Source organism: Halorubrum lacusprofundi ATCC 49239 (assembly GCF_000022205.1).
Lineage (GTDB): Archaea > Halobacteriota > Halobacteria > Halobacteriales > Haloferacaceae > Halorubrum > Halorubrum lacusprofundi.
On the sequence record NC_012029.1, the window covers coordinates 1 to 110,848 of the forward strand.

107 protein-coding genes, 4 tRNA genes and 3 rRNA genes (1 of these 114 cut by a window edge) are annotated in these 110,848 nt (G+C 65.2%); 47 read left to right on the top strand and 67 right to left on the bottom strand.

Annotated elements, in window-relative coordinates; genetic code table 11:
• The first annotated feature begins 779 nt into the window (after positions 1-779).
• Positions 780-2,453, top strand: a complete 1,674-nt coding sequence (locus HLAC_RS00005; protein ID WP_012659254.1) for a Cdc6/Cdc18 family protein — start codon at positions 780-782, stop codon at positions 2,451-2,453.
• A gap of 65 nt (positions 2,454-2,518) precedes the next feature.
• Here HLAC_RS00005 and HLAC_RS00010 read toward each other — a convergent pair whose 3' ends face one another.
• Positions 2,519-3,616 carry a S24/S26 family peptidase gene (locus HLAC_RS00010; RefSeq protein WP_012659255.1) on the bottom strand — a complete coding sequence of 366 codons (1,098 nt, stop codon included), beginning with the start codon at positions 3,614-3,616 and terminating at the stop codon, positions 2,519-2,521.
• A gap of 111 nt (positions 3,617-3,727) precedes the next feature.
• Between HLAC_RS00010 and HLAC_RS00015 the strand changes: the two genes are divergently transcribed.
• A complete protein-coding gene (locus tag HLAC_RS00015; protein ID WP_012659256.1) occupies positions 3,728-5,494 on the top strand; it encodes a DNA-directed DNA polymerase II small subunit in 1,767 nt (588 codons plus the stop codon).
• Positions 5,495-5,539: 45 nt separating this feature from the next.
• Here the strand turns inward: HLAC_RS00015 and HLAC_RS00020 are convergent, their stop codons facing one another.
• The 4 genes from HLAC_RS00020 to HLAC_RS00035 all read right to left on the bottom strand — a co-directional run bounded on the left by HLAC_RS00020 (position 5,540) and on the right by HLAC_RS00035 (position 8,322).
• Positions 5,540-6,172 (bottom strand): IMPACT family protein, encoded by a 633-nt coding sequence (locus HLAC_RS00020; protein WP_012659257.1) that lies wholly within the window; start codon positions 6,170-6,172, stop codon positions 5,540-5,542.
• Complete coding sequence (locus HLAC_RS00025) at positions 6,169-6,693, bottom strand: hypothetical protein (protein WP_012659258.1); 525 nt, start codon at positions 6,691-6,693, stop codon at positions 6,169-6,171. The genes HLAC_RS00020 and HLAC_RS00025 overlap by 4 nt, the downstream gene beginning before the upstream one ends.
• A 4-nt stretch (positions 6,694-6,697) precedes the next feature.
• On the bottom strand, positions 6,698-7,303 hold the full coding sequence (gene pspAB, locus HLAC_RS00030) for a PspA-associated protein PspAB (protein ID WP_012659259.1): 606 nt from the start codon (positions 7,301-7,303) through the stop codon (positions 6,698-6,700).
• 98 nt (positions 7,304-7,401) lie between these two features.
• Positions 7,402-8,322, bottom strand: a complete 921-nt coding sequence (locus HLAC_RS00035; RefSeq protein ID WP_012659260.1) for an MBL fold metallo-hydrolase — start codon at positions 8,320-8,322, stop codon at positions 7,402-7,404.
• Positions 8,323-8,435: 113 nt separating this feature from the next.
• Here HLAC_RS00035 and HLAC_RS00040 point away from each other — a divergent pair, with 113 nt between their 5' ends.
• Both HLAC_RS00040 and HLAC_RS00045 read left to right on the top strand, forming a co-directional pair.
• Positions 8,436-9,371, top strand: a complete 936-nt coding sequence (locus HLAC_RS00040; protein WP_012659261.1) for an NAD(P)H-binding protein — start codon at positions 8,436-8,438, stop codon at positions 9,369-9,371.
• Positions 9,368-10,036 carry a DUF7530 family protein gene (locus HLAC_RS00045; protein WP_012659262.1) on the top strand — a complete coding sequence of 223 codons (669 nt, stop codon included), beginning with the start codon at positions 9,368-9,370 and terminating at the stop codon, positions 10,034-10,036. The genes HLAC_RS00040 and HLAC_RS00045 overlap by 4 nt, the downstream gene beginning before the upstream one ends.
• A gap of 69 nt (positions 10,037-10,105) precedes the next feature.
• On the opposite strand, the gene HLAC_RS18650 is transcribed toward HLAC_RS00045, so the two are convergent.
• Complete coding sequence (locus HLAC_RS18650; RefSeq protein ID WP_237583033.1) at positions 10,106-10,273, bottom strand: DUF5786 family protein; 168 nt, start codon at positions 10,271-10,273, stop codon at positions 10,106-10,108.
• Between the two features lie 117 nt (positions 10,274-10,390).
• Between HLAC_RS18650 and HLAC_RS00050 the strand changes: the two genes are divergently transcribed.
• Entirely contained in the window at positions 10,391-11,437 is a 1,047-nt protein-coding gene (locus tag HLAC_RS00050; RefSeq protein WP_012659264.1) for a DUF5784 family protein, read from the top strand.
• A 122-nt stretch (positions 11,438-11,559) separates the two neighbouring features.
• Here the strand turns inward: HLAC_RS00050 and HLAC_RS00055 are convergent, their stop codons facing one another.
• Positions 11,560-11,844, bottom strand: a complete 285-nt coding sequence (locus tag HLAC_RS00055; RefSeq protein WP_012659265.1) for a DUF5789 family protein — start codon at positions 11,842-11,844, stop codon at positions 11,560-11,562.
• A gap of 141 nt (positions 11,845-11,985) precedes the next feature.
• On the opposite strand from HLAC_RS00055, the gene HLAC_RS00060 reads away from it, so the two are divergent.
• From HLAC_RS00060 to hemB, 3 genes are all read left to right on the top strand, one after another.
• On the top strand, positions 11,986-12,795 hold the full coding sequence (locus tag HLAC_RS00060; RefSeq protein ID WP_012659266.1) for a PHP domain-containing protein: 810 nt from the start codon (positions 11,986-11,988) through the stop codon (positions 12,793-12,795).
• A 69-nt stretch (positions 12,796-12,864) separates the two neighbouring features.
• Positions 12,865-13,029 carry a DUF6757 family protein gene (locus HLAC_RS19105; RefSeq protein WP_012659267.1) on the top strand — a complete coding sequence of 55 codons (165 nt, stop codon included), beginning with the start codon at positions 12,865-12,867 and terminating at the stop codon, positions 13,027-13,029.
• Positions 13,030-13,163: 134 nt separating this feature from the next.
• On the top strand, positions 13,164-14,144 hold the full coding sequence (gene hemB / locus HLAC_RS00065) for a porphobilinogen synthase (protein ID WP_012659268.1): 981 nt from the start codon (positions 13,164-13,166) through the stop codon (positions 14,142-14,144).
• Positions 14,145-14,485: 341 nt separating this feature from the next.
• On the opposite strand, the gene HLAC_RS00070 is transcribed toward hemB, so the two are convergent.
• Positions 14,486-14,728 carry a ferredoxin gene (locus HLAC_RS00070; RefSeq protein WP_008847169.1) on the bottom strand — a complete coding sequence of 81 codons (243 nt, stop codon included), beginning with the start codon at positions 14,726-14,728 and terminating at the stop codon, positions 14,486-14,488.
• A 380-nt stretch (positions 14,729-15,108) separates the two neighbouring features.
• On the opposite strand from HLAC_RS00070, the gene HLAC_RS00075 reads away from it, so the two are divergent.
• Both HLAC_RS00075 and HLAC_RS00080 read left to right on the top strand, forming a co-directional pair.
• Entirely contained in the window at positions 15,109-15,363 is a 255-nt protein-coding gene (locus HLAC_RS00075; protein ID WP_012659269.1) for a DUF7967 family protein, read from the top strand.
• Positions 15,364-15,447: 84 nt separating this feature from the next.
• Positions 15,448-18,126 (top strand): valine--tRNA ligase, encoded by a 2,679-nt coding sequence (locus HLAC_RS00080; protein WP_012659270.1) that lies wholly within the window; start codon positions 15,448-15,450, stop codon positions 18,124-18,126.
• Positions 18,127-18,146: 20 nt separating this feature from the next.
• On the opposite strand, the gene HLAC_RS00085 is transcribed toward HLAC_RS00080, so the two are convergent.
• Both HLAC_RS00085 and HLAC_RS00090 read right to left on the bottom strand, forming a co-directional pair.
• Positions 18,147-19,202, bottom strand: a complete 1,056-nt coding sequence (locus tag HLAC_RS00085; protein WP_049933615.1) for a quinone-dependent dihydroorotate dehydrogenase — start codon at positions 19,200-19,202, stop codon at positions 18,147-18,149.
• Between the two features lie 132 nt (positions 19,203-19,334).
• Positions 19,335-19,538, bottom strand: a complete 204-nt coding sequence (locus HLAC_RS00090; RefSeq protein WP_012659272.1) for an AbrB/MazE/SpoVT family DNA-binding domain-containing protein — start codon at positions 19,536-19,538, stop codon at positions 19,335-19,337.
• 294 nt (positions 19,539-19,832) lie between these two features.
• Here HLAC_RS00090 and HLAC_RS00095 point away from each other — a divergent pair, with 294 nt between their 5' ends.
• From HLAC_RS00095 to HLAC_RS00120, 6 genes are all read left to right on the top strand, one after another.
• Positions 19,833-20,162, top strand: coding sequence for a non-histone chromosomal MC1 family protein (locus HLAC_RS00095; RefSeq protein ID WP_012659273.1), 330 nt, complete (start codon positions 19,833-19,835; stop codon positions 20,160-20,162).
• Between the two features lie 433 nt (positions 20,163-20,595).
• A 16S ribosomal RNA gene (locus tag HLAC_RS00100) occupies positions 20,596-22,065 on the top strand.
• A gap of 158 nt (positions 22,066-22,223) precedes the next feature.
• Positions 22,224-22,295: transfer RNA gene (locus tag HLAC_RS00105), tRNA-Ala, on the top strand.
• A gap of 272 nt (positions 22,296-22,567) precedes the next feature.
• Positions 22,568-25,487, top strand: a 23S ribosomal RNA gene (locus HLAC_RS00110).
• 138 nt (positions 25,488-25,625) lie between these two features.
• A 5S ribosomal RNA gene (gene rrf, locus HLAC_RS00115) occupies positions 25,626-25,747 on the top strand.
• The 16S, 23S and 5S rRNA genes sit together here with 2 tRNA genes alongside, the layout of an rRNA operon.
• A 144-nt stretch (positions 25,748-25,891) precedes the next feature.
• A tRNA-Cys gene (locus tag HLAC_RS00120) sits at positions 25,892-25,967 on the top strand.
• Positions 25,968-26,032: 65 nt separating this feature from the next.
• On the opposite strand, the gene HLAC_RS00125 is transcribed toward HLAC_RS00120, so the two are convergent.
• Positions 26,033-26,836 (bottom strand): DUF7839 domain-containing protein, encoded by an 804-nt coding sequence (locus tag HLAC_RS00125; RefSeq protein WP_012659275.1) that lies wholly within the window; start codon positions 26,834-26,836, stop codon positions 26,033-26,035.
• A gap of 300 nt (positions 26,837-27,136) precedes the next feature.
• On the opposite strand from HLAC_RS00125, the gene HLAC_RS00130 reads away from it, so the two are divergent.
• Both HLAC_RS00130 and HLAC_RS00135 read left to right on the top strand, forming a co-directional pair.
• Positions 27,137-27,994 (top strand): hypothetical protein, encoded by an 858-nt coding sequence (locus tag HLAC_RS00130; RefSeq protein ID WP_012659276.1) that lies wholly within the window; start codon positions 27,137-27,139, stop codon positions 27,992-27,994.
• Positions 27,995-28,129: 135 nt separating this feature from the next.
• Complete coding sequence (locus HLAC_RS00135; protein WP_012659277.1) at positions 28,130-28,339, top strand: hypothetical protein; 210 nt, start codon at positions 28,130-28,132, stop codon at positions 28,337-28,339.
• Between the two features lie 43 nt (positions 28,340-28,382).
• Here HLAC_RS00135 and HLAC_RS19110 read toward each other — a convergent pair whose 3' ends face one another.
• A complete protein-coding gene (locus HLAC_RS19110) occupies positions 28,383-28,529 on the bottom strand; it encodes a hypothetical protein (protein WP_012659278.1) in 147 nt (48 codons plus the stop codon).
• A 176-nt stretch (positions 28,530-28,705) separates the two neighbouring features.
• Between HLAC_RS19110 and HLAC_RS00140 the strand changes: the two genes are divergently transcribed.
• Entirely contained in the window at positions 28,706-29,320 is a 615-nt protein-coding gene (locus HLAC_RS00140; protein ID WP_012659279.1) for a VOC family protein, read from the top strand.
• The gene (locus tag HLAC_RS00145) at positions 29,317-30,066 is read left to right on the top strand and encodes an alpha/beta hydrolase (protein ID WP_012659280.1); all 750 of its coding nucleotides are present in this window, start codon (positions 29,317-29,319) and stop codon (positions 30,064-30,066) included. The genes HLAC_RS00140 and HLAC_RS00145 overlap by 4 nt, the downstream gene beginning before the upstream one ends.
• A gap of 40 nt (positions 30,067-30,106) precedes the next feature.
• Here HLAC_RS00145 and HLAC_RS00150 read toward each other — a convergent pair whose 3' ends face one another.
• Genes HLAC_RS00150 through HLAC_RS00165 form a run of 4 tightly spaced genes read right to left on the bottom strand, consistent with a single transcriptional unit; the run spans position 30,107 to position 38,073 of the window.
• On the bottom strand, positions 30,107-32,185 hold the full coding sequence (locus tag HLAC_RS00150; RefSeq protein WP_012659281.1) for a SpoVR family protein: 2,079 nt from the start codon (positions 32,183-32,185) through the stop codon (positions 30,107-30,109).
• Complete coding sequence (locus tag HLAC_RS00155) at positions 32,182-33,564, bottom strand: DUF444 family protein (protein WP_012659282.1); 1,383 nt, start codon at positions 33,562-33,564, stop codon at positions 32,182-32,184. The genes HLAC_RS00150 and HLAC_RS00155 overlap by 4 nt, the downstream gene beginning before the upstream one ends.
• Positions 33,555-35,996 (bottom strand): hypothetical protein, encoded by a 2,442-nt coding sequence (locus HLAC_RS00160; protein WP_012659283.1) that lies wholly within the window; start codon positions 35,994-35,996, stop codon positions 33,555-33,557. The genes HLAC_RS00155 and HLAC_RS00160 overlap by 10 nt, the downstream gene beginning before the upstream one ends.
• A gap of 1 nt (position 35,997) precedes the next feature.
• Positions 35,998-38,073, bottom strand: coding sequence for a PrkA family serine protein kinase (locus HLAC_RS00165; protein WP_012659284.1), 2,076 nt, complete (start codon positions 38,071-38,073; stop codon positions 35,998-36,000).
• Positions 38,074-38,461: 388 nt separating this feature from the next.
• On the opposite strand from HLAC_RS00165, the gene HLAC_RS00170 reads away from it, so the two are divergent.
• Positions 38,462-39,142: a DUF1028 domain-containing protein gene (locus tag HLAC_RS00170; protein WP_012659285.1), complete on the top strand. Its 681-nt coding sequence runs from the start codon at positions 38,462-38,464 to the stop codon at positions 39,140-39,142.
• Between the two features lie 20 nt (positions 39,143-39,162).
• Here HLAC_RS00170 and HLAC_RS00175 read toward each other — a convergent pair whose 3' ends face one another.
• Complete coding sequence (locus HLAC_RS00175) at positions 39,163-40,005, bottom strand: endonuclease/exonuclease/phosphatase family protein (RefSeq protein ID WP_012659286.1); 843 nt, start codon at positions 40,003-40,005, stop codon at positions 39,163-39,165.
• Positions 40,006-40,167: 162 nt separating this feature from the next.
• Positions 40,168-40,650 carry an RNA-binding protein gene (locus tag HLAC_RS00180; RefSeq protein ID WP_012659287.1) on the bottom strand — a complete coding sequence of 161 codons (483 nt, stop codon included), beginning with the start codon at positions 40,648-40,650 and terminating at the stop codon, positions 40,168-40,170.
• Between HLAC_RS00180 and HLAC_RS18655 the strand changes: the two genes are divergently transcribed.
• The 4 genes from HLAC_RS18655 to HLAC_RS00195 all read left to right on the top strand — a co-directional run bounded on the left by HLAC_RS18655 (position 40,649) and on the right by HLAC_RS00195 (position 42,328).
• Positions 40,649-40,819, top strand: coding sequence for a hypothetical protein (locus tag HLAC_RS18655; RefSeq protein WP_154018572.1), 171 nt, complete (start codon positions 40,649-40,651; stop codon positions 40,817-40,819). The two genes, HLAC_RS00180 and HLAC_RS18655, sit on opposite strands and share 2 nt — an antisense overlap.
• 23 nt (positions 40,820-40,842) lie before the next feature.
• Positions 40,843-41,445: a 2Fe-2S iron-sulfur cluster-binding protein gene (locus HLAC_RS00185; RefSeq protein WP_012659289.1), complete on the top strand. Its 603-nt coding sequence runs from the start codon at positions 40,843-40,845 to the stop codon at positions 41,443-41,445.
• Between the two features lie 108 nt (positions 41,446-41,553).
• On the top strand, positions 41,554-41,880 hold the full coding sequence (locus HLAC_RS00190; RefSeq protein ID WP_012659290.1) for a hypothetical protein: 327 nt from the start codon (positions 41,554-41,556) through the stop codon (positions 41,878-41,880).
• Between the two features lie 121 nt (positions 41,881-42,001).
• Positions 42,002-42,328, top strand: a complete 327-nt coding sequence (locus HLAC_RS00195) for a NifU family protein (protein WP_012659291.1) — start codon at positions 42,002-42,004, stop codon at positions 42,326-42,328.
• Between the two features lie 67 nt (positions 42,329-42,395).
• On the opposite strand, the gene HLAC_RS00200 is transcribed toward HLAC_RS00195, so the two are convergent.
• The gene (locus tag HLAC_RS00200; protein ID WP_012659292.1) at positions 42,396-43,853 is read right to left on the bottom strand and encodes a ribonuclease FAU-1 family protein; all 1,458 of its coding nucleotides are present in this window, start codon (positions 43,851-43,853) and stop codon (positions 42,396-42,398) included.
• Positions 43,850-44,272 (bottom strand): DUF7532 family protein, encoded by a 423-nt coding sequence (locus tag HLAC_RS00205; RefSeq protein WP_012659293.1) that lies wholly within the window; start codon positions 44,270-44,272, stop codon positions 43,850-43,852. Before HLAC_RS00205 ends, HLAC_RS00200 begins: the two co-directional genes overlap by 4 nt.
• Before the next feature lie 123 nt (positions 44,273-44,395).
• On the opposite strand from HLAC_RS00205, the gene HLAC_RS00210 reads away from it, so the two are divergent.
• Positions 44,396-45,406, top strand: coding sequence for a PrsW family intramembrane metalloprotease (locus HLAC_RS00210; RefSeq protein WP_012659294.1), 1,011 nt, complete (start codon positions 44,396-44,398; stop codon positions 45,404-45,406).
• Between the two features lie 55 nt (positions 45,407-45,461).
• Here HLAC_RS00210 and HLAC_RS00215 read toward each other — a convergent pair whose 3' ends face one another.
• The 4 genes from HLAC_RS00215 to HLAC_RS00230 form a co-directional block, all read right to left on the bottom strand.
• A complete protein-coding gene (locus tag HLAC_RS00215) occupies positions 45,462-46,442 on the bottom strand; it encodes an ROK family protein (RefSeq protein ID WP_012659295.1) in 981 nt (326 codons plus the stop codon).
• Between the two features lie 121 nt (positions 46,443-46,563).
• Positions 46,564-47,019: a universal stress protein gene (locus HLAC_RS00220; protein WP_012659296.1), complete on the bottom strand. Its 456-nt coding sequence runs from the start codon at positions 47,017-47,019 to the stop codon at positions 46,564-46,566.
• A gap of 148 nt (positions 47,020-47,167) precedes the next feature.
• Positions 47,168-47,551 carry a DUF5611 family protein gene (locus HLAC_RS00225; protein WP_049933053.1) on the bottom strand — a complete coding sequence of 128 codons (384 nt, stop codon included), beginning with the start codon at positions 47,549-47,551 and terminating at the stop codon, positions 47,168-47,170.
• 123 nt (positions 47,552-47,674) lie between these two features.
• Positions 47,675-48,769, bottom strand: a complete 1,095-nt coding sequence (locus HLAC_RS00230) for a DUF7093 family protein (protein ID WP_012659298.1) — start codon at positions 48,767-48,769, stop codon at positions 47,675-47,677.
• 221 nt (positions 48,770-48,990) lie between these two features.
• On the opposite strand from HLAC_RS00230, the gene HLAC_RS00235 reads away from it, so the two are divergent.
• The gene (locus tag HLAC_RS00235) at positions 48,991-49,305 is read left to right on the top strand and encodes a 2Fe-2S iron-sulfur cluster-binding protein (protein WP_012659299.1); all 315 of its coding nucleotides are present in this window, start codon (positions 48,991-48,993) and stop codon (positions 49,303-49,305) included.
• A 188-nt stretch (positions 49,306-49,493) separates the two neighbouring features.
• On the opposite strand, the gene HLAC_RS00240 is transcribed toward HLAC_RS00235, so the two are convergent.
• The gene (locus tag HLAC_RS00240) at positions 49,494-49,688 is read right to left on the bottom strand and encodes a cold-shock protein (protein WP_004048101.1); all 195 of its coding nucleotides are present in this window, start codon (positions 49,686-49,688) and stop codon (positions 49,494-49,496) included.
• Between the two features lie 213 nt (positions 49,689-49,901).
• Here HLAC_RS00240 and HLAC_RS00245 point away from each other — a divergent pair, with 213 nt between their 5' ends.
• The 3 genes from HLAC_RS00245 (at position 49,902) to HLAC_RS00255 (ending at position 51,791) form a co-directional block, all read left to right on the top strand.
• Complete coding sequence (locus HLAC_RS00245) at positions 49,902-50,417, top strand: hypothetical protein (RefSeq protein WP_012659300.1); 516 nt, start codon at positions 49,902-49,904, stop codon at positions 50,415-50,417.
• A 69-nt stretch (positions 50,418-50,486) separates the two neighbouring features.
• Positions 50,487-50,792: a zinc ribbon domain-containing protein gene (locus HLAC_RS00250; protein WP_012659301.1), complete on the top strand. Its 306-nt coding sequence runs from the start codon at positions 50,487-50,489 to the stop codon at positions 50,790-50,792.
• A gap of 105 nt (positions 50,793-50,897) precedes the next feature.
• On the top strand, positions 50,898-51,791 hold the full coding sequence (locus HLAC_RS00255; protein ID WP_012659302.1) for an NUDIX hydrolase: 894 nt from the start codon (positions 50,898-50,900) through the stop codon (positions 51,789-51,791).
• Positions 51,792-51,840: 49 nt separating this feature from the next.
• On the opposite strand, the gene HLAC_RS00260 is transcribed toward HLAC_RS00255, so the two are convergent.
• The gene (locus HLAC_RS00260; RefSeq protein ID WP_012659303.1) at positions 51,841-52,593 is read right to left on the bottom strand and encodes an inositol monophosphatase family protein; all 753 of its coding nucleotides are present in this window, start codon (positions 52,591-52,593) and stop codon (positions 51,841-51,843) included.
• Between the two features lie 55 nt (positions 52,594-52,648).
• Entirely contained in the window at positions 52,649-53,053 is a 405-nt protein-coding gene (locus HLAC_RS00265) for a hypothetical protein (RefSeq protein WP_143420275.1), read from the bottom strand.
• 126 nt (positions 53,054-53,179) lie between these two features.
• Between HLAC_RS00265 and HLAC_RS00270 the strand changes: the two genes are divergently transcribed.
• Positions 53,180-54,352: an ISH3-like element ISHla8 family transposase gene (locus tag HLAC_RS00270; RefSeq protein WP_012659234.1), complete on the top strand. Its 1,173-nt coding sequence runs from the start codon at positions 53,180-53,182 to the stop codon at positions 54,350-54,352.
• 678 nt (positions 54,353-55,030) lie between these two features.
• Here HLAC_RS00270 and HLAC_RS00275 read toward each other — a convergent pair.
• The 6 genes from HLAC_RS00275 to nucS all read right to left on the bottom strand — a co-directional run bounded on the left by HLAC_RS00275 (position 55,031) and on the right by nucS (position 60,437).
• Complete coding sequence (locus tag HLAC_RS00275) at positions 55,031-55,690, bottom strand: hypothetical protein (RefSeq protein WP_143420261.1); 660 nt, start codon at positions 55,688-55,690, stop codon at positions 55,031-55,033.
• Positions 55,691-56,280: 590 nt separating this feature from the next.
• Positions 56,281-56,354 (bottom strand) — tRNA-Phe (locus HLAC_RS00280).
• Between the two features lie 337 nt (positions 56,355-56,691).
• Positions 56,692-56,762, bottom strand: a tRNA-Pro gene (locus HLAC_RS00285).
• A gap of 88 nt (positions 56,763-56,850) precedes the next feature.
• On the bottom strand, positions 56,851-58,905 hold the full coding sequence (locus tag HLAC_RS00290) for a DEAD/DEAH box helicase (protein WP_012659306.1): 2,055 nt from the start codon (positions 58,903-58,905) through the stop codon (positions 56,851-56,853).
• 116 nt (positions 58,906-59,021) lie between these two features.
• Complete coding sequence (locus HLAC_RS00295) at positions 59,022-59,552, bottom strand: 50S ribosomal protein L16 (protein ID WP_012659307.1); 531 nt, start codon at positions 59,550-59,552, stop codon at positions 59,022-59,024.
• A gap of 144 nt (positions 59,553-59,696) precedes the next feature.
• Complete coding sequence (gene nucS, locus HLAC_RS00300) at positions 59,697-60,437, bottom strand: endonuclease NucS (RefSeq protein WP_012659308.1); 741 nt, start codon at positions 60,435-60,437, stop codon at positions 59,697-59,699.
• Here nucS and HLAC_RS19115 point away from each other — a divergent pair.
• Positions 60,417-60,566, top strand: a complete 150-nt coding sequence (locus HLAC_RS19115; RefSeq protein ID WP_169304922.1) for a hypothetical protein — start codon at positions 60,417-60,419, stop codon at positions 60,564-60,566. The genes nucS and HLAC_RS19115 overlap by 21 nt on opposite strands.
• Before the next feature lie 207 nt (positions 60,567-60,773).
• On the opposite strand, the gene HLAC_RS00305 is transcribed toward HLAC_RS19115, so the two are convergent.
• From HLAC_RS00305 to HLAC_RS00315, 3 genes are all read right to left on the bottom strand, one after another.
• Positions 60,774-62,063, bottom strand: coding sequence for an adenosylhomocysteinase (locus HLAC_RS00305; protein WP_012659309.1), 1,290 nt, complete (start codon positions 62,061-62,063; stop codon positions 60,774-60,776).
• A gap of 102 nt (positions 62,064-62,165) precedes the next feature.
• Positions 62,166-63,548, bottom strand: a complete 1,383-nt coding sequence (locus HLAC_RS00310; protein WP_012659310.1) for a hypothetical protein — start codon at positions 63,546-63,548, stop codon at positions 62,166-62,168.
• A gap of 682 nt (positions 63,549-64,230) precedes the next feature.
• Positions 64,231-65,565: an amidohydrolase gene (locus HLAC_RS00315; RefSeq protein WP_012659311.1), complete on the bottom strand. Its 1,335-nt coding sequence runs from the start codon at positions 65,563-65,565 to the stop codon at positions 64,231-64,233.
• A 116-nt stretch (positions 65,566-65,681) separates the two neighbouring features.
• On the opposite strand from HLAC_RS00315, the gene HLAC_RS00320 reads away from it, so the two are divergent.
• A complete protein-coding gene (locus tag HLAC_RS00320) occupies positions 65,682-66,035 on the top strand; it encodes a dihydroneopterin aldolase family protein (RefSeq protein WP_012659312.1) in 354 nt (117 codons plus the stop codon).
• A 234-nt stretch (positions 66,036-66,269) separates the two neighbouring features.
• On the opposite strand, the gene HLAC_RS00325 is transcribed toward HLAC_RS00320, so the two are convergent.
• The 8 genes from HLAC_RS00325 to HLAC_RS00360 form a co-directional block, all read right to left on the bottom strand.
• Positions 66,270-66,815 carry a DUF7529 family protein gene (locus HLAC_RS00325; RefSeq protein WP_012659313.1) on the bottom strand — a complete coding sequence of 182 codons (546 nt, stop codon included), beginning with the start codon at positions 66,813-66,815 and terminating at the stop codon, positions 66,270-66,272.
• A gap of 40 nt (positions 66,816-66,855) precedes the next feature.
• Complete coding sequence (locus tag HLAC_RS00330; protein WP_012659314.1) at positions 66,856-67,254, bottom strand: DUF7555 family protein; 399 nt, start codon at positions 67,252-67,254, stop codon at positions 66,856-66,858.
• A complete protein-coding gene (locus HLAC_RS00335; RefSeq protein ID WP_012659315.1) occupies positions 67,238-68,572 on the bottom strand; it encodes an ABC transporter ATP-binding protein in 1,335 nt (444 codons plus the stop codon). Before HLAC_RS00335 ends, HLAC_RS00330 begins: the two co-directional genes overlap by 17 nt.
• Positions 68,569-69,657: an ABC transporter ATP-binding protein gene (locus tag HLAC_RS00340; RefSeq protein WP_012659316.1), complete on the bottom strand. Its 1,089-nt coding sequence runs from the start codon at positions 69,655-69,657 to the stop codon at positions 68,569-68,571. The genes HLAC_RS00335 and HLAC_RS00340 overlap by 4 nt, the downstream gene beginning before the upstream one ends.
• Positions 69,657-71,207, bottom strand: coding sequence for an ABC transporter permease subunit (locus HLAC_RS00345; protein WP_170933365.1), 1,551 nt, complete (start codon positions 71,205-71,207; stop codon positions 69,657-69,659). Before HLAC_RS00345 ends, HLAC_RS00340 begins: the two co-directional genes overlap by 1 nt.
• Before the next feature lies 1 nt (position 71,208).
• Positions 71,209-72,297 (bottom strand): ABC transporter permease, encoded by a 1,089-nt coding sequence (locus HLAC_RS00350; protein ID WP_012659318.1) that lies wholly within the window; start codon positions 72,295-72,297, stop codon positions 71,209-71,211.
• 272 nt (positions 72,298-72,569) lie between these two features.
• Positions 72,570-74,471, bottom strand: a complete 1,902-nt coding sequence (locus HLAC_RS00355; protein ID WP_012659319.1) for an ABC transporter substrate-binding protein — start codon at positions 74,469-74,471, stop codon at positions 72,570-72,572.
• Positions 74,472-74,639: 168 nt separating this feature from the next.
• On the bottom strand, positions 74,640-76,262 hold the full coding sequence (locus tag HLAC_RS00360) for a GTPBP1 family GTP-binding protein (protein WP_012659320.1): 1,623 nt from the start codon (positions 76,260-76,262) through the stop codon (positions 74,640-74,642).
• 341 nt (positions 76,263-76,603) lie between these two features.
• On the opposite strand from HLAC_RS00360, the gene HLAC_RS00365 reads away from it, so the two are divergent.
• The gene (locus HLAC_RS00365) at positions 76,604-77,593 is read left to right on the top strand and encodes an arsenic resistance protein (protein WP_012659321.1); all 990 of its coding nucleotides are present in this window, start codon (positions 76,604-76,606) and stop codon (positions 77,591-77,593) included.
• 99 nt (positions 77,594-77,692) lie between these two features.
• On the opposite strand, the gene HLAC_RS00370 is transcribed toward HLAC_RS00365, so the two are convergent.
• The gene (locus tag HLAC_RS00370) at positions 77,693-78,685 is read right to left on the bottom strand and encodes a transcription initiation factor IIB (RefSeq protein ID WP_012659322.1); all 993 of its coding nucleotides are present in this window, start codon (positions 78,683-78,685) and stop codon (positions 77,693-77,695) included.
• A gap of 163 nt (positions 78,686-78,848) precedes the next feature.
• On the opposite strand from HLAC_RS00370, the gene HLAC_RS00375 reads away from it, so the two are divergent.
• Entirely contained in the window at positions 78,849-79,385 is a 537-nt protein-coding gene (locus tag HLAC_RS00375) for a DUF7858 family protein (protein ID WP_012659323.1), read from the top strand.
• Between the two features lie 28 nt (positions 79,386-79,413).
• Here HLAC_RS00375 and HLAC_RS00380 read toward each other — a convergent pair whose 3' ends face one another.
• The 3 genes from HLAC_RS00380 to rnz form a co-directional block, all read right to left on the bottom strand.
• Positions 79,414-80,205 carry a P-loop NTPase family protein gene (locus HLAC_RS00380; protein WP_012659324.1) on the bottom strand — a complete coding sequence of 264 codons (792 nt, stop codon included), beginning with the start codon at positions 80,203-80,205 and terminating at the stop codon, positions 79,414-79,416.
• Between the two features lie 58 nt (positions 80,206-80,263).
• Positions 80,264-80,695, bottom strand: a complete 432-nt coding sequence (locus HLAC_RS00385; protein ID WP_012659325.1) for an HIT family protein — start codon at positions 80,693-80,695, stop codon at positions 80,264-80,266.
• A gap of 79 nt (positions 80,696-80,774) precedes the next feature.
• Positions 80,775-81,707, bottom strand: a complete 933-nt coding sequence (gene rnz, locus HLAC_RS00390) for a ribonuclease Z (protein ID WP_012659326.1) — start codon at positions 81,705-81,707, stop codon at positions 80,775-80,777.
• A 103-nt stretch (positions 81,708-81,810) separates the two neighbouring features.
• On the opposite strand from rnz, the gene HLAC_RS00395 reads away from it, so the two are divergent.
• Positions 81,811-82,095, top strand: coding sequence for a DUF7538 family protein (locus HLAC_RS00395; protein ID WP_049933616.1), 285 nt, complete (start codon positions 81,811-81,813; stop codon positions 82,093-82,095).
• 164 nt (positions 82,096-82,259) lie between these two features.
• On the top strand, positions 82,260-84,206 hold the full coding sequence (locus HLAC_RS00400; protein WP_012659328.1) for an ABC transporter ATP-binding protein: 1,947 nt from the start codon (positions 82,260-82,262) through the stop codon (positions 84,204-84,206).
• An 18-nt stretch (positions 84,207-84,224) separates the two neighbouring features.
• Here HLAC_RS00400 and HLAC_RS00405 read toward each other — a convergent pair whose 3' ends face one another.
• Positions 84,225-84,566 (bottom strand): DUF5789 family protein, encoded by a 342-nt coding sequence (locus tag HLAC_RS00405; protein ID WP_012659329.1) that lies wholly within the window; start codon positions 84,564-84,566, stop codon positions 84,225-84,227.
• A 118-nt stretch (positions 84,567-84,684) separates the two neighbouring features.
• Here HLAC_RS00405 and HLAC_RS00410 point away from each other — a divergent pair, with 118 nt between their 5' ends.
• The gene (locus tag HLAC_RS00410) at positions 84,685-85,434 is read left to right on the top strand and encodes a creatininase family protein (RefSeq protein WP_012659330.1); all 750 of its coding nucleotides are present in this window, start codon (positions 84,685-84,687) and stop codon (positions 85,432-85,434) included.
• 26 nt (positions 85,435-85,460) lie between these two features.
• Here the strand turns inward: HLAC_RS00410 and HLAC_RS00415 are convergent, their stop codons facing one another.
• The 3 genes from HLAC_RS00415 to HLAC_RS00420 all read right to left on the bottom strand — a co-directional run bounded on the left by HLAC_RS00415 (position 85,461) and on the right by HLAC_RS00420 (position 87,138).
• The gene (locus HLAC_RS00415; RefSeq protein WP_012659331.1) at positions 85,461-85,904 is read right to left on the bottom strand and encodes a DUF5790 family protein; all 444 of its coding nucleotides are present in this window, start codon (positions 85,902-85,904) and stop codon (positions 85,461-85,463) included.
• A 139-nt stretch (positions 85,905-86,043) separates the two neighbouring features.
• The gene (locus HLAC_RS18660; protein ID WP_154018573.1) at positions 86,044-86,205 is read right to left on the bottom strand and encodes a hypothetical protein; all 162 of its coding nucleotides are present in this window, start codon (positions 86,203-86,205) and stop codon (positions 86,044-86,046) included.
• Between the two features lie 126 nt (positions 86,206-86,331).
• The gene (locus tag HLAC_RS00420) at positions 86,332-87,138 is read right to left on the bottom strand and encodes an aldo/keto reductase (RefSeq protein ID WP_012659332.1); all 807 of its coding nucleotides are present in this window, start codon (positions 87,136-87,138) and stop codon (positions 86,332-86,334) included.
• A gap of 169 nt (positions 87,139-87,307) precedes the next feature.
• Between HLAC_RS00420 and HLAC_RS00425 the strand changes: the two genes are divergently transcribed.
• The 3 genes from HLAC_RS00425 (at position 87,308) to HLAC_RS00435 (ending at position 90,477) form a co-directional block, all read left to right on the top strand.
• Complete coding sequence (locus tag HLAC_RS00425) at positions 87,308-87,862, top strand: DoxX family protein (RefSeq protein WP_012659333.1); 555 nt, start codon at positions 87,308-87,310, stop codon at positions 87,860-87,862.
• 133 nt (positions 87,863-87,995) lie between these two features.
• Positions 87,996-89,711, top strand: coding sequence for a methyl-accepting chemotaxis protein (locus tag HLAC_RS00430; protein ID WP_012659334.1), 1,716 nt, complete (start codon positions 87,996-87,998; stop codon positions 89,709-89,711).
• Between the two features lies 1 nt (position 89,712).
• Positions 89,713-90,477 carry a bacteriorhodopsin gene (locus HLAC_RS00435; RefSeq protein WP_012659335.1) on the top strand — a complete coding sequence of 255 codons (765 nt, stop codon included), beginning with the start codon at positions 89,713-89,715 and terminating at the stop codon, positions 90,475-90,477.
• Between the two features lie 20 nt (positions 90,478-90,497).
• Here the strand turns inward: HLAC_RS00435 and ahbB are convergent, their stop codons facing one another.
• Both ahbB and HLAC_RS19120 read right to left on the bottom strand, forming a co-directional pair.
• Positions 90,498-91,613: a siroheme decarboxylase subunit beta gene (gene ahbB, locus HLAC_RS00440; protein WP_012659336.1), complete on the bottom strand. Its 1,116-nt coding sequence runs from the start codon at positions 91,611-91,613 to the stop codon at positions 90,498-90,500.
• A gap of 124 nt (positions 91,614-91,737) precedes the next feature.
• The gene (locus HLAC_RS19120; protein ID WP_012659337.1) at positions 91,738-91,896 is read right to left on the bottom strand and encodes a DUF7317 family protein; all 159 of its coding nucleotides are present in this window, start codon (positions 91,894-91,896) and stop codon (positions 91,738-91,740) included.
• A 319-nt stretch (positions 91,897-92,215) separates the two neighbouring features.
• Here HLAC_RS19120 and HLAC_RS00445 point away from each other — a divergent pair, with 319 nt between their 5' ends.
• Positions 92,216-93,322, top strand: coding sequence for an anthranilate phosphoribosyltransferase (locus HLAC_RS00445; protein WP_012659338.1), 1,107 nt, complete (start codon positions 92,216-92,218; stop codon positions 93,320-93,322).
• 202 nt (positions 93,323-93,524) lie between these two features.
• Positions 93,525-93,674, top strand: coding sequence for a DUF7563 family protein (locus tag HLAC_RS19125; protein ID WP_012659339.1), 150 nt, complete (start codon positions 93,525-93,527; stop codon positions 93,672-93,674).
• A 61-nt stretch (positions 93,675-93,735) separates the two neighbouring features.
• Here HLAC_RS19125 and HLAC_RS00450 read toward each other — a convergent pair whose 3' ends face one another.
• The 4 genes from HLAC_RS00450 to HLAC_RS00465 all read right to left on the bottom strand — a co-directional run bounded on the left by HLAC_RS00450 (position 93,736) and on the right by HLAC_RS00465 (position 96,116).
• On the bottom strand, positions 93,736-94,569 hold the full coding sequence (locus tag HLAC_RS00450) for an NAD+ synthase (protein WP_012659340.1): 834 nt from the start codon (positions 94,567-94,569) through the stop codon (positions 93,736-93,738).
• Positions 94,570-94,664: 95 nt separating this feature from the next.
• Entirely contained in the window at positions 94,665-95,090 is a 426-nt protein-coding gene (locus tag HLAC_RS00455) for a hypothetical protein (RefSeq protein ID WP_012659341.1), read from the bottom strand.
• Between the two features lie 55 nt (positions 95,091-95,145).
• The gene (locus tag HLAC_RS00460) at positions 95,146-95,736 is read right to left on the bottom strand and encodes an NUDIX hydrolase (protein ID WP_012659342.1); all 591 of its coding nucleotides are present in this window, start codon (positions 95,734-95,736) and stop codon (positions 95,146-95,148) included.
• The gene (locus HLAC_RS00465; protein WP_012659343.1) at positions 95,733-96,116 is read right to left on the bottom strand and encodes a hypothetical protein; all 384 of its coding nucleotides are present in this window, start codon (positions 96,114-96,116) and stop codon (positions 95,733-95,735) included. The genes HLAC_RS00460 and HLAC_RS00465 overlap by 4 nt, the downstream gene beginning before the upstream one ends.
• Positions 96,117-96,253: 137 nt before the next feature.
• Here HLAC_RS00465 and HLAC_RS00470 point away from each other — a divergent pair, with 137 nt between their 5' ends.
• The 3 genes from HLAC_RS00470 (at position 96,254) to HLAC_RS00480 (ending at position 99,260) form a co-directional block, all read left to right on the top strand.
• Entirely contained in the window at positions 96,254-97,210 is a 957-nt protein-coding gene (locus HLAC_RS00470) for a DUF5787 family protein (protein WP_012659344.1), read from the top strand.
• 56 nt (positions 97,211-97,266) lie between these two features.
• Positions 97,267-97,674 carry a CBS domain-containing protein gene (locus tag HLAC_RS00475; protein WP_012659345.1) on the top strand — a complete coding sequence of 136 codons (408 nt, stop codon included), beginning with the start codon at positions 97,267-97,269 and terminating at the stop codon, positions 97,672-97,674.
• 209 nt (positions 97,675-97,883) lie between these two features.
• A complete protein-coding gene (locus HLAC_RS00480; RefSeq protein WP_012659346.1) occupies positions 97,884-99,260 on the top strand; it encodes an LLM class flavin-dependent oxidoreductase in 1,377 nt (458 codons plus the stop codon).
• A gap of 349 nt (positions 99,261-99,609) precedes the next feature.
• Here the strand turns inward: HLAC_RS00480 and HLAC_RS00485 are convergent, their stop codons facing one another.
• On the bottom strand, positions 99,610-100,083 hold the full coding sequence (locus HLAC_RS00485) for a deoxyuridine 5'-triphosphate nucleotidohydrolase (RefSeq protein ID WP_012659347.1): 474 nt from the start codon (positions 100,081-100,083) through the stop codon (positions 99,610-99,612).
• A gap of 266 nt (positions 100,084-100,349) precedes the next feature.
• On the opposite strand from HLAC_RS00485, the gene HLAC_RS00490 reads away from it, so the two are divergent.
• A complete protein-coding gene (locus HLAC_RS00490; protein ID WP_012659348.1) occupies positions 100,350-102,335 on the top strand; it encodes an aconitate hydratase in 1,986 nt (661 codons plus the stop codon).
• A 50-nt stretch (positions 102,336-102,385) separates the two neighbouring features.
• On the opposite strand, the gene HLAC_RS00495 is transcribed toward HLAC_RS00490, so the two are convergent.
• The 8 genes from HLAC_RS00495 to rpoB all read right to left on the bottom strand — a co-directional run.
• Positions 102,386-103,693 (bottom strand): dicarboxylate/amino acid:cation symporter, encoded by a 1,308-nt coding sequence (locus tag HLAC_RS00495; RefSeq protein ID WP_049933075.1) that lies wholly within the window; start codon positions 103,691-103,693, stop codon positions 102,386-102,388.
• Positions 103,694-103,847: 154 nt separating this feature from the next.
• Positions 103,848-104,501, bottom strand: coding sequence for a 30S ribosomal protein S7 (locus HLAC_RS00500; RefSeq protein ID WP_012659350.1), 654 nt, complete (start codon positions 104,499-104,501; stop codon positions 103,848-103,850).
• Positions 104,498-104,926 carry a 30S ribosomal protein S12 gene (locus HLAC_RS00505; RefSeq protein WP_004048726.1) on the bottom strand — a complete coding sequence of 143 codons (429 nt, stop codon included), beginning with the start codon at positions 104,924-104,926 and terminating at the stop codon, positions 104,498-104,500. Before HLAC_RS00505 ends, HLAC_RS00500 begins: the two co-directional genes overlap by 4 nt.
• A 211-nt stretch (positions 104,927-105,137) precedes the next feature.
• Entirely contained in the window at positions 105,138-105,947 is an 810-nt protein-coding gene (locus HLAC_RS00510) for a DUF7537 family lipoprotein (RefSeq protein WP_012659351.1), read from the bottom strand.
• Between the two features lie 45 nt (positions 105,948-105,992).
• Positions 105,993-106,412 carry a NusA-like transcription termination signal-binding factor gene (locus HLAC_RS00515; protein ID WP_012659352.1) on the bottom strand — a complete coding sequence of 140 codons (420 nt, stop codon included), beginning with the start codon at positions 106,410-106,412 and terminating at the stop codon, positions 105,993-105,995.
• Positions 106,412-107,626, bottom strand: a complete 1,215-nt coding sequence (gene rpoA2, locus HLAC_RS00520) for a DNA-directed RNA polymerase subunit A'' (RefSeq protein WP_012659353.1) — start codon at positions 107,624-107,626, stop codon at positions 106,412-106,414. Before rpoA2 ends, HLAC_RS00515 begins: the two co-directional genes overlap by 1 nt.
• Positions 107,619-110,540 carry a DNA-directed RNA polymerase subunit A' gene (locus tag HLAC_RS00525; protein WP_049933079.1) on the bottom strand — a complete coding sequence of 974 codons (2,922 nt, stop codon included), beginning with the start codon at positions 110,538-110,540 and terminating at the stop codon, positions 107,619-107,621. The genes rpoA2 and HLAC_RS00525 overlap by 8 nt, the downstream gene beginning before the upstream one ends.
• 6 nt (positions 110,541-110,546) lie before the next feature.
• Positions 110,547-110,848, bottom strand: partial view of a DNA-directed RNA polymerase subunit B gene (gene rpoB / locus HLAC_RS00530; RefSeq protein WP_012659355.1) — the final stretch only. Its footprint extends 1,528 nt past the window's final position; the window shows 302 of its 1,830 coding nt (coding positions 1,529-1,830); its start codon lies off the right edge, out of view; the stop codon is at positions 110,547-110,549.

A 110,848-nucleotide genomic window follows, 5' to 3' on the forward strand; every position in this document is an offset into this window, starting at 1 on the left:
AATCTGGAATTGGATATGGTAGATCGACGAGAGACGGGCTAACGGGAAACAAATCTTATTCTATTGATCTATCCCGGTGATCCATCTCGGTGATCCATCCTGTTGATCTAGCTCGTTCTGATTCTCTCCCCTCCCCCACCCCTTTGTTTCGACTGGAGACCGTTATCGGTGGAGGGGTGGATACGAGTGGTCGTGTCTCGGATGTAAATACGAGTGTTCAAACGATTTACCGTAACTACTACTAACAACAAAATAAATGATCGGGCTTTGTCGAGGGTACTGTTTTACAGACATTATAATAAAACTACCGCTATACTATATCCTCTTCTCACCCCCCTCCCCCACCAAATCCGAGTTCCACACGAAACGAAGGGGTGGGGGGTCAGGAGAAGACAAACAGATAATCCGAGTGGATAACCGGCACCGACTAGACGATCACGAGACTGAAACGGGGTGGAATCCGAGGACAGCTCCGAAAAACGAGTGGATCGCATTACGGCTGTCTGGACTCGAATCGAGACAATACACCCACGTTTCCCGTCCATCGAGTTTCCCCTCCTAACGTCTCGATCTCGCTGTCGATTTTGTCACTGATCTTGACCGACACGGTCCGTTTCGGGTCCAGAGAGCAACACTTTTGTACCCCGTATTCATCTGGTTCGACTGCATCAACTGGACATATTCGACCATAGTTCTGGTCGAATATCGACGTTTCAGGCCGAAATACGACCTCTGCCGCCGTTGCGCGGGCGACTTCCACCTGAAACAGAGGGGTTCCAATGGACGAAGGAGAGAACACACCGCAGGCCGATGAATCGAAAGACAACAGCGGGATAACCGGCGATCGGTCCGGGACTGACCAGGTTGACGAAACCGACGGATCCGACGAAACCGACGCTAACCTCGACGATCCGCCATCACCCGGCTCGACGAACTCTGATTTAAACACGGATCTACAGTCGGATCCCGAAACTGACGTTTCCACGGACATCGATGTCGGAAGCGGCGGACGAGACCGCTCCTCTCCGGATGTCGACTTCGACGGTGTCGTCCTCGACGACGACGACGACAACCAGGGTCTGTTCGACGATCTGCTCTCCGGAGAGCCGATATTCGAGAATAAAGAGGTCCTCCGTCCCTCCTACACTCCCCACGAGCTTCCCCACCGAAACGACCAGATCAATCGGATGGCGACGATCCTCGTCTCCGCGCTGCGCGGGGAAACGCCCTCTAATATCCTCATTTACGGCAAGACGGGAACGGGGAAGACGGCCTCCGCGAAGTTCGTCTCCCAAGAGCTTGAGTCCACCTCACAGAAATACGACGTACCCTGCGAGGTCGAGTACATTAACTGCGAGGTGACGGACACGCAGTACCGCGTCCTCGCGCAGCTCGCGAACACCTTTATCGAGAAGAACCAGGCGGTCATCGCGGACCAACTGGAGCGGTGTCGCGAACTCCGCTCTGCCGCCGCCGACGCTCCAGCCGCCCTCGCCGACACCGAGTTCGCAACGCTCGACGACCTCGACGCGCGAATCGACGAGCTCGAAACCGATGCCGAAGAGATGGAGGAGGTCCCCATGACTGGCTGGCCCACCGACCGGGTCTACTCGACCTTCTTCGAGGCAGTCGACTACCACGAGCGCGTGGTTGTTATCATGCTCGACGAGATCGACAAGCTTGTCGAGAAGAGCGGGGACGACACCCTCTATAACCTCTCTCGGATGAACTCGGAACTCAACAGGTCCCGGATCTCGATCATGGGGATCTCGAACGATCTGAAATTCACCGATTTCCTCGACCCCCGTGTCAAGTCGAGCCTTGGCGAGGAAGAGATCGTCTTCCCGCCCTACGACGCGAACCAGCTCCGCGACATCCTCCAGCACCGCGCCGATATTTCGTTCAAGCAGGACGCGCTCACGGACGACGTGATCCCCCTCTGTGCGGCGTTCGCCGCTCAGGAACACGGCGACGCCCGTCGCGCGCTCGATCTACTCCGTACTGCGGGCGAACTCGCCGAGCGCTCGCAGGCTGAGATCGTCGCCGAGAAACACGTCCGGCAGGCGCAGGACAAGATCGAACTCGACCGCGTCGTCGAGGTTGTCCGCACCCTCCCGACCCAGAGCAAGATCGTGCTGTTCGCGGTCATCCTCTTGGAGAAGAACGGCGTGCACAACATCAACACTGGCGAGGTATTCAACATCTACAAACGCCTCTGCGAGGAGATCGACGCCGACGTGCTCACCCAGCGCCGCGTCACCGACCTCATCAGCGAACTCGACATGCTCGGGATCGTCAACGCCGTCGTCGTCTCGAAGGGGCGCTACGGCCGGACCAAGGAGATGGGCCTGTCGGTTCCCGTCGAGGAGACCGAGGCCGTCTTGCTGTCCGACTCCCGACTCGGCGACATCGAGAACGCGCAGCCGTTCGTCCAGGCCCGATTCGACAACTGAGACGATCCGCTCGACGGAGTTTCCGCTTCCTTCTCTCCTGGTTTCCGCTGACGCTCCAGTTTCCCTTAAGCGACGGCCTCCGCGGTTACCTCTCCACCCGAAACGATGGGCTTCGCGTCAGGAACGGTGATCTTCTCGCTAGATCCACTTCCACTACTGACTCCGTCGGCGTCGGCGCCGACCCCTCCAGTCTGCATCACGACGCTCGTCGCCAACACGTCACTCAGATCCGCCTGGCCGGTCGTGATCAGTCGCACGTAGCCGAGGTACGGCACACGGACCCGCGCGACTCCGGTCACCCAGTCGGCCTTGACCGGCGCGGCGAGCCCGTTCGCCTGATCGTACTCGCCGTTGTTGTCGCCGAGCGTGATGAATCCGTCGTGGGGTGCGGGACAGTGGTTGAGTTCCCCGCAGTCGGCGGCGTTGTGGTACCGATCGTCGGCGCGGTCGTGCCAGTTTTCGCCTTCCTCCACATGAAACATCGCCCGATGGATGATCGGCGAAGTCGTCCGTCCCGGTGGTCGGTAGATCACCACCGAGCCGTAGGACCCGAACGTCTGGTAGTCAGCGGTCTCCCCGACCTCGTGAGTCACGACACCGATGTCGTTGTCCGCGGCGTCGGGTGCAAGTCGCCCCGGCTCCGTGACGAAGACGAGGTCACCAACCTCAATGTTCGGCTCCATGCTCCCGGACTCGACCGCGACCATCGGCGGCCACACGCCGCTGACGCCGAACAGGATCAGGCCGATCACAAGCACGATGGCCACGCTGGAGAGCATTTCCCGGATCCACATCAGCGGCCCCTCTCTGTTGTGACGGAACCGGTACAGGACCCCTTTGCCGGAAGAATTCGAGTCTCGGTCCGTTTCGGTTCGGTCTCGTCCCGTTTCACCCCTCCCTCGACTTGGTTTTGATCCGGCCTGACCAGTTTCGATCCGATCGTCGGAGGCTCGGCCGCGTTCGTCACTCGGTGTCTCGGTGTCCGCAGAACCTGTTTCAGAACTTTCCCCGGGACCCGTCTCACAATCCTCTTTGGAAACCGACTGGTCGCCGCCGTTTCCGTCGTCGCCGCTGAAATCGCCGTCGTTGACGGGATCGCTGTCTGCCGATCCGGTCTTCCGGTCGGGTTCGTCGCCGCCGTCCGACCGGTCCCCTTCGTCCATTACATCTTCGTTGACGGGTTTCGGTCATAAGCTTCCGGGTCGATCGCCGCGAGTTTCGGGGGACCAACGGGCTCCGGAACCGTTTTGAGCCGTCCTCCCGTTTCCAGTCTCGTGCCGCTGGAGTCGAACGCCCGGATCGTCAAGGAGCTCGCCAGGCGCGGATACAACGCTGAACGCGAAGCGATCACCCTCTTGGCGAGCGCGCCCGACTCCGCCGCTGCCGTCGAATCGGTCGTCGACCGCGCCCCGGACGACGCCCTCCGCATCACCACCGACCACGTCCGCGCCGTCACGAACGACCAGTCAGTTTCTGGCGGTGATTCAGCCGTTTCACCCCCCGACTCGGCTGCGTCCGGCCCCGGCTCGGCTGCGTCCGGCCCCGGCTCGGCTGCGTCCGGCCCCGGCTCGACCGCCTCTGTCGCCGATCCAACCACAGAATCACCTCCAACCCGAAACAGCGATCAACCGCCTTCTACGACCTCGACGGAGGGATCTCCAGTCGAAATGGAGGGGTCTTCTTTGGACCACGTTCCCGGCTCCGATCGCGATGCCGAGAACCCGGAGACCGATATCGATACCGAAATCGACCGCGACTCCGACAGTAATGCCGACAGCAGCGTCGATCGCAGCCCCGATCGCAGCCCCGACAGCACCTCTCACCACGATCCCGATATCCGAGAGCTGGAAGTCGGTAACGACATGACCGGTCAGAGTACTGGGACCGGGGAGTACAGCGACTTCGTTCGGACGTTTCGCGACCGGTACGAGCGGCTCTCGAAGGTCCTTCGCGGCCGCGTCAACCACCGCCCTGCCGAGGCGATCGCGGAGATGCCCGGCGGGAGCGACGCCGCGATGATCGGCCTCGTCAACGATGTCCGGTCCACCAAATCCGGCCACTGGCTCGTCGAACTAGAAGACACGACCGGAACCTTCCCCGCGCTGATCATGAAAGACAAGGGGCTCGCCGACCTCGTCGACGAGATCATGATGGACGAGTGCCTCGCTATCGAGGGGACGCTCGCCGATGACTCCGGAATCTTATTCGCCGACTCCCTCCACTTCCCCGACGTTCCCCGGACTCACCGGACGGGGGCGGCCGACCGTCACGTGCAGGCCGCGCTGATCTCCGATATCCACGTCGGCAGCGACGAGTTCATGGTCGACGCATGGAGTAGCTTCACCGATTGGCTCCACACGCCCGAGGCCGAACCGGTGGAGTACCTGCTGCTCGCCGGCGACATGGTCGAGGGCGTCGGCGTCTACCCCGATCAGGACGAGGAACTGGAGATCGTCGACATCTACGACCAGTACGAGGCGTTCGCGGAGTACCTCAAGGAGGTGCCGGCTGACACCGAAATCGTGATGATCCCCGGCAACCACGACGCGGTCCGACTCGCGGAGCCCCAGCCCGGGTTCAACGACGAGATCCGCTCCATCATGGATGTCCACGACGCGCAGATCGTCTCGAACCCCGCGACCGTCACCGTCGAGGGCGTCGACGTGTTGATGTACCACGGCGTCTCCCTCGACGAGGTAATCGCGGAGCTCCCCGAGGAGAAGGCGAGCTACGACGAACCCCACAAGGCGATGTACCAGCTTTTAAAGAAGCGTCACGTCGCGCCGCAGTTCGGCGGCCACACCCGCGTTGCCCCGGAGGAGCGCGACTACCTCGTCATCGAGGACGTGCCCGACGTGTTCCACACCGGTCACGTCCACAAGCTCGGCTGGGGGAAGTACCACAACGTGCTCGCCGTCAACTCCGGTTGCTGGCAAGCGCAGACCGACTTCCAGAAGTCCGTCAACATCAATCCCGACTCCGGCTACGCGCCCATCCTCGACCTGGACACTCTCGACATGACCGTCAGGAAATTCGCGTGACCGCTCGCGCTCGGCGCGCTACCGATCGATATCGATCCCGTCGCGTTACCGGTCGATCTCGACGCGGCCGCTGGTCGCGCTGTTGAGTCGTTCCACGAGCGACTCCACCTCGGCCACGGGAACCCGAAGCACGAGCCGCACACGCTCGTCGTAGTCGGCGTCGAACTCGACGCCCGACGACTCGATCACGCCTCGGACGGTCCCCGAATCGTCGTACGCGGTCTCCACGACCAGCTGACGGTGCGGTCGCTCCTCGATCACGCCCGCCTCGTCGACTCCGTCTTTCACCGCCCGCGAGTAGGCGCGCGCGAGCCCGCCGACGCCGAGGTTCGTCCCGCCGTAGTACCGGGTCACCACCGCGACGACGTTCCGAATATCACGCTGCTGAAGGACGTTGAGCGCCGGCTTCCCAGCCGAGCCGGTCGGCTCCCCGTCGTCCGAAGAGTACTCCCGGAGCATGACCTCGCTGCCCGGCGTCCGGGCTGAGGCCTCGCCTGCGGGAACTCGGTACGCCGGCACGTTGTGGGTCGCGTCGTCGTACTCGGTCCGAACGCGGTCGATAAACTCCTCGGCCGCAGCCACCGTATCGGCCGGTGCGACGTGCCCGAAGAACTCCGAACCCTGCACCTCGAACCTCGCCGTCGCGGATTCCCCGACAGTCAGGTACGTCTCGCTCATGCGCGCGCATCCTCGTCGTTGCTTGCGGTTGTATCGCCGATGGCCTCGCCTCCGTTTGTGGCCTCCTCCTCGCCACTCTCGGCTTCCTCCTGCCGTTCGACCACAACGCTCGTTGGCGGTGCGAGCCGGTACAGCGCGAGGAATGCGGCGACGCCGACGACCTCCGCACCCTTGGCGACGATCGCGAGCGGATCGCTCGCGAGCGCTGCCGCGGTCCCGCCACCGTGCCACCCCGCGTAGCCGGCGAGGAACGCGGCGAGGGTGCCGGCACCCAGCGCGTACAGCCGCCGGTACTCGTCCGCGCGCAGCGTCGCGACCGCGATCGCGACGGTGAACGCCCCACCGAGCAGGAACACGTAGGGACGAGCGTCTGCGGGCTCGGCGAGCCGCGGCCACGCCCACAGGAAGTGGACGGCCGCGCTCAGCGCCGCGGTCTGTGCGGCCACCGCTCGGAGGAGACGCTTCCGCGAGGTGTCGCGCCCGGTGAACTGTCGGTCCGAACCGCTCTCCGTCGCGTTCATCGGGTCACTCCCACGGGTGATTCCCCGGCGTGTCGGGCCACAGGGGGTACCAGTACGCCTCGTCGTCCTCGAGCCCGAGCTCCCCGTCGAGGACGGACTGGAGCTTGAACTCGACCTGCTGGTTCCGGTCGCTCGTCCCTTTCGGTGAGAACGGGTAGTACGCACCGCGCCGGAACGAGTAGATCCAGTAGGCGTCGACGCCGTCACGCTCGAATCCGAAGACGGCCGCGAGCAGGCGGGAGCCGAACCCCTCCTCGATGAACTGGTCGGCCGCGAAGTGGATGCTCGTCACCAGATCCTCCGGATCGTTGTCCTCCAGTACGAACCACTGATAGCCGTGGTCGTCCTCGTGTCGGTGAAACCCGGTTCCGGTGTCGATCTCGCCGGCCTCCAAGATGGCCTCGACGGTCTCGACTGCGTCGTCGAACCGGGTGCTGTCGACGCCGGAGAAGCACAGCGCGGCCTCCCCGCAGTGGTCGTAGCCGAGGTCGGCCTCCATCGTCATATACGCGGTCGACATCCCGAAGAGGTCCTCGGGGTCGGCCTCGCGGGTCGCGTCCGTCTCGGCACTCGTCCCGAGCACGGCGCGGATCGTGTCGAAGATGCCCATCTATGGGCACGGCTAGGCGACGCGGGGTTTAGGGGTTTCCGTCGTGGCCGCTGCGCGTTCCCGCATTGCCGCCGCTACGCGTTCCCACACCGTCGCCGCTACGCTTCCGACTCCCCTTCGATGCGATTGAGGTACGTCAATATTCCTCGCGAGTTTAGGCTCGCGTCGGCCCTCGCGCGCTCCGGATTCCAAAACTCTACGTCCCGGCTCGTCTCCTCGAAGTGCTCGACGACGGCCTCGTCGTCGCCGAGCGCCTCGCGTTTCTCCCGGACGGCCTCGACCCACTCGACGTACGCCCGCTTCGCCTCGCCGATCAGCGACGGCTCGTACTCGCGCGGGCCGAAGTGGCCGAAACAGAGGTACTCGGGATCGATCTCCTCGATGGCCGAGAGGTCTGTGAGACACTGATCGAGGTCGAACTGCGGTGGCGGCGTGGTGGGCCGAACCGTGTCGACCGCCGGGACGTAGATTCCGGCGGCGTCGGCGGTGAAGACGACGTCAGCGTCGGGCTCGTGGTAGAAGGCGTGGTGCGGGGCGTGACCCGGTGCCTCGTGGACGACGAGTTCGCGGTCGCCGAGATCGATCCGGTCGCCCTCCGCGAGCCCCGAAATGCGGTCCTCGGGGACGGGCGCGGGGTCGTCGTAGTACTGCCACTGGTCCTGTACGGCGGACTTCGTGCCGGCGACGAGCGCCTCCGGGTCGATGAGGTGTCGGACTCCCTTTTCCGGAAGACGGACTTCGGCATTCGGGTAGCGTTCCACGAGGTGGCCCGCGCCGCCCGCGTGGTCGAGGTGGGCGTGTGTGGGAAGGATCCACGCCAGCTCCTCGCGGCCGATCCCGATCTCGTCGAGCGTCTTGAACAGCGCCTCGCGGTTCACCCCTGTGCCGGTATCTATCACGGCCGGTTTCTCGGTGTCGTACACGTACACGGCCCCGTACTCGTCGGTCCCGAACATCCCAGTATCATGGACGTACAGATCCGCGATCCCCCGAACCGACTCGAACTCGCCAGCGTGCATGTCGTTACGACTGCCGCGCGACGCCTTTTAACGATCGGTCCGAGGAACCATACGAGGAGACCGACCGCTAGGTCGTGGCGGACCCTTATGGTCGCCCCGCTCGATGGAGCGGTATGCGCGTGCTCGTTACCGGCGCCACCGGATTCGTCGGGAGCCGACTCGTCCCGGCGCTCCTCGACCGGGGTCACGAGGTGGTCGTGCTCGTCCGCGACGCCGACGACTACGCCCCGCCCGCGGGCGTTCACGTCGTTGAGGGCGACCTCCTTGAACCGAACTCCTTGCGATCTGCGTTCGATATCGATGGCGATCCCGTCGACGCCGCCTATTACCTCGTCCACTCGATGGACGGGGGTCCGGGCTACGAGGAGCGGGACCGGAACTGCGCTCAGAACTTCATCGAGGCAGCGTCGACTGCGGGCGTCGACCGAGTCATCTACCTCGGCGGACTCGGCGAGGACCGCGAGGACCTCTCCGAACACCTCAAGTCCCGCCGCGAAGTCGAACGGATCCTCGGGACGAGCGATCCGGCGCTCACGACGCTGCGGGCAGCGATCATCGTCGGCGCCGGCAGCGCGAGTTTCGAGGTGATTCACGGGCTCGCGAGTCGGCTCCCGGTGATGACCACGCCGAAGTGGGTCGACACCCTTTGTCAACCGATCGCGATCGACGACGTGGTCGGGTACCTCGTCGGCGCGCTCGAAGAACCGGCGACCGCGGACGACACCTTTGAGATCGGCGGTCCGAACGTGTTGACGTACGCGGAGATCCTCCGTCAGACCCGCCGCCAACTCGGACACAAACTGTGGATAATTCGGGTGCCCGTGTTGAGCCCGGAGCTGTCGGCGAAGTGGCTCCGGCTGGTCACCGACGTGAACCCGTACCTCGCCCGATCGCTCGTCGAGGGGCTCCGAAACACCGTGATCGTCGAGGACGACCGGATCCGCGATCTCGTGCCGATCGACCAGACGCCGTTCGAGGTCGCTGTCGCGCGGGCGATCAATGAGGCGAATCGGTCAGAAGCGGCTCGGTCGGAGGCAACCCGGTCGTGAGCCGTAACTACGGCGAGATGTGGGTGTACGAGAGCCTCGTCGGCGGTATTCCCGGACTTGACATCTCTCGAAGGCTCGCAGTCGCGATCCAGTTCGTCCTCTTCGAGGTCGGCGTGGTGGCTCTCGGCTGGTACTACGGGCTGTGGGATGCGGTCGTCGCCGGGACCGTTGCCGTCGCGGTGGCGGCCGTCGGTAGCGTCGAGATGCACCGGCTCGGTGCGATCAACCGCCGGCTTCCGACGCCGCCGGCGCACAAGCGGCTACTGTTCGGGTCGAGCATCGAGATCGTCCTCGGCGTGCTCGCGTTCATCGCTCTCGTCACGTACCTGATCGCGTGGGACGGTGCCCTGCTTGATCGACTATTCGGTCCCGACCCGCCGATTCCGGTCGTTTACCTCTCGCTGTTGATACTCTGGGATCTCACCTACCGGATCGGTACCTCGTGGTGGAGTGCGGTCGTCGCGCTGTGGCGCGCGGTCCACGTTGACCTCTCTCCAGCGGCGACCTCGCGAGCCAGACGGCTCGACGCGGAGAACATTGCGTTCTCGGCGCTCCAACTGGTGCTCGTCCCCTTCCTGCTCTCAGAACCCGTCCTGCTCGGGGCGGTCGTCGGACACGTTCTCGCTGTCGCGATCGTCTGTTCCGCGGCGATCGTGCTCTCGTGACTCAGCAACGACTATCGCTCTGATCTACGAAGTCAGATATATCGGAGAAAGAGACCGCGAAACGACGACTCACTCGTCCTGAAGTTCTTGGAACTTGTCGAGGAGTGCCTCCGTGGAGTCGCCGGTATCGTACGTGAGCGATCCGGAGTACTCCGGCCGCTCGGCGTCGAAATCGGCGTCGACTTCGCTATTCTTCTTCTCGCGACGCTCGTACTCGGCCTCGTCATAGGCACCCATTGACATGGTACACACTCACTTTGAAACTGTCAGTAATATATGTATCGGTGAAATGTCTCATCTGCGAAATATTCGCCCCACCGGAACCAATTAATCCCGCCGTACGGTAGCACCGGCGTGGCACAACCGATCCGATTCAGGCGCGCGCCCGGCGGCTGGAGCGACGACCGCGTGCGCGCGCAGCTCGAACGTCCCCTCGACGACAACCTCGGGGCGACCGCGAGCGACCCGTGGTTCGCCCCGCCGCCCGGCTACGAAGCCCGGCGGTTCGACATGGCTGACGGCTCGTTCGCGCTGTTCTGCTGGACGGACGGCGACGACAACTCCCCGAACGGGGCCGACGGGGGACCGGTCGGGTACTGGGTCGGCAACACGGAGACGCCGAGCGAACTCTGGCGGACGGACAAGTACGGATTCGACGAGGTCCCCTACCCGGTCTCTCGGTGGGTCCAGCGAGAGCTGCTCGCTGGGCTCCATGACGACGAGCCGTGGTTTGCAGCGTATCCGCACGTCTCCTGGTTCTTCTTGCCGGTGTTCTGTTCGAAGGACGGTGCTGAGACGACGCGAGCATTCTTCCGCGACCACGCGGCCGGGTTCCCCGATGCGACCCGAGAAGAGGGGACGGGCTTTGTCGAGGAGACGCTCCGCCCGGGGACACTCGACGATTACCGCGAGACGATGGCGGGGAAGCTCGGGACCTCGACGTCGCTCGATCTGGTCCGGATGAGCGCCGCGATCGCGGAGTTCACCGCGGCCCGAATCTTGACCGAGGCCGGCTACGAGGTGACGCCCGAGATCGAGGTGACGACCGGCCACTCGCTCGATTTTCGGGCCACGGATCCGAACACCAGGACCGCCTCGCTGGTCGAGGTCACGCGCCCGCAACCCGTCTCTGGACGCTCTGCGAGCGACCCCGTCGCGGCGGTCCGCGACACCGCGGAGACGAAGACGAGCGGACAGCTGGAGGCACACGGTGGCGGCGTCACCCTCTTCGTTGACTGCACCTCCTTCCCAGCGGACGACTGGGCGGCCGTGCGCGAAGCGCGACCGGAGGTCCGTCATAGGCCGGCCGTTGTCCTGCGCGCGCGCCCGGACGGACACGTCGAAGGATATCGGAAGGGATCGGTGCCGATCGATCTGTCGGCCGCGATCGACTGGGTTTGAGTCTCCCACCCGAACCTGAGCCTATCGCCTGAATCTGCGCGTCACTGGCGCGCTCGGCTCGGACGGACGCGTTGCTCCTGATGCAAACCCCTTAAAAACGGAACTCCGTTTTCGCCGCCCGCTCAGAACGAAACCGGTGACGGCCCGTCGTCGGCGTCGGTCGTCGGGTCGCGGTCCGAGTAGAACCGCCGACCGACTCCGCGGTGGCAGACGCCCGCGCGGAGCGTGGTAAACACGTCGTCCGCGTTGTCGAACGTCTGGTCCCCGAACCGCTCCAGCACGTCTCCGAGACGCTCGGAGCCGTCGGCGAGCTCTACGGTCGCGTTTCCGTGGGCCGCGATCAGTTCTTCCGAGGTCGTCGGATATTGGTGCCGTTCGAGTCGGTCGTCGACGCCATTCAAGCGCATCAACTACTGCGAGCCGCCGATAGTCCTTAATGATTGTCCATGTACAACCTTAGTCCGGAGAATCACATTATATTTCCTTATATTCCTCTGTCCCGCGCGATCGACCGTCGACGCTTAGTGCGGGGTCATCGAACGGCGGGCATGGATACAGACCGGATCGTCGCCGACCTCCACGCGCACACGACGGTCTCCGACGGCACGATGACGGCCGACGAGCTCGTCGACGTCGCCCGCGAGACCGGCCTCGATTGGGTCGCGATCACCGACCACGACCGCGTGCACCCGGACCTGAGCGCACCGGTCGTCGAGCGCGACGACCTTCGGGTCGTCCGCGGGATCGAACTCCGCGTCGACGCCGGCTTCGAGCGGCTCGACCTCCTCGGCTACGCGGTCGGACACACCGAGGCGCTCGACGCCGAGATCGAGCGGCTGCAGACCGACCGGGAGCAGCGAGGGGCCGCGATCGTCGACGCGGTCGAGGACCGGCTCGGCGTCGATCTCGGGGTCGAGCCTCGCTCCGGACTCGGGCGTCCGCACATCGCCCGCGCGATCGACGAGTCGTCGGCGCCGTACGACTACGCAGGCGCCTTCGACGAGCTAATCGGGAACGACGGTCCCTGCTACGTCGCGCGCGAGGTAACGAAACTGGAGCGCGGCGTCGAACTCCTCCGGGACGCCTGCGCGCTCGTCGGGCTCGCACATCCCTTCCGGTACGACGACGTGGGCGCCGCGCTCGACGTGGCCCGCGAACTGGACGCAGTGGAGCGGTTCTACCCCTACGGGCGCGCGGTCGACGACGCACTGGTCGAGCGGGTCGCTGCCGAGAGCGATCTCCTGTTGACGGGCGGTACCGACGCGCACGAACGCACTCTCGGCGAGGCGGGACTGACGGCGGAGGCGTTCGCGCCAGTTCGGGAGCGGCTGCCGAACCCGATCGCCGAGTCGCCCTAACGGCATCGGGATTTCCGACTTTTCCGATTGACGAACAGGGTTAAGCCCGCCCCCGACAGAGTGTCGGGTATGCGGTGTCACTACTGCGAACGGGAGGCCGCCTACGAGGCCGAGCAGAGCGGTGTGGTCGTCGGCCTCTGCGAGGAGCACTTCAAGGCGCGCGTCGAAGAGCTCGCCGAGTCTGACGAGCTTGCCTCGCTCCGCGACAAGATCGATATCGAATCGTCGGAGTAGCGATCGGTTGCGGCTTTTGCTGTCTGCGGCTTCTTGCCGTTCGTCGGTAGTCTTCTCTCTCGCGTCCGCGCTCGTCTGTCAGCTGATTCGCCGCGGACGAATCATAAAAGACGGCTCGAAGCCAACGCTCGGGTATGCACCCAACGGACCGGCCGCGGCGGCTCCGTACCGACGGCGCTCGCTCGCTCGTCAGCGAGACCTCGCTGTCGGCGTCGGACCTCGTCGCCCCCGTCTTCGTCGACGCGACGACCGACGAGCGCGTACCGATCGAGACGATGCCCGGCCACGAGCGCGTCCCCGTCGACGAGGCGGTCGCCCGAGTCGAGGAGGTCCGCGAGACCGGCGTCGAGGCCGTCATCGTCTTCGGCATCCCCGAGTCGAAGGACGCCGAGGGCACGCGCGCGTACGCGGAGGACGGGGTCGTCCAGCGCGCGATCCGGCGAATCACCGCCGAGACCGACGCCTACGTGATCGGCGACGTCTGCCTCTGTGAGTACACCGACCACGGCCACTGCGGCGTGATCGAGGAGTCGGCGGAGACGGACCCGACGCTCACGGTGAAAAACGACGAGACGCTGGAGTTGCTCGCGGAGACCGCCGTCTCGCAGGCGGATGCGGGCGCTGACATGGTCGCGCCTTCGGCGATGACGGACGGACAGGTCCGCGCGATTCGCGAGGCGCTCGACGCCGCAGGCCACGCGGACGTAGGGCTGATGAGCTACGCGGTCAAGTACGAGTCCGCCTTTTACGGGCCCTTCCGCGACGCGGCCGACGGTGCGCCCGCGTTCGGCGACCGTCGCCACTACCAAATGGACCCCGCGAACCGTCGCGAGGCGCTCCGCGAGGCTCGAATCGACGCCGAGGAGGGCGCGGACGTGCTGATGGTGAAACCCGGGCTGCCGTACCTCGATATCGTCGGCGACCTCCGGCGGGAGTTCGACCACCCGATCGCCGCGTACAACGTCTCCGGAGAGTACGCGATGCTGCACGCGGCCGCGGAGAAGGGGTGGCTCGACTTGGAAGCGACCGCTCACGAGTCGCTGCTGTCGCTCAAGCGCGCGGGCGCGGACCTGATCATCACGTACTTCGCCGAGGACCTAGCTGAGCGCTTATAAACGGAAGCGGGTCAGACTGACACTCTTGCTAATTATTCATTTTGGCGCGCCCCGATTCGGGGCTCTCTGAGCCGCGAACCGACGGTGCGAGGGAGTCGGTCGCCCGGAGCGAAGCGACGAGTGACCGACGAGGCTGGGGAGGTGAGAGGCGCGGTCGCGGGCGGGTTGGACTCAAAGGGGCAGTCGCGAGGGCGACGCTTGACGACGTAAGCACCGCAGGAACGAGTGGAACGAGTGACGAGGAGCGCAGCGAGTCACGCGAGCCGTCGCGGCTGGGGCTTTGAAGATGTTTGTCGCAGTCGTTCTGCCAGCCGCTATTTATAAGCAAAATCTGAAGCCGTTCACACCACCTGCTCGCCGTCGTCGTCGTAGACCTCGATGGCGTCGACCGGGCAGACCCGCGCCGCGAACTTCGCGTCGAACTCCTCGCCGTCGGGCACCTCGACGACGAACACGTCCTCGTCCTCCTCTTCACTCCCCCGTAGGTCGGCTTTCCCGTCGTTCAGGTTCTTCTCGAAGGCGTCCCACTCGGCGACGCACTGGTACATTCCGACGCAGGTGTCACGATCGAACTTCACGCGCATGCCTCTCGGTTCGACGAGGCGGTACAAAGCGCTGGCGACGAGGTGTGCCGGAATCCGATCGAATCGCGTGACTGATCGGTCGCGGGCCGAAACGGTTATCGGCACGTTATCGTTCCAAACTCGGCCATCCTCAAAGCCCCAGCCTCGGTTATACGCAATCGGATCCTGCGTGGTGAACGCCTCCAAAGCCCCACCCTCACGGCTCACGGCTCGCGGCTTCGCCGCTCGCGTTCGCCGCGTCCCTCGCGCGTGCTGCTCGCGGGCCGATGGCCTGCTCGCAGGCACGCGCCAACCGCAATCGTCGAGATCGAACCCCGTCGCTGAGCGCTGCGCCCGCCGCGACCGTCCTTTTTAAGCGTCGCAGGCACGGATCGCCGCGTATGACTACGGTCTGGCTCGTCGATCGGCAGTTCGACTCGAAGGGGCTCGTGCGGCTCACCTACGCCACGGAGGACGGCGAGCGGATGCACACGAAGGAACTGGCCGAACAGCGACTCGTCACGGGCGACGGGGTCACCGCCGGCCGCGAGGTCGAGGAGAATGCGCTCGGCGAGAGCCCGGCCGACGAGATCGAGCGCTTCGCAACGGAGGCGTCGAAGATGGCCGCCGAACACGACCTCGACGATCGGGTCTGACGGTACCCGACCGTAGCTGATCGCGCAATCCTGCCCCACACAACCGAGGCCGTTAAGGGGGAACCGGCGGAACGTGAGTGTGAAATGCCCAGTGGTGAGTACGACCCAGACACCGTCGAGCCGCGGTGGCAGCGGCGATGGGTCGACGAGGAGACGTACGCCTACCCCGACGACGACCCGGTCGATCCGAACACGGTCTTCTCCATCGACACGCCCCCGCCGACGGTATCGGGGAGCCTCCACATGGGCCACCTGTACGGCTTTACCCTCCAGGACTTCGTCGCCCGATTCGAGCGCATGAACGGTGGAGAGACGTTCTTCCCGTTCGGCTACGACGACAACGGTATCGCCTCCGAGCGGCTCACCGAGGACGAACTCGATATCCGCCACCAGGACTTCGAACGCCGGGAGTTCCAGGCGAAATGTCGGGAGGTCTGTGCCGAGTACGAGGCGCAGTTCACCGAGAACGTCCAGTCGCTCGGCGTCTCAGTCGACTGGGACCACACTTACCAGACGATCGAGCCGCGCGTCCAGCGCATCTCCCAGCTGTCGTTCCTCGACCTGTACGATCAGGGTCGCGAGTACCGCGAGAAGGCGCCCGCGATCTGGTGTCCCGAGTGCGAGACCGCCATCTCGCAGGTCGAGACCGAGGACGACGAGCAGGCCAGCCACTTCCACGATATCGCCTTCCCCGTGGTCGGAGGCGACGCAACCGATGACGGCGCCGAGGAGTTCGTCATCTCGACGACGCGCCCCGAACTTCTCCCCGCGTGCGTTGCCGTCTTCGTCCACCCCGACGACGACGAGAACCAGAACCTCGTCGGTGAGTCCGCCGAGGTCCCGCTGTTCGGCCACGAGGTGCCGATCATCGCCGACGAGCGCGTCGACATGGAGACGGGTTCCGGCATCGTGATGTGCTGTACGTTCGGCGACCAGAACGATATCGAGTGGTACCAGGTCCACGACCTGAACCTCCGGGTCGCTATCGACGAGTCCGGACATATGACCGACGTCGCCGAGGGGTACGAAGGGATGCACGCAGACGAGGCCCGCGAGGCTATCGTCGAAGACCTCGACGGGGCGGGCGCGCTGCTGGACCGCCGCGATATCACCCACACCGTCAACGTTCACGAGCGCTGCGGGACGAGCGTCGAGTTCCTCGTCACCGAGCAGTGGTACGTCGAGATGCTCGACAAGACCGACGAGTACCTCGAGATCGGCCGGGAGATGGAGTGGTCTCCGGAGAAGATGTTCACCCGGTACGAGCACTGGGTCGAGGGGCTCCAGTGGGACTGGCTCATCTCTCGTCAGCGCTCCTCGGGCATCCCGTTCCCGGTGTGGTACTGCGAGGACTGCGGGGAGATCGTCGTCGCCGAGAAGGCCGACCTGCCCGTCGACCCCCTCTCGGACGACCCGCCGGTCGACGCCTGTCCCGAGTGCGGCCACGACGAGTTCGAACCTGAAGACGACGTGCTCGACACGTGGGCCACCTCCAGCCTGACCCCGCTCATCAACGCCGGCTGGGACTGGGACGAGGACGCCGGGGAGTTCACCATGGAACACCCCGAACTGTACCAATTCGACCTCCGACCACAGGGCCACGATATCATCAGCTTCTGGCTGTTCCACACGCTGGTGAAGTGCTACGAGCACACCGGTGAGGTTCCGTTCGAGGAGACGATGATCAACGGCCACGTCCTCGACGAGAATCGGGAGAAGATGTCGAAGTCCGTCGGTAACGTCGTCGAGCCGGAGGCGGTGCTGGCGGAGTTCCCGGTCGACGCCACGCGCTACTGGGCCGCCGGGACCGCCGTCGGCGACGACTTCCCGTTCAAAGAGAAGGACCTCCGCGCGGGCGAGAAGCTGATCCGCAAGCTGTGGAACGCCTCTAAGCTCGTCGAGTCGCTGGCGCCGGAGCCGTACCCGGATACGCCGGCCGACGAAGACCTCCGAGAGCTCGACCGCTGGCTGCTCGCCGAGCTCGACGACCGAATCGAGCGACTCACTGGGCTCTTCGAGGATCGCGCGTTCTCGAAGGCCCGCGACGAACTCCGGAGCTTCTTCTGGAACACGTTCTGTGACGACTACCTCGAGATCGTCAAACAGCGCGAGGACGACGCCGCGGCGTACACGCTCCGGACGGCACACCGGCGGTTCCTGAAGTTGTTTGCCCCGCTGCTCGCGCACGTTACCGAAGAGCTCTGGCACGACATGTACGCCGATGGAGCGAGCGACCCCGACGCGGTCGACGCCGCCGTCGCCGACGGCGCGCGCGACTCGATCCACCTCGCCGACTGGCCCGAGCCGCTCGGTCTGGAGGCAGACCACGAGGCTGGTGCGGCCGCCACGGCAGTCGTCGGTGCCCTCCGAAAGTACAAGAGCAAGAACCAGCTCCCGCTGAACGCCGAGCTCGATGCCGTCGAGGTGTACGCCGATGTCCGCGGGTTTGAGGAGGACATCACGGGCGTGATGCATGTTGCGGACCTTACCGTCCATCCCGATGAGGACGCCCCGGTCGAGACGGTGATCACCGGGATCGACCTCGACTACGCCACCGTTGGGCCGAAGTACGGTGATCAGGTCGGGGACATCGAGGCGGCGCTCGCGAAAGAGGAGTACGAGATCGACGGCGAGGAGCTCCACGTTACGGGTGTTACGCTTGTCGAGGAGGAGTTCGCGATCGAGGAGGAGCGACAGTACCAGGGCGACGGCGAGCTGTTAGAGGCGGACGACGTGGTCGTTATCGTCCGTAACGAGGCGTAGAACCTCCCTGCGCGGTCCGGCTATAGATCCGCGCCGACAGCGGCCTCGACCGAGTCGAAGCCGTCCCGATCGAGGAGATCGAGGACCCCCCCGTTGATGTCGCGTGCGAGGCCCGGCCCCTCGTAGACGAGCCCTGTGTACAACTGGATGAGGGACGCGCCCGCCCGTATCTTCTCGTAGGCACCCTTCGCGTCCGAGATTCCGCCGACCCCGATCACCGGAACGTCGGTGCGCTCGGCAACGAACCGGACCCGCTCCGTGGCGATCGGCTCTATCGGCTTCCCCGAGAGTCCACCGCGCTCAGCCTGCTGGGGACTTTTTAGAGAGTTCGGACGCGATGTCGTGGTGTTGGTTGCGATGACGCCGTCGAGACCGAGATCGTCGACGACTCCGAGCGCGTCCTCGACTGCTGGCTCCGGGAGGTCCGGGGAGAGTTTTACAAGGAGAGGATCGGCGCCCGCGTCCGTAAGAGTGCCAAGTATCTCCTCTAACGCCGCGCGGTTCTGCAGTTCGCGGAGACCGGGCGTGTTCGGGCTGGAGACGTTAACAACGAAGTAGTCGCCGGCGTCCGCCACGCGCTCGTAGGTATATAGATAGTCCTCGGGGGCCTCGGCGAGGGGTGTCGACTTCGACTTCCCGATGTTGATTCCAACCGGAATCTCCGGCAGCGGCTCCCGATCGAGCCGTTCGCCGACGATGTCGGCACCCTCGTTGTTGAACCCCATCCGGTTTATGAGAGCTTCGTCCTCGCGCAGCCGAAACAGTCGCGGTCGCGGATTCCCCGGCTGTTGCTCAGCGGTGACGCCGCCGACCTCGACGTGACCGAACCCCAGCGCTGCGAGGCCGCGCGGGACCTCAGCATTCTTGTCGAAGCCGGCCGCGACGCCCACGGGATTGGGAAACTCGTTCCCGAATGCCTCAACGCGCAGACGAGGATCGTTCACGGAGAACCGGCTGTGGAGGTGTTCAGTCACCGGTGTGGTTTGCACCGCACGTAACAGTCGGTGTGTCAGCCCGTGTGCCGTCTCCGGGGGAAGTCCGAACAGTGCCGGCTTCAAGAGATCGTACGCGCCCATCGTTTCGGTCTCGTCACGCACGGGCATCAATCCGCCGACCGCCGTCGCAAGGGTAGCTCGCGCACACCTCGACTAACTCGGTGTCCCAGTCCGGCCTTTAAAAGTGAGTACTATGGAAAAATACGAGCTGGTTCAGAAGTCGTGTTCAAGATCTTCCGGGCTGGAATCGGCCTTCTGAATGATTATCTTTCCGTCTCGGACCCGAACGAACACTTCGTCGCCGATATCCATTCCGGCGACGGCAAGCTCGTCCTCGTGGAGGTTCACGTGGACGTTGTGGTACTCCCCCTCGTCGTCCTTGGCGCCACTGGGGCTGAGCTTCTTTTTACGGACCATCGCGGTTGTACTGGTCAAACTTCGCCATAGCAGACACATAAGTGTTGTTTACCCGCACAGGAGCGATCTCGCCTGTTCTGTCGACGCTGTTCGTGCAACGCTCCGACCGATCAACGCTTCATCTCGAACGGGCGATCTGTCCTCCGACCGTCGACCGACTCCCATATTGGCTCGTAAATCACTCGAAACCGCTAGCCCGTACGGAGTTAATATATAAATGTTTTGCAGATCAGCTTTCATTTGCCCGATATATTTATTACAGACTGTGTGTTGGGTTCGCATGGAGGATAAACCATGGTACGTGAAGACGGTAAGCGAAACTTTGCCCTTCGAGAGGAAGACGGATCGGAACCGAGTGAGTTCTCCGGTAATATGCCCCGCCAGGCCGCGCTCAAGGCTGCCCGTACGCTTGAGCCCGCCCCCTCGGAGGAAGAGGCAGAGCGGATCACGCTCCGCCTCCGCGAGAAGGGGACCCAGAAGGTTCATGAGTACGAGGGTTGGGCTTGGAAGGACAGCGCCCCCGAGGTCGACGACGCCGCCGACGAGTTTTGGCTCAACGATCTCGACGATATCACGAAGGCGAACGTCTCGAAACAGGGGATCGAGTACATCGACGACGAGTAGCCTTCGAGGCCAGATGCGTTTTTTGTCGCCCCTATCCACATAGCTATCCGCTCGTTCACACTCCCACGTCATGAAACCGCATGACGAAGCTCCGATGGTTCGACGGGGTTAAATACAACCCGGCCATCGTGACTAATGCGAAGAACGCACCTGCGAACTCGGGCCGTTCAACCCGGTCCGGTTTCGCTGGATCTGAAACGCTTCGATGGGTTTATAGCCCATCGGAGGGTACAATCAGATCCGCGAAGATGAGGATTTCGCCCCCTGCGCTCCGGCGTAAGAGGAAATCTGATGTGAGCCGTGGTAGTTCGGTGTCATCCAGGTCGCTGGGTGGACCGGACACCACATAGACCATGCAATGGTGTTTTGACTTATCGCAAGTCAAAACCCGCCAACACCCCTCTGAGCCGGGAATCAGGCTCGGAGGTTATACATTCCGGTTGATCCTGCCGGAGGCCATTGCTATTGGGATTCGATTTAGCCATGCTAGTCGCACGAGTTCAGACTCGTGGCGAATAGCTCAGTAACACGTGGCCAAACTACCCTTCGGAGCACGATACCCTCGGGAAACTGAGGTTAATAGTGCATACCACAATCCACCTGGAATGAGGATTGTGCCAAAAGCTCCGGCGCCGAAGGATGTGGCTGCGGCCGATTAGGTAGACGGTGGGGTAACGGCCCACCGTGCCAATAATCGGTACGGGTCATGAGAGTGAGAACCTGGAGACGGAATCTGAGACAAGATTCCGGGCCCTACGGGGCGCAGCAGGCGCGAAACCTTTACACTGCACGCCAGTGCGATAAGGGAATCCCAAGTGCGTAGGCATAGAGCCTACGCTTTTGTACACCGTAGGGAGGTGTACGAATAAGGGCTGGGCAAGACCGGTGCCAGCCGCCGCGGTAATACCGGCAGCCCGAGTGATGGCCGATCTTATTGGGCCTAAAGCGTCCGTAGCTGGCCGCGCAAGTCTATCGGAAAATCCACCCGCTCAACGGGTGGGCGTCCGGTAGAAACTGCGTGGCTTGGGACCGGAAGGCGCGACGGGTACGTCCGGGGTAGGAGTGAAATCCTGTAATCCTGGACGGACCACCGATGGCGAAAGCACGTCGCGAGGACGGATCCGACAGTGAGGGACGAAAGCCAGGGTCTCGAACCGGATTAGATACCCGGGTAGTCCTGGCCGTAAACAATGTCTGTTAGGTGTGGCTCCCACTACGAGTGGGTGCTGTGCCGTAGGGAAGCCGCTAAACAGACCGCCTGGGAAGTACGTCCGCAAGGATGAAACTTAAAGGAATTGGCGGGGGAGCACTACAACCGGAGGAGCCTGCGGTTTAATTGGACTCAACGCCGGACATCTCACCAGCGTCGACTGTAATAATGACGATCAGGTTGATGACCTTATCCGAGTTTCAGAGAGGAGGTGCATGGCCGCCGTCAGCTCGTACCGTGAGGCGTCCTGTTAAGTCAGGCAACGAGCGAGACCCGCATCCTTACTTGCCAGCAGCACTGCGAAGTGGCTGGGGACAGTAGGGAGACCGCCGTGGCCAACACGGAGGAAGGAACGGGCAACGGTAGGTCAGTATGCCCCGAATGCGCTGGGCAACACGCGGGCTACAATGGTCGAGACAAAGGGTTCCAACTCCGAAAGGAGACGGTAATCTCAGAAACTCGATCGTAGTTCGGATTGTGGGCTGCAACTCGCCCACATGAAGCTGGATTCGGTAGTAATCGCGTGTCATAAGCGCGCGGTGAATACGTCCCTGCTCCTTGCACACACCGCCCGTCAAAGCACCCGAGTGAGGTCCGGATGAGGCTCGTTACACGAGTCGAATCTGGGCTTCGCAAGGGGGCTTAAGTCGTAACAAGGTAGCCGTAGGGGAATCTGCGGCTGGATCACCTCCACCGACCCGAGACTCGCCTTCTGGGCGAGCTCACCTTTCGACCGTCACCAGACGGTCACTATTCATGCATGGTCTGTGTCCGACTATCCGCCGGCCTGGACACCGACGAACTACCACGGTTCACACAAACGGAGATACATCCTTCCCGCGTGGGAAGGTGGGCTCATAGCTCAGCGGTAGAGTGCCTCCTTTGCAAGGAGGATGCCCTGGGTTCGAATCCCAGTGAGTCCATGTCAGCCTCGGTCCGAATCCGTCCCCTTAAGTGGGAGACGCGACTCGGATCGAGTAGACGACGACCGATGCACCATCCCGGGAAACCGCGGATGGGAAGGGTTCGATGGACACGCTCCTGCCTGGACGTGATCCAATGACGACCGTGTATACGTGCGATCCAGACGTCCACTGAACTCATACGAGTTCGTGGAACGTCAGTGAACCATATACAGTCGGGTGACATTTAGTCACTTGACACCGTCAGCGGTTCTTTATTGAATCGACTGACACACTACTGGCTACTGTGCCAGCTGGTGAATGGCTCGGCTCGAGAGCCGATGAAGGACGTGCCAAGCTGCGAAAAGCTCATGGGACCCGCATGGAGGGGAAGAACATGAGATATCCGAATCGGAATCCGTTTACAATTGCCACGCGCAATAGGGAACTCCCTGAATTGAAACATCTCAGTAAGGGAAGGAAAAGAACGCAATAGCGATGTCGTCAGTAACCGCGAGTGAACGCGACACAGCCCAAACCGAAGGTCTTCGGACCAATGTGGTGTTCGGGTTGACAATCAATTCTCGACATTTCATCTGAAGTCTCCTGGAATGGAGCGTGAGACAGGGTGACAACCCCGTAAGATGAGGCAGTACAGAAGGCGTCAATACCAGAGTAGCAGGGGTCGGATATCCTCTGTGAACGACTCAGGCATCCCCTGAGAAGGCTAAACACTCCTCGAGACCGATAGCGAACAAGTAGCGTGAGCGAACGCTGAAAAGCACCCCGAGAAGGGCGGTGCAATAGGGCCTGAAATCAGTTGGCGATCGAGCGACAGGGCGTACAAGGCGATTCTCAAAACGACCGAGGAGCGATCCTCCAGTAGGAAGAGAGTCGAGCCGGCGTCGTGTCGTGCGTTTTGAAAAACGACCCAGGGAGTGCACTTGATTGGCGAGTCTAACCCGTGAACCGGGGAAGGCGTAGGGAAACCGATACGGCCGCAGCACATTCGTGCGAGGGCCACCGTGTTCAAGCGCGGGGAGTCAATTGGGTGCGACCCGAAACCAGGCGATCTATACACAGGCAGGGTGAAGCGTGGCGAAAGCCACGTGGAGGCCCGTTAGAGTTGGTATTCTACAATATCCTCTCGTGATCTGTGCATAGGGGTGAAAGGCCCATCGAGCCTGGCAACAGCTGGTTCCAACCGAAACATGTCGAAGCATGACCTCTTCCGAGGTAGCCCGCGGGGTAGAGCTACCGATTGGATGACCCGCCTCCGAGAGGAGTCGGCCATCCTGTCGAACTCCAAACCCGCAGGCGCTGTAGACGAAGGGAGTCCGGTGCGCGGGGTAAGCCTGTGTACCGTGAGGGGAACAACCCAGAGCCGGGTTAAGGTCCCAAAGTGTAGATTAAGTGCGATTCGAAGGTGGTCTCAAGCCCTAAACAGCCGGGAGGTGAGCTTAGAAGCAGCTACCCTCTAAGAAAAGCGTAACAGCTTACCGGCCGAGGTTTGAGGCGCCCAAAATGATCGGGGCTCAAATCTACCACCGAGACCTGGCCGTGCCCTTGACAGGGGCAACCGCGTAGGTTGGCGTTCTGTTCGGATGGAAGCACGGGTGAGAACTCGTGTGGACCGTTCAGAAACGACAATCCTGGTCACAGTAGCAGCGATAGTCGGGTGAGAACCTCGACGGCCTGAAGAGCAAGGGTTCCTCGGCACTGCCACTCAGCCGAGGGTCAGCCGGTCCTAAGATGCACCGTAACTCGACTGCATCAACGGGAAACTGGTTAAGATTCCAGTGCCATCGTGCAGTAAACGTCGACGCCGTGTGGAACGCTGAGCCGGGCTTTCGCCCGGTCAAATCGTGGAAACTCGTGGAAGCCGTCACGGCACGAAGCGAGCGAAACGCGAGATAGCGCAAGTCAGCCGTACATAGGGCCCGTGAAAAGACAAGCACGATGTCCGTACCAAGATCCGACACAGGTGCTCTGGCAGCGCAAGCCAAGGCCTGTCGGGAGAACCGACGTTAGGGAATTCGGCAAGTTAGTCCCGTACCTTCGGAAGAAGGGATGCCTGCTCTCGACGGAGCAGGTCGCAGTGACTCGGGCGCTCCGACTGTCTAATAACAACACAGGTGACCGCAAATCCGCAAGGACTCGTACGGTCACTGAATCCTGCCCAGTGCGGGTATCTGAACACCTCGTACAAGAGGACGAAGGACCCGTCAACGGCGGGGGTAACTATGACCCTCTTAAGGTAGCGTAGTACCTTGCCGCTTCAGTAGCGGCTTGCATGAATGGATAAACGAGAGCGCCACTGTCCCAACGTTGGACCCGGTGAACTGTACGTTCCAGTGCGGAGTCTGGAGACCCCCAAGGGGAAGCGAAGACCCTATAGAGCTTTACTGCAGGCTGTCGCTGAGACGTGGTCGCCGATGTGCAGCATAGGTAGGAGTCATTACACAGGTACCCGCGCCAGCGGGCCACCGAGACAACATTGAAATACTACCCGTCGGTGACTGCGACTCTCACTCCGGGAGGAGTACACCGGTAGCCGGGCAGTTTGACTGGGGCGGTACGCGCTCGAAAAGATATCGAGCGCGCCCGAAGATCATCTCAGCCGGGTCGGGAATCCGGCGAAGAGCGCAAGAGCACAAGATGGTCTGACAGTGTCATTCCCAACGAGTGACGCTGACGCGAAAGCGTGGTCTAGCGAACCTACGAGGCTCCGGAATGGGGCCCGTAGATGACAGAAAAGCTACCTTAGGGATAACAGAGTCGTCACCCGCAAGAGCACATATCGACCGGGTGGCTTGCTACCTCGATGTCGGTTCCCTCCATCCTGCCCGTGCAGAAGCGGGCAAGGGTGAGGTTGTTCGCCTATTAAAGGAGGTCGTGAGCTGGGTTTAGACCGTCGTGAGACAGGTCGGCTGCTATCTATTGGGGGTGTCAAGGTACTTGACGTGAACAAACGTATAGTACGAGAGGAACTACGTTTGGTCGCCACTGGTGTACCGGTTGTGTGAGAACGCAATGCCGGGTAGCCACGCGACACGGGGTAAGAGCTGAACGCATCTAAGCTCGAAACCCACATGGAAAAGAAGTACCGATGAGGTCACTCGTAGAAGACGAGTTCGATAGACTCGGGATGTACGCACCGAGGCAACGAGGTGTTGAGTCCACGAGCACTAACAGACCGAAGCCACAGTCATACGGCACTGACACCACAGGTCGTATGAGTTCAGGCGGTAACTGGATCGCACATATACACGGTCGGAAGAACCACCGACACAGGCGTCTCTCTCCGCGAAAGCGTGGAGAGAGTCTCGGTTCAATTCCGAGAGTCGGCGTAAAGGCGGCCATAGCGGTGGAGCAACACCCGTACCCATTCCGAACACGGAAGTTAAGCCCACCAGCGTACCGGGAAGTACTGGAGTGAGCGATCCTCTGGGAACCGCGGTTCGCCGCCTACCATTCATACGGGAGAATACTCCCACTCGCAATTTCGCCCACGGACACTACGTCCGTGGGCTTTTTTCATGTATAGAGAGCGGCGGCGCTGTGTTTCACACGCGACCGCTAGGCTTAAACGCTCGACTGCGGTACGTCCGATAGGCGCCAAGGTGGCAGAGTCTGGTCAGACGCAGCGGCCTGCAGAGCCGCCCAACGCCGGTTCAAATCCGGCCCTTGGCTCTCGTTTCAACTCCGAGAGCGGCTCGCTCGGCGACACGGGTGGTCGGCTTCTTGTTGTCTTCGTCTCAGAAGTCGCCCGCGTCGAGCACTTCGTGCGGGATGTTCTCGTCGCGGAGCCGCGCGGTGTGTTTCGGTAGCTGGTCGGCCGTAACGATTAGTAGTACGTTCATGCCGCGCACTGCGGCTTCGGCGACGGCGTCGACCGTTCCGAACCGGATATCCGGGTGTGCGTCCGCCCGCGCGGCGAGCGCGTACGCTTCGGTACCGGCGACGGCGAGCAAGCTCTCGGACGGGCGGGTCGCTGTGAGCACGTCGGGGGCGACCGATGCCGCGTCTGTGACGGCTGGAACGGGGAGCACTGTGACGTATCCGGTCTCGTAATCAACTACGCCCTCGAAATCGGCGACACCGACGGCTTCGCCCGCTGCGGCAGCGGTGACGGTGACCGCCGTTGCTGTCCCGCCTGCGGGGTTCGCATGGAGGACGCCGTTACGCATGAGCAGGCCCACGTCGCTTCCCTCGGCGATGTCGTCCATCGCGATCGCGGCGTCGACGTCGACGCTGCCAAGCACGTCGGAGCTGACGCGGTTGAGGTATGCCTCCAAACTGTCGGTTCTGGAGATCAGCCAGTCGACGCCTTCCTTTGTTACCGTATACCGTCCTCGACCTTCCTTCTCGACGTATTCGTGCTCCACGAGGTCCCTCACGTAATCACTGACGGCCTGCGACGTTACGCCGATCGCTTCGGCAATCTCTGTTTGGCTCACTGCGGGTTGCCGGGCGGCGATCTCTACCAAAACCTGATATCGCGTTGCGTCGCGCTTGCTGTCGAGGACCTCTGGTGGTGTCGCTCTATCGGAATCCGTCATTGCCCGTGTTCTGCGGCGCGCAATTAAAGTACTGTTGCAGAGAGCGATCCTCAGCGCGCGTATTTCGGCTGATCGACGAATTTCGTGAAATATTCATTGTCTCGGATCAGGTTCGATTGTCTGATATCCATGTCTGCTTGTGCTGCTTCCCGGGGCTGTACCGTCTGCCGCCGACTGGACCCTCGCTGGCGGGCGCGGTATCGCCGTCCCAAGGCGATCGACGCTTCGCTTCGGCTCTATTTCGCGTTTCGAGAGCGCGGCTTAGTAACCGTTATACACCGGGTGACCCATGCTGGAACTATGCAACGACGCGCTGTGGCCGTGTACGCTGCGCTCTTCGTTCTCGTCGCGGGCGTGGCCGGTGTGCTCACTGTGACGGCCGATAGCCCGGAGATCGGCTTCGAAAACCCTGACTACGAGGTCTCGGACGGTGAGACGATCGAGGTCGAGGGCCAGGAGTACGTCGTCGAGATCACCGAAGTTGAGGAGAGCGGCGGTGGTGGTCACGGTGGCGGTGGTGGCGGGACCTCGCTCGTGGCGACGATCGAGCGCAACATGACCGTGGAACAGTCCGAGGCCTGGGCGAACGGGTCGACGGTTCAGTTCAACGAGCGGGAGTGGCGCGTGGAGATCACGGGTGAGGATCCGAGCGAATTCACGCTCGTTGAGGTACCCGACCGACAGGCGATCCTCGAAGCTGATCCGCAGGCCGACAACGAGACCGTCCAGCGCGACGACGGCGAGTACGTCGTCGTCACCGAGGACGGCGAGTCGAGTCTCATCCCGGTCGGGGAGTACTTCCCGGCCCCCGAGGAGCGCTCGTACGCTACGGGTGGCACCCTTGAGTACAGTAGTCAGACCGCGACCGTTGACAACGTCACGGCGGACCAAGCGGTGCTCGTCTGGGAGGCCACGGAGACGGAGTCGATCGAGGTTCAGGACGAGGGGATCGTCACGCTCGTCGAGACGGACCTCGTCGCGCACTTCGCCGACTCCTCGACCCTCCACCTGTCGAGCGATATCGAGGGGTACGATGCACAGGTCGCGGAGATCGAGCAGTTTGAACAGTACAACTCCGGACTGACGCGCGTGGTGATCCTCGCGCTGTTCTCGATCGTTCTCCTGCTCTCGGCGGCGTTTATTCCCTCGCGGTACTGATCTCCGATTTCGATCGGCTCTCTCGGTTCGCGTTTCCGTTCGATTCGCGTTCCCGTTTTCGAGATGCTTCCGTGTCGCCTCGGAGTTCACGGCAGCGACCGACAACCTATATTTGTCGGACTCATCACGGGATGTATGACTGACACCGCGGAGAAAATTCGCCAACTCGCCCCTCATTGGGGCGTGATGTTCGTCGTGATGTTCGTCGTGTTGGCGATCGTCGAGCGCGTCGTCGGATCGCTTTCGTTTCTGGCGTCGATGCTCCTCGTGTTCGTCGTCGCGTTCGGGTATCCGATCGTCGTTCGGGCTCTCGGTGTTGCGCCGCCTATCTGGCAGCGACCCTAGTCGCGGGGTTCAGCGGCTTGCAAGCCGGATCGAGCGGTCGTGATCACTCCTCGGTGGAGTCCCGAAACGGGGCCGCGATCCGGCGTCCGTACGTGGTCGAAACGACGCCGAGTACGAACGAGATGACTGCGGCGGCCGCGATCCACAGGGTGTTCGGGTGTTCGAGTCCGGAGTGAAGCAGTATCTCCATGCCTTCCGGTTCGTTCTGTCCGGATTAAGCGGTTCGCTTCGGTGCCGACGCCGCTTCGGGCACGGCGTTCGCGTCCGCTTTCAGTGAATCGAATGTTCTGACCGGATAACACCGATGTCAGCAGGTGGCCCGGCGGTCACTTTCGCTTTTATACGTATCCGCTTCGTACCGGTAGTATGAGCGACGACATCCCGGCTCCCGTCACGCCGGAGCGTCCGGACGCACCGTTCCATACCACCGGAACCGACCACGTTACCGTTTGGGGAAGCAACGAGGCCGACACGATCGCGTTCTACCGCGACCTACTTGGCATGCCGCTCGTCCTCCGCCAGCCCAATCTCGACGACCCCTCGCAGACGCACCTATTCTTCGACACCGGTGACGGGCGAATCCTGACGTTCTTCGTGAGCGACGACCGCCCCTCGGCTCGTGGCCAGCGCGCCGGCACCGGCGCAGTCCACCACCTCTGTTTCAGCGTCGATCCCGACGAGTACGAAGATATCATGTCGGCGCTGGAGGATGCTGGGAAAGGGTACAACGTGTTCGATCGAGGGATCTTCCACTCGATCTACACGCAGGACAACAACGGCCTCGTCATCGAACTCTCGTCGGACAAGTACGAGATCCCGGACGATCGCAAGGGCGAGGTGCTCGCGACTGCCCAGCGGCTCCGTGAGGAGGACGGTGCCGACTTCGCGAAGGATCGTCACATGGAGGCCGCCTTGGAGGAGCTCGGGCTCCCGGTGAACAAGTACGATCTGCCGGATGCCGACGCGGGCGTCGGCGTATGAGCCGCGGACCCCTGCATACGGGCGACGACCCGCACGCCGACGAGGAGCTGGTGACCGCCGGCACCGACATCGAGGCGGCGGACGCCGCCGTCGTCCTCGTCCACGGTCGTGGCGCGACCGCGCGGAGCATCGTCGAGTTCGGGACGGAGGTCGCAGGCGACTACGATATCGCGCTCTCGCCGGCGGCTTCGCCGCCGGCTGTCAGAGAGACCTCCGGTCTCTCACTACTCGCGCCGCAGGCGGCGGCGAACACGTGGTACCCGAACTCCTTCCTCGCTCCGGTCGCGGACAACGAACCCGGCCGGAGTTCCGGTCTGCGTGCCATCGGCCGCGCAGTCGAGACCGCGACGGACGCAGGGATTCCGGCCGAGTGCGTCCTCGTTGGTGGCTTCTCGCAGGGCGCCTGTCTCGCGAGCGAGTTCGTTGCGCGAAATCCGTCGCAATACGGTGGGCTCGCGGCACTGAGCGGCGGGCTGATCGGCGAGTCGATCGATCTCGACGATTACGTCTCCCACGCGGCGGCCGCGGTCGACGGGGACCCCGCCGACGCGCTCGCGGGAACGCCGGCGTTTCTCGGGTGCAGTGATGTCGACCCGCACATCCCCGAAGAGCGGGTCCACGAGACGGCCGACGTGCTTGCGGCGCTCGGTGGCAATGTCGAGACCCGGATCTACGAGGGGATGGGTCACGGGATCAACGAGGAGGAGACGGCGTCCGTCTCCGAGATGGTCGCGAACCTGACGTAGGTCCGCGGTAGTTCGTGTCGGGAACCGTCCGGTCCTCCGATCACGCCAGCCAGTCGTCGGGTTTCGTGTCGTAGTCGATCTCGTCGGCCGCGATCCGCGCTTTGATCTCCGGATCGAGGTCGTGTTCGGTCACCTCGCCGCCGTCGTACTGGAAGCGCACGCCGACCTCTTTTCCCTCCGGTTCGGTGCCCCGCCGCATGGCGCGGCGGATCGCCTCGTCGGAGTACTCGACGCGGATCGTCGCGAGGTTCGCCGGCCGCCCCCACAGCTCGAAGACGCGCTTCAGCGTCTCTCTCGCCGATTCCTCGTCGAGAGCGACCCCGTTGTACCGGTGGCCCAAGAGGAGTTCGCCTCGGTTCCGGAAGTTGCCGTCGAGTACGACGACCGTGGGCTTCCCGAAGTTCGTGAACCGCAACAGAAGCTTCTTCCGCACGTCGTCGGCGTCGACGCTGGCGACGCGGTGCTGTTCGGTCGCCCGACTGTACTCGTAGGTGAAGTAGTTCCCCTCGCGCACGAACTCGTCGGTGAGGAACGCGTCGATGAACGTTACGTCGTTGTGGCTCTCGCGGACTTCGAGCATCCGGTCCCAGCCCGTCGCACGATCCACGTCGGCGAGCGCCTCGTCGACCGTCGCATATCGATCGACGTCGAACATGTACCGCGCTTGCTCGGTTAACGTCTCCCGCGAGACGTTCCGGAGAGAGTTCCGATGCTCCGGCCGCGAGAGGACGTAGTGTCGCTCCGCGAGGCCCTCGCGCGTGAGCAGCTTCCACGGGTAGCGCTCGATGTCCGGGCCGGAGTCGGGGCCAGCGTCGCTGTCGGTTCCCGGACTCTCTCCGTCCCGCGCCGACAGCGCCCGGTCGACCGCCTCGGCGTCGACACGCGGGTCGCGGTCGGCGGCGAGCTCGGCCAGTTCGTCGAGCGTCGCCGGTCCCGCCCCCGCGATCGCGGGATGAGGTTCGAGCGCTGCGGCGACCTCATCGAGGTCGATCCGCGAGTGGAAATTCTCTGGCGTCACTCCCTCGATCCGAAGCAGCTTGTCGATCACGTCGCGACGGGCGGCCCGCAACTCCACGTGGGTCCACAGCTCGAACCCGAGCTTGTAGGGGTTGAGCCCGGGCGATCCGAGCACCCGGGACATGTGGTCGGCGTACGTGAGGAACTCGTCGGGATCGGCGAACCCCTCGCCACCCATCATGACTGACTCCCAATATGTTGCCCACCCCTCGTTCATCACCTTCGTCGACTTCTGGCCCGCGAAGTAGTACGCCTCCTCGCGAAGCGCGTCGATGACGGTCGTCTCCCACGGCTCGCGGTCGACCGCCTTTCCGCTCTCCGGGTCGTACCGCTTCCCGTAATCACGCAGGAACGCGAGCACGTCCGGGCGCGGCTCCTCCGGCTCGACGCCCTCGCCTCTGGCTTCGAGCCACTCGTCATCGAACACGTCACGACGCACCTCTTCGGAGAGGTCCAGCTCCGCGATCCGCTCTTCGATCGCCGCGAGCGGATCGTCGTCAGGGCCGTTCACGTCCTCGTCGACTCCCGGTTCGTCGACCGACCGCGCGGCGTCGGCCGGGCTGTGCTGGTCGATCGTGTCCTCCAGCGCGCTCACAGCGTCGATCAGGCGCTCGACCTCGTCGCGGTCGACCTCCGGACGATCGGCGATCGCCGCGATCCGGTCGGCGTTGCGCTCCAGCCGCGCCGCGGCGTTCGGTCCGCCCTTGCCGCGGTCGGCGTACAGGCCGAACCACCGGTTGTTCGCGAAGAAGTCCGCGTGGGCCTCGACGTGGGTTATCACCGCCTTCTGGTCGGCGGGCGAGTTCGACTCCTGGAGAAACGCGTGGCTCGGATCGTCGTTGTTGACGATCTCGAACGCCTTCCCGAGCCCGTGGCGATCCAACTTCGACTGCCGCTCGTAGTTCATTCCCCACCGCCAGTGGGGGTACCGCCGCTGGAAGCCGCCGTACGCGATCAGTTCGTTCATCTCGTCGTGGTCGACGATCCAGTACCGCACCGGGTACGGCTCCAGCCCGAGCCGTTCGGCGAGCGCGCGCGCTTCCGCCGCCGGTACTCCGAGCGACTCCGCCTCGCGTTTCGCTTCGACTCGCTCGTCCCTCATCGGCGCTCACCTCCGTCGGTCAGCCCGCTTGCCGCCTCGCCGGCGGTCGCGGCGCCGTCGCCTTCGGCTTCGGTACTGAGGATCTCGTAGATGGCGTCGGTGACGTCGCCCGGCTCCGAGACGCGGGCGACGGCGATGTTGCCCGTGTTGCCGAGCGCCTCTTCCACCTCGTCGGCGTGACGGGCGTTCGGCGCGGCGCCGCCCGGCTGCGTCTCCACGTACGCGTGGAGGTTGGCGTCGATCGACTCCATCAGCGGCATCACCGACTCGGTCGTGTCGCTGCCGGCGTTCTCGGAGTCGCCGGCGGCGAACACGTAGCGGTTCCACTCGCTGTAGGGGTACTCTTCGAGGATCTCCGCGACCAGCTCGTAGGCGCTGGAGATCCGGGTGCCTCCGCCCGACTGGATCCCGAAGAACTCGCCGCGGTCGACCTCCCACGCTTCTGCATCGTGGACGACGTAGCGGAACTCCGCGGCGTCGTACTTCCCGGTCAGGTACCAGTCCATCGGGGTGAACACCCGCTCGACCAGCTCGCGTTTCGTCTCGCGCATCGAGCCGGACACGTCACGGACGTTCACCACGACGACGTTGCGCTCGCGCTTCTCGATCACCTCGGGATGACGGAAGCGCTCGTCTTCTCGGCGGAAGGGGACGCTGTCGAGCCCCTCCCGGCGAATCCGATGAGTGGCGGGCTCGCGGTCGATATCCTCGTCGAGCGCGTCGAAGCTCACCCACCGGTCGAGCGCTTCGACGGGCTCGCCGTGCTCGTCCGCCGCGGTCGCAGCCGCGTCGGCGATCCACGCCCGCGAGACGGGAATCCCTTGGTTGCGCGCCCATGCGAACACGTCGTCGACGTCCGCGCCGGCGACGTGGAGTCCTTCGCGGACGTAATCCTCGTCGAAGTCGGTCGCGAGGTGGCGCTTCAGCCCGCGCTTGAAGAACTCGTCGACGTCGAGGGTCCCCCGCGGGCCGGCGCGGGCAGTGTCGGTGTAATCGCCTTCCATCTCCTCAACGACTCGTTTCCCCTTCGGTTCGAGGTCGAGTCCCAGCTCCTCGTCGAGCTCGCGCGCGAACTCCTCCGGGTCCATCTCGTAGTACTCGTGCTCGCCGCCTTCCTCGCCCGGGTCCCCCTCCTCATCGCCGTCGGACTTTGGTTCGACCGGCTGGCCGGGCTGGGGCTGTCCGCTCTCCCCCTGCCCGACGCCGCCGGCCTCGCGGCGGTCGTACTTGAACTCGGGGAGATCGACGATCTTCACCGGGATACGAACTCGGTCGGGGTCGGAGCCGCCCAGATCGCCGTGGCTGATGAACTCCGCGAGATCCTCGCGGCGCTTCTCACCCACCTCGCGGAACCGCTCGCGGTCCTCGGTCAGTCCCACGTCCGACCACCCCCGTTTCGGCCGCTTCGGTCCTCTATCGGACGATCTGGGGTGGCCTCGCTCGCCGTGTTGCCGTCGGCGGTCAGGCTCGTCCACTCGTCGCGAACGTTCCGCATCACGGCGCGGCTCGTCAACTCGGCGGACGCGGGGCTGTACCCCCGGTCGACGAGCCGCGCTATCGTCGTCGCCTTCGTCCGTTCCGTCTCGGTGTCGGCCGGCGGATCGGCCCACTCGGCAGGGTCGAGGTCCGGGAATCGTCGTTTCACGTCCGCGAGGTCGTTCGACTCCAACACCGCCTTCAGCTCCGGGATCTCGCCGAGGTCGGCGTCGCCGACGCTGAACGCGTTGCCGCGGTTCCGCCACGCGTACCGGGTGAGTGCGCGTATCACCCGCTCGCGCCGGAACGTCCCGACCGGCTCGGTGGGGTCGGTCCCGCGGTAGTCGCTCTCGTCGAACCGGCCGAGCGTCTCCGTCTCGAACACCTTCATCGCGAGCGCGTCCGGCTCCTCCGGGCCGCGCTCGGTCTCGACGGGCACCTCGGCGTCCCACGCGTACACGTGCTCGACGTACTCGGCCACGGTCGCCTCCGGGACGGTCTCCTCCGCGAGGATCGCGTCGACCACATCCGCTCGCTGGCGCTCGCGTACGCGCTCGGCCACGGGCGCCTTCCGGCTCTCGAACTCCGCGACCTCCGTCCGCGAGAACACCGGCGCGTCGGAGAGTGCCTCGGCCATCGCGTCGAGCACGTCCGTCGGCGTGATCACCCGCTCGACCGGTAGTTCAGGGTGGCTGCGGTCGGCGTCAGACCCGAGCAGCTCCGCGACGATATCGCGGACGTAGGTGACCGGGATCCCGTTCCGGCCATCTCCGTCGCCGAACTCGATGTCGTCGACGGTGATCCGCTGTTCCTCGCCGCTCCGCTCGCGCCGTATCTCACCGTTTTCGTACAGCTCGGCCTTCTCGACGAGGTCGATCCCCGCCGGCAGGTCGTCGGTGTCGAGCCGCGTGACGACCGCGTACAGCGCGGCCGCTCCGACCGCGTGGGGAGCGAGTTCGCGCTCCGTGATCCCTTTGTCGCCGTCGCGGACGCCGATCGTAAGGGACGCGGCACTGGGCTCGCTCGCGGGGTCCCTCGCGGGATTTTCGCCGGTATCGATCGGCTCGTCGTCCTCGATCCCGTCGACCGTCGGTACGCCTCGCGGGCCGCCGACCTCGCGGCGCAACAGCTCTGCCTCCAGCCGCCGGTTCGTGAGGTAGCGGAACTCGTGGCGAGTGAGACGGCGTTTCAGCGCTTTCAGGGGGTCCGCCCCTTCGCGCTCGGCATGGCGGTCGAGTTCGGCGTCGAGGTCGGGGTTCGAGATGACGATGAGCTGGGTGTCGAGATCCATTCCGATCCCCTTATCGAGCTTTACCCGCCGCTCGTCGGGGACGTTGAGGAGCCGCCGGAGGAGGTCGGCGTGCTGGCTCGCGTCCTCGACGATGGTCGCGACGCCGTTGCCCTGTGAGAGCACGCCGTCGTAGCTGAACGCTTGCGGGTTCTTCCGCCCGCGCGAGTCGAGCTCGCGGAGCATGCCGCCCATCCACGATCCGACGAGCCGCTCTTTCGGGCTCCCGTCGTCCTCGGCGTGGAGCACGCCGACCCCTTCGCCCACGTCGACGACGTAGCTCGTCACGCGGAGGTGGTCGCGGTCGGTGATCGCCGAGAACAGGTCTCGACGCCCCTCGTCGCGGTACACCGATTCGAGGTGGTCGTACGCCTCGCGGCTGAACGGGTCGAGGTCCACGTCGGCCGCGATCGGGTAGGCGTCGTCGTCGACGGCGTCGGCGATCGACTCCCGGACCGCTTCGGGGAACACCGAGAGGGGGTGTGTCTGGACGGGACTCCGGTACCACGCGGCGGCGTCTCCGCCGTCGCCGTACGAGAGCGACGCGGCGCCTGCCCCGACCCCGCTTCCGGTCCCGGCCCCGGTGACGTTCCACTCGACGGTGTAGCGTCGCCCGGCCTCGGTCTTCGAGAACTCCCGAAGGCCGTTCACCAGACACCGCTTGAACTCCGACTTCCCGGTGGCTGTGGGGCCGTCGATCCACACGATCGTCTCGTCGTTGCCGCGCCCCGCGGCGGCGGCCCGGAGGTCGTCGACGAACGCGTTGAGCGCCGCGGTGTTGCCCAACACGGCGTGTTCCCCGTCGTTGAACGGATCGTCGAAGAACCGGTACCGCTCCAGCCGCTCGCCGCGCTCGCGGACCTCCCGGGTCCCCTGCGACTCGACGGCCGCGAGGAGGTACCGCGCGCCGGAGGCGGCCGCGGTCGGGTTCTCCAACACCCGGTCGACGTACTCCTCGAGGCTCATCGGCGGGTCGTACGCCCCCCGAAGGGTCTCGTCGGCGTCGCGGACGAACGCGTCTCCGTCCGGCGTGTCGCGTTCGGTCATCTCAGTCCCCGCCGTTTTCGATCTCGGAGCGGGCGACGGCCGCGCCCGCGTACTCCAGCACCTCCGCGGCGCCGTCCTCGGAGTAGCCGCGGTCGACCAAGGCGTCGACCCACGCGCTCCGCTCCTCGTCGTCGAGGTCGGTCGCGGAGACCAGCGCCGAGAAGTTGATGTTGTGCTTCTTGTCCTCCCACAGCTTGCGTTCGAGCGCGCGCCGGAGTCGGTCGTTCTCCCGCGGGTCGAAGCCGCGCCCCTCGCGAGCGCGCCGGGAGACCCAGTTCGACACCTCCTGTCGGAAGTCGTCCTTGCGATCGGAGGGCACGTCGAGCTGCTCTTCGACCGCGCGCAGGAACGTCTCGTCCGGCTCGGTCTCGCGGCCGGTGAGCTCGTCGTCGACGGTGGCGTCGTCGATGTACGCCATCACGTGGTCCATGTACTTCTCACCCTGCCGGCGGAGCTCGTCAACGTCGTACGCCAACGCGTGGCGCACGTCTTCGATGGCGCGCTCGCGGTACTCCTCGCGGACGGTCTCTAAGAGCCGCTCGTAGCGGTCGAGGTCCGCTTCCGCGATCGAGCCGTGGCCGCCGAGGTTCGCCTCGAAGTGGTCGAAGACGGACAGCGGCGAGAGGTAGCTGCGGTCGCGGTGGGTGGCGTCCATGATCGCCTCGGCGATCTCGTCGCCGACGAATCGGGCGGAGATCCCGTCCATCCCCTCGCCCACGTCGGCGGATTCGGCGGCGTCCTCGCGGAGCTTCCGACGGTCGATCTCCTCGTCTTCTAGCTCGCCGTTGTACACCTTCGCCTTATCGAGGAGGCTCACCGTCTCGTCGGCCGGCTCCTCTAAGCGGGTGAGAACGCCGAAGAGGCCGGCCATCTCCAAGGCGTGCGGCTCGACGTGGACGTTGGGCACGTCGGCGTTGTTGAGCATCTTCTCGTAGATTTTCGCCTCGCTCTCGTACTCCAACACGTAGGGGTAGTCGATCCGCTTGGTGCGGTCGTTGAACGCCTCCATCTTCTCGTCGCCGGTCTTCTCGCGGTACTCCGGCATGTTCGTCCGCCCGACGATCACCTGATCGATGTCGATCCGGGGGTTGTTCTTCGGCTTGATCGTCGACTCCTGAGAGGCGTGGAGGAAATCGTAGAGGAACTCTCGCTGCAGTTTGAGTAGTTCCTCCCCGGAGAACAGCCCGCGGTTGGCGTTACAGAACGCGCCGGCGTAGTCGAACGCGCGTGGATCTGACTCGCCGTAGACGGCGAGCTTCGCGTAGTTGACGTCGCCGGTGAGTTCCGTTTCGTCCTGGTTCTTCTTGTCTTTCGGCTCGAACGTCTCGATGCACTCCCGGCGGTTCTCGTCGGCGACGAGCCGGACGACCTCGACGTGGTTGTCGAGGACCCGCTGTAAGTCGTCGTCGTAGTGCGCGAGCAGTTCGTTCAGGTAGAACTCCGAGGCCGGGTCCGGGTGTTGGTCGTTTCGGAGGGTGTAGGGTGCGTCGAGCCGCTCGTTGAGCTCGTCGATCACGCCCTCGCGCTGGGGGCGCGGGATGAGCACGAGCGGGTCCTGGTTCATCGGCGAGCGCACGGTGTCGTCGCCGGGGTCCTGATCGTCGATCACCGAACAGAGGTTCACCCAGCGGAAGGTGTACATCCGACCGGCGTCCTCGCGGGTGTACGCCTCGAAGTACCGACGGACCAGCCAGTCGAAATGCGACTTACCGGAGCCGACAGGACCGAGCAGAAGCTTGATCCGCTTTTCGGGTCCGAGGCCCCGAGCGCCGGATTTCACCTTGTTGACGAACTCGTGGATCGCCTCGTGGACCTCTCGGCCGTAGAAGACGTTCTCGCCGTCGTGGAGGGGGTCGTCCGCGGCGAGCGCGTACTCGACGACGCCGCGTTCCTCGTCGTATTGGGTGCCGTAGTGGTCGAACATGTCCGCGACGCGCTGGTGAGCGTTCCGCGCGATCCGCGGCTCCTCGTACAGCGCGTCGAGGTACCAGTTGAACGAGCGGGGTTCCCGGAGATCGTCCGGGACGTTCGTCCGGTACTCCTCGCTGAGCCGTTCGAGCGTGTGTCGGTTTGGCATTGTATCTAGTCCCTGGTCGCTCGGAGGGGCGGCGATCCGCTGCGAGCACCCTCGACGCGCGGCGGCACAGCTCTTCGTGCCTGAGACAACGGCTCATGGAGCCGCGAACGCTGCTGCCGTCGAGGGCGACCCACGACGGATCGCCGTTCGCCCGTAACCGAGGCTATATGTATGAGGGAGATTCGCACGCATAAGTGTGTCGCCCGTTGGCACTAATCATGATACTGCGACCGTCTCCGGTGCCAGCGGTTTGGCTCCCCTTTGCGGCCGAGAACGGGCTTATCTCGGCGTCCTCTTCGTCTCCACGGTGATGCCGCCCTTGGAATCTGAAACCGGAAACGCCGCCTCCGGGCCGCAGCCTTTTGCCGGTCCCCGCCCCACGACCGGTGTGACGTTCAGCATCTGCGTTCGCGAGCGGTACACCGACGACGACGGCGACGACCAGATTCGGTACGGCGTGGCAGTGACCACACGCCTGCCGGGGGTCGGAACGCTGTGTCCGTTTGCGTCGGCGGACGGCGCGGTGGCGACTCAGTCGCTCGTCAACGTTGAGTTGGGCCGAAAAGGGATCGCGTATTTGGGCGACGGACTCGCCGTCGACGACGCGCTGGAGTCCCTCCTAAACGCCGACGAGGGGAAGTCACAGCGCCAGCTCCACGGCGTCGACGCCGACGGGACGTTCGCGTTCTCCGGCGAGGAGTGCAACGACTGGTACGGCCACGTCGTCGGCGAGAACTACACCGTCGCGGGCAACCTCCTGACGGGCGAGGACGTGATAGACGACGTCGCGGCCGCCTACGAGTCGGACGCCCACGGTGAGGCCCCGCTGGCCGAGCGGCTGATCGACGCGCTCGCGGCGGGCCACGAGGCTGGCGGCGACAAGCGAGAGGACCTGAAAGTCCAATCCGCGGCGCTACAGGTGACGAACACGGACGAAGCGACCGACGACCCGTACTACAACGACCTTCGCATCGACGCGAGTGAGACACCGATCGATGACCTTCGCGAGACGTACGAGACGGCCAAGCGCGGCTACGAGACGGTGATGGAGAAGTACGCGGACGAGTAGTAGTGATCGCCGCCGGCTCTTTATAAGGCCAGTCGCGCGAGGACCGGCAGGTGGTCAGAGGGGTAGCGCCCCCGGTCGTCACGGTCGGTGAGGGTTGCGAACGCCTCAGCGCCGACCTCGGGCGAGACGAGCGCGTGGTCGATCCGGCGACCGTCGATCAGCCGAGCAAAATCGGTGAGGCTCGTCTCTGGCCCGTGTCGGAGGTCGGCTGCCGTGGCCGCGTCGCGGAGCGCGATCCCGGAGTCGTCGATCGGCGCTGTGTCCGTCTCCGCCGTCGGATCGTCGCCGACGAGGATCCGATGCGGGTCGGATCCCGACGTGCAGTTGAAGTCGCCGACGAGTACGACGGGGATCGTCTCGTCGGACTCGCCTGCGTCCGGTCCCGCTACGTCCGGGAGTCGCTGGCAGAGCAGTCGCGCCGATTCGCGGCGGGCGTGCGCGCTGACGTGGTCGAAGTGCGTGTTGACGACGAGGAGGGCGGCGTCGCCATCGATCGCCCGGACTCGCGCCCACGTCGCGATCCGCGGGTAGTCCGCACCCCAGTCGGTCGACGGTTCGCTCGGCGTCTCGGAGAGCCAGAACGTGTCGTCGTCGACGACCTCCCAGCGATCGGTCCGGACCGCGATCGGGCAGCTCTCGCCCTCGTCGTCCGCTTCCCGGCCTCGCCCGACGAACTCGTACTCCGAGAGGCGCTCGCGCAGGTCGCGCCGTTGACCGGGCAGCGGCTCCTGAAACGCGGCGACGTCCGGGCGGTGGAAGCGGACGAGCCGTCCGACCGCGTCGCGACGGTCGTGCCAGGCGTCGTGATGATCGTCGCGGTTGGCGTAGCGGACGTTGTAGCTCAGCACCCGAATCGCGGTCATTGTCGTGGGAGTCGCAGGCGAGGCGATTAAAAGGCGCGGAGCGATCGCGCGTTCGACGGATACGATATCAGCGGTTATCGTGTCGCCGCTCCAGCCGTTCGTTTATAAATGGTTGTCGCTACTGCTCGCGTCATTTATAAACAACATTCCGATCGCGCTCGCTTACCCCGAGAATTCGTACAGCTCGTCGCCGACGTGGTGGATCGACTCGACGACCTTCCCGCTGTCGCCGACCATATTATCGCCGTCGACCAGCGCGCGGCCGACCGCGAGCACCTTCTCGTGGGTCTCCTCGGCGATCACGACCAGGTCGCCCTCGCGGATCGCCGAGTCGGCCTCGACGATGCCGGGGCGCATCACGTCGGCGCCGCCGGAGACGAACGAGATGGCCCCCGCGTCGACCGTGACGATTCCCGTCTCCGGCTCGTAATCGTTCGCACCTCGCACGGTGAGGAACGGCTCGTCGTCGTCGACGTAGAAGACCGCCGGCTCTCCGTCGACCAACACGAGCTCGTAGTTCGCGTCCACGAACTCGACGAATTCGAAGGTGTCCCCGTCGATGTCGACGCCGAGGTGGTCGGCGACCGCCTCGCGGATCGCCGTGATATCGTCGCTCCGGAGGTGATGCCGCGATTTCACTTCCATGCACACCCAGTCGACCGCTCGGCCGATAAATGGACCGCTCCACGGCGTGATGGTCGCGGTCGCTGAGGGCGCCGCGGTCGCTGATGACGTCGCGGTCGCTGAGAACGTCGCCGTCGTCCGAAGTACCGTCGGGACTTTCATGCAGTTGGACCGATCAAAACGGCCTTAAACCACCTCTTCATATCCGTTTGTATGCTCAATCCGCTCATCACGACGATCGTGAACCCGACGGCGATCGTCGTCGCGGTGATCGCGACGCTGCTCGTCGTCCTCGTCAGTTCGCTGAAGGGGAGGGGTTGGGAGCCCGCGACGGACATCTCGGACGAGGTACTCCAACGACGCGCCGCCGCCGTGCCCGAGACCGAGTTCCCCGAGCCCGGGAACCGCTCGATCGGCGGCGGTGGCGGCGGCGGGGCGATCCCCGCCGGCGGCGAAGGCGAGGAAGGTGAACTGGAGGATGGTGCGGCGGGCGGCTCCGGGCCCGGCGACATCCCCGAAGACGAGGTCGAGTACTTCGAGGTCGAGTTCGTCAAGCAGGGCGAGACCGTCGAACTCTCCAACAACGAGCCGATCTTGGACCAGGGCGAAGATCAGGGCTGGGACCTCCCGTACGCCTGCCGGCAGGGCCAGTGTGTCTCCTGTGCCGGTCGGATCGCCGACGGTCCCTCCGAGGACTTCGTCGAGCACGACAACCAGCAGATGCTCGAAGACGCCGAGATCGAGGATGGCTACACCCTGACCTGCGTCGCGTACCCCCGCGGCTCCTTCAGCATCGAGACTGGCGAGGCGCCGTAGCGGTCCAGGCGCGAGCCGCCCCGCGGCTCCTCCGCTGTTCCTCCGCTCGCCTTCCGATCCACCGCCCGCTCGCGACACCCTTTTTCGCCTCTCGGCCGAACCATCGGTATGTCCCTCATCACGGCCCTCGGCGCTGGGGCCGCCGCGCTTCTCGCCGCGGTCGCGGCCGCGCTCGTCTACCGCGACGCTGGCCGCGTCGGCGTCGACCTCGGATCGCCGCGCCTGTGGGCCGCCTTCGTCATCGTCACGTCAGGAATATCCGTGATAACCGTGCTCCTCGTCCCCGACGCACCGCTTCCCGGCGTGCTCGTGATCGCGGCGCTGGGACCGCTGTTGTACCTCCTCGAACGCGACGACTCGATGCACGGCGACGGTCCAGCGGATCCGACGCGGCTCCCGAGCGACGGGGACGAACCTGAGCGACCGGACGAGTGAGTGGGGACGCGTACCTCCTCGTCACTCCTCCCGCCGGATCGACGATGATACAGTTCGTTTCCGGCATTCGCCGTGCTCGCAAACCGCAAGCTTCCATAGGCTCGGCCGAGAAGGGACGGTAATGAGCGACGAAAGCCTCGCGGACCGGGTCGAGAAGTGGATGGTCGGACAGATGCCGATCATCCAGATGCACGGCGGCACGAGCGTCGTGCGCGAGGCGGACGCCGAGACCGGCGAGGTCGTCGTCGAACTCGGCGGCACCTGCTCCGGGTGCGGTATCTCGAACATCACCGCCGACAACATCCGCCGCGACCTGATCATGGACTTCGACGAGGTGGAGAACGTGACGGTGCGGTCCGCCTCCTCCGGCGATCAGGGCGCCTCCACGGTGGAGGGCGGTCGCGGCGGCGAGCTGAAACACGAGACCGAATCCGCGAACCACTTTTAAGACGGGTCCCGCGGCTACAGAGACGTGAACTGACACGACTCCCGAGCGCGTCGCCGTCGTTGTCCCCTCACAGCGCGTTCTCCAGCGCCGACGCCACGCTCCGAGCCTTCTCCGCCAGCGGCTCCGGCACGTCTCCGGCCGCCTCTGCGTCCCGCAGTTCGTCGTCGTCGACGCGCTCGACGGTCCCGTCGGGGTGTTTCATCACGTCGACGTGAAGGTCGACGTAGCGGGCGGCGTCCGGGAACACCTCGACCGGCGTGCAGACGTTGACATACGTCCCGCGCACCGTCCCATCGCGCCCGCGGTACGTCGTCGGGTACCACCATCGGCCCTCCTTCAGGCTGGTCTCAGCGATGTCGCCGGCCTCGCGGGGCACGTCCAACCCGTCGTAAGAGCCGCCGCCGGTCATCTCGCGCTCGACCGCGACCGAGCCGTCGGCGTCGACTGTGGTCACCGTCGCCTCGCCCAGCGTGATCAGTCGCCCGTCGGGCTTGCCGTGTTCGAGCCGGAGCGCGTCGCCCTCGGCCGGCCCGAACGCGTCCGTCACGACCCCGAACGGGAATGAGGCGTCCGCGTCGGGCTCGCACAGCGCCTCTGCGAGGTCAACGCCCGAAGATGCGTCCGCCGACCCCGCCTTCACCCGGTGGTGACCCGGCATCGTCGCGGTCGCCTCGCGTCGGCGGTCGTCGAGCGCGAACCGGCTCTCGCGGCCGAACCACACCCAGACGCCGGCGTTCGGGCGCGTCAACGGCTCCTCGCGAACGCTGTCCGAACCGTCGAGAACGCCGGCGCCTCCCGCCGCGTCGACGGCGTCGTCCAGCCCCTCGACGGCCGCGACCGCCCGGTCGAGTCCGGCCTGCAGCTCCTCGGTGTCGGCGTCGACCGCGGGCGGCTTCCAGACGGCGCGCCACCCCTCCGGCGGCTTCAGTCCGAGCAGGTCGAGCATTCCCGACAGCTCTCGCGCGTCCTTGTCGTTCCGCGCGTCGACGCGGGTGCCCGAGCCGGGTTCGAGCGTGACGAGCCCGCCGCCCGCTCGCAGCGACCCGTCCAACTCGGGGCGGCGATCCGTCCATGGCGCCGCGGACTCCCGGACCTGCACCCGGACCGGATCGCCGGTCTCGATTCGGTCGTCGACGCTCCCGTACGGGAGGTACCCCTCGGTGGTGGCGTCGCCCTCGCTCTCGCCCCCGCCAACGCGAAGCCGTACGACCGCCCCACCGCCGAGCGTCTCGGTCACCGTCCCGTCGCAGACGGTCCCGGGCGGGGTCGGATCGGTCCACGCCAGCGCGTCGAGTCCCGTGTCGGTCAGGAGGCCCCGGAGGGTCCCTATCGCGTCCGGATCCCCGTGCGCGCCGACACCCTGCCGATCCTCTGTCGTCGCGATCCGTGCGTCGGGCGGTGCGCTTTCGAACTCGGCGTCGAAGCGCCGTCGGATCGGGGTCGACGCGCCGACGACCTCGTGGCCCGCGTCGAGCAGGGCCTCGGTGAGCGCCGTCGCGTAGATGCCGCGAACGCGGGCCTTCATAGCTCGTCGGGGTCGCGCGCGAACCGGACGCGGTCGTGGACGGTCGCGCCGAGCGACAGTTCGACGAGGACGGGCGTCTCATCGTTGTCTCCTTCCTCGTCATCTCCTCCTGTCTCCGCGGTCCGCAACACGCGCCCTCCCTCGATCGGAACACCCCAGCCCTCGAGCGAGAGGTAGCCCCGGAGGTCGCTCCCGTGGGTGAACAGATCGACGTCGGCGGTCGCGTGCTCCTGTCTCTCGGTCGCGCTGTGGGCCATCTCCATGTCGGAGTAGTAGTGTCCCGCCGGCGCGAAGAACTCCCGGAGGCTGTCGGCGTCCTCGTCGACCAGTTCGGCGACTCGGTCGGATGCCGCCGCAATCGCGTCCGTGTCGAGCCCCGCCTCGCGGAGGGCCCGTTGGGTCCGTGCGTCGAAGTGCATACTGTCCCTTCGGTCGGCGCGGTTTCAATCTTGTCGGGTCCGCGGTGTCGCGCGCGCGATGGCGGGTCGACGACGCCTCGAATCCCGCCACGGCTTAAGTTACCTCGGTCCGAATGAGATGACATGCCATCTCGGTCGGATCCGGTCGAGTCGCGCGCCGACGACGACCGCGACCTCTACGACATCGCCACGTGGGAGGAGCGTACCTCCCTCGACGGGCTCTCCGTCGCGCTGCACTGGCTCATTACTCGGTCGGCGAAGGCGATCGTCGTCTTCGTCGCGCTCCTCGGGCTCCTCGCGATCCTCGGATCCTTCGGGCTCGGACTCGTCTTCGACCCGGCGGTCGGGATGCTCGTCGGGCTCTCAGCGATCCCGGCGCTCGGGCTCGCAGCGTACGTGTACGTCTCCGACGTGACCACCGGAGAGCCGCTCTCCCTGCTGGTGGCGACGTTCCTCCTGTCGATCCTGACCGCGACGTTCGCGGCACTCCTCAACAGCGTCGCGCAGCCGTACTTCCAGCCGTTCGGATTCCCCGGGCTCGTCCTCTTCTTCTTCGCGATCGTCGGTCCGATCGAGGAGTCGGTGAAGCTACTCGCGGTTCGGCTGTACGCGTACACCGACGACCGGTTCGACGCGGTCATCGACGGGGCGGTGTACGGCGCGATCGCCGGGCTGGGGTTCGTCGTCATCGAGAACCTCGTGTACATCGCGCAGACCGTCGATCTGGGGGAGCTTTCGCTCAGTATCGCCACGCTCGGTGCGGGCGACGGGATCGCCGCGCTGCGCGCGCTCGCCGGCCCCGGACACGTCATCTACTCCGCGTTCGCGGGATACTACCTCGGGCTCGCCAAATTCAACCCTGGGAACCGGGGACCGATCGTCGTGAAGGGGCTTATCATCGCTGCCGCGATCCACGCGCTGTACAACACGTTGGTCGGGCCAGTGACGACGGTGCTGTCGGTCGCGACCGGGCTCCCGCAGCTTGTCTCCCTGTTCGTCTTCGTGCTCCTGTTTCAGGGCGCATTCGCGTACGTTCTCCTGCGGAAGCTCCGCCGATACCGAGACGCGTACCTCGAGACGCGCGACGCGGTCGATCCGGATGTCAAGCCCGAAATGACCGAGTTCGAGGACTAACTGCGACCCGCTCTCTCGCCGATCCGCCGATCCGCCTCTCCCGCAGACTCGAAGATCACCTCGGTGGCGGGTCGACCCGCGATCGGTCGCCCGTGCCGCCCGTGAGCGCGCTCGCGAGTGCGCCCTTCACCACCACGTCGTCGCCAAGTTCGGTGAGGCGAACCTCGGGGACGTTGATGAACACCATGTCCGCGAGCTTCTCGCGGATCGGGTCGAGCACCAACTCGGGGTTGTTGAGCGCGACCGCGCCGCCGACGCTCACGACTAGTGGGGCGTACGCGTGGATGACGTTGGCGACGCCCATCGCGTTCCAGTGGGCGACTTGAGCGATCACGTGGTCGGCGAAGGTGTCCTCGCCGGCCGCCTCGAACACGTCGACCGCGGAGAAGTCGGGGTCCTCGATCGGCAGGGAGGTCTCGATCGGGTCCTCCTCGTGGAGCTCGCGGGCGTACTTCGGGATGTTGTTGCCCGAGCAGTACCCCTCCCAGTGGCCGTCGAGCCCGCATCCACAGGTCATGAAGCCGTGCGGGTCGACCGTCATGTGGCCGACCTCGCCGGCGTTGCCGTCCCACCCCGAGAGCACGTTGCCATCGACGGCGACGCCGGCACCGATACCGGAGGAGATGGTGAGATACACCATGTCGTCGGGGTTGCGCTCGGAATGGAACCGCTCGCCGATGACGCCCGCGATGGTGTCGTTGTGGAGATGGACCTCGTCGGTGTCTAACAGCTGTGAAACCGGTCCGATGAGGGGAATTCGTTCGACGGTGTCCGGGAGATTCGCCGGTCCCTGTACGATCCCGGCAGCCAGATCGAGGGGACCGATCGAGCCGATCCCAGCCGCGACTACCGCGGTCGGGTCGATTCCGGCGTCCTCGCACGCGCCGCGGACCACGCCGAGAACGGCCTCGGTGACCGCGATCCCGTTTGGCCCGCTCGGGGTCCCTCGCGAGTCGGATCCGAGGACGGTTGCGGTTTCGTCGCCGACGACCGCCCGGACGTTTGTCGCTCCGAGGTCGACGCCCACGTAGTACATCGGGTAAACTCGCGGACCGGTATCACTTAAGCGGGACGCTTCAGGGGACACACGCCGGAGCGGATCGCTCTCGTTTCCGTGTGCGCCGGTGTCTCACGGATTTGCGACGCCGAACGCACGATTACGACGCCGAACGCACGAACGTCACCGGACACGGCGACGAGAGGAGGACCTCTTGGGCGACGCTCCCGAAGACGGCCTTCCCGGTCGGCGACCGGCGGCGACCGCCGACGACGACGCGGTCGGCACCGATCGCAGACGCCGCCTCGACGACCTCGTCGGCGTGGTCGCCGACGGCACCCCGGACCGAGTGCGACACGCCGGCCTCGGTGAGCGCCTCCGAGAGCGCTCGCGTGGTCGTGTGTCGCTCGGCGACGGCGTCAGGGGTCGACCCCTCGCTCGTCTCGTCGACACCCAGCCGAGATCTGACCGTATCGAACTCCTCGTCGGTGAACACGTGGGTCAACACGACCTCCGCGCCCGCGGGTTCGGCCACTGCGATAGCCTCTTCCGCGAGCCGCTCGGTTCGCTCCTCGTCTTCTGTTCCGACCGCTAGCATGACTTTCTTGATGCTCATACTTCCCTTTCGCCCCCCGACAACTTAAAACCGCCGAATTATTAACTCAGTTCTGAATAAACTTTTTACCGATCGATCCTGACACTCGTTGGATCGACGGCGCTGCCGCTTGCGACGCGTCAATGCCGTGGAAAAGCGAAACCGTCGTTCAGTAGTCGGGGGCGTCGTCCTCGACTTCGCGCTTCAGCGACTCACGCCGGGACTTCGCGTCGCGACCGGTCGCCTCCAGCAGGAACTCGTTTTTGGCGTCGACCGCGTCGGCGGCGGCGTCGGCGTTCCCTTCCGCGATGACGTCTTCGGCGGGGCGCTCCTCGAAGTGGACCGCAAGCTTGTCCTTCTTGCTGCCGTACTTGGTGGCGCCGGCCACGATGCGGTCGAAGACGGGGTTGTCGGGATCTTCGACGACGTACAGCTCGTGGTCCTGCCACTCTTCCGTGTCGGTGACTTCGCCGAAGTACTCCTCGATGGAGCCTTTCAGGTCGGGCATGCGGTCGTCCAGATGCTCACCGCGGCGCATCTTGTACTCCTTCATGCCACGTTCGTTCGACAGGGGGCCGTAAACCAGTTTCGTCACGGGGTCTTCGCCCGGTTCACCGGCGGATCGAGCGAATCGGTGAGGCGCCCGCTCGGGGCGGCGATCGGGAGGGAGGCAGGTTTAGATTGGTCGCTCGTCGACGTACCCGCGCTTGCACTCCGGACAGATATCGCCCGCGCGCATGGAGTTGCCGTCGGCGGCGCGAGTCATCTCGCACTCGGGACAGTAGTACTCTGTCGTCACCTCTGAGGTCGACGTTTCGAGGTCCGGGCTGTCGCCGCGGGTGATCCCGACGCCGTCGTCGACTGCGCTGCCGGTCTCGGCCGCACCGTTCGCTTCGACCGCTGTCTGCGCCGGTGCCTCGACGTAGTCCGCGTCCTCACCGTCGGTCGGCTGGTCGGCGGCCTCGGGCGTGAGCCCCCCGCCGAACTCCACGTCGCCCGTGTTGCCGTCGTCTAGCTCGGCGCTGAACCCCTCGTCTTCGCCGCCGTGTTCGGGCCACGGGGTCGGCTCCTCACCACCCTCGTCCGACTCGTCCACGTCGGGCCACGCGCCGCGCTCGCGGTCGTCAGCGTCTTCGCCCTCCTCGTCGAGAATCACGCCGTCGTCGGTCTCGGCGCGCTCCTCGTCGGCGGTCGGCTCCGTCGTCTCGGCCTCCGGGTACGCCGCGTACTCACCATCGTCGCGTTCGAGGCTGCCGTTGCTGTCGTCGTCGCCCGCGCCCGACGGCCCTTCGTCGATCAGCTCTGCCCCGCCGTCATCGCCGGCCGCTCCCGCCTCCACGTCCGCTTCTGTTTCCGACTCCGACGCGGTCGTATCGCCCGGTTTCGTCTCCGGTGTCCTGGCGTCGGCCGCTCCCGGCTCTGCGGGGATGTCGGCCGTGTCGTCGCCGTCCTCGGGGCTGTTGCCGATGATCACGGCGTCGTCGCCGTCGATATCGCCGTCGGGACCGGTCCCCTCGACGCCGGTTACCGGAGTCTCGCGGTCCGAATCGGCGTCGGGCCCCGTCGGCTCGTCGCCCACGACGGTGGCCTCATCGGTCAGCTGTTTCATCGTCGTGACCTCAGTGTTCTCGCTGACCACCTGCGTCTCGCCGCAGCGAGCGCAGGTCTTTACCTCGGTGACGGTGGTGACAACCTCGTTCCCGTCCTCCTCGCGCTCGCGCCGTAGTTCGGGCTCGCCGAAGTCGTGCCCGAGCAGACACCTGAGTCCCATTACGCTTCACCTGCGGGTCCGAGGGTAAAAAACGCCCTGTCCGGCGTCCGACACCCGGCAGACGAGATTCGTGCCGGCTGAGGCCGTCCCGGTCGCGTTTTCGGACGCTTTGGTTGCGTCTCCGAATGCTCTGATTGCCGTCTCCGGGAAACGATCGACTCGCTTCCGACCGTCGTTCCCGACGATTCTTTGTGGCTCGCTTACGTACCACTCGATCGTCCATGCCGACCGTATCCTACCAAGGCGAGGAGATTGAGTGTGAGGAGGGGGCGATCCTCCGCGACGTGCTCAAAGAGGCCGGCCTCTCGGTGTACAACGGGCGGGCCGAGCAGTTCAACTGCCGCGGAACCGGGTCGTGTGGCACCTGCGCCGTGCAGGTCGACGGTGCGGTCAGCGAGCCGGGGAAGAAGGAGAAGGCTCGCCTCTGGTTACCCCCGCATCACCCGAGTCACGACGTGCGCCTCGCGTGTCAGACTCGCGTCGAGGGCGACGTCGAGGTGCGAAAGGGCCGCGGGCTCTGGGGGCAACACATCTGAACGCTCGCTCGGGCGTCGGACGCAGTCGGCGCTCGTCGCCGCCAGCCACCCCGATCGGCGGCGACGACGCTCGTCGTTATGATAAGAACCCGCGCCGGATGTGAATCCGCGAGCGGGCAGAAGTCTTGTTGTCGCGTGTCAGAGTCGCGTTCGGCGTCAGCCGGACCGACCCACCGTATCGGATCGGCTTACTGCCGAACGACGTTGGACGCGCGCGGTCCCTTGGGCGAGGACTCGATGTCGAACTCGAGCTCCTGGCCCTCTTCGAGGTCCGGCCCTTCGACATCTTCCATGTGGAAGAACACGTCGTCGTCAGCGTCGTCAGTCTCAATAAATCCGTAGCCGCCAGTGTCGTTGAAGAAATCAACCTTTCCGGTCGCCATTACATTCTAACGAATGCCCCGTTCGGACATAAGGATTGCGAGTGTACAGTTACCACGTGTGGTGGCGAACGTCTGTTCCGGTACTACACGGATACTGCACCTATCTGTGAGTACACCGAGGATACCCTCGTCCCTCCAACTGTTCTGTCGGTTCCGCAATCGCAACTGTCACCGGAGGGGTGTTTATGTTCAACCGCCGCGATTCAACCTAGCGTGTTCCGGTCACTCAGGGAGAACGGTCCAGGGCTGCTCGTACCGGCGGCGTGGACCGTCGTCGCCGCGACAGTGCTCGGTGTCATCTCGACACGCGCGCTGTTCGTCGCGCACGTCGTCATGAGCGTCCTGCTCGTCGCGTTCGTCGCCGCCTCGTGGCGCGACATGTCCGACGGCGTGCTCCGAGCGTGGAAGCTCGTGATCCTCGCAGGTACGCCCGTCACGCTCGCTGGCGTCGCGGGGTTCCTTGCATTCGGGGACACCTTCGGTGTCCCTCCGGACGCCCTGCTCGCGGTCTCGCTTTTCGGCTGGGCGCTCCTCCCGGCGGCTGGGTTCGCCTACACCCGGAGTCGTGTCGAGGAGGGCGCGCGTATCTACGATGTCGGCGCCGCTTGTTGTGTCGCCGGAACGGTCGGCATCGCGTTGGCTCCCTCGGCGACGTGGACCGCAGCCGCGCTCGCCGTCGTCGGCGCCGGACAGACGGCCGGCATCCTCGACGCCACGCTGCGGTACTGAGTGCTCTCGCACGAAACGCTCTGGTGTTGCCACCCCACACTATCTCCCGTTCCGGTCCGTACGTCCCGTATGATCGACCCCGGACTCCTCTACCTCGCGGTCATCGGCGCGCTCTTGCTCGTCGCGCTGGGCCTTGGTGTCCGCGTTCTCTGGGATATCGTCGGTGACGCGCGCGAGATCCGTCGCAGGCGACGGTCCGGAGGACTGGAGCCGTATACGGAAGACGAGGAGCACGATCGGGTGCCCCGCGATCCGGTCGAAGACGACGGCGACGACGGCAGGGCCTCGGCGACGTGTCCCCAGTGCGGGGCGGACAACGACCCCGCGTTCACCTACTGTCGTCGGTGCGTGTCGCCGCTCCCTCCCGATGAGTGATCGTCGCCGTCCGCCGAATCGGGCCGATGCATCGTCCGTGACCTCCTCGTACGGCCAGACCACGCATTATTAATGCTCCTCGGGATGCCGTAGCGACGAGGAATCATGCACAGAGAGTTCCGCGAGTGGGTCGACTTTGGAGCCGACGGGCGTGCGCCCGAGTCTGTTTCGATCGACTATCGACCCGACGCGATGGCGTCCGTGGTAGAGGACCAATCTGAGCGTATCGACCGGCTCTGGGAGAGCGCGAAGCGGGAACGGCCGGGCCTGTTCGACGCCCCCGGCTTTCGACTCCTGGAAGCGTCGGATACCGGAATCGTGGTCGGGCCGGCGCAGTTCAAACAGCACTTCGTACGCCGACTGTTGCTCTCCGATTCCCTCGAAACGTCGGCGACCAGGTTGAGAGACGAACTTGAGGAATCGATCCGATACCTGTCTTCGATGGTCGCCATCGTCGCCGGTGACGATCTTCTGATCGGCGTGAAAAGGCGCACGGATAGCAACTTCCTCTCCCTGCCGGGGAGCGGCTATCTCGACCGAAACGGAGACATGCGCGCGGGCGAACTCTGCCCGACCGCGGAGATTGTCGCCCGTGAAGTGTACGAGGAAACCGGTCTGGAGGATTTAGATCGGATCCGTTGTTTCGGTATCTTCGAAGACCTGCATCCGGAGTCACACCTCAATCCGGCGCTGTTTTCAATCATTACGACCTCTCGATCGTCAGACCACGTCCTCGATCGTATCGATCGAGCCGAAGACGCCGACGAGTTCGATCGATTCCTCGCTGTTCCGCTGCGACCGGACGCGCTCTCCGCGCTCATTCGGACCGACACGAACGACGCCGAACTCCCGGTAGCGGCTCCGAAATTGGAGGGCGATCTGAATGGGATCTCGGACAAGACGTTGCTCATGTTACTGCTGATCGGGCGGAATCGGTTCGGCCGCGACTGGTTCCAACGCGAACTGGCGAACTCTTCCGTCGTTCTGGTGCGGAAATGACGGTGCGAGACTGGTTCGTCACGCGATATGAGCCGGAACCAGCCGGCGCTCACTTGAGGTCGGTGGCTCTCTCGTGCAGTTTCTCGTTTGAGGCGACGAAGTCCCCGGTCGACGTGGCGCCACCGTCGTGTCCCGTTACGACTCCGTCGGCTATTTCGACCAAAAACCGGCCGGCGGTACGATCCCACTCGCTCTGATCGAAGGCGTAAACAATGTCGGTAACGCCACTGGCCAGATTCGCGAGGTCGAGGGCTCCGGATCCGGTCGAACGTAGTCCTTCCACCTGACTCCCGAAGTACCGGTGTGTCTCCCACACCCGATCGCGATCCTTGTTCCGCGAGGAGTACGGGATTGCCACGAGCGCTTCTTCGATCGCGTCCCGATCCGAGACCCCGAGTGTGACGGCTTCGTCCGGCGGCTCGCTCCGCTTCGACGCGGCGAACAGCTCGTCGCTAACCGGCCGATACACGACTCCCAACTCCGTTTCACCTCCGACGGACAGCCCGATCGAGACCGTGAAATCGGGAAGGCCTCGCAGGTAGTTTGAGGTGCCGTCGAGGGGGTCAACTATCCACTTCGTCTCGTGATCTCCCATCATCCCTGATTCTTCGGAGAGGATCGTATGGTCCGGAAAGGACGACGAGAGACGTTCTACGATGAGGGCCTCGGATCTATGATCCACTCCGGACACGGGATTCCCCGGTGACTTGTAGTCGTGCTCGGTTATTTCCTCGAACTGATTACGCTGGTACTCCCCAGCGATTTTAGCGGCCTCTATCGCCACAGAAAGGTACTCAGACATTTTCTAGTTTACTAATAGTACTGAATACGTTAATAAACCGGCTATCTCGATTCGACTAGAGGTAGACGAACTCTGTCACGAGTAACGCGTACAGGACCAACCAGACGAACGTCGTCGTCATCTGGAGACCGATAAAGTACGAAGAGAGGCTCCGCTTCTCGATCTGTGACCGAGACCGCGTGTCGTAGTCTTCTACCACGGACAGCTCCTCGAACTGCGTTTCGGTACGCCGCATGCTGTCGTTCAGTACGTCTCTCGCCCCTTTGTACGATTCAGTCGCGAGCCAGAACGAGTACGCGATCGCTACCCCGGCCATCGCGACGAGTGGGCGAACCACGGGACTGGCCTGCAGTAGCGTTCCGATCAGTACCGCGATGACTGCAAGAGAGAAGTAATTCGCCCTGATGAGGAGGTCGTCCCTGTACTGTGACTCCTCGCTCAACCGCGTGTAATTTGTCACGATTAGTTCGACGTGTGGGTACTCGATCTCGCCCACACGAGAGTCATACAGTCGGTACTTCCCAAGCAGCGTAATCAGCTGAATTGAATCGCTAAATTAACCACAAGAAAGTGTCTGGATCTGGATGTGTTCACCATACCTGATCCAGACGAGTACCTTTCGGCGTCGGATGTCAAAGACGTAGCGGAAGAGGTCATTACGCCACTCCCGTTGCCGGGTGTCGAGGGGAGCCCCCTCGACCCCGGCGACATCTGGCTCGTCGTCATCCTAGCCTGCACTAACCAGAACTCGATTTGGGACACCTGCAACGATACCGAGGGAACGCCGTGTGACGACACTGTCTTGAGGTGGCTCCACACACTCAACCGTCAGTGGCTTGAGGTCGTTGCCAACCTTCTGCTCGCACGGCTCGCCATGACGATTTTCGACCCTGACCGGTCGAGAACCGTCTCCATCGACTTCATCGACAATCCCTACCACGGCGAGCACCATGCTGAGAAAGGCGAACTCTGTTCGATGGCTCCTAAGGACGGGACTACGACCTGCCACCGCTACTGCACGGCGTACGTCGTCTCGAACGGGAAGCCGGTGACGCTGGCGATGACTTACGTCCGCAGTGACGAAGATGAGGCTGACGCGGTCGAGCGCGTGCTCGCCCGCGTCGAAAACTATCCCTTCGAGATCGATCTCTTGCTTGCCGACAGCGGATTCTACAACGAGCGCGTCATCCGCCGCGCTCGTGATATCGCCCCAACGGTCGTTCACGTGCCCAAGAAGGGCGAGCGCATGAAGGACAAACTCGAAACTCACAAGTCGTACATGACGACCTATCGCATGTACAAGGACAGCGAGCGGGAACTGCGCTTCCCGCTCGCGGTCGCTGTCTCCTACCAGAACGGAGATCGAGGCAAGCACGGCGAGGTCGTTCGTGGCTACGTGGCGTGTGGCGTTACTGATCGCTCAGCGAAGCAGGTCGAACACCGCTACAGGAAGCGTTCAGGCATCGAAACGACCTATCGCTTACTTCGGCAAGCACGCGGGATCACGACGACGCGTGATCCCGTCGTGCGGTTTGCCATCATGTTGGTCGCGGCATTGCTGGAGAACCTGTGGCTGGTGCTACGGTGGGCGGTCGTCGCCCGCCCACGGCGGGGCGGGCGCGACCTGCCCGAGGAGTTCACGTTCAAGACGTTCTGTGACTGGATTCGTCATGAGCTGGAAGAGGAGTTACGCCGCCGGTGGAAGATCAAAGCGAACGGGGTTGGAGTGCCAGCATCACAGGCAACGGCCGCGGGCTGACCGGGGTCAGCCCACGGCCTGTCAGTTGGCGGTGAGCGACAGCTTTCGGCAGATACCGTCGAAATCCGGGTAACATCGTCTGTCCAAAGCGGTGAATTGGAACTTCCTCGATCTACTTCGTGGGAGCAGCCGAGACTGACCGTCAAATTATACAGAAAGTGACTATTTTGTGGCGTTCAGGCAGCACCCTCTCGACTCGTTCGGGAAGTAACGACAGTTGCTCAGACCCATCAACTCCCGTTCGTTCGTCCGAGTCTGCCGGATCGGTTGGACGTGTCGACAACCAGTATACTGCCGGCCCCAACAGTACGAAACCCGGTGCCGCTCTCAGAACTGTCGCAGGTACTGTGACGAGGGTCGAAAGCGGCACCGCGATCGCCGGTACAAAGAAGAGCACGAGACTTAGCAACGTCAGATATCTTTCGTTCTCTCTCCAACTCATATTGGTGGCACGATAACACCTGTGTATTAAATCGTTGGCGTCTCGGTCGCGTCGCCTCTCTTCAACGTCTGCGGAGACTGCGCTCCCTGTAGATCCGCCTGTCTCTGCAAAGTGCGTCGTGGAAGCAGGAAGCCCAATCACCAGAAGTCATAGACTTCTGGTTAGCAGTCAGAACTCTTCGAGTTCTGATAACACCCTCAAGCGCGATCCGTCAGGCGAGCGGTAGGGTGGGTAGTTCACTTCTCTGAGGAGTCGCTGTCGTCGCTGTCGTCGCTGTCGGTCTCGTCCGACGTCTTCTTGTCGCCTTTCACCATTCTCTCTACTACTTCCTCGCCTGATTCTTCAGCCTTGTCTGACGCCTTTTCGCCGGCTTCTTCAGCCTTGTCTGACGCCTTTTCGCCGGCTTCTTCAGCCTTTTCCGATGCCTTCTCGCCGGCTTCTTCGGCCTTGTCTGACACTTTCTCGCCGGCTTCTTCGGCCTTGTCTGACGCCTTCTCGGCGGCTTCATGGACCGCCTCGCTGGCCCGCTCTGAGCTCTCTTCGATCCGTTCGGATGCGCTCTCGCTTCCCTTTTCGATACTCTCTGCGGTCTGGTGGATCCGGTTTGCCGTCTTCTCCTTTACACCCTTGATAAGGTTGTTCGGCTTCTGGGAGTTCTGGACCCAGTAGGCGAAGGCGATCGCAGCCGCTCCCAACAGCAGGAGTCTTTTCAGCCTCATCCCTTTCGATCGTTTCGCAGGCCTGATTTCGATGACCTTGTCGTTCGCCGAGAGGGCCTCGACTATCGCTTCCCTTATCTGATCATCTACACTGGACTCGCTCTCTCCGAACTGGTCTTTGAGTGACGGGCGTTTCATTGTAATTTGGTGTTGCTGCGTCTGGTTGCGTTCGAGCACAGCTGCGTCACCAGAAACCGTGCTCTCACCAGAAACCGTGCTCCGGATAACGATACGCTCGTGATCTGGTCTGCCATCGACCGTACGTTGGCCACACTCGGGTATTGTTATGTCCCCACTCGGGTATTGGTATGACTCGCTGAATCTGCCTGCCAGAGTACGCGAATCCGTAATCCTGCCTTACTGGCGACGAACCCGCCGATTGCTGCGGGCTGCACCCGAAAAGGAAGCACTCGCTGCGCTCGCGGGGACGATGGACAGGTCGATCTTCAGGTGAGGCTCACGAATGTGGTTCGCTTGGAAAAGATATGCCGCCTCCCCGATTTGAACTCTGGAAGACGATCCCGCTTGCTCACTCCCTTCGCTGCGCGGGCTGCGACTTCCATGCTCAAATCGGCTCGGGAGAATTTTCGCTGCTTACGGCTCGGTCGCTCCGCTCCCTCACGAGTTTGCAGGAAAATGCCGCCTCCCCGATTTGAAACGCGTGAGACTCCCTCCAGTCGTCTCACTGTTCCCCGCTCGCTGCGCTCGCGGGGACGATGGACAGGTCGATCTTCAGGTGAGGCTCACGAATGTGGTTCGCAGGAAAATGCCGCCTCCCCGATTTGAACGGGGGACAGCTCGATCTTCAGTCGAGTGCTCTCCCAATCTGAGCTAAGGCGGCTCGCACTCGGACTAATGCCGATTCGGGACAAAAGGATTTCGAAAAGCGGCGACCGGATCGGCGAGTTGCGTCGTCGTCGCCATCGGGACGGTACTGGAGCGGTAGCGACGAGAAACAGCGAGATGGGACCGCCAGGATTCGAACCGGAACCGAACGTGCTCGCTCCTCCGTCGCTGCGCGCGTCCGATAGGGCTCGAATCCGTTCACAGCTGCGGCGCTCACGGTGTTGTTTGCGCCGCGAAAGTGGGACCGCCCGGATTCGAACCTCAGTCGCTCCACTCCCTGCTTCGAATCCGCTCCACTACTGCTGCTCGCGGTGTTGCTCGCAGCAGAAAGATGGGACCGCCCGGATTCGAACCGGGGTCTCGGGCACCCAAGGCCCGGAGTATACCACTAACCCACGGTCCCGTACCCATACATACCCGCATCGCCCGGTAAAGCGTTTCGTTGCGTGACCGCCTCGCGTTCGGTCGCGGCTATCTCGCTTGCGGCACCCTCACTCCTCGTCGTCGCGCAGTTCGAGGTCGGCGACGATCTGGTACGGGTCCGTCCCCTTCCGGATCGCGTCGAGCATGAAGAACGCCTCGTCGGGCGCGAGGAAGTGCCTCGTGATACCGCGACCGAGCGGCGTCGGCGAGAAGCCGTCGATGAACTTCCACTCCAGTAACTTTCCGACCGCGTGTTTCGTCGGCACCTCGCCGATCATCCGATCGTTGAGCCGCTTGGCCTTCTTGCCCGCGACGACGACGTTCGCCAGCGTCTCCTCGACGGCGGCGGTCTCGTCGTAGTGGGTCGCCACGTCCTCCATCTCCCCCTTGAGGAGGGTGAACGCCACCTCATCTTCGGTCCGGTCCATGGAGTTGTGGTAAACGCCGTCGGGCTCGACGAGGAGGTAGACACGGCCACGGTCGTGGTAGTCCGGCCGCCCGGCGCGCCCGAGCATCTGGGAGAACTCCTGAACGGAGAGCCACTCGATCCCCATCGCCAGCGAGTCGAAGATCACCTGCGAGGCGGGGAAGTCGACGCCGGCCGCCAGCGCCGCGGTGGTGACGACCGCCGAGAGGTCCTGGTTCCCGAACTGCCGTTCGACTTTCTTCCGGCGCTTGTAGTCGAGTCCGGCGTGATACGGCGCGGAGTCGTACCGGAGCTTCCGGCTGATCTCGTGACATCGTCGCCGGGAGTTCGTGAAGATGATCGTCTGGCCCCGGTACCCCTTCGAGGATTTCGTGTCGAACTCGCGCTTCACGAGCTTGTCGGCGATCTGCGCCTTCTCGCGGCTGTCCGCGAAGGTGACGTGGCGCTCGATGGGGACGGGTCGCTCCTCGTACTCGATGAGCGTGGCTCGGAGCTTCTCGGCGAGCCATTCTGGGTTCCCCACCGTCGCCGAGAGGTAGACGAACTGGGTGCCGCCGTACCCCTCGTGGGTCTCCATCCGATTCTCGCTGTAGTACTTCAGCCGTGAGATGAGCCCGTCGAGCCGGTGGCCGCGCTCGCCCTCCTTCAGCGTGTGGACCTCGTCGATGACGACGGTGCCGATGTCACCGAGGTCCTTCCCGGTCCGGAGTGCGTGGTCGATCCCCTCGTAGGTACCGACGATCACGTCGGCGTTCGGGTCGAAGCGGTTTCCGTCGTCGTTCACCCGCGAGGAGCCGACGCGGATCGAGACGTTCAGCCGGTCGCCGTAGCGGTCTTTGAAGTCCTCGTGCTTCTGGTTGGCGAGCGCGACGAGAGGGACTAAAAAGAGGAGCTTCCCGTCCCCTTTCAGTGCCCGGTCGATTCCGGCTAGCTCGCCGACGAGGGTCTTCCCGGTCGCGGTCGCGCTCACGACGAGCTGGTCGGTACCATCGAGGAGACCGTTCCGCACGGACAGGCTCTGGACCGGGAGCAGCTCCTCGAAGCGGCCCTGCAGATGTGCAGAGAGATCCGGATGGAGATCGAGGTCCTCGGTCCGGACCGGGGAGATATCGTCGACGTTCGCGGAGACCTCGTCGTACTTGGTGAGATCGGGATCGAGTCCGCCTTGCAGGAGGTTGACGATCCGGTCTAAATCCCCGGACTCGTACAGCAGCTCCTCTAGCCGCTCCTCGGCGGCGCCCGTGAACTCGCCTTTGTACGACAGCTCGCGTTCCAACTCCCGGCGGGCGCAGTCGCGACAGATCAGCTCGTCGTTGTGCTCGATTGCGCCGTCGCTCGTGATGGGGCCATACCGACCGTCGTTCGCGCAACGCCGACAGGTCCGGACCGCCATCGCCTCCAGCTGGTAGCCGTCGAGCATCGCCTGCAGCCGCTTGCGGTTCTTCGGCGAGGTCTGCTCGGAGATCCGAATCCGACCGGCCGCGCGGGCGAGATCAACGAATTCGCCGGGCTGGCGGGGATGGTCCTCGCCGTCGCGGATGACACGGAACTTGCCCGGTCGCGGGCCTGCGGAGGTCTCCTTGAGTTCGAGCCGCCCGCGGAGTATCCGATTGCCGTCGCGGGTGGCGACAACGGTGTAGTCGCTCCGCGCCTCGTGGAGGAACAGCGTCTCGACTTCGGCCAACTGCTGTGACACTACGTTTTGGTACGCGAGCGAGGTATTTTAGGAGTTCGGCTCGACGTGTGGCGCCGGCGCTACGTGAAGCGATCGCACGAAAAAAGGGCCGCCTCGATCGGACTGGAGGGCGGTCTCTACGAAACGAGCAGCTCCTCGCCGCGGTCGACCGTGATCCGGCACGGCGGCGAGAGCTTGTTGTACGCGCGGCGGAACGCCTCCTTCACGACGGACGCCTGCTCGACGTCGCAGTACGCGGTGAAGACGATGTCGTCCTTGTTGAGCCGCGCGGCGGTCCCGACCGGCTTGCCGAACGCCTGCCGCATCCCGTCGGAGACACGGTCCGCACCGGCGCCGGTCGCCTGCTTGTTCTCCCGAATGACCTGATGGGGGAACTTGCGGAGGGTCATCTTGTAGTTACCCTCGCCGAGTTCCTTGATGAGGTGCCGGTTCGCCGAGAGCCGGGAGCTCTCGAGCGAGCCGTGTCGGATCTGGAGCTCCTCTTCGACGCGGAGGCTGATCTGGACGGGGTAGTCGTCCGGCTCCGCGGAGAGGTCGCCCATGTTGTGCTGGGCGATCTTCGAACCGGGAATGCCCGTGATGTATTCGCGGCGGGTGTACGACGGCTTGTCGATCGTCCGATACATAGAGGCGGGTTTGTCAGACATGGCTACTTGTCCGATGTAGCCGGTGCTGCGGCGATAAAGCCTTCGATAGCGAGGCGCCGTCGTCGGCTCGGCGGAGGTCACCGTCGGCTGTCTGGCGGATCACGGTGCGTATTGACGTGACACGGATCACTTCACGCCGATCGATCACTCCTCCGGCGTCGGGTCGAGCGCGACGTGGTCGAACCCGCGGTCTGCGAGCCGCTCCGCGGCCCGATCGGTGACCGAGGGCGCGACGAGCACTCCGCGGACGACGGGGGTGTCGGCTCCTTCTTCCGCTCCCAGCTCCGCCCGGAGCGCCCGCACGTACCGGGCGAGTTGCCCGACCGCGTCCGGGCCAACCCGCCGGCGTTTCAGCTCGACGACGACCGGGTCACCGTCGGCGTCGACGCCGAACACGTCCATCGGGCCGGCGCTGGAGGGGCGCTCGGTCTCGCGGGGCTCGAACCCCGGCTCGACGAGTTCGGGGCGTTCCAAGATTCTGGTCCGAAGGTCCTCCTCGCTCCCGTGGAGCGTGAGGTCGCGCCCGCCGGTGACCGCCATCGCAGAGAGCTGGTGGATGTCGGAAAAGCGGACCGTCAGCGTCTCGTCGGGGTTGCTTCTGGTCGAGCGTACGCGAAGTTGTCCCTCGCGCACCGCGGCGTGGTGTTCCGATCCCGGCGGCTGCCAGTTGACCGGCTGGCGCCCCTCGTCGGTGTGGACGAGGGCGGCGCCGTCGGGCTTTAACACGAGCAGCCGGTCGCCGGCGCCGAGGTCGGAGGCGGCGCGGCCCTCGTAGCTGACCGTACAGCGGCCGAAGAGGCTTATCAGATCGCCGCCCTCGAAGGCGTCTTCGAGTTCCCAGAGGGCCTCGCGGTGGCTCGGGTCGTGGACGCTCGTTACTGTCACTACGAGTCGTACGGGGTTGTGGCTCAAAAAGGGCGCGAGGGCGAGGTCGGCAAGAATGGTCGGTCGTACGTCGTCGCCATCGGCGGTGACGCACTGTACGAGTTCGGCGCCTCTGCCGATCACTTATAAAGCGTTGCTAGCGTGACGAATGCCTCCAAAGTTGCCCCCTTTAACCTCCACACAACCGCAACCGCACAGCACCTCACGCCTCCCCAGCCTCGCCGCGGCCGCCATCGGCGGCCGCGGGCTCCCTCGCGCGAACTGCTCGCGCCCTAACGGGCGCTCGCAGGCGCGCGCCACCGCATTTGAAGACCGTTTATAAATGCCGCTGACCGCTTACGTCCCGTGCTCCCAGCTACCCATGTACTCACGCTGTTCGTCGGTGAGCGCGTCGTGTTCGACGCCCTCCGCGTCGAGCTTGATCTCGGCGACCTCGCGGTCGAGGTCGTCGGGCACGTCGTGGACGCCGGGTTCGTAGCTCTCGCCGTTCGCGGCGAGTTCGCGGACGACGACCGCCTGCACGCCGAAGCTCTGGTCCATCACTTCGACCGGGTGGCCGAGCGAGATCGGCGCCGCGAGGTTGACGAGCCGCCCCTCAGCGAGCACGTTCAGGACGCGGCCGTCGGCCATCTCGAAGCCTTCGACGCCGTCGCGGGCCTCGAAGCGGTCGACGGCGAGATCGTCAAGATCGTCGAGGTTCACCTCGACGTCGAAGTGGCCCGCGTTCGCGAGCAGGACGCCGTCCTGCATCTCCTCGAAGTCCTCGCGGGTGATCACGTCGCGGTTGCCGGTCGTCGTGATGAACACGTCGCCCTTCTTCGCGGCCTCCACCATCGGGAGGACCTCGTACCCCTCCATGTGTGCTTCGAGCGCCTTGCGGGGGTCGACCTCGCAGACGATCACGTTCGCGTTCTGGCCGGAGGCCTTCATCGCGACGCCCTTCCCGCACTGGCCGTACCCGCCGACGACGACGTTCTTGCCGGCCCACGAGAGGTTCGTCGTCATCGCGATGGTCGCGAGCGACGACTCGCCCGTGCCGTGGACGTTGTCGAACAGCTGTTTCATCGGCGTGTCGTTCACGGCGAAGACGGGGTAGTGAAGCTCGCCGTCGGCGTCCATCGCGCGCAGGCGGTGGACCCCGGTGGTCGTCTCCTCGGCGCCGCCAATGATGGAGTCGATGAGATCGGGGTACTCCTCGTGGACGAGCTTCACCATGTCCATCCCGTCGTCGACGGTGATGGTGGGGTCGTGGGCGATGCAGGCGTGCATCGCGTCGTAGTACTCCTCGTCGTCGACGCCGCGGACCGCGTAGGAGGTGATCGACTCGTGGGTGTCGAGCGCGGCCGACACGTCGTCGTGGGTCGAGAGCGGGTTACAGCCGGTGATCGCGACCTCGGCGCCGCCGTCGGCGAGCAGTTCGACGAGGTTCGCCGTCTTCGCCTCGACGTGCATCGCCATCGCGATCGTCTCGCCGGCGAGTGGCTGCTCGTTGACGAACTCCTCGCGGAGCGCGTTCAGAATCGGCATGTGCTGGAGCGCCCAATCCATCTTCCGGCGCCCCTCCTCGCGGGCCGTTTCGATGTCCGAGAGATGCTGTGACACCGGTGAATACGCGGTTTCGCTCATACCTCTCGGTTCGCTCACGGCGCACTAAACCCTGCCGACACCGGGCGAGTCTGGAAAAAGAACCGTCAGCGTGCGCGAACCGGACTGGCGCGAGATGCGCCGTCAGTTCTGCGGGCCGTTCCCGTTACCCTGACCGTTTCCGTTGCCCGGGCCGTTCCCGGCGTTGCCGTCGTCATCGTCGTCTTCGGCGCCGTCCTCGCCTTCTTCACCGCTCTTGTCGGCGTCATCCGCGTCGTCGGTGTCATCCTCTTTTGTATCGTCGCCGTCGTCACCGTCCGGGCCGGCGTGGTCCGGCGGTCCTTGCTCGCCGTCGTTCCCGTTGCCCTGACCGGTGTGGTCCGGCGGTCCCTGCTCGCCGTCGTTCCCGTTGCCCTGACCGGCGTGGTCGGGCGCGTTACCGGGGCCGTCGCTCGCGTTGCCCGCGTTGCGTCCGTTGTCTGCGTCGCTTCCGTTACCCGCGTCGTCCGGACCGCTCGGGCTCCCCGCGTGGTCCGGGGCGTTCCCCGGGTTGTTCTCGGTTACGAAGTCCGAGACGGCGGCACCGATGCCGCCCTCGCGGTCCTGGAGCCGGTCGATGAAGTCCTGCACGAGTTGGCCGAAGGACTGATCCTCGGCCTCGCCGCCGTCGACGGTCAGGTCGACGGTCGTCGAGACGGTGTCGTTCTCGTAGCCGGCCGTCACGTCGACCGTGACGTTCGCTTCGGCGGCGTTGAGGGTGACGGTCCCGTTCTCGTCGGTCTCGTAGCTGCCCTCACCGACGTAGGTGACGTTCTGTCCGTCGGCGGTGGTGACGTTCACCGAGGCGTTTTCCGCGGCCTCGTCGTCGTCGGTGACCGTGACGACGGGCTCACCGTCGGTGTTCGACACGTCGAGTGCGAGTCCCTCGGGGGTCTCGAGGTCGACCGTCGTCGAGACGGACTCGTTCTCGTCCGTCGCCGTCACGTCGATCGTCACGTCCTCCTCAGCGGCGGAGAGGGTGACGGTGCCGTTCTCGTCAGTCTCGTAGTCGCCCTCGTCGGCGTAGGTGACGTTCTGTCCGTCGGCGGTGGTGACGTTCACCGAGGCGTTCTCGACCGCGGTGTCGTTGTCGGTGACCGTCACGACGGGTTCGCCGTCGGTGCTCTCGACGTCGATAACGAGCCCGTCGGGGGCCTCGAGATCGATCGTCGTGGTGGTGGAGTCGTTCTCGTACTCAGCGGTCACGTTCACCGTCACGTCCTCCTCGGGGGTGGAGAGGCCGACGGTGCCGTTCGCGTCGGTCGTGTACTCACTGGCTCCCGCGTACGACTCGTTCGCGGGATCGACGACGCTCACGTTGACGGTGGCGTTCTCGACCGCGGTGCCGTTCTCGGTCACTGTGACCGTCGGTTCCCCGTCCGCGTCGTCGACGGTCACGCCGAGGTCGCCCTCGGCGGCCGCGACGCCGGTCATCGCACCGAGTGCGACGACCGCGATCAACAGCAGGCCAATCGTGTGTTTGCTCATGTGCATCCGGGTCGTGACACCGTTACCCTATAAAAAGGCAACTCGGTTAAGCCGGTTTTACCCGGATTGTATTCGGGTTACCGGCGCTATCTCGGCGGTTTGGGTATTTGGCGGGATCGAGCGGTTAATCGATCCGTATCGGCGCCGATTTGCATTCGAAAGAAATCGATCCGCGGTTCGGACGCGACTCGACTTCGATCGGTCTATGGGTGTGAATCAGATCGGGAGTGAGTGTTGCAGTTCGTCGGCGGTAAGACGATATTTAAATAACTGTGAGCGACGGCGTCGATTACTTATAAATCGGCGGCGGTGGCGCGTGCCGACGAGCGCCCCGAGGGCGCGAGTCGCACGCGCGAGGGAATCGCTGGCGCCGACGGCGCCAGCGACGAGGTTGGGGAGGTGAGAGGTGCAGTGCGGTTGCGGGCGGGTGGGACCTAAAGGGGCAGCCGCGAGGACGACGCTTGGTGACACAAGCACCGCAGGGAGCGAGTGAAACGAGCGACCGAGGAGCGCAGCGAGCCACGCGAGTCGTCGCGGCTGGGGCTTTGGAGGTGTCCACCGTGAAGTCGTCGATCGCTTATAAACAGCAGCCAGAAACACCACGATATAAATTATAAACAACCATTCCATAACTGTAATTTATAGACTCCCGCTATCGATCGCGGTTGTCCGATTCGCCCGATTACGATTCGCTGACTCGATCGACGAGGTCGCTCGCGGCCGTCGCCGCCCGCTCCTGTACGCGCTCAGCGTCGAGCGTCAGGACCTCGCGGTCGCGCATCAACACCTCGCCGTCGCAGACGGTGTGGCGCACGTCGCTCCCGTGCGCCGCGTACGCGAGGTGGGAGACGGGGTCGTGGACTGGCGTCAGGTGCGGGGCGTCGAGGTCAACGACGGCGAGGTCGGCGGCCGCGCCCGGCTCGATCCGACCGCCGGGGAGGCCGAGAGCGTCTGCACCGCCGGCCGTCGCCATCTCCACGACCGCCTCGGCGGGCACCGCGGTGGCGTCGTCCGCAGCGAGCTTCCCGAGCATGGCGGCGTCGCGCATCTCGTCGAACACATCGAGGTCGTTGTTCGAGGCCGCCCCATCGGTGCCGAGCGCGACCGTGACGCCCGCGTCGCGGAGCCGCTGGACCGGGGCCATCCCGCTTGCGAGCTTCATGTTCGAGGCCGGACAGTGGACGATCGCGGTGCCCGCGTCGGCGATCTGGTCGATCTCCGAGCCGTCGAGGTGGACGCCGTGCGCGAAGAAGTCGTCCGGGCCGAGCGCGTCGAGATCCTGCGCGTACGCGATCGGACGCTCCCCGCGCTCGTCGACGATCGGGTCGACCTCGTCTTCCGTCTCGTTCGCGTGGAGGTGAATCGGGACGCCCGCCTCGCGCGCCTCCGCGACGCCCTCGTGGAGGTACTCCTCGCCCACCGTCGTCAGCGAGTGCGGCATGAAGGCGGTCCGGATCCGCCCGTCTCCGGCGCCGTCGAGTTCGCGAGCGACCGCGAGACTCTCCTCGACGTCGGCGCGAGCGCCCTCGGCGTCCTTCCCGATCGTGACGACCCCGTGGCCAAGGCGCGCCCGCAGCCCCGCGCGATCGACCACGTCCGCGACGCGGTCCATCGCGAAGTACATGTCCGCGAACGCGGTCGTCCCCGACCGGATCATCTCGACGACGCCGAGTTCGGCGCCCGCCTCGATGTCGTCCGGCGTGAGTTCGGCCTCGGCCGGCCAGATGTCCTCCCGTAGCCACGGGTCGAGCGGCTTGTCGTCGGCGTATCCCCGAAGGAGCGTCATCGCGACGTGCGTGTGCGCGTTGACGAGTCCGGGGATCACGAGCGAGCCGGACGCGTCGAGGGTCTCCCCGTCGCTCGCGACTTCGGCGTCGCTTCCCGCTTCGGCGTCGCTCACCGTCTCGTCGCCCACCGCGACGATCGTTCCGGCGTCGCGGTCGATCGTCACGTCCGACTCGGTCACGCGGCCGTCGGGACGGAGCACCCGTCCGCCCGTCACGCGAAGCGTATTCATGTCCCTCGGTTCCGTCCGGCGGACCTAACGCCTTCCGTTCGTCGTCGGCGCGCCGCGGTCACCGTGGTCCACTCTGCCTCCGAACGTTCTTTCCCCGCCACCGCCAGAGTTCTCCCATGACAACCGACGCCCAGCAGGCGTGTTTCGAAGCCGGAATCAAGTTCGGCTCGCTGTACCACCAGTTCGCGGGAACGCCGGTCAGTCCGGCGAGTGCCCGCAGTCTGGAGGCGGCGATGGCGGAAGCGATCGAGAACCAGCCGTTCTGCGAGTCGGTGACCGTTGAGATCCACGACGACCGCGTCGCGGACGCGATCGACCATGAGAACGGGTACACGGAGCTGACTGGCTCGCTGATGGACGTCGAGATGCAGATTGCCTACGAGGGCATCGAGGTCCGCACCCGAATGGCGATGCGAGACGGCTACCCGCTGATGGAACTGGTCTCGGTCGAAGCGGCGAAAAGCGACTGATAACCGGCGAGGGTGATGTGCCGTGCACCGCGACCGTATTCCTCTCGCGGTCGGAAGGGAACTGGCGACCTGTGGCCCACCGGAACAACGCTCTGGAACGTCGGGGCGCGTCTCACCGCCATACAGCGGTTCGCAACGCTCGGCGCCACGGTCGACGTGTACTGAGGGTGGACGGATCCGGCCGTCGTTGACGGTCACTCAGTCGGGCGATAGCTCCCTTCCACCGAGAAGCGATTAGCGCTCGTAGGCGTACACCGATTCCGGGTCTGGGAAGAACGCGTCGGGGTCGTCGTGGTCGATCGATCCGAGATGCGTTCCGTCGAGTTTCTTCACGTGCGTGTACATGTGTCCGCGGTCGAGTGCGGTTCTGGCGAGCGGCGCGGCGAACTGTAGCCGGAACGTGCCGGCGATAAACACGGCGATCTGCTCGTCGTGGTCGAGATATTCGGTGACGATGAATCGGATCCCCTCCGCGTCGGCCTGGTAGACCCCGATCTCGTCGAAACTGGCTCGGTCGTACAGTGCAACGAACTCGTCTTCGACGTTGCTGGGGACGACGTAGCTCAGCCCCCACTCGTCCGATTCGCCCGTGTCCGGTGTCTTCGGGGTCGTGTCCCCGGCGGCGACGGTGAGCGTCTCGTACCCGGCCTCCTCGCGGTCGGCGGCCATCGCCTTCATGTCCGCGATTGTCTGTTGTAATCCCGCCTTGGACTGCTTAACTGTCTGTGCGCGTCGTTGGGCGTCGTCCGTATCTGAGCCGTTCGGCTCCGTTCGAACCATGCCCCTGCACGGGTACAGAGCAATAAAACGCTTGTGCGCTTCACACGCTGACGCCTGCGACGACCTCGAGCGACAGCGACACCGCTAAGACGACCAGACTCGTCGCGAACATCTTCACGTTGCGACTCACCCGCTTCTCGAACGGAATGGTCATCCCACGGAGCGGCGGGAGCTGAGCGAGTCGGGCTTCAATCTCCCACTCCTGTTCGGTGTCGAAGCTGACACGTTTTCGGTCCCGCCGTTTGGCCTTCGGTTGGATGGCTAACCCGCCGAGGCCGAACAGCGCGAATCCGACGACGAAGAGGACGTACTTCAGCGTGAGTAGCCCGTCACCGAACGCGTACGCGACCGTGGCGCAAGCCACGACGACGACGGTAGACGCGGCGCCGACCCAGATGGCGAACTCGCTGATCCGAGCGAAGCTACTCGCTGTCTGCACGGCGTGTAATCACGGGCCCCACGTCTTCGTACTCGTCGGTGTGCCGGTGGCAGTAGCTGTACCGACCTGACGCAGACACTTTGTGCATCTCTGGCGGTTCTCGATCGCAGACACTGGCGAACTCGTCGTAGAGGTGTTCTTGGGCTTCCGTCGGACGGCCGCGCTTGACCATCTCGACTGCGGTCCGGATCTGTTCGTCAACCCGCTCTGGTACCTCGAGGTCATCGAAGGTGTCCGCCATGCTCTCCTCGATGTCGTCAAACCGCTCGAACCGGTCGAACCGCCGCCTGACCCGGTCGCTCGTCGAGAGCGTGATACGGGCGCGTTCACGAACGACCTCCCTGAACTGTTCAATCGCGTTCCAGAGATCGCTGTCGAGGTTGGCGTACGCCTCCGGTTTAATCTTCGCCGGACAGCGAGTCGAGAGGTTACAGCCCGGCGGCGCGTCGCTCGGGCTCGGGGGCGTTCCGGAGAGGGTTATCCGACGAGACGTTTCGGTCGGATCGGGTTCCGGAATCGCCGACAACAGCGACTGTGTGTACGGATTTGACGCGTCTGTGAACAGCTCTTCGGCCTCGCCCATTTCCATGATCTTCCCGAGGTACATCACGGCGACACGATCGGAGATATACCGAACCACCGAGAGGTCGTGTGCGATGAGCAGATACGTGAGATTAAACTCCTCTTGGAGGTCTTCGAGGAGACTGATGATCTTCGCCTGGACGCTCACGTCGAGGGCAGAAACCGGTTCGTCGAGGACCAGGAAGTCCGGCTCGAGCGCGAGCGCTCGTGCGATCCCTATCCGCTGCCGCTGTCCGCCGGAGAACTGGTGTGGGTACCGAAAGTAGTGTTTGTCGGGGAGACCGACTGCCGACAGTAGATCCAGCACCCGCTCACGCCGATCGTTCATCGTCTTCCAGTCGTGTGCGTCGAGCGGCTCCCGAATGATCTCTCCGACCGTCATCCGATCGTTCAGGCTGGACTCGGGGTCTTGGAACACCATCTGGGCGTTCTTGCGCCACTCTTTGAGCTCTGTCCCGGAAAGCGTCGTGACGTCGGTGCCGTTGTATACGATCGATCCCTCGGTGGCGCGTTCGAGTGCCAGCAGGGTACGGCCGAGCGTGCTCTTCCCGCACCCGGACTCGCCGACCAGTCCGAGCGTCTCGCCGCGTCTGATCTCGAAGTCGACGCCGTCGACCGCCTTCACCGGCGGATCGGCGAACAGTCCGTCGCCTCCGTAGTACTTTTTGAGCCCCTCAACTTCCACCAGCACCTCCGACTCCTCAGTCGGACTCGACTGCTCAACTGCGTTGCTCATGAGTGTTCCTCCGTTCGTTCGGTCGCTCTCTCGACGTGTCTCTCAACGCGCGCCGTCTCACTCAGGTCGTCGGGGTACAACAGACACGACGCCGTGTGATCCTCGCTGTCCCCGACAGGAACGTGCTGTGGTGGCACGTTCTCGCAGGCGTCGAACGCCTTCGAACACCGAGGCGCGAACCGACAGTGATCGGCCGGTTCGTTCGGTGTCGGCACCTGCCCCTCGATTGTTTCGAGCCCGTCCGCACGGGAGTGTTCACCGGGAATGGACCTGAGCAGCGCTCTCGTGTACGGGTGTTGTGGGTTCGCGAACAGATCTTCGACGGTCGCCTTCTCGACAATCTGTCCCGCGTACATCACGTTCACACGGTTTGCGATGTCCGCGACGACACCCATGTCGTGCGTGATGAACAGTATCGACAGGCCGCGTTCCTCTTGGAGCTCTTTTAAGAGTTCCAGGATCTGTGCCTGGATCGTCACGTCGAGTGCAGTCGTCGGTTCGTCACAGATCAGAAAGTCCGGGTCACACGCGAGCATCATCGCGATGACGGCACGCTGACGCATCCCGCCGGAGAACTCGTGTGGATACTCGTCCAACCGGCGTTTGGCATCCGGAATACCGACGGCCCGGAGCAGTCTCGTCGCCTCCGTGGTCGCCTTTTCACCCGTGATATCGCGGTTGATTGCAAGCGATTCACGGATCTGGTTGCCGACAGTGTAGACGGGGTTAAGCGACTGTTGGGGGTCCTGAAAGACCATCCCGATCCCGCTTCCACGGATCGACTGGTACTGTTTCTCCGAGAGGTCTGTGAGTTCCTGTCCGTCGAAGGAGATCGACGACCCCGGTAGTACCTTGCCGGGCGACTCGATCAACCCCATGATCGAGCGAGCGGTAACGCTTTTGCCCGATCCAGACTCGCCGACAATTCCCACCGTTTCGCCGCGACCGACGTCGAAACTGATCGAGTCGACCGCTCGGATCGTCTCGTTATCGGTGTAGAAAACCGTCTGGAGGTCTCTCACGGAGAGGATCGGATCTTCACGGCCCTCCGTCGCTTCCGCGGTTGTGTTCTGTGGTTGAGACATCACGCACCACCTCCTGCGGCCGCCTCTTCACCTTCTCCGCTCTCGGTCTCCGGATCGATGGCGTCGCGGATCCCGTCACCGAGGGCGTTCATTCCGGTCACGAGGAGCACGATCATCAATCCGGGAATCAGCGAGATGTGCCACGAGACCGAAGAGACGTAGCTCTGCCCGGCCGAGATCGCCCGTCCCCAGGCGGGAGTTGGGGGATCTATCCCTAAGCCGTTACCGAGGAAGGACAGCGCCGAGAGACTGATAATGATCCCCCCCACCGACATCGAGGCGTAGACGAGGAGGTAGCCGAGGATGTAGGGAAGCATGTGCTTTCGCATGATCTTCCGTGGCTGTTGGCCGTAGCTCTCTGCGGCGCGGACCCACTCCTCCTGTGCGACCTGTAACGCCGGACCACGAACCGCTCGCCACAGGAACGGCCACGTCGTGAACGCGAAGATGAGCGCCAACAGGAACCCTCCATCGAGTACCCCTCCGAGCCACGTGTCCGCAAAGACCGCACTCACCATGATCAACAACAGCAGCTGTGGAATAGAGACAACCCCGTCTGAAACCGTGAGGACACCGAGATCGAGCGATCCGCGGTAGTACGCGGATAACATCGACAGCGTCATCGCGACTCCCGCGGCGCCGGTGATCGCCATCCCTGAGACGATCATCGTGATTCTGGCCCCGCCCATCATGAACGTGAACAGGTCACGACCGTTCGGGAGCGTCCCGAACGGATGGAAGCGGCTGTAGTCGTCGTACGACATCACCCCGACGTTGGTCTCGACCGCTCCCTTGGACTTCGAGTTGAAGTTGGCGTCGCCGGCGAACACCGTTTCGACGGTTCCTTCCTCTGATAAGTACTGAATCTGATTCTCCTCGGCGTAGGGACTCTGGATGTTCTGATCGACCGTCGAGGGAGCCAGCGCGGAGCCGAACGTCGCCATCGTCAGAAACACGATCAGCACGATGAGTCCGAACTGACCCCACCGGTGGCCGCGGAGGTTATCGACGATGTCGTCCGTGGGAGTCCAGTCGGCCTCGCGGTAGTGTTCGCGATAGACGAGCCAGCCACGGAACACCCAGTAGGCAGTAAAGAGGGCATACGCGATGATGAGCGAAAACCTGATCGCCCACGCGACCGCCGGTTGGAGTCCGAGGAAGGTTCCCTGCCACGAGCCATCCGGAGTCTGATGCCCCTGATTCGGGATGAGTTCCCGGCCGAACAGGGTCGGCAACTCTCCAAGCGTACCTCCCACATCGCGGAGCATACCCACCGCACCGGTCTGGAAGTCGATGACGACCTGTGCGAGTCCGGGTGTGACGTAACTCAATGCAATCTCGATAACGGCCGTCACTCCGAGGACCAACGCGTCAAGCATGCCGACCGCGATCCCTGCCCACGTAGCGAACTCGACGGCGATCAACACGAACATCGGAACGGCCCACCGCAGGAACGGCTCCGGAGTCTCTGTGACGCGAGCAGAGAGCGACAGATTATCACGGTGTGTCAGTTCTTCTCGAATCGACTCGGTGGTATGACGATCAGACATGTTACTCACTCTCTCCAAGGCTGATTCGCGGATCGATGTACGTATACAGGAGGTCTTGGCCGATGTTGAACAGGATCTGGATCACGATGAAAATGAACACGAGTGCCATCACGAGCGGGATATCGGGCCCCAACACCGCGTTGAAAAAGAGGTTGCCGAGGCCGTTGATACCGAAGACCGCCTCAACGAGGACGGACCCGCCGACCAACAGGTAGAACTCGCCCATGATGACGGGCAAAAGCGGGATGACCGCGTTCCGTCCGACGTGTTTGACGATGATCCGACGGGGAGAGAGCCCCTTCGCCTTCGCGGTCTCGACGTACTTTGAGTTGATGCTCTCGAGCACTGCGGTCCGTCCGATTCTGACCTCGTTACCCATCGATGACGACCCGAGAACGAGCGCGGCGGGCAGTATCCACTTGAACGCGACGAACATCGGACCGAGATTGGGCACCGGAATGAACAACAGCTCCAGATACGGGACACCGGCGAAGATATCGACGGTGGTGAACAGGTTGTTCAGCGCGTCGGGGGTTCCACTGACCGGTGTTTCGACGATCGCAGTGCGATAGAACTCGAGGGCGCCTCCAGCGGTGATCAGTCCGGAGATGATGACGGCAAGCCAGAAGTTCGGCATCGCGCGCCAGACGATCCCGAACCCGGAGGCCGTGTAATCTCGGAGTGTATTCGCGCGCAGGCCGGCGTACAGTCCGAGCGGGACGCCGGCCCCGAGTGCGATGATGACTGACCAGAAGCCGAGCCACAGCGTCGCGGGCATCCGGTTGATGATGAGCTCGGTGACGGGCGTCTCACGCTGAATCGTCCACGATTCTCCGAAATCGAGCGTGAACAGGTCGCTGACGACTCCGAAATACTGCTCCCACAGGGGAACGGGGTTTCCGGCTGCATCGATGTAGTTCAGTTCCATCCGGAGCTGTCGGATGTCCTCGGGTGTCGCCTGCTGACCGAGGATGCTCCCGACGGGATCTATCGGGCCGAGATAGAGGATCAAAAACGACATCGTGATCCCGAACATCATGACCGGAACCGCGAGTCCGAGCCGCTTGATTATGTAGGCGCCTCGGTTCATGCTTCGATCACCGGATCGGATAGCGACGTCTCCCCGACGGCTCCCCCCCGCGAGGATCGATTAGCCGGTATCGACCGATTTGAACGTAGCGGGGTCGGAACGCGCCACAAGCGGCTGATCGGTGCCGATAACGACTGTGGATCGTTCGTCGAATCTGTAGGGCGCAAACGTAGTAGTTGGAAATCAGTGGCCATTCTTAATCATATCGATTAAACGACTGAGAGGGAGGACAGATCGTCGGTTTAAAACCGGTGAACGAAACGGACGCGGGCTTATTCGCCCTGCCAGTGGTCGGCGTACCCCTCACCGCCGCCGGGGAAGATCTGTGGCGGCGTGAGGTGGTACGCGGACTCGCCACGACCCTTGAAGACGCTCTCGGTGAAGTCGTCGCCCGTCATCACGTACGCCATCGCCTGTCGGACCGGCTTGGGGACGTTCTCCATGTTGAACGCGATGTAGAACGTGTCGATCGTCGGCGTCCGCGACATGTTGACCGTCTGGTCGTTCCCGAGCGGACCGTACGTTCCGGTCTGTTGGGCGCCGTCCTGACTCGTCAGGTCGCTCAGTCCGGGATCGAACTGCGAGGTCGGGATCGCACTGACGTCCGCGTTCTCGTTGAGGAACCGGTTGTATATCGCGTTCGGCTCGCTGAGGATCGCGTCCTGGATGTTCGCGGCGGCCGGCTCTCCGCCGTGGTAGTCCGTGAACGCCGAGGCTCGGAACTCTCCGCCGACACCGGAGTTCCACTCCTCGAAGACGTACGGACCACAGCCGACCGGGTTCGTCGAGAACTGCTGGTAATCCATGTCGCCGTCGTATCCCTCGACGTCGCCCACGATACCCTCGGGGACGGCCGAGAACGCCGAGTAACTGAGCACTTCGAGCGCGTAGCCGAACGAATTGCGGAGCGTGACGCTGAAGGTGTAGTCGCCGGTCGCCTCGACGGCAACCGATCCGGGCACGACGTTGCCATCCTCGTCCTCCTCGCGGTCGATGTTCAGGACGCTGATCGGGAAGTACGTGTTCGTCGAGTTCGAGGATTCGACCAGACGCCGGATCGAGTAGACCATATCGTCCGCCGTCAGTTCGCCGTAATCCCCGTGGAACTGGACGCCCTGCTTGAGCGTGAACTCGTACTCGGTGAGGTCGTCGTTCGTGGTGTAGTCCTCGATCAGAAGCGGCTCGACCTCGACCGTTCCGTTGACGTAGTTGAGCGGTGCGTCGAATATGTCCATGACCTTCGAACCACTCGCCGTGTTCCCCGACGCGATCGGGTCGAGTGCGTTGAAGGTCGCGGACGTGCCCTTCAGCGTGTCGCTGCCTTCGAGTCCCTGGACGGACGTGCTGGTCTTCGCCCGGGACACTCCCATCCCGCCCGGCGGATTGTAGTCGACCCGGTCGTACCAGAACACGTCTTCGACGCTGTGATACACCGGGAGCAACGCCGCGGACTCCCAGAGGAGCTTCTCCAACCGAAGCGTCGCCTCCGCGCGTGCGCTCTCCGCCTCGTCCTTGTTGCCCGGATTCTCCGAAAGCTGCGCGAACGCCTCTGACATCGCGCTGCGGACTTCGGGGTCGGTGTAGGAATCTTCGCTCCAGAACAGCCGCGCACCGTTCGGCGAAGCCCCTTCGGCGTCGTAGATCGTGTTATCCGGATCGACCAGCTGAGCGAAGTTCCTGACACCCGGGTAATCCGCGATCCAGCCGAGCGTGAACGCGTCCATCTCGCCCTTTTCGGTCCGCTCGAGGAGGGCGCCGAAGTCGGCCTTGCTGATGTTCATATCGACGTGGACCGACTCGAGGCGGGCACGAAGCGTATTCGCAATCTCCTCCCACGCCGGGGAGTTGTACTGGAGCCAATCGAGGCTGAATCGGTTGTCAGGGCCGTATCCGGCCTCTTCCATAACCGCTCGAGCCTCACTGATCCGATTTTCGTTAGCCCCGTACGGGTACGACGACGGCATCAACTGGTCGGATCCGTCCTCGCCGTCGGATCCGTCCTCGCCGTCGGATCCGTCTTCGCTGTCGGATCCGTCCTCGCCGTCGGAGCCGTCGCCCCCATCGCTGGGTTCGCCGCCGCTGTCTCCGGAACAACCTGCGATGCCGGCGGTGAGTGCCGACGCTCCGGTCACTCGGAGGAACTGACGCCGCCTGAGTTCGTCTTTATCAGACATACGGTGTACCCTTTTGATCACGACAATTAACCCTTTGCATATACTGTTGATTAGTAGTGATCCGCCTCATCGGACCGGTGCTTTCATCGGTTCCGGGGGTGTCAGCCCTGCTGAGTTCTGTACACTCAGCCGGTCTCGGTCGGCTCTTCGTCGGTCCTAGTTCTCTCGTCACTCCACGTCCCGAACGGTCCCGACGCCTTTGCTCGACCCCTCCCGGAAGACGAACCGCTGGCCCTCCTCGATCAGGTACGGCCGGAACTTGAACCGGATCGTCGTTCGGCCGGTGTCCCCGGGAAGAAGCCGCCCACCCTCGGGGGCGAAGACGGCCGCCTCCGAGACGGTCTCGACGTGAACGACCGGCTCGTACCCCTCCTGTATCCGCGTCGGGTGGTTCAACACCATCACCTCGGCCTCGAACTCGCGGACCGGTTCGGAGTCGCTGTCGCGGGGAACGAGCGCCATCCCGCGTTCGATCTCCGACTCGTCGACACCCTTCAACGCGATCCCGACGATCCGGCCGGCGGTCGCTTTGTCGACTCGGTGGTAGTGCATCTCGATCGAGCGCGCCTCCACCTCGCGGAAGGAGCTGTCGGCCATCGGCCCCAAGAGGAGTTCGTCGCCCGCCTCCACGGTACCGGAGTTGACCGTGCCGGACGCCACCGCGCCGACGCCGGTCACCTTGTAGCTCCGGTCGACGTACATCCGGAACGTCTCGCGCTCCGGGGTTGCCCGCTTCGGGAGCGTCTCGAACAGCCGGTCGAGCGTCCCGATACCCTCTTTCGTCACCGCGCTGGTTCGGAGGAGCGGGACGACGCCGTCCCCGACCTCCGCGACCGCTGTATCGATCCCGTGGCGGTCGACGAGGAGGGGGGTCTGTCCGGCGTCCCGGAGCGTCGACTCTACCTCGCGTTCGACCTCAGTGAGCCGCTCGTCGCTTACGGCGTCCGTCTTCGTGATCGCGACGATCGTCGGTAGCTCGGTCGCTAACAGGATCCCGAGGTGCTCGCGGGTCGTCTTCGTCGGCCCGTCGTCGGCGGCGACGACGAGGAGCCCGTAGTCGAGCTTCTGGCCGACGAGCCCGCGGATCGTCGTTCGGAGCCACGGCTCGTGGCCAACCGTGTCGACAAACGAGACCAGTCGATCGGCCTCCTCGACGATCTGCGCGCGGTCGGACTTACGGTGCGGGTTGTCCATCCGGATCGGCTCGTCGCCGTCATCGTCGAAGCCGTACACGGCGTACGAGAGGTCAGCGGAGAGTCCGCGTTCGATCTCGTGGGGCTGGACGTCGAGGAAGCCGCGCGTGCCGCCCTGTCCGTCGTCGGCTCGGCCGGTGACGAGGGTCCCGACGAGCGTCGACTTCCCGTGATCGACGTGGCCGGCCGTGCCGATAACGAGGTGGTCGTCGTCCGCCTCGAACATCCCGCCCTCGCGGAGGGTGGCGAGGCCGACCAGCCCTTCCGTGTTCCCGTTGCCGGCGGAACCGGCGCTCCACGTCTCGACGTCGGCGATGTGGGCATCTGCCTCGTCGGCTAAAAGCGAGAGCACGTCCATTGTCTCGGAGAACGCGTCGGGAGCGATTCCGGCTAACCCACCGTCGTCTGTGACGCCGAGGACGTAGGTCGCCTCCCCGTCCCCGGAGAGTATGCGGTGGCGGAGCTGGGCCACGAGCGACTCCATACGCCCGTCGACTAAGTGAACCCGGCGAGTCAGTCGCTCTTTGAACTCGATGGCACCACCGTCCCGCTCGCCGCGCTCGATGGCCCGCCGGAGGGCGGACCGGTCAGCGCTCATGGCCGATCATAGGTGACAGTCGGGCTTAACGTTTTTCGTGCCATATGCCCCCACGAAACGTGATCGTCCCCAAGTGATTGGGAGCAGACGGGAGCCGTCCAGGTCGCAACCGATCGCCCCGCCTGCCGACCCGTTGGCTCCTTTTAAGCGATCGCCGGAGGGAACGGACGTATGGACACACCGGTCCCCAGCGTCGCCGAACGGCGCGTTCGCGTCGCGCCGCTGCGGTCGTCCCTGCGGACCGTCACGAAACGGTGGCTTCGTCGTCGTTCCCGTTCTCGACTGCTTCTCTCCGACGGGAACCCACAGTCTTAGCACGCCACCGCCGCAGAAATGGGACGATGGACCTCGTCGAGAAGTACCAGTCGGCGCTCGTTCTTGCCGCCATCGCTGTCGGTCTCGCGGTTGGGCAGATCGACGGCGTCGCGTCCGTCGCGGACCGACTCATTCTCCCGTTCCTGATGGTCATGCTGTTCGCCGCATTCGTCGGTATCCCGCTCTCCCACCTCCGGGAGGCGTTCGGGAACCGTCGCGTGGTGGGATCGAGCCTGCTGGTTAACTTCGTCTGGAGTCCGCTGCTGGCGGTCGGACTCGGGGCAGTCTTCCTCCGCGACCAGCCCGCGCTCTGGGTCGGACTCATCATGCTTCTGGTGACGCCGTGTACGGACTGGTATCTCGTCTTCACCGATATCGCCGACGGCGACGTGCCGCTGGCGACATCCGTGCTGCCGTACAACCTCGTCCTCCAACTGGTGTTGCTACCGGTGTATCTCTACGCGTTCGCGGGGACGCTCGTCGACCTCCCGCTCGCGCTCTTAGTCGAGAGCGTCTTGCTCGTGCTGGTCGTCCCGCTGATTTTCGGCGGCATCGCCCGGTGGGGCCTCACCCAGACGAAGGGAGAGACGTGGTTCAGAGAGCGATTCCTGCCGCGACTGAGCCCGATCCAGATCGTCTTCCTCGCGCTGGCCATCGGAGCGATGTTCGCGTCGCAAGGCGAGGTGGTCGTCGAGAACCCCCGCCTGTTGGCGCTGCTTGCGGTTCCCGTCGTGCTGTTCTACGCGATCAACCTCGCGGTCGGGTTCGCCGCCGGCCGCCTGCTTTCCTTCTCGTACGGCGAGATGGTCTGTTTCAACAACACCATCCTCTCGCGGAACTCCCCCACCGCGCTCGCGATCGCCGTCGTCGCGTTCCCCAACGAGCCGCTGATCCCGCTGGCGCTCGTGATCGGGCCACTGCTCGAACTCCCGCTTTTAGGCGTTATCGCGCAGGTCCATCTCGCGGTCAGGGAGCGCTGGACGACCCGCTTCGACGTCTCGTCGAACGACCGATAGCTCGCGCTGGCGCTCACGTTCTCGGTGGCTCTCGACTCGCGGCACAGAAGATGACGATCGCGCTCCGATCACTTCACAGTCGCGTCTCTCACTCTCGGCTCACTCTTCGGTCAGGTCGACGTACGTCCGGCGGACGGTCACGGGCGTCACGTCGGCGACGTCGGCGGCCTCCTGCTGGGTGCACTCCGCGCCCAGTTCGCGGGCCGCGGTGTACAGGCAGGCGGCGGCGACGCCGACCGGGTTGCGACCGTTCGAGATTCCTTCCTCGACGGCGCGCTTGGCCAGCTCGCCGGCGCGGCGCTCCACGTCGGCGTCGCAGTCGAGTTCGCTCGCGAACCGCGGCAGGTACTCGGCGGGGCCGGTCGGGGCGATCGGCAGCCCGAGCTCGCGGTTCATCGCGTCGAAGGCGGCCCGGTGTTCGGCCTCGGTCGCTTTCGCCTCGGCGCAGATCTCGCCCACGGTGCGGGCCACGTCGGCGGTGCGGCAGGCGACGTACACGCAGGCGGCCGCGAACCCCTCCAGCGACCGGCCGCGGAGGAGGCTCTCGTCCTGCGCGGAGGCGAACAGCGTGCAGGCTGTATCGCGGACGCTGTCGGGAAGCTCCAAGGCCCCGGTCAGTCGCCGGATCTCGGTGTACGCGTACACCTTGTTGCGGTCGCGCTTCGTCGAGATCTGTGCGCGGTTGTGCTGGGTCCGCATCCGGGCGAGTCGCCGGCGCTTGCGCCCCTTGACCTTCGTCGACCGACCGATCTCCGTCGAGAGCCCGCGATCGTGGCGCGAGCGTGTCAGTGGCGCGCCGGTGCGCTTGGGGTTCGTGTCGTCGTCGTCGAACGACCGCCACTCGGGGCCGTGATCGATCCGGTCGGCCTCGACGACGAGTCCGCAGTCGGTGCAGACGCGCTCCGCGGCGTCGACGCGCGTCCGGCCGCCGCACTCCGGACACGTCTCGCGGGCGGCGGTCTCGTCGGCGTCGGCGGTTTCGTCCGCGTCGGCGGTTGCGGCGCGATCCGTGGTTGCGGTGCGGTCCGCGGTCGCGACGTCGTCGGTTTCGGTGCGGGGCGAACGGGTCTGGGTCGAGCGTGCCTCACTCATCACACATCGAACTCGGGCCCGATGCCTTACTTAAACCCGGGAGAATCTGGGGTGGATCGTCCCGATCGGGGCGCTCGAACCGACCGGTAACCGATCGGTGATTGGCGGCTTTCTCCCGCCGCAGTACGGTGGTTTTAACTCTCCGAGAGGGCCATCGGTTCGCATGACGCTGTCGGAGATCGCGGACGGCCTCGAAGTGACCGCGAGCCAGCGCGACCGAGGGGTCGCCGTCGCGGACGACACGGAGACCCCGCTCGTCGATCGGCTCGCGGAGCACGCGGACGACCTCCCGTGCACGCCGGAGGCGACGGCGACGCTCGTCGACGCCTACACCGCCGGTCGAAGCGTCGGCGACGCTGCCCGCGAGGCCGGCGTGACGCCGATGACGGGCGCGAAGGCGCTCCACCGCTGCGGCGTCGAGGGGGTCTGCCCGCTCGCGCCGAGCCGCCGTGATGTGGTCCGCGACTGGCTTGACGGTCGACTCGCGCGCAGCGAGGCGATCGCACTCACTGGCGGCGACGAGGTGGACTTCGCACTGGCGACGTACGTCGAGACCCACGACCCGCTGTCCGCGGTCGCCGAGGCGGTCGACGCCCACGTCGCTGGCTCCGCTCCGCTCGGCGCCGGTTCCGCCGGCTCCGGAGGAAACGACGCCGACGCGCTCGGCGGTGCGCTCGGGTCGCCCGACGGGCTCCGCTGAGCGGCGCGGCGCTTTCGCTCGCTTTTGCTCAGGACCGCAGCCGATCGACCAGTCCGGGCTCCTCGAACTCGATCCCGACCGTCGCGTCGAAGGCGTCCTCGAACGCCGCCGTGACGGCGCGCGCGTACGCCCCGCTTCCTGTCGCCGCCGTCGGTGCGCTCGCGACCGCGGGATCGGTCGGAGGGAGGCGGACGTTCGCGTCGTTCTCGGTCTCGTCCCCGTCGGCGTTCCGCGCCACCGCGATCGACCGGTCCAATCCACCGCCCACGTCGGCGATCCGGCCGCGGAGTCGCTGGAGGGCGTCGCGCCCGTGTGTCGTTGCCGGGAATACCGCCGCCGTCCGGTCGGCGGTCGTGACCCCCGCGACCGCCTCGTTCGAGCCCACGGGCGCGGCGTCGACGATCACGGCGTCGTAGCTCGTCGCCGCCTCGTCGATCCGTCGCTCCAGCTTCCGGGCCGCCTCCGCGGTCTTCGCCCGTGCGACGCGCTCGAAGGGTGCACGAGCCGGGATCACGTCGGCGCGGCCGGGGAGGTCCGGGGCGTTGCCGCCGCTGCTGTCGCCGCCGGTGCCTCCGTCTCCCAGCGCGATCGGGTACGTCCCCGCCGACAGCGACGCGCCGGTCTCGTCGGTGACGAGCGTCGTGAGGTCCGTCCCGATCCGGCCCGACACGTACTCGGAGAGCCCCTGCGTCGTGAACGCGGCGTCGACGACGGCCACGTCGCGGCCGTCTCGCGCACCGAGCGCCGCCAGTTCGACCGCGGTTCGCGTCGTTCCCGCGCCGCCGGTCGCCCCGACGAGCGCGAGCGTCGTCGCGTGCATGCCACCCGCTTCTCGCCGTTCGGTTTTTAAGCGCCGCGAAGTCCCGTGGTCACGCGCCTCACTCGTCGATCGCTGCCGCCACGTCGTCGGCGATCGCGTCCAACTCCTCCTCGGACAGGTCGGGGCGCTTGCCGCCGACCGCGTGGAGCGGCGCGCCGCCGTCGCCCTCGAACCGCGGAATGACGTGAACGTGGACGTGCGGAACCTCCTGTCCCGCCGCCTCACCGTCGTTAATTCCGACGTTGGCGCCCTCGGCGTCGACGGCGGCCTGCACTCGCGGCGTGAGCTCCGTCACGGCCGCGAAGAGGTCGCTCGCGAGGTCGTCGTCGAGGTCCCCGACGTGTTGTGCGTGCGCTTTGGGTATCACGAGCGTGTGCCCCGGTGCGAGCGGGTTGGCGTCGAGGAACGCCAGCACGTCGTCGGTCTCGTGGACAGTTCGGGCCGGAATGTCGCCGTCGACGATCGAACAGAAGATGCAGTCTGCGGACATACGCGAGGAGTCGTCGCGGCGACCCATCAAGGTTTCCCGGAGCGCGGCGCGGGCGTCGGTCGCGGGCGCGGTGCTCCCCCTACTCGTCCGCGTCGGGGAACGGCACCTCGATCAGGTCGCCGTCGTCGGGGAGGAGACACTCGCCGTCGAACGCCTCCCGCGCCTCGCGGCGGATCGGCGAGGCGTCGGCGGCGTACCGCGAGGAGATATGGACCAGCGCGAGCCGCTTCGCGCCGGCGCGCTCGGCGACCGACCCGGCCTCTCGACCGGTCGAGTGGGCCGTGTCGCGGGCGCGGTCCTCCATGTCGTCGGCGAAGGTGGCGTCGTGGACGAGCAGGTCGGCGTCCTCCGCGACTGCGACGGTCCCCTCTCGCGGACGGGTGTCGGCGGTGTAGACGAACTTTCGCCCGGGACGCGGCGGCCCCACTACCTGATCGGGCTCGACGATCGACCCGTCCTCGGCTTCGACGGGTTCGCCCTCGTGGAGCCGGCCGAACTTCGGGCCGACGGGCACGCCCAACTCCTCGGCCTTCGGGCGGTCGAACCGGCCGGGACGGTCGTCCTCTTCGAGGACGTACCCCTGCGACTTCGTCCGGTGGACCGTCTCGAACGCGCGGACTTCGTAGCCGTCGGCGTCGAGCGCGACTTCGCCCGGGGCGACGGACTCGATCCGAATCTGAAACGCGGGGTCGTGACCGACCGCGTGGACCAAATCGTGGAGGTCGTCTTCGGTCCCCGGCGGGCAGTGGATCGTCAGGGGCTCCGCCCGGTCGTTGAACCCGAGCGTCTGGACCAGTCCCGGAATCCCGAGAACGTGGTCGCCGTGGAGGTGCGAGACGAACAGGTGGTCGATCCCGAAACCGGTTCCGAACCGCATCATGCCGCGCTGCGTGCCCTCTCCGCAGTCGAACAGCAGGCGGTCGCCCTCGCGGTTGACGAACAGTGCGCTCGGCGCGCGCTCGGTGGTCGGAACGGCGCCGCCCGTCCCGAGGAAGGTGACGCGAAGGGACATGTCCAGCTATCGGAGCGGCATTTGTAAACCGGTATCGATGACGCTGCCGGTCGACACGCCCCGCCAGCGACACCGACATGTGCCCGCCGCCCCGATGACGACCGTGCACGACTCGATCGCCGCGCTGGTCGAACAGGAGGGATGGCGCGCCGAAGGTGACGCGGCGCGCGTCCACTACGACGGTGGGGGCGACCGGTTCGCGGTTGAGTTCTACGCGAACGCCGAGCGCGTTCTCTACTGGACGGTGCCGTCTGCCGAATCCGATGCGACCGCCGCCACAGCCGCCCCTGTTCCCCGCGAGCAGGTCCCCGACCCGCTCCGGCGGCGCATCCGCGAGGACCTCGACGCCGCCGGCGTCGACCCCGACGTGGAGCGTCGCGAGGTCTGATCTCGCGTCCGGGCTCGCGACCAGTTTGTCCCCTCCCGTTCCGTCTCCGTTCGTTTCGCTCTATCCTCTGATCACCCGTTCCAGCGCCCGTTACCGGAGATTTCCGCCGATATGTTTCGGTTCGAAGGAAACCTATTTGCCGCACGATACGATATGGAACGATAATGAGTAGCGCCGAATGGGAGGACGACGACCCCTTCGAGGAACAGCGGGACAAGATCGAGAACCCGATGAAACGACTGTTCCTCGCGTACGGTCGCGACTACCTCCCGCAGGTCTCCGTCGGTATCTTCGCCAGCGTCTTCGCGCGGCTCCTCGACCTCCTCCCGCCGCTCATGCTCGGGATCGCCATCGACGCCGTGTTCTACGAGGACGCGCTGTTCAGCGAGCAGATCCCGCTCGTGATCCTCCCCGACGCGTGGCTCCCGACGGGACAGACCGAACAGTTCTGGTTCACTATCGCCGTCATCGGGGCCGCGTTCGGTATCGGGGCCGGCTTCCACTGGATCCGGAACTGGGGGTTCAACGCCTTCGCGCAGAACATCCAGCACGACGTTCGGACCGACACCTACGACAAGATGCAGCGGCTCAACATGGAGTTCTTCTCCGACAAGCAGACGGGGGAGATGATGTCCATTCTCTCGAACGACGTGAACCGGCTCGAACGATTCTTAAACGACGGAATGAACTCGCTGTTCCGCCTCTCCGTGATGGTCGTCGGGATCGGCGTGCTGCTGTTCTGGATAAACTGGCAGCTCGCGTTGGTCGCGCTCCTCCCGGTCCCGATCATCGGCGGATTCACCTATCTGTTCATCAAGATCATCCAGCCGAAGTACGCTGAGGTGCGCTCGTCGGTCGGGAAGATGAACTCTCGGCTGGAGAACAACCTCGGCGGCATTCAGGTGATCAAGTCGTCGAACACCGAACCGTACGAGTCCGACCGCGTCGACGACGTCTCGATGGACTACTTCGACGCCAACTGGGACGCGATCACGACCCGGATCAAGTTCTTCCCGGCGCTCCGCGTGCTCGCCGGTATCGGCTTCGTGCTCACGTTTGTCATCGGTGGGCTCTGGGTGTTTCAGGACACTCCGCCGGGCCCGTTCACCGGCGACCTCTCGGTCGGGATGTTCGTCGTCTTCATCCTCTACACCCAGCGGTTCATCTGGCCGATGGCGCAGTTCGGGCAGATCATCAACATGTACCAGCGCGCCCGCGCCTCCTCCGCGCGGATCTTCGGGCTGATGGACGAGCCGTCGCGACTCGCCGAGGACCCCGACGCCGAGGATCTGACCGTCGGCGACGGCGACGTGGTCTACGACGACGTGAGCTTCGGCTACGACGAGGAGACCATCGTCTCCGACATCGACTTCGCGGTCGAGGGCGGCGAGACGCTCGCCCTCGTCGGTCCGACCGGTGCCGGGAAATCGACGGTCCTCAAGCTGCTGCTCCGGATGTACGATGTCGATGAGGGATCGATCCGGATCGACGGGCAGGACGTGCGCGACGTGACGCTCAAATCGCTCCGCCGCTCGATCGGCTACGTCGGGCAGTCGTCGTACCTCTTCTACGGCACCATCCGCGAGAACATCACCTACGGCACCTTCGAGGCGACCGACGAGGAGGTCCGCGAGGCTGCGGAGGCCGCGGAGGCCCACGAGTTCATCAAGAACCTCCCGGAGGGCTACGACACCATGGTCGGCGAGCGCGGCGTGAAGCTCTCCGGCGGGCAGCGCCAGCGCGTCACCATCGCGCGAGCGGTGCTGAAGGACCCGGACCTCCTCATCCTCGACGAGGCGACCTCGGACGTGGACACCGAGACGGAGATGCTGATCCAGCGCTCGCTCGACCGGCTCACCGCCGACCGTACCACGTTCGCGATCGCGCACCGCCTCTCGACGATCAAAGACGCCGACACCATCCTCGTGTTAGAGGGCGGCGAGATCGCCGAGCGCGGCACCCACGACGAGCTGTTAGACAACAGCGGACTGTACGCGCATCTCTGGGGCGTGCAGGCCGGCGAGATCGACGAACTGCCACAGGAGTTCATCGACCGCGCGCAGGAGCGCACTGCGCGCCTGGTCGAGGACGCCGAGAGCGACGACGACTGAGGTGTCGAGCGCAGCGGACTACTCAGACAGCTGGCTCCAGTCGCCGGTCCCGTCGATCTCCGACGCGTCGCGCCCCTCGCTCTCCGCCGGGTCGCCGTGATACCCGACCACTGCGTCGTCGTTGAGTCCGCTCAGAACTGCCTCTCTGACCTCCCACGGCTCGGCGAACGTCGTCGCCTCGCACTCCTGAAGCACCGACTCCAGCCGCTGTTCGCCCGCCGCGGTCTCCAGTTCGAACCCCCCGTACTGTTCGATCAGCTCCGAGACTGACACCGGATACTGGTGTTCGCGGAGCGCCGGTTTCAGCGGTCCGAACGTCACCCCGTACGCCCGTGCTGGATCCTCCTTGTCGTTGTCCATAGCTCGTCTCTCATCGCCCGTCGGATTAATTCCCTCGCTCGGCCTGAGCGCGTTTGATCCATCTCCCGAACCGACTGCGGACCGTCGCCTATACGACGCGTCCCGTCGACGAACCGGTATGCGACTCGCGGACGCCACCTGGACCGACGTGCGTGACGCCGACATCGACGTCGCGTTCGTCCCCGTCGGCAGCACCGAACAGCACGGCCCGCACGCGCCGCTCGGGACCGACACGCTCAACGCGGTCGCGGTCGCGGAGGCGGGCGCGGCGGCCTACGAGGCGGTGGAGACCGAATCGTCCGCCGACGTTGTCGTTACCCCGCCGATTCCCGTCGGCGTCGCCGAGGAGCACCGCGCGTTCGACGGGACGATGTGGATATCGCCGGACACGTTCCGGGCGTACGTCCGCGAGGCGGCCGAATCGCTGCCACACCACGGGATCGACCGAGTGGTGTTCGTCAACGGACACGGCGGGAACGTGGAGGCGCTCGCAGAGGTCGCCCGCCGGTTCTCGCGGGACGACGGTCACGACGGTTACGCGGTCGCGTTCACCTGGTTCGAGGCGGTCGGCGAGCACGCCGGCGACATGGGCCACGCCGGCCCGCTGGAGACGGCGTTGTTGCGCGCGACGAATCCCGACCTCGTCCGAGAGGACCGGATCGAGGCCGCCCGCGAGGGGGCGGCCGACCGCTGGGGTGAGTGGGTCTCTGGCGTGAACCTCGCGCACGACTCCGACGAGTTCAGCGACAACGGCGTGGTCGGCGACCCGACCGCGGGCGACGCCGAGCGCGGTGAAGTCCTGTTGGACCTCGCGAGCGACGCGCTCGCGGAACTGACGGCGGCTGTCGTCGATCGGAAGTCCGTTTAAAAGGGACGGGGAGACGACGAGCGCGGCTACTCCTCGTCTTCCCCGTCCTCGTCGTCTTCGCTCTCGTCGTCGCCCGCCTCCGCCGCGTCCTGCAGCGCGCCGCGGATCGCGGGCACGGTGCCGGTGAGCGAGGCGACCTCCTCGGCGGCGGCCTCGATGTCGGCGACGAGCGACTCCAGCGCTTCGATCTCCGCTTTTAAATCGTCGGCGTCCTCGAAGGCGTCGGCGCGCTCGCCGAGGACGTACGCCTTCTTCGCCGAGCGGACACTGTCGACCGCATCGCCGACATCCAGCGCCGACTTCAGCCCATTGAGCGCGCCGAGCACGTTGTCCGCGTCCGTCTCCCACACCGCATCGGCGTCAGGAAGCTCCGCGCGGGCGGCCTGCAGGTGCTCTTCGACCTCGGCACGGGTTTCCTCGGCGGCCTCGCCGAACAGGTCGTCGTCGTCGTCGAACGTGGACTGACTCATACCCGAGTCGTCGTGCCGACACCTTTTAAAAGCGCGCCCGAAAGCGGAAGTAAAATCCGAGACGACGAGGCGTCTGCGGTCCGGTTCGGTGCGACCGGGCGTTCAGTTCCGCTCGGCGGGGATTCGGGTCCGCGGTCGCTCACAGTCGACCGACGAGTTCCAGCGTGAACAGGCCGATCAGCAGACCGAGTACACCGGCCAGCAGTGCGAGCGTCCGAAGCCACTGTTCCACCCGTTTGCCGCTCGGTGTCGCGGCGAGGAGCGCGGGCCGTCCGGGGCGCTTGGGTTCGGTGTCGGTCACGGTCACAGGATCGGCGCCACATCACGTGAAACCGACTATGAGGGTCGTATAGCCGGTTTGACTGGTCTGTACGGCTATATAGCACCGCGAGGTCGGCGTCGGCTCAGCGTCGATTCCGCGAGGGGCTCACTCGTGATTCCACGGCGCTTCCTCGAAGTCGACGATCCGTTCGCCGCGATCGAGCGTGTCGATTCGGCCGATCTCATCGGCGGTCAGGTCGATCTCGCGGGCAGCCCAGTTGGCCTCGACGTGATCGAAGTCGGCCGCCTTCGGGATCGGGGCGACGCGATCCTTCGAGAGCAGCCACGCGAGGCTCACCTGCGCCGGGCTCGCGTCGTGGGCCGCCGCGATCTCCTGAAGCACGTCCACGTCGGCGACGCGGTTGCGTGCGATCGGCGAGTAGGCGACGAGCCAGTGGTCGTGCTCGGCCGCGCGTTCGCGCAGCTTCTCCTGCTGGAGCAGCGGGTGACACTCCACCTGATGCGCGAACACGTCGTGATCGAGTCGATCGATCGCCTCGTCGAGCTGGTCTGGCTGGAAGTTCGAGAGCCCGATCCGGTCGACGACGCCGTCGTCGACGAGGTCGTCGAGCGCGGGCAGCGTCTCCTCCGGATCGTAGGTGTTGATCGGCCAGTGGACGTACAGCAGGTCGATCGAGTCGACGCCGAGCCGGTCGCGGCTCACCCTCGCAGTTGCGGTCGCGTCGTCGTACGAGAGGTTGCCCGTCGAGAGCTTCGTCGCGACGAACAGGTCCTCGCGGCCGACGTCGGTGCGGTCGATCCCCACCGACACCGACGCCTCGTTGTCGTATCCCTGTGCCGTGTCGATGTGGCGGTACCCCGTCTCGATCGCGTGCGCGACGCCGCCGACGCACTCCTCGCCGTCGGCCAGCTTGTACGTCCCGTACCCGAGCCTGTCGAACGTGTTGGACATACGTCAGAAGGGTTTGGCAGCCACCTCAACGTACCGGTCAGGTCCGCCGCGGTGGCTGCCGTCGACGGTTGTTGCCGGGCGTCGCCGGCCGTCGGCGGCCGCGAACTCGACCTTCGCCCCCCCAGAAGTCTGCTCGCTATTTATATATAGGCGAGGAGTTGGGGGACATATGTCAACACAAGAAGTCGCGCTACGAAGCACGATCGGCGGCGTTTCGGTGGAAGGGAGACTCCACACGCTCAGCGTCTGGTTCATCCTCGCGCTGCGGCTGATGATCGGACTCGCGTTCTTCCAAAGCGGCCTCGATAAGGTTCTCAGCGGCGAGTTCAGCGCCGTGGGATATCTCCAGAACGCGCCCGCCGCGAACGGCAGTCCGGCCGCCGGGTTGTTCGCCGCGATGGGCGAGAGCGCGCTGTTCATCGACTTCGTGAACGTCGCGGTGCCGTGGGGTGAGGTCCTCATCGGCCTCGGCGTGATTGTCGGGCTCCTCACGCGGCTCGCCGCCTTCTGGGGCGCGTTCATGATGCTCATGTTTTACCTCGGGAACTGGGACATCTCGCACGGCTACATCAACGGCGACTTCGCGTACATGCTTGTGTTCCTCTCGGTCGCCGCGTTCGGCGCCGGACGGATCCTCGGACTCGACGCCTACGTCGAGCAGTACGAGATCGGCGGTCAGCCCCTCGTCGAGCGGTACCCGTGGACGCGGTACCTTCTCGGGTGAGGTGTCGTCCGGTTTCTCGGTGCAGCGTCGCCCGCTCCCGCGCTGATCGGAGTTCGGCGGCGGAGACCGTTATCAGTCCTAATATTCGGGTGACAGTTATTATGCCGGTCCGATCCGTGGAAATTCGTACATCATGCAAGCGGAATCGTCCTCCGGCGTCCGATCGAGTTACGGCGCGAAGCTCGCGCTGTCGCTGATCGGAGTCATGGGGGTCTCAGTTTCATACGGCGTCATCGTCTACCTCCGCGCGGAGGAGGCCGGGGCCGCGGGTGCGGAGGTCCGCTCCGGGCTCATCGGGATGACGCTGTTGACGGTGATCGGGCTCGCACTTATCGGTGTCACCGTCGGATCGAACACGGTCATCTCCCTGCGACAGCTTACGGACAAGGCCGAGCGGATGGCTGAGGGGGATCTCGACGTGCGGCTGGAGACGGGACGCACCGATGAGATCGGGCGGCTGTTCCGAGCGTTCGACGCCATGCGCGGCTCGCTCCGCTCCGAGATCGACGACGCTGAGGCGGCCCGCGAAGAGGCTGAGCGGGCGCGACGCGAGGCGACGGGCCGCGCCGAGACGGTCGAGCGCAAGGCGACCGAGTACGAGTCGGCGATGCGCGCGTTCGCCGACGGCGACTTGACCCAGCGGGTCGACTCCGATAGCGACAACGAGGCGATGGCGCGGGTCGGCGCCGCGTTCAACGAGATGGCCGACGAACTGGAGGGGACGGTCGCCTCCGTCGCAACCGTCGCCGAGGACACCGCCGACGTGGCCGGCACCGTCGACGACCGCACGGAGAGCCTCCGAGCGACGACCGGGACCGTCTCCGACGCGGTCGAGGAGATCGCCGAGGGGGCGCGCACCCAGCGCGACGACCTGCAGGGAGCGACCGACGAGGCGGAGAACCTCGCGTCCTCGGCCGAGGAGGTCGCCTCCACCGTCACCGACGTGGCGGAGACCGCCGAGCACGCCGCCGCGGTCGGCGAGGAGGGACGCGAGGCCGCCGAGGAGGCGCTCGCGGAGATGGACGCGGTCGAGGAGACGACCGCGGAGACGACCGCGGAGGTCGAAGCGCTCGCCGAGGAGGTCGAGGAGATCGGCGAAGTCGTCGACACCATCTCGGAGATCGCCGAGCAGACGAACCTGCTCGCGCTGAACGCCTCGATCGAGGCGGCTCGCTCCGGTGCCGACGGCGCCGGCTTCGCGGTCGTCGCCGAGGAGGTGAAGGCGCTGGCCGAGGAGACCCAAAAATCGGCGAGTGAGATCGAAGCCCGGATCCACTCCGTGCAGGAGCGCGCGGAGACGGGCGCCGACGCGATGGAACGCACCGAACAGCGAATTTCCGCCGGCGTCGAGACCGTCGAGACGTCGATCGACGCGCTCGAACGCCTCGCAGAGGCCTCCGAGCGGACCGACACGAGTATGACCGAAATCACCCGGGCGACCGAGACGCAGGCCAACTCCGTCGACGCAGTGGTCGGGCACGTCGAGGACGTCTCCGCGATCAGTGCACAGACCGCGAGTGCGGCCGGCGACGTCACCGGCGCGGTCGACGAGCAGGAACAGACTCTCGGCGCGGTCGAGACTGCCGCCGAGTCGCTCTCGGACCGCGCGCTCGCGCTGCGCGGCGCGGTGGATGACTTCGAGTTCGCGGCCGACGACGGCCTCGGCGCCGCGTCTACCCCCGTGTCCGACGGTCGCGGCCGCGACGCCACCACTACCGCGGTCTCAGACGGGGGTTCCGATGGCGGGACCGACGACGGCTCCTTCGACTTTTCTCACGGGAGTGAGGCACCCGACCGCGCCGGCGACAACCCCGCCGATGAAGGAGTGGACGGAGCGGGGGTGAACTGAGATGCTCGTCGACACCTCCGTCTGGGCGTGGCTCGGCGTGCTCGCTATGGGCGCTGGCACGATCCTCCCGCTGTGGGCGTGGTTCTCCCGGTCTTCGGAGACCGGGGAGTCACACGCCGTCTACTATCTGACGCTCGCCGGGGTCACCGGCGTCGCGGCGCTCGCGTACTTCGCGATGGCGCTCGATGTCGGCACGGTGTCGGTGTCGGCCGGTGACCTCGAAGTCGTTCGGTACGTCGATTGGCTCGTGACGACACCGCTTTTGATCCTTTACCTCGGGCTGCTCGCCCGGCCGTCCCGACGCGTGCTCGTCGGGCTGATCGGGGTCGACGTGGTGATCATCGCCGGCGGTATCGTCGCCGCTGCCACCACCGGAACGGTTTCGTGGGTCGCCTTCGGCGTCGCCGGAGTCGCGTACCTCGGACTTGTCTACGGGCTCCTCGTCTCGCTCCCGCGGTCGGCCTCGGCGGAGGGGGACCGGATCCGCGCCGTCTTCGGTACGCTCCGGAACATCACGGTGGTGTTGTGGACGCTGTACCCGGTCGTGTGGCTGCTCGCGCCCACCGGGTTCGGCCTGCTGACGCCGACGACGGAGATGCTCGTGTTCGTCTACCTCGATATCGTCTCGAAGGTCGGCTTCGTCGTCGTCGCGGTTATGGGCGCGGACGCGCTCAACCGCCTCGATGACGACCGCGAATTTGTCGCCACCGACCCCGCTGTTGCCCCCGACGCCGAGGAGCACACGACCGTCCTCGGCGACGACTGAGCCGCGTTCCCGTTTCCCGCTTACTCCCCGTCCGCGACGAGATCCTCGTACCGCGCACCGGTCTGTTTCAGCGTCTCCGTCGAGTAGAGCCGCTCGTGGGTGAAGGGGAGGTGGTCGGCCGCCAGCTCGTCGATCTTCGCGTCGACCGCCTCGGCCTCGCGGCCGTGGATCATGGTGAACAGGTTGTACTCCCACTCCTGCTCCGGGCGACGCGGCCGGTGGTAACACAGCGTGACGTACGGGAGGCTCCCGACCGCCTCGCCGCGCTCGTCGAGCTCGTCGTCGGGTACGTCCCAGACCACCATGCAGTTGTTCGTGAACCCGGTGACGACGTGGTTGACGACGCAGCCGATCCGCTTGATGCAGCCGTCCGCGAGGAGTTGCTCGACCGCTGCGAGCACGTCCTCGATGGGGGCGTCGATCTCGCTCGCCACGTCGGCGTAGGGGGTCGAAGACAGGGGGAAGCCGTCCTGAATCGCCAAGAGGAGATCGCCTTCGAGGGGCGTGAGATCGCCGCGGGCGTTCTCGGAGATTCGGGTGGCGGAGACGTCTGTGTGGTCCGACGCTCGCGGGTCGCTTCGCTCCCCGCTCGCGGAGTCCGAGGCGCTTCGCGCCTCGCCCGACTCCCGCGCGAACCGGTCCCCGTTGACGACGGGAAACTCCAGATCGATGTAGTAGTCGGTGAGCATCGGGAGGGCCAGCACCTCACAGCCGGTCCGCTCCTCGATCTCTGCGAGGATCGCGTCGCGGGTCTCGCGGGAGCCCGCGGTGACGACGAACCACTGGTTCCACTCGTGGTCGCGCCGGTAGTTGTGGTTCACCTGCTGGTAGCCGTTGATGACCTCGGCGACCTCGTTAAATCGATCCTCCGGCGCGCGCACCGCCGCGAGCGTCGAGGAACCAATGACTGGAGGATTGAGCACCGCTCCGAACCGCCGGAACACGCCGCGCTCTCGGAGATCGCGGACGCGGTCGAGAACCGCGTCGGCGTCGATGTCGACGCCCGTCTCGGCCGTGATATCGCGGGCGACCCGCTCGAACGGACGTGATTCGACGGGGAAGCCGCTCTGGTACTCGTCGATGAGGGCCGCGTCGACGGCGTCGATGTCGGCCCGCCAGTCGGCGTCCAGACTCATTGTGACGACTAGGTAGCGCGCGTACCTACGGGTTTCGGAGACGTTCGGGGACAGTTATCCGATTCGAAGCTCGGTCGTCAGCGGGAACGACGGGGGTCAGTCGCTGTCGTCGTCGACGGAGGCGTCAGTCGTCAGCAGGCGTCTCACCCGGCGTCGGCGCGAACGCCCGGGCGCTCTCCTCGAGCTGTGCCGTCGAGCAGCCGCCGACGGTGGCGGCCTGTTCGAGGGTCAGTGTGCGGGCGCGGTACAGCGTGAGTGCGGTGGCGACGGATTTGGACGTCATCGGGAACAACTGTTCACTAGATGGACGAACATATAACTCTAACTCCTTTTGAGGTCCGTTACGGAATCCACTAGCGACAAAAACTGTTGTACTTACCTAATATTGTCTCAGAACACAACGATCGTATTATCCTATTATGTGATCGAGTACCACGGAACCGGCGAGAATCGCCTCGGTTCCCGGCGTTGTCGCTCGCGCGCGCCGCAAGCGAGACGCGATGACTCGGTCCTCGTCCCCTCGGTAACGCGTCGGTCTGTGTCCTTCCCAGCACTCGGGAGCCGAGCGAGGGACTTTTCGTTCGAGGTCTCGAACGGCGCGTATGGCTCAGGCGACTCAGGAGTTCGGCGACTGGCCCCTCAAACGGCTGATGACCGATGTCTGCGGCTCCGGCCACAAGTCGGCCGACGACCTGACGCGCGCGCAGGCGACCGAGGCGTTCGAGCGCATCCTCGCGGACGAGCCCGACCCGACCACGCTCGGGGCGTTCTGGCTCGCGAACCGCTGGAAGCGGAACACGGCCGAGGAACTCGGCGCGTACGTCGACGTGATGTGCGAGCGCGTCGAATACGCCGAACCCGACGCCGACCCCGTCGACTGCGGCGCCAACTACGACGGCAAGGGACGCTCCGCGATCCTCGGCGTCGCGGCCGGCGTCGTCGCGGCCGCCGCGGGCACCCCTGTCGTCGTCCATTCGGGCGACCGGGTCCCCACCCAGAAGCAGGACGCGTACAAGCACGTCCTCGACGAGCTGGGCGTCCACACCGAGCTGACGCCTTCGGACTCCGCCGACATGGTCGACGAGACCGGCTTCGGCTTCTACTACCAGCCCGCGTTCAACCCCGCCATCGACGACCTGTTCGACCGCCGCGACCAGATGGGGGTCCGGACGTTCGTCAACACGATCGAGACGCTGGCGAACCCCGCCGGGGCGTCGGTCCACCTCGGCTCCTTCTACCACCTCGCGTTCGCGAAGAAGGTGGTCGACACGTTCGTAGAAAGCGAGTTCCACGACCTCGACCGCGTCCTGATGTTCCAGGGGATGGAGGGGTACGACGACGTGCGCCCCGGCTACACCAAGGTCGCCGAGTGGGACGCGGCGGGCGGCGACGGGGACGAAGCGGGAGACGCCGGCAGCGAGGGCGCGTCCTTCGACGACTTCGAGATCGAGACCGCCAAGTACGGGATGGACCTCGAAGAGGAGGACCTCGCGGTCGACGACGTCGCGGTCGAGTCGGCAGAAATCACCGAGGCGGTGCTGACCGGCGAGCGCGACGGGCCCTTCGCCGACGCGGTCGCGGTCAACGCTGCGCTCCGTATCTACGCCCGCGAAGACGCCGACTCGATCGAGGACGGCCTCGACGCGGCCCGAGCAGTTATCGACGACGGCTCCGCACACGACGTTCTCGAAGCGCTTCGCGACTTCTGATCGCGCTCGGCGCGCTTCTCCGTCATTTTCTCACCTCTGCCGTTCCCGGTTTCTTTCGTCTCTCGTGACCGCTACTCTCCCGTTTTCGCCGTCTCGATCCCCCGATCTGGGTCGAATTTGGGACGGAATTCGGAAAGCAGTCTTGAGGCCGTAGCACCAAGTGAAGGTGTACCGAACATGACCTACGATACCGCTCCTCACTATGCCCACGTGTGAACACTGCGAGGCGCACGTCTCCGACCGATTCGCCCGGGTGTTCTCGGACGCTCGCGGCCGGATACACGCGTGTCCGAACTGCTCGGCGAACGCCGGGATCGCCGAGGTCGCAAAAGAACGGGCACAAAACGCCTGAATCCCGCTGACCGGTCTCTCTCGGCCTTCCGACCTTTCTTGGTTCATTGCCCCGACGACGCCTAGCGCTCGGGCGCGGGCGGCATCGATCGTTTGTGAGCGCTGCGCTCGACGAGTTCGACGACGCGGTCGACGGCCTCCTCCGGCACGTCGAGTTCGCGGACCGTCGCCGCTCGAGAGAGCCCGCCGTCGACGTGGACCGCCAAGATCGCGTCGACGGTGTCGTAGTCGAGTCCCATCTCCGCCGCGTCGGTCTGGCCCTCCCACATGCCGGCGGTCGGCTCCTGCATCACCAGATCGCGGGGCACGCCGACGTGCGCGGCCAGCTGGCGCACCTGCTGTTTGTACAGGTTTCCGATCGGGTTGCAGTCGACCGCCTGATCGCCGTACTTCGTGAAGTAGCCCGTCATCGCCTCCGCGCGGTTCCCGGTTCCCAGCACGATCCGGTTCTCGGCGTTGGCGACGAAGTAGTTCAACACGGCGCGGGTCCGGACGTAGACGTTCCCCGCCGCCATGCGGTCGTCGGCGGCCTCGGGGAACGCGTCGAAGACGGACTCCGCGATCGGCTGGATCTCGACCACGTCGTACTCGATCCCGAGGTCGTGGGCGACGCGCTCGGCGTCGCTCATCACGTCCGGATCGTTCACCTCGGCGGGCATCGTGATCCCGTGGAGGCCGTCCTCGCCGAGCGCTTCGACCGCGAGGTGGGCAGTCAGCGTCGAGTCGATCCCGCCAGAGAGCCCGAGGACGGCGCCCTCAGATCCCGCGTCGTCGACGAGATCGGCGATAAAGGAAACAATGCGCTCGCGGGCGTTCTCCAACTCCTCCTCCGAGAGGCGGAGATCGAGCGGGGGGTCGTCCGACAGCAACACCGACTGGTCCGAGGTCCGGCTCATGGACTGAGTCTGGGACCGAGGCGACTAATACCTCCCCGTCGGCGCGGGGAACTGGACGCGTGTCGGGTTCTGCGACACACCGCGAATCGATCGTCTCACGCGCCGCCGACGAGCGGGCCGCGACGGAACGTCGGTATATAAAAGAGAGCGGCGAGCGCGACGAACAGCCCCGCGGCGTACCGGAGTTGGGTAACCGGGTCCGGCGGCGAGAGGATCGCGCCGCCGAGGACCGAGATCGCTGCGCTGGCGGCGAGCCAGCCGGCGATCCGGTCGATTCGGGGTACCGGCTCCGCACGCTCGCCGATCCGAGATGCGAAAAGGATGTACGCCACGAACACCGGGACCGGAAACAGCGCCGCGCCGACGCCTATCAGCCATCGACGAGGCTTGGAGACGCCCCGAGCGGCGGCGTCGCGGGACACGACGGCGACGATCGCGACCGCGGACGCAAGGAGTGCGAGGCCGACGACGCCGGCGAGGAGGATATTCGACGTATCGGGACCGGTCTGGAGGACGATCACGCTCGGCGATCCGGCGGCAATTTATAAATACCCGGCGACGGTGGCCGTCGATCCCTTATAAACAGCCGTCCGCTTTGGCCAACAGCAACCCCTCCAGCGTCGCGTCGTTGGTCGGCGGCTCTCGGGCGACCGCCAGCGCCTCGTCGATCGGGACCGTCCGCGGGACGAGGAACTCGTTGCTGTCGTGGTCGACGTCGACCGGCTCTAACCCCTCGGCAAACACGTAGCCGCGTTTGTGCCGGAGAACCCCAGTTGAACACCACACCTCCTGCAGCAGCGATGTCGACGACGGTTCAAATCCGGTCTCCTCGGCGAGTTCGCGGGCGCCGGCGGCGGTGTACGACTCGCCGGGCTCGACGATCCCCGCGGGAAGCTCCAGTTGGGTGTTCCGCACGGTCGGTCGGTACTGCTCGACGAACAACACCTGGTCGTCGGCGACCGCGACCACGATCGTCGCGGGCGACAGTTCCGCCCAGTAGTACTTCTTCTCCGTCCCGTCGGGCTGCTCGACGCGGTCGTACCCGCCGACGAACCACCCCTCGTCGTACTCGACGACGACCTCCCGGACCGGCCACTCCGGCTCGCCCGGTAGCGAGTGGGTCCGCCCGTCGTCGAAGGCCGGCAGGTCGCGGAGGTCGTCGCTCACGGCCGTACCACCTCCACGTAGTAGACCCGTCCGTCGCGGCGGACGCGGACCCCGTCGCCGGTCGCCGCCTCCGGCACCTGTCGGGTGAGCGCGTCCACCTCGTCGAACGGGGTATGGGTGAACCACTTCTTCACCCCGTACGGGCCGGTCTGGTACCCCTCGGAGCGACCGTCGTCGCTCGCGAGCGCGCTCGTGAGGAACGGGTACCGCCGGTCGGAGACGTTGTTCACGTCGGCCGCGGTCTCGTTTGTCTCTATCGGCTCGGCGGTGAGGTAGTACGGATCGCCGCTTCCGAGGTAGCTCGGGAGCGCCCCCAGCGCGAGCAGGGCGACGACCACCAGGGCGATGGCGATGAGGAGATTCCGGGTAACCCGGCGCATGGTCGCCGTTGGCGCCGGCGGGGAATACCGGTTTCGACCGTGGTGGAATCGCTCCGGCTCTCGCTCTCTCAACGCCGCGCCTGGCACCGACACCCCGCCGCCGACGCGCTTTACTCGCCTGCGTCCCTCCCTCGCTCATGGAGTTCCGGTTCGAGTTGGCGCTGTGTGCCGCGCTCGAGTCGCCGGACCGCGTCGTCGCCCGCCAGCTCGGGGCCGGGATCGAAAACCCCGGCGGCCGGATCGTCGACGTCTGCGTGCTGACGCCCGGCCCGGGGTTCGACCGCCGCGCGGCGATCACGCCCGACCGGATCCCGGATCCCGCGATCGAGGCAGCAGTCGGTCCCGGCGAGGCGGTTCCCCTCAAGAAGGCGTTCGACCTCCCGCCGGACCGTGCTGAGGCGGTCGCCGAACGCGCGGCGGAAGTTGGCTACCTCGAACGCGAGCGCCGAGACGGGCGCCCGATCGTGCGCGCGACCGCCCGCTACCCCGACGACTGGGTCGGCTCGCTGACCGCGATCGAGAACAAGCCGGACCTCGGTACGCCCGGCGATCTGGCAGCTCAACTGCGATACGACGCCGCGCTCGGACTGTTCGACGAGGTCGTGCTCGCGACCGCCTCCTACGTCACCCGTGCGCATCTCAATCGGATCCCCGAGGCGGTCGGCGTCTGGCGGTTCGATCCCGACACGGGCGAGCGCGAGGTCGTTCGGGAGTCGACGCCCTTCGAACCCGACGCGCCCGGCGTCGAGATTCGGGAGGAACGCGCGCTCCAGACGGATGTGGCGCTCGTCGACCCCGCCGCGAAGGCGCGAAAGCGCCGCCGGATCGCCGAGCGCGCCTACGGGAAGGGATGGCGCCCGGATCCCCCGGGCTGCGCGCACGCGTCGACGACTGCTGACGGGCGCCCGCACTGCAATCGGTTCGATCGGATCGTCGATCCCGGGCGCGACTGCGGTGCGCCCTGTCGCGCGCACGAGCCTGCGGATCCCCCCGCAACCGACCGGGGCCCCCTCCGTGACGAGCGGACCGCGTGGGTGGCCGATCCCACCGGTGACGGTCCGCGTCGGCAGTCGGGCCTCTCGCGGTTCCTGTAGCCGGTGCCGACGCTCTCTGTGGGAATCCTTATATCCCGAGCGACGGACTCTCGGGTATGGACGAGATCGATGACGTGTTCGTCGCGCGGCTGATGACGAGCGACATTCACACCGTAACGCCCGACACGCTGGTCGAGGACGCGGCGGCTGTGTTGCTCGACAACGACATTAGCTCGGCGCTGGTCGTCGACGACGACGGCGCCTTAGTCGGTATCCTCACCACGACGGACTTCGTCGACATCGTCGCGAAGAGCCAGCCGAAGGCGGAGACGACCGTCGAGCGGTACATGACGCGCGATCCGATCACGGCCGGCGCGCAGGACTCCGTCTCGGCCGTCGCGTCGCTCATGGTCGAACACGGATTCCACCACGTGCCCGTCGTCGACGGTGACACGCCCATCGGGATCATCACGACCTCCGACTTCGCCGCGTACGTCTCCTCGCCGGAGACGCTGTCGCCGTAGTCACCTCCGCTTCTCGCAGTCACCTCGTTCACCTCCGCTTCTCGCAGTCACCTCGTTCACCTCCGCTTCTCGCAGTCACCTTGTTCACCTCCGCTTCTCGCAGTCACCTCGTTCACCTCCGCTTCTCACCGTCGTTTCCCGCGTCCCCGACGCCGACAAGTCCCGCCCCTTTCTGTGGGGTATTACCCGCGGATCGCGTACCGCGTTCTATGTCCGACCATTTGCATCTCAACCTCTTCACCATGGCCTCGGTCGAGCACGTCTCGCCCGGGTCGTGGACGTACCCTGGCGACCGATCGCCGGAGTACACCGACCGCGAGTACTGGACCGAGGTCGCCCGGACTGCCGAACGCGGCGGCTTCGACGCGGTCTTCTTCGCCGACGTGCGCGGGATCTACGACGTGTACGGCGACGACCGCGAGACGGCCGTCGAGAAGGCGGTTCAGACGCCTGCGAGCGACCCGCAGCTCGTCGTTCCCGCGATGGCGGAGGTCACCGACGACCTCGGCTTCGCGATCACGCGCTCGACCACCTACACCCACCCCTACCAGCTCGCGCGGGAGTTCTCCACGCTCGATCATCTCACCGACGGGCGGGTCGCGATCAACGTCGTCACCTCGTACCTCCAGTCGGCCGCCGAGAACCTCGGGCTCTCCGAGCGGATGGACAAGCAGACGCGATACGACCGTGCAGACGAGTTCCTCGACGTCTGTTACAAGCTCTGGGAGGAGTCGTGGGACGACGACGCCGTCGAGATCGATCGCGAGGCGGGCCGGTACACCGATCCAGAGAAAGTCTCGACGATCGACCACGAGGGCGAGCACTTCTCGGTGCCCGGTCCCCACGGCTGCGAGCCCTCTCCCCAGCGGACGCCCGTGATCTATCAGGCGGGCTCGTCGGACCGGGGTCGGGAGTTCGCAGCGGCCAACGCTGAGGCCGTCTTCGCCAGCCAGCCGACCGAGGAGGGCGTCCGCGAGTACGTGACGGACGTGAAGTCGCGCGCGGCGGACCACGGGAGAGACCCCGAGAGCCTCCGCTTTTTCATCGGCGTTGTACCCGTCGTCGGCGAGACGGAGGCGGCCGCCGAGGCGAAACACGAGGCGTACAAAAGTCACGTCGACGTCGAGGCGACGCTCGCGCTCCTCTCCGGATTCCTTGACATGGACCTGTCGGAACTCGACCCCGATCAGAAGGTCGAACACATCGAGACCGACGCGATTCAAGGGACGATGAACGCGTTCACCAAGGCCCAGCCGGACCGCGAGTGGACCGTCCGCGAGGTCGCCGAGTTCTGCGGGCTCGGAACCACCTCGCCGACGATCGTCGGCACCCCGGAGCAGGTCGTCGACGACCTGGAGCACTGGCACGAGGCGGTCGGCGTCGACGGCTTCAACGTGAAGGAGGTCGTCCGCCCCGACTCGCTGACCGATTTCGTCGACCTCGTCGTCCCCGAACTGCGCGAGCGAGGGCTCGTCCCGGACCCCGACGATGCGGGTGACTCGCCCCGCGGCGACGGCACCCTCCGAGAGCGACTTCTCGGGACAGGTCAGTCTCAACTCCGCGACGACCACCCAGCGAAGCAGTGACTGAGCGCGTTTCCGCCCCGGTATTGTGTAGATTTCACCGGTTTCTAACACGACAACTCTGCCGCCCCCGGCACGCTTAAGTGGATTCCACCAGTTATTTCAGGTGACGCTTCGCTTGGAGGGCCGAAGTGTCAGCGGGGACCTACTGAACGACACGCTCGTGCCACCTTTTCCCGGCACGGGCGTGCCGTTCATTCCTTTCACTACCCTAGAGCGGCTGATCCGTTTCCCGAGCGGCTGATCCGTTTCCCGAGCGGCTGATCCGCGGCGTCGCTTCTCGGATCGCAGTCCGCAACTGCAGATCAGCGTCATCCGCAGAGCTCGCCGCGATTGCGGTCGCTGATCCGACCTAGAGCCGCTCGCCTTGATACGTCCCGTCGTAGGTCCCGTCATGGTCGGCCGTCGCGAGCACTAGCTGGGCGATCCGCGCTCCCGGCTCGATCGCGATCGCGTGGCCCACGTCGAGGCGCCCCTCGCCGACGCCTTCGTAGCCCGCGTCCCAGACCGCGGTGTCGATAGTACAGGAGTTGCGCAGCAGCGTCGACCGCGGGAGCACAAAGCCGATCCGCTCGTCGGGGATCCGAACCGGTTCACCGTACCGGACCACGTACGTGCCTGCTTCCAGCCGGTACGCGCCGTCCTCCGGTTCGATCTCCTCGCGCTCGCCGACCCGCTTGCCGTCGCGGCGGATCGCGCCCGGCTCCGTCTGCTCGTAGATCGCACCGACCGTCAGGTCGACGCCGTTCGGCTGTCGCTGTGTGTCGTCGAGGTCGGCGCCGCCCGCGTTGAGCGCCGTCGCGACCGTCTGTCCTGAGTCGAACATGCTCGACCGGATCCGCGGGCGAGATTAAACGGTGTCGCCCGCGGTCGGGGCAGCGATCGGCCCTATCGCGAATTCCATTCAAACCCCCGATATCGGGTGATATAGGCCTTTATTGGCCTTATACTCTCGTTACGTCTATTTCTCACATGGATGATGGTACCATATCCGTTCTTCCGCAACATTCGCCGACTCGACCGATCTAACATGGTCGATCTTGCAAAAAACTCGCGGGTTTTATATCCACGGGAGAGCCATATTTGCGTGATATGGGACAAACGATTACTGAGAAAATCCTCGGTGACCATCTCGTCGAGGGCGAGCTGACGCCCGGCGAGGAGATCGGCATCGAGATCGACCAAGTGCTGACACAGGACACCACGGGGACGATGGTGTGGCTCCAGTTCGAGGCCCTCGATCTGGACGAGGTCCAGACGGAACTGGCCGCGCAGTACTGCGACCACCAGACGTACCAGTTCGACTTCAAGAACACCGACGACCACCGGTTCCTCCGCTCCGCGGCCGGCACGTACGGCGCGTACTTCTCCCGGCCCGGAAACGGAATCTGCCACCAGGTCCACAAGGAGAACTTCGCGGCGCCCGGCAAGACCCTGCTCGGCTCCGACTCGCACACGCCGACCCCCGGCGGGCTCGGCGAGCTCGCGATCGGCGCCGGTGGCCTCGACATCGCCGTCGCGATGGGCGGCGGCCCCTACTACGTCGAGATGCCGGAAGTCGTCAACGTCCACCTCGAAGGCGAGCTCCCCGAGTGGGCGACCGCCAAGGACGTGGCGCTCCACCTGCTCGGCGAGCTGACCGTCAAGGGCGGCGTCGGCAAGATCTTCGAGTACACCGGCCCCGGCGCCGAGAAGCTCTCGATCCCCGAGCGGACCACGATCACGAACCTCGGCACCGAGCTCGGCGCCACCTCTTCGATCTTCGCGACCGACGAGAAGACCAAAGACTGGCTCGCGCGTCAGGACCGCGAGGAGGAGCACGTCGACCTCCAGCCCGACGACGACGCGGAGTACGCGGAGACGATCGAAGTCGACCTCGGCGAGCTCGAGCCGCTCGTGGCCGCGCCGTCGATGCCCGACAACGTCGCCCCCGTCAGCGAGTACGAGGGCACCGACGTCGAGCAGGTCATCATCGGCTCCTGTACCAACGGCGCCTACGAGGACATCCTCCCCAGCGCGAAGATGCTGGAGGGCCGCGAGGTCAACAAGGGGACCGAGATGATCGTCGCGCCCGGCTCCAAGCAGGCCTCCGAGATGCTGGCCCGCGAGGGCTGGACCGCGGAGATGATGGCGGCCGGCGTCAACTTCTCCGAGGCGACGTGTGGCGCGTGTATCGGTATCGGTCACGTGCCCGCCTCCGACTCCGTCTCGCTGCGCACCTTCAACCGCAACTTCGAGGGTCGCTCCGGCATCGAAGACGATTCCGTCTTCCTCTGCTCGCCCGAGGTCGCCACCGCGGCGGCCATCACGGGCAAAATCGTCGACCCGCGTGACCTCGCCGCCGACCTCGGCGACCTCGAAGCGCCCGGTCTGGAGATGGGGACGAAGTACGGCCCCGGCATGGGTCAGGACGACGCCGACATCATCTCGCCCGACGAGGCGATCGACGACGGCCTCGTCAAGGGCCCGAACATCGGCGACGTGCCGCTCAAAGACGGGATCGACGTGGACGGCGGTGAGGCGCTCCTCAAGATGAAGGACAACATCACCACCGACCACATCATCCCGGCGACGGCGGACATCCTGAAGTTCCGCTCGAACATCGAGAAGCTCTCCGAGTTCACGCTCTCGCGCGTCGACGACACGTTCGCGCAGCGTGCACTCGACGCCGACGGCGGCGTCCTCGTGGCCGGCGAGAACTACGGGCAGGGCTCCTCGCGCGAGCATGCGGCCCTCTGTCCGATGTACCTCGGTATCGAGGCGGTCTTCGCGCAGAGCTTCGCCCGCATCCACAAGGCGAACCTGTTCAACTTCGGCATCGTCCCGCTCGCGATCGACGCGGAGACGTACGAGAAGATCGAACAGGGCGACGACCTCGAAATCGTCGACGACGTGCCCGCGGGCGTCTCCTCCGGACAGGAGGAGTTCACCGTGAGCGTCAACGGCGAGTGGGAGTTCACCGCCGATCTGGACGCCTCCGAGCGCGAGCGCGAGATCCTCTCGGCGGGCGGCAAGCTCTCGTGGGTCAAACAGCAGCACGTCGACGACGGCTCCGGCGCGGCGCCGGCCGACGACTAAGACGACTGCCGACGCCGACCGCTCGGTCCGAATCTATCTTCTTCGTTTTTTCAATCGTCGTCAGCGACGACGCCGGAGTCGCCGTGTTCTCCGACCCACGCGCCCTGCGTGAAGTCGACCGCGCCGTTCCACTTCGCGACGATCGTGGTCACCGCGAGGTCGCCGCTGATGTTGGTCATCGTCCGCATCCGGTCCAAGATCGGGTCGACGCCCGCGACGAACCCGACGACTTCGAGCGGCAGCCCGAGCTGCGTCAACACGAGTGTCAACATGATGAGTCCGGTCCCCGGGACGCCCGCCGCCCCGACGCTCGCCAGCACCGCGACGAGGACGACGGTCACCTGTTCGGCGATGGACAGCTGGACGCCGACGAGGTTCGCGGCAAAGATCGCGGCCACGCCCTGATACAGGGCCGTACCGTCCATGTTGATCGTCGCGCCCAGCGGCAGCGAGAAGCTGTACACCCCTTCGTCGATGTGGAAGTTGTTGTCGGCGTTCGCCATCGTTACCGGGAGCGTCCCGCTCGACGAGCGGATCGACAGCGCGGTGATCAGTGCGTCCCGCCCACCGGTGAGAAATCCGATCGGCGATTGCCCGGCCAGCAGCCGCACGATGATGCCGAGATGGACGACTGCGATGTGTGCGACGACGGCGATCGCGAGCGTTACGATGAGCAGCGCGAACGGCACGATCGCGTCCACGCCGGCCTCGCCGAACACCGCCGCCATCAGCGCGAACACGCCGATCACGCCGTACTCCATCACTCCCCAGACGACCTTGAACATCGCCTCTGCGCCCGCCTCAGCCAAGTCGTAGAACGACTCGACGCCGTTCCGGATGTCCGCTGAGTCGGTCGACTGTTCGACGAGCGCGAGCGCGAGTCCGAACACGATGACGAAGAAGATGGTTGGGAGGATGTCCCCGGACGCCATCGCTCCGATCGGGTTCTGAGGAACGATTCCCAAGATCACCTCGACGATATCGGGCGCCTCGGCGGTCTGCGCTTCCGCATCGCCCAGTTCGAGGTTGGCCCCCGGATCGATGAGGTTCGCGACCAGCAGTCCGAAACCGACCGCTGCGGCCGAGGTGAGTGCGTACAGCACGACCACCTGTCCACCGATCTTGCCGAGGTTGCTCGGCGAGAGCCGACGTGCCCCCATCAGCAGCGTGAACACGACGATCGGGACTATCAGCATGCTCAACAGGTTCACGAACAGATCCCCGAGCGGCTGGAGCGCCGTTGCCGGCTGGCCGACGACGAGCCCGAACACCGAGCCGAGTACGAACGCCACTCCGATCCGATAGACGATCGGTACCGAGCGGTACCGCCGCCACGATCGCATGGTTGTGCTTGACATACACACGATATCGTCAAACAACCTTCAAATAAGTATCGCCGATACCACACATTCGCCGCGATCGGCGACGCGGGTCCTTGGGGCGGAAGGGTCCAGCCGGTCACAACGACGGAAAGAGAGAAAACTGAGCGGCAGCGTCGTCGTCGACCCGACGTTAGCGGGCCGCGGCGGCGACGCGTTCGCGCTCCTCCTTCTGCGAGATGGAGTAGGAGCGCTCGGGGTCGTAATCAGCGGCCGTGATGAGCTCGTTGGCGAGCGCTTCGGCGGCGGAGGTCGTCGACTTGTACGTCGCGTTAGCAACGCCGTCGGAGATGAACAGCAGCGCCTGATCGACGCGGCGCTGGGGTGCGACGTCGACCGCCTTCGGGACGGAGATACCACCGTACTTCAGGCGGACGGTCTCCTCGCGGGGCGCGGCGTTCTCGACGGCCGTCACGAGAATCTGGACCGGGTTCTCCTCGGTCCGCTCGTGGATGATGTCGAAGGCGTCACGGACGATCCGCGTCGCCTGCTGTTTCTTGCCCGTGTTCTCGTCGGTCTGCATCAGACGGTTGATCATCCGCTCGACCAGCGAGATCTCGGACTTCTTGAACTGCTTGGACGCGTGACGACCCATCGTGTGCGCGATGGGCGTCACGGTCATGTAGCGCTTCGTCGAGGGATCCTCGTAGGCGATCTCGGTGACGTCCCACACGTCGAACAGCTGGGCGTTCTCGTTGGCGGCCTCGCTGGACGCGGGTGCGTCAGGCTCGGGCTCGTCGGCGGCGACGTCCTCGTCGGACGGCGCCTCGGTCTCCTCCCCGCTCATCTGACGGGCTTCTCCGCGTTTCCGCGAACCAGTTCGATCATGGAGACGCCGTTGACCTTCTCGACTTTGTAGTTGACGCCGGAGAGGTCGCCCATCGCGCGACCCTTGGCTCCGCCGATCCCGGCGATCGTGACCTCGTCGTGCTCGTCGATGAACGAGATGGCGCCGTCACCGGGACAGAACGCGGTGACCTGCTTCCCGTTCTTGATGAGCTGAACGCGGACACACTTTCGGATCGCCGAGTTCGGCTGCTTTGCCTCGATCCCGACCTTCTCCAGCACGATCCCGCGGGCTTGCGGGGCGCCCTCGAGGGGGTCGGACTTCTTCTTGAGCCCGCGCTCTCGCCGAGCGTACTCGGAGTCGGACCAGCGGCGCTTCTGCCGGTCCTGTTTGAGCTTACGGGCCGCGTATTTTCCGTTCGCCATCGTAGTTGCACTTCCAAGCGAAGCTACTTAAGCGTCGTCTTTCGGCGCGAAGAAACGCCCTCAGATCGCTCGAACGGCACCTCTCGTCCGTTCTGAGAGTGTTTTGCGGATCGAGCCGATCGAAAACGACGGCCGCTCTCGCCAGCTTACCGTCTCAACGGTGGCGAGCGTCCGTTGTTTCGTCCAGAGTCTGTCGGGACGTGTCCGGGCGTCAGGCGCTCGTTTCCTCGCGCGCTTCCTCGGCCCAATCCGGCTCTGCCACCGTCACACCGGGGTCGCGGTAGTCGATGTCGACGTCGACGGTCGCCTCCTGTCCCTCGTGTTCGCCGGCCCACGACTGTTTGAGCCGCGGGACGACGCCGAACTCGTACACGTGGACCGTCGCCGACGCCGTCTCGACCGTCTCGGGAATGTTCCGATCGCCCTCGAAGGCGTCGGCGGTGAACTTCGCGGTCGGCTCGCCGCGCACCTCGCCCTCTCCGTCACTCGTCGGGTTCCACAGGTTCAGTCCCTCGTACTCCGTCTCGCCGCCCGCCGTTTGCCCTTCGACGCGGATCCCCGTCACGACCTCCGAGCGCATCGCCGATTCGAGGTCATCGGCCGACCGGTCGACCGACTGGCGGCCGTACTGCGTCTCGTCGCCGATTCGCTGGCGGACCAGCGCCTCGCCGTCGGCGACGTACAGCTCCGACACGTCGGTCTCCTCGGTCTCCGTCAGCTCCTGTCGCACGTACTGGCGCCCGTTTTCGAGGTCGTACGCGGACTCGTACTCCTGAGACGGGAGCCACGGGCTCGGCTCCGTGTCGCCGTCGTGGGTCGTCTCCGCCGTCGAGAAGAGCGTGATGCCCCCGGCGTCGACGAGCGCCTCGACGTGGCGCTCCGAGAGGGTCGCTACGTCGAGTCCGTCCTCGTCCCGCCAGTCGGCGTCGGGAAACGGGCGGTCCGGCTCGCCACCGAGACAGCCGGCGCTCCCGACGGCGACTCCGGTCCCGACCCCGATGAAGAAGCGTCTCCGGTCCATGCCACGGGAAACGGGCGCGTCGGCAAAAGGAGGTTGGTTCCGTCCTCAGGTCAACTGGATGTCGTCGATGTCGTAGTGCCGCTTCGCCAGCGTCCGCGCCGTCTCGATGTTGGCGCCGTCCGCGCCGATGGCGACACCGCGGTCCGGCTCCGGCACCTCGACGTACGCGACCCGGTCGTTCTGCTCGGAGATCGTCACGGCGTTGACCGCCGCGGGCGCGAGCGCACTCGCGACGAACGCCTCCGGCGTGTCCGCGTCCTCGACCAGTTCGATGGACTTGGCGAGCCGCCGTTCCGCCTCCTCGACGGTCTCTCCGGCCTGTCCGATCGCGGCTGCCATCTTGCCGGCCGGCACGAGGAACACGAGCCGGTCGCCCTCCACGAGGCAGTCCTTTGGCGCGACCCCGGTCAGCTCGTCGAAGCGACCGATGTAGCGCCGCGCCTCGTCGGAGAGCTCGACGTACATTAGTCGTCGCCCACGACGCGCGACCCCATCCGGAGGTCGACGTCGCCGGTGCCGAGCGAGATCGGTTTACCGGCGATGACGTTCTCGATGACGCCGTCGAGCTCGTCGTACTCGCCGTGGATCGCGGCGTCGAGCAGGTGGTTGACCGTCACCTCGAACGCCGCGCGTGCGAGCACGGAGTCCTTCGACCCGGAAATGCCGTGGCGACCGATCGAATCGATCTCGCCGTTGGTCGTCATCATGTCCGCCACGAGCATGAGGTGCCGAACGTTCACGTCGTCGAGCCCCTGCTCTTCGAGCGTATTTTTCGTCTCGTCGATGATCGTCTCGCGGGCCGCCTCGACCCCGAGGTTGCGGTAGATCTCGTGAATGTTGTTACACGTCGTGCGCGAGGCATCGACACCCTCGATGTCGAGGGCGTCGCCGAACGCCGATCCTTCGGTGTAGAGGACGAACTCCTCGTCGCCGTCGATCTCCTCTTTCCGGATGACGACGCGCTCGATCTCTTCGATACCTTTGAACACGATCTCCCGGAGCCGCTCGACGAGCTGGAGCAGCTCGCGATAGCTCGGCTCGTTCGGGCCGAACTCAACGACGGTCCCCGACTGCCGAGTGTTGACGCCGAGCGAATCTTCGATCGTTTCGGCGATGATCGCGGCGACCTTGGACGGGTCCGAGTGGGTCGGCCACCGTTCGAGGAGGGTGTCGTCGTTCAAGTCGATCCGCACCAGCATGTCTGCGACGTTCGTCGACACGTCGCCGAGCGCGAGGATGCGCGTCGCCTCAATGGACCAGACGACCTCGTGGGCCTTCTCGCGGTCCGTCCCGTACTCGTCGTCGAGGTGGACGGTCATCATCGGGGTGTCCGGCGTCTTCCGGGCGTCCACCAGCTCGATGAGCCGGGGGAGCCCCTGCGTGACGTCGATCTCCGCGACGCCGGCGTAGTGGAACGTATTCATCGTCATCTGCGTCCCGGGCTCGCCGATCGACTGCGCGGAGACAGTGCCGACGGGGTCTAACGGATCGACCCGCGTCTCGATGTAGCGATTCTCGACGCCGGTAGCGATGTCGGTGGCCTGCTCGACGGTGACCTCGCCGGTCTCCTCCGCCTTTCGGTTAATCGCCTCGTACACCTCGTCTTTGAGGCGGGCGGGAAGCTCCGTGGCCCCCACGACTGCCTCCATGTCGTCGGTGACGTGGTCGTACTCAGTCATCCGACTCCACCCCCGAGGCCTTGTTCAGGCCCGGTCCAGAATGCTCCGAGAGGTTCGTCGGCGGCGTGCGCTCGCCGAGGAACCGCTCCTTCTCGTCGTCGGAGTCGAACTCCGAGTCGACGACGCGGTCGACGATGTCGTCGACGTCGATGCCGTCGCCTTCGCCCGAGGAGACTTTCACCGGCGAGGTACCGTCCTCGCCGAACTCGAACTGGACGATCCGGCCCGAGGTGTCCCGGACCGAGCCGTCGTACTGCGCCTCCAGCTCGGAGAGTGCGTTGATGAGCCGACGCTGGAGGTAACCGGACTTCGAGGTCCGGACCGCCGTGTCGACCAGCCCCTCGCGACCGCCCATCGCGTGGAAGAAGAACTCCTCGGGCGTGAGCCCGCTGCGGTAGGAGTTCTCCACGAAGCCGTGCGCCTCAGAGGACAGATCGTTCGGCCGGTAGTGGGAGAGCGTCCGATCCTCGTAGCCGCGGTTGATCCGCTCGCCGCGGACCGCCTGCTGGCCGACGGAGCCGGCCATCTGCGTGAGATTCAGCATCGACCCACGCGCGCCGGAGCGGGCCATCACGACCGCCGGGTTGTCGTCGCCGAAGTGCTGGTCGGCGATATCACCGGCCGAGTCGCGGGCCTTCCCGAGCGTCTGCATGATCTTCATCTCCAGCGTCTCGTCGACGCCGCGGCCGGGTAGCGACTCCAGCTCGCCGGCCTCGTACGTCGCGATCAGCTCCTGAACGCGGTCGTAAGCGCTCTCGATGGCGTCGTCGACCTGCTCTTCGGCCTCCGGCGGAATCGACTCGTCGTCGATCCCGATCGAGAACCCGAAGTGCATGATCGCGCGCATCGCCAGCGACGCGATCTCGTTGATGAACACGCGCGAGCGCGTCTCGCCGTACTCCTTGGTGAGGGTGTCGACGACCTCGCCGCCGAACGCGCCGACGGCGTCCTCGTCGATCGTCCCCTCGATCAGCTGGCCGTCCTCGATGATGACGTCATCGCCAGTCGACGACGAGAAGTGCAACGAGAGGTCGTCGGGCAGCAGCTCCGAGAACAGCGTCCGGCCGGTCCAGTACTCGCGTCCCTCGTCGTCGACGCCGTCCGCCTCGGGCAGCTCGTCGACTCGGGTCGCGCGCAGTAGGTCCAGCGCCTGCGTTTCCGTGAACTCGGGATTCGAGTGCGTGAGCAGGTAGGTCCCGGAGATGTGGTCCTGGATGGCACCGATGATGTTCCCGCCGAACCGCGGCGAGAGGATCTGCTCTTGGACGCGCATGAGGACGCGCGCCTCGGCGCGGGCCTCCTCGTTCTGGAGCGCGTGCATGTTCATCTCGTCGCCGTCGAAGTCGGCGTTGTACGGCGGACAGACGACGGTGTTGAGCCGGAACGTCTTGTACGGCATCACCACGACCTCGTGGGCCATGATGGACATCCGGTGCAGCGAGGGCTGCCGGTTGAAGATCACGATGTCGCCGTCGACCAGGTGACGGTTGACCTCCCAGTCGGCTTCGACCTTCTCGGCGAGTTCCTCGCAGTTCTTCTCGGTCACCTTCAGCCGTCGACCGTCGGGACGACGGACGTAGTTGGCGCCGGGATGGGCCTCGGGGCCGTTCCGGACGTACTGACGCGCCTCCTCGACGTTGCGCTCGGTGACGTTGAGCGTCTGCGTCATCTCCATGGCGACCCGGTCCGGGACGCCGACCTCGTTCAGCGAGAGCGTCGGGTCCGGCGAGATGACGGTCCGGGCGGAGAAGTTGACGCGTTTCCCGGACAGCGAGCCACGGAAGCGGCCCTCCTTCCCCTTCAGCCGCTGGCTGAGGGTCTTGAGCGGGCGGCCGGAGCGGTGGCGCGCCGGCGGCGTCCCGCTGATCTCGTTGTCGACGAACGTGGTGACGTGGTACTGGAGCAGTTCCCAGAGGTCCTCGATGATCAGCTGCGGGGCACCTGCCTCGCGGTTCTCCATGAACCGCTGGTTGATCCGAATGATGTCGACCAGCTTGTGCGTGAGGTCGTCCTCGGAGCGCTGGCCGTTGTCGAGCGTGATGGACGGTCGGGTGGTGACCGGCGGGACCGGAAGCACCGTCAGGATCATCCACTCCGGCCGGGAGTGCTCAGAGTCGATGCCGAGCACCTCCAGGTCCTCGTCCGGGATGTCCTCGAACCAGTCGCGGATGTCCGAGGGCATCAGCTTGTTCATGTCCTCTTCGGTGAGGTCGATGTCGAGCGCCTTCTCAATGGCGCGGCGGTCCTCCTTGCGCGGACGGAACTCGCCGGCCATGATCTCGTTGATCCGCTCTAAGTCGATGTCGGTCTTCTCGGCGAGCTCCTGTGGCGAGGTGCCAGGGTCGTCCTCCTCCTCATCGGGCTGCATCGCTGCCGCGATGCGCTCGGAGTAATCGCCCGAGAGCACGTCCTGAACCTCGTAGTAGGTGGTCGGTTTCTCGTGTTTGATGTCCGCCTGCGGCTCACCGCAGAACGGGCACGTCGACGCCTTCCGGGCCTGCCGGACGGCAGCCTTCAACACGTCGTGTTCGTCGTTGCCGAGCTCTTTCGCCCGCTCGTAGCGGTCGCGGAACTCGTCGCGCTGCTCCTCGTCCAAGGCGAGCTTGCCGCACTCCCGGCACGTCGAGCGGAGCAGTCGTCGGATGAGCTTCGTGAAGCCCACGTGAATGACGGGGGCCGCAAGCTCGATGTGGCCGAAGTGGCCGTTACAGGAGCCAGAGTGGGAACCGCAGGTCCGACACTCTAAGCCGGGGTCGATGACGCCCAGCCGCGGGTCCATCAGCCCCATGTCGATCGGGTAGCCGTCGTCGTTATACGTGTCGGCCGTGATCACCTTCGTCGCGGACATGTCCCGGTACGTTTCCGGGTCCATGAGGCCGAAGTCGATGCCGCCGAGTACTTTCGGTGTTTGCATTGACATTTAAATTGCGTCCTCCAGTTCGAGCTTCGGTCGGATGCCAAGGGCGATCATCTCGTCGAGGAGGAGCTTGAACGCGTAGCTCACCTCGAGCTCGTGGATGTCGTCCTCGTCGCCCGTGACCGGGTCGTACACGCGGCGCTGCTCGCGGTCCTCGACGGCGACGAGCCCGGTCTCCGCGGAGACGTGTACCGTCTCAGCGTCCGAGGACTCCAAGAGCCGCTCGTTGAGCACCATCGACGCGCCGTGGCCGATGATCGTGTCGCGCTCCATCTCCCCGACGCGCAGGCCGCCCTCGCGGGCGC

What these genes read in the sequence shown, in the direction of transcription:
- HLAC_RS00005 (WP_012659254.1), top strand. Translation starts at nt 780, where the DNA reads ATGGACGAAGGAGAGAACACACCGCAGGCCGATGAATCGAAAGACAAC.
- HLAC_RS00010 (WP_012659255.1), bottom strand. Translation starts at nt 3,616, where the DNA reads ATGGACGAAGGGGACCGGTCGGACGGCGGCGACGAACCCGACCGGAAG.
- HLAC_RS00020 (WP_012659257.1), bottom strand. Translation starts at nt 6,172, where the DNA reads ATGAGCGAGACGTACCTGACTGTCGGGGAATCCGCGACGGCGAGGTTC.
- HLAC_RS00025 (WP_012659258.1), bottom strand. Translation starts at nt 6,693, where the DNA reads ATGAACGCGACGGAGAGCGGTTCGGACCGACAGTTCACCGGGCGCGAC.
- pspAB (WP_012659259.1), bottom strand. Translation starts at nt 7,303, where the DNA reads ATGGGCATCTTCGACACGATCCGCGCCGTGCTCGGGACGAGTGCCGAG.
- HLAC_RS00035 (WP_012659260.1), bottom strand. Translation starts at nt 8,322, where the DNA reads ATGCACGCTGGCGAGTTCGAGTCGGTTCGGGGGATCGCGGATCTGTAC.
- HLAC_RS00040 (WP_012659261.1), top strand. Translation starts at nt 8,436, where the DNA reads ATGCGCGTGCTCGTTACCGGCGCCACCGGATTCGTCGGGAGCCGACTC.
- HLAC_RS18650 (WP_237583033.1), bottom strand. Translation starts at nt 10,273, where the DNA reads ATGGGTGCCTATGACGAGGCCGAGTACGAGCGTCGCGAGAAGAAGAAT.
- HLAC_RS00055 (WP_012659265.1), bottom strand. Translation starts at nt 11,844, where the DNA reads ATGCGCTTGAATGGCGTCGACGACCGACTCGAACGGCACCAATATCCG.
- HLAC_RS00060 (WP_012659266.1), top strand. Translation starts at nt 11,986, where the DNA reads ATGGATACAGACCGGATCGTCGCCGACCTCCACGCGCACACGACGGTC.
- HLAC_RS19105 (WP_012659267.1), top strand. Translation starts at nt 12,865, where the DNA reads ATGCGGTGTCACTACTGCGAACGGGAGGCCGCCTACGAGGCCGAGCAG.
- hemB (WP_012659268.1), top strand. Translation starts at nt 13,164, where the DNA reads ATGCACCCAACGGACCGGCCGCGGCGGCTCCGTACCGACGGCGCTCGC.
- HLAC_RS00070 (WP_008847169.1), bottom strand. Translation starts at nt 14,728, where the DNA reads ATGCGCGTGAAGTTCGATCGTGACACCTGCGTCGGAATGTACCAGTGC.
- HLAC_RS00075 (WP_012659269.1), top strand. Translation starts at nt 15,109, where the DNA reads ATGACTACGGTCTGGCTCGTCGATCGGCAGTTCGACTCGAAGGGGCTC.
- HLAC_RS00080 (WP_012659270.1), top strand. Translation starts at nt 15,448, where the DNA reads ATGCCCAGTGGTGAGTACGACCCAGACACCGTCGAGCCGCGGTGGCAG.
- HLAC_RS00085 (WP_049933615.1), bottom strand. Translation starts at nt 19,202, where the DNA reads ATGGGCGCGTACGATCTCTTGAAGCCGGCACTGTTCGGACTTCCCCCG.
- HLAC_RS00090 (WP_012659272.1), bottom strand. Translation starts at nt 19,538, where the DNA reads ATGGTCCGTAAAAAGAAGCTCAGCCCCAGTGGCGCCAAGGACGACGAG.
- HLAC_RS00095 (WP_012659273.1), top strand. Translation starts at nt 19,833, where the DNA reads ATGGTACGTGAAGACGGTAAGCGAAACTTTGCCCTTCGAGAGGAAGAC.
- HLAC_RS00125 (WP_012659275.1), bottom strand. Translation starts at nt 26,836, where the DNA reads ATGACGGATTCCGATAGAGCGACACCACCAGAGGTCCTCGACAGCAAG.
- HLAC_RS00130 (WP_012659276.1), top strand. Translation starts at nt 27,137, where the DNA reads ATGCAACGACGCGCTGTGGCCGTGTACGCTGCGCTCTTCGTTCTCGTC.
- HLAC_RS00135 (WP_012659277.1), top strand. Translation starts at nt 28,130, where the DNA reads ATGACTGACACCGCGGAGAAAATTCGCCAACTCGCCCCTCATTGGGGC.
- HLAC_RS19110 (WP_012659278.1), bottom strand. Translation starts at nt 28,529, where the DNA reads ATGGAGATACTGCTTCACTCCGGACTCGAACACCCGAACACCCTGTGG.
- HLAC_RS00140 (WP_012659279.1), top strand. Translation starts at nt 28,706, where the DNA reads ATGAGCGACGACATCCCGGCTCCCGTCACGCCGGAGCGTCCGGACGCA.
- HLAC_RS00145 (WP_012659280.1), top strand. Translation starts at nt 29,317, where the DNA reads ATGAGCCGCGGACCCCTGCATACGGGCGACGACCCGCACGCCGACGAG.
- HLAC_RS00150 (WP_012659281.1), bottom strand. Translation starts at nt 32,185, where the DNA reads ATGAGGGACGAGCGAGTCGAAGCGAAACGCGAGGCGGAGTCGCTCGGA.
- HLAC_RS00160 (WP_012659283.1), bottom strand. Translation starts at nt 35,996, where the DNA reads ATGACCGAACGCGACACGCCGGACGGAGACGCGTTCGTCCGCGACGCC.
- HLAC_RS00165 (WP_012659284.1), bottom strand. Translation starts at nt 38,073, where the DNA reads ATGCCAAACCGACACACGCTCGAACGGCTCAGCGAGGAGTACCGGACG.
- HLAC_RS00175 (WP_012659286.1), bottom strand. Translation starts at nt 40,005, where the DNA reads ATGACCGCGATTCGGGTGCTGAGCTACAACGTCCGCTACGCCAACCGC.
- HLAC_RS18655 (WP_154018572.1), top strand. Translation starts at nt 40,649, where the DNA reads ATGCACACCCAGTCGACCGCTCGGCCGATAAATGGACCGCTCCACGGC.
- HLAC_RS00180 (WP_012659287.1), bottom strand. Translation starts at nt 40,650, where the DNA reads ATGGAAGTGAAATCGCGGCATCACCTCCGGAGCGACGATATCACGGCG.
- HLAC_RS00185 (WP_012659289.1), top strand. Translation starts at nt 40,843, where the DNA reads ATGCTCAATCCGCTCATCACGACGATCGTGAACCCGACGGCGATCGTC.
- HLAC_RS00190 (WP_012659290.1), top strand. Translation starts at nt 41,554, where the DNA reads ATGTCCCTCATCACGGCCCTCGGCGCTGGGGCCGCCGCGCTTCTCGCC.
- HLAC_RS00195 (WP_012659291.1), top strand. Translation starts at nt 42,002, where the DNA reads ATGAGCGACGAAAGCCTCGCGGACCGGGTCGAGAAGTGGATGGTCGGA.
- HLAC_RS00200 (WP_012659292.1), bottom strand. Translation starts at nt 43,853, where the DNA reads ATGAAGGCCCGCGTTCGCGGCATCTACGCGACGGCGCTCACCGAGGCC.
- HLAC_RS00205 (WP_012659293.1), bottom strand. Translation starts at nt 44,272, where the DNA reads ATGCACTTCGACGCACGGACCCAACGGGCCCTCCGCGAGGCGGGGCTC.
- HLAC_RS00210 (WP_012659294.1), top strand. Translation starts at nt 44,396, where the DNA reads ATGCCATCTCGGTCGGATCCGGTCGAGTCGCGCGCCGACGACGACCGC.
- HLAC_RS00215 (WP_012659295.1), bottom strand. Translation starts at nt 46,442, where the DNA reads ATGTACTACGTGGGCGTCGACCTCGGAGCGACAAACGTCCGGGCGGTC.
- HLAC_RS00220 (WP_012659296.1), bottom strand. Translation starts at nt 47,019, where the DNA reads ATGAGCATCAAGAAAGTCATGCTAGCGGTCGGAACAGAAGACGAGGAG.
- HLAC_RS00225 (WP_049933053.1), bottom strand. Translation starts at nt 47,551, where the DNA reads ATGAAGGAGTACAAGATGCGCCGCGGTGAGCATCTGGACGACCGCATG.
- HLAC_RS00230 (WP_012659298.1), bottom strand. Translation starts at nt 48,769, where the DNA reads ATGGGACTCAGGTGTCTGCTCGGGCACGACTTCGGCGAGCCCGAACTA.
- HLAC_RS00235 (WP_012659299.1), top strand. Translation starts at nt 48,991, where the DNA reads ATGCCGACCGTATCCTACCAAGGCGAGGAGATTGAGTGTGAGGAGGGG.
- HLAC_RS00240 (WP_004048101.1), bottom strand. Translation starts at nt 49,688, where the DNA reads ATGGCGACCGGAAAGGTTGATTTCTTCAACGACACTGGCGGCTACGGA.
- HLAC_RS00250 (WP_012659301.1), top strand. Translation starts at nt 50,487, where the DNA reads ATGATCGACCCCGGACTCCTCTACCTCGCGGTCATCGGCGCGCTCTTG.
- HLAC_RS00255 (WP_012659302.1), top strand. Translation starts at nt 50,898, where the DNA reads ATGCACAGAGAGTTCCGCGAGTGGGTCGACTTTGGAGCCGACGGGCGT.
- HLAC_RS00260 (WP_012659303.1), bottom strand. Translation starts at nt 52,593, where the DNA reads ATGTCTGAGTACCTTTCTGTGGCGATAGAGGCCGCTAAAATCGCTGGG.
- HLAC_RS00295 (WP_012659307.1), bottom strand. Translation starts at nt 59,552, where the DNA reads ATGTCTGACAAACCCGCCTCTATGTATCGGACGATCGACAAGCCGTCG.
- HLAC_RS00305 (WP_012659309.1), bottom strand. Translation starts at nt 62,063, where the DNA reads ATGAGCGAAACCGCGTATTCACCGGTGTCACAGCATCTCTCGGACATC.
- HLAC_RS00310 (WP_012659310.1), bottom strand. Translation starts at nt 63,548, where the DNA reads ATGAGCAAACACACGATTGGCCTGCTGTTGATCGCGGTCGTCGCACTC.
- HLAC_RS00315 (WP_012659311.1), bottom strand. Translation starts at nt 65,565, where the DNA reads ATGAATACGCTTCGCGTGACGGGCGGACGGGTGCTCCGTCCCGACGGC.
- HLAC_RS00320 (WP_012659312.1), top strand. Translation starts at nt 65,682, where the DNA reads ATGACAACCGACGCCCAGCAGGCGTGTTTCGAAGCCGGAATCAAGTTC.
- HLAC_RS00325 (WP_012659313.1), bottom strand. Translation starts at nt 66,815, where the DNA reads ATGGTTCGAACGGAGCCGAACGGCTCAGATACGGACGACGCCCAACGA.
- HLAC_RS00335 (WP_012659315.1), bottom strand. Translation starts at nt 68,572, where the DNA reads ATGAGCAACGCAGTTGAGCAGTCGAGTCCGACTGAGGAGTCGGAGGTG.
- HLAC_RS00340 (WP_012659316.1), bottom strand. Translation starts at nt 69,657, where the DNA reads ATGTCTCAACCACAGAACACAACCGCGGAAGCGACGGAGGGCCGTGAA.
- HLAC_RS00345 (WP_170933365.1), bottom strand. Translation starts at nt 71,207, where the DNA reads ATGTCTGATCGTCATACCACCGAGTCGATTCGAGAAGAACTGACACAC.
- HLAC_RS00350 (WP_012659318.1), bottom strand. Translation starts at nt 72,297, where the DNA reads ATGAACCGAGGCGCCTACATAATCAAGCGGCTCGGACTCGCGGTTCCG.
- HLAC_RS00355 (WP_012659319.1), bottom strand. Translation starts at nt 74,471, where the DNA reads ATGTCTGATAAAGACGAACTCAGGCGGCGTCAGTTCCTCCGAGTGACC.
- HLAC_RS00360 (WP_012659320.1), bottom strand. Translation starts at nt 76,262, where the DNA reads ATGAGCGCTGACCGGTCCGCCCTCCGGCGGGCCATCGAGCGCGGCGAG.
- HLAC_RS00365 (WP_012659321.1), top strand. Translation starts at nt 76,604, where the DNA reads ATGGACCTCGTCGAGAAGTACCAGTCGGCGCTCGTTCTTGCCGCCATC.
- HLAC_RS00370 (WP_012659322.1), bottom strand. Translation starts at nt 78,685, where the DNA reads ATGAGTGAGGCACGCTCGACCCAGACCCGTTCGCCCCGCACCGAAACC.
- HLAC_RS00375 (WP_012659323.1), top strand. Translation starts at nt 78,849, where the DNA reads ATGACGCTGTCGGAGATCGCGGACGGCCTCGAAGTGACCGCGAGCCAG.
- HLAC_RS00380 (WP_012659324.1), bottom strand. Translation starts at nt 80,205, where the DNA reads ATGCACGCGACGACGCTCGCGCTCGTCGGGGCGACCGGCGGCGCGGGA.
- HLAC_RS00385 (WP_012659325.1), bottom strand. Translation starts at nt 80,695, where the DNA reads ATGTCCGCAGACTGCATCTTCTGTTCGATCGTCGACGGCGACATTCCG.
- rnz (WP_012659326.1), bottom strand. Translation starts at nt 81,707, where the DNA reads ATGTCCCTTCGCGTCACCTTCCTCGGGACGGGCGGCGCCGTTCCGACC.
- HLAC_RS00400 (WP_012659328.1), top strand. Translation starts at nt 82,260, where the DNA reads ATGAGTAGCGCCGAATGGGAGGACGACGACCCCTTCGAGGAACAGCGG.
- HLAC_RS00405 (WP_012659329.1), bottom strand. Translation starts at nt 84,566, where the DNA reads ATGGACAACGACAAGGAGGATCCAGCACGGGCGTACGGGGTGACGTTC.
- HLAC_RS00410 (WP_012659330.1), top strand. Translation starts at nt 84,685, where the DNA reads ATGCGACTCGCGGACGCCACCTGGACCGACGTGCGTGACGCCGACATC.
- HLAC_RS00415 (WP_012659331.1), bottom strand. Translation starts at nt 85,904, where the DNA reads ATGAGTCAGTCCACGTTCGACGACGACGACGACCTGTTCGGCGAGGCC.
- HLAC_RS00420 (WP_012659332.1), bottom strand. Translation starts at nt 87,138, where the DNA reads ATGTCCAACACGTTCGACAGGCTCGGGTACGGGACGTACAAGCTGGCC.
- HLAC_RS00425 (WP_012659333.1), top strand. Translation starts at nt 87,308, where the DNA reads ATGTCAACACAAGAAGTCGCGCTACGAAGCACGATCGGCGGCGTTTCG.
- HLAC_RS00430 (WP_012659334.1), top strand. Translation starts at nt 87,996, where the DNA reads ATGCAAGCGGAATCGTCCTCCGGCGTCCGATCGAGTTACGGCGCGAAG.
- HLAC_RS00435 (WP_012659335.1), top strand. Translation starts at nt 89,713, where the DNA reads ATGCTCGTCGACACCTCCGTCTGGGCGTGGCTCGGCGTGCTCGCTATG.
- ahbB (WP_012659336.1), bottom strand. Translation starts at nt 91,613, where the DNA reads ATGAGTCTGGACGCCGACTGGCGGGCCGACATCGACGCCGTCGACGCG.
- HLAC_RS19120 (WP_012659337.1), bottom strand. Translation starts at nt 91,896, where the DNA reads ATGACGTCCAAATCCGTCGCCACCGCACTCACGCTGTACCGCGCCCGC.
- HLAC_RS00445 (WP_012659338.1), top strand. Translation starts at nt 92,216, where the DNA reads ATGGCTCAGGCGACTCAGGAGTTCGGCGACTGGCCCCTCAAACGGCTG.
- HLAC_RS19125 (WP_012659339.1), top strand. Translation starts at nt 93,525, where the DNA reads ATGCCCACGTGTGAACACTGCGAGGCGCACGTCTCCGACCGATTCGCC.
- HLAC_RS00450 (WP_012659340.1), bottom strand. Translation starts at nt 94,569, where the DNA reads ATGAGCCGGACCTCGGACCAGTCGGTGTTGCTGTCGGACGACCCCCCG.
- HLAC_RS00465 (WP_012659343.1), bottom strand. Translation starts at nt 96,116, where the DNA reads ATGCGCCGGGTTACCCGGAATCTCCTCATCGCCATCGCCCTGGTGGTC.
- HLAC_RS00470 (WP_012659344.1), top strand. Translation starts at nt 96,254, where the DNA reads ATGGAGTTCCGGTTCGAGTTGGCGCTGTGTGCCGCGCTCGAGTCGCCG.
- HLAC_RS00475 (WP_012659345.1), top strand. Translation starts at nt 97,267, where the DNA reads ATGGACGAGATCGATGACGTGTTCGTCGCGCGGCTGATGACGAGCGAC.
- HLAC_RS00480 (WP_012659346.1), top strand. Translation starts at nt 97,884, where the DNA reads ATGTCCGACCATTTGCATCTCAACCTCTTCACCATGGCCTCGGTCGAG.
- HLAC_RS00485 (WP_012659347.1), bottom strand. Translation starts at nt 100,083, where the DNA reads ATGTTCGACTCAGGACAGACGGTCGCGACGGCGCTCAACGCGGGCGGC.
- HLAC_RS00490 (WP_012659348.1), top strand. Translation starts at nt 100,350, where the DNA reads ATGGGACAAACGATTACTGAGAAAATCCTCGGTGACCATCTCGTCGAG.
- HLAC_RS00495 (WP_049933075.1), bottom strand. Translation starts at nt 103,693, where the DNA reads ATGTCAAGCACAACCATGCGATCGTGGCGGCGGTACCGCTCGGTACCG.
- HLAC_RS00500 (WP_012659350.1), bottom strand. Translation starts at nt 104,501, where the DNA reads ATGAGCGGGGAGGAGACCGAGGCGCCGTCCGACGAGGACGTCGCCGCC.
- HLAC_RS00505 (WP_004048726.1), bottom strand. Translation starts at nt 104,926, where the DNA reads ATGGCGAACGGAAAATACGCGGCCCGTAAGCTCAAACAGGACCGGCAG.
- HLAC_RS00510 (WP_012659351.1), bottom strand. Translation starts at nt 105,947, where the DNA reads ATGGACCGGAGACGCTTCTTCATCGGGGTCGGGACCGGAGTCGCCGTC.
- HLAC_RS00515 (WP_012659352.1), bottom strand. Translation starts at nt 106,412, where the DNA reads ATGTACGTCGAGCTCTCCGACGAGGCGCGGCGCTACATCGGTCGCTTC.
- rpoA2 (WP_012659353.1), bottom strand. Translation starts at nt 107,626, where the DNA reads ATGACTGAGTACGACCACGTCACCGACGACATGGAGGCAGTCGTGGGG.
- HLAC_RS00525 (WP_049933079.1), bottom strand. Translation starts at nt 110,540, where the DNA reads ATGCAAACACCGAAAGTACTCGGCGGCATCGACTTCGGCCTCATGGAC.